At 55.0% G+C, this 113,830-nt stretch carries 107 protein-coding genes, 3 tRNA genes and 8 pseudogenes (2 of these 118 only partly in view); 55 read left to right on the top strand and 63 right to left on the bottom strand.

Features of this window, described 5'->3' with window-relative positions; genetic code table 11:
* From BJF97_RS16660 to BJF97_RS16615, 10 genes and pseudogenes are all read left to right on the top strand, one after another.
* Positions 1-1,520: the 3' portion of a type VI secretion system Vgr family protein gene (locus BJF97_RS16660; RefSeq protein ID WP_032695051.1), read on the top strand. It extends 823 nt beyond the left edge of the window; the window shows 1,520 of its 2,343 coding nt (coding positions 824-2,343); its start codon lies beyond the left edge, outside the window; its stop codon occupies positions 1,518-1,520.
* Entirely contained in the window at positions 1,520-2,392 is an 873-nt protein-coding gene (locus tag BJF97_RS16655; RefSeq protein WP_014838708.1) for a hypothetical protein, read from the top strand. Before BJF97_RS16660 ends, BJF97_RS16655 begins: the two co-directional genes overlap by 1 nt.
* A 24-nt stretch (positions 2,393-2,416) precedes the next feature.
* Positions 2,417-5,536, top strand: a complete 3,120-nt coding sequence (locus BJF97_RS16650) for a T6SS effector BTH_I2691 family protein (RefSeq protein WP_042934109.1) — start codon at positions 2,417-2,419, stop codon at positions 5,534-5,536.
* A gap of 100 nt (positions 5,537-5,636) precedes the next feature.
* Complete coding sequence (locus BJF97_RS16645) at positions 5,637-6,377, top strand: DUF6708 domain-containing protein (RefSeq protein ID WP_077253191.1); 741 nt, start codon at positions 5,637-5,639, stop codon at positions 6,375-6,377.
* Between the two features lie 104 nt (positions 6,378-6,481).
* A pseudogene (locus tag BJF97_RS16640) lies at positions 6,482-7,205 on the top strand (DUF6708 domain-containing protein).
* Between the two features lie 104 nt (positions 7,206-7,309).
* A complete protein-coding gene (locus tag BJF97_RS16635; RefSeq protein ID WP_070082939.1) occupies positions 7,310-8,074 on the top strand; it encodes a DUF6708 domain-containing protein in 765 nt (254 codons plus the stop codon).
* Positions 8,075-8,178: 104 nt separating this feature from the next.
* Positions 8,179-8,919, top strand: a pseudogene (locus BJF97_RS35685) (DUF6708 domain-containing protein).
* Positions 8,920-9,023: 104 nt separating this feature from the next.
* On the top strand, positions 9,024-9,737 hold the full coding sequence (locus BJF97_RS16625; RefSeq protein WP_064388264.1) for a DUF6708 domain-containing protein: 714 nt from the start codon (positions 9,024-9,026) through the stop codon (positions 9,735-9,737).
* A gap of 21 nt (positions 9,738-9,758) precedes the next feature.
* Positions 9,759-12,896 carry a T6SS effector BTH_I2691 family protein gene (locus BJF97_RS16620; protein ID WP_064388266.1) on the top strand — a complete coding sequence of 1,046 codons (3,138 nt, stop codon included), beginning with the start codon at positions 9,759-9,761 and terminating at the stop codon, positions 12,894-12,896.
* An 11-nt stretch (positions 12,897-12,907) separates the two neighbouring features.
* Positions 12,908-13,123 (top strand): annotated as a pseudogene (locus tag BJF97_RS16615) (DUF6708 domain-containing protein); the annotation flags it as partial.
* Positions 13,124-13,165: 42 nt separating this feature from the next.
* Here the strand turns inward: BJF97_RS16615 and BJF97_RS16610 are convergent.
* Positions 13,166-14,375: pseudogene (locus BJF97_RS16610) on the bottom strand (IS256 family transposase).
* Between the two features lie 193 nt (positions 14,376-14,568).
* On the opposite strand from BJF97_RS16610, the gene BJF97_RS35140 reads away from it, so the two are divergent.
* The 15 genes and pseudogenes from BJF97_RS35140 to BJF97_RS16540 all read left to right on the top strand — a co-directional run bounded on the left by BJF97_RS35140 (position 14,569) and on the right by BJF97_RS16540 (position 31,861).
* Complete coding sequence (locus tag BJF97_RS35140; protein ID WP_335601189.1) at positions 14,569-15,039, top strand: DUF6708 domain-containing protein; 471 nt, start codon at positions 14,569-14,571, stop codon at positions 15,037-15,039.
* Between the two features lie 33 nt (positions 15,040-15,072).
* Entirely contained in the window at positions 15,073-15,873 is an 801-nt protein-coding gene (locus BJF97_RS16605; RefSeq protein WP_070082936.1) for a DUF6708 domain-containing protein, read from the top strand.
* Positions 15,874-15,906: 33 nt separating this feature from the next.
* On the top strand, positions 15,907-16,707 hold the full coding sequence (locus BJF97_RS16600) for a DUF6708 domain-containing protein (protein ID WP_064388269.1): 801 nt from the start codon (positions 15,907-15,909) through the stop codon (positions 16,705-16,707).
* Between the two features lie 33 nt (positions 16,708-16,740).
* The gene (locus BJF97_RS16595; protein ID WP_070082935.1) at positions 16,741-17,541 is read left to right on the top strand and encodes a DUF6708 domain-containing protein; all 801 of its coding nucleotides are present in this window, start codon (positions 16,741-16,743) and stop codon (positions 17,539-17,541) included.
* Positions 17,542-17,574: 33 nt separating this feature from the next.
* A complete protein-coding gene (locus tag BJF97_RS16590; RefSeq protein ID WP_014229653.1) occupies positions 17,575-18,393 on the top strand; it encodes a DUF6708 domain-containing protein in 819 nt (272 codons plus the stop codon).
* A gap of 86 nt (positions 18,394-18,479) precedes the next feature.
* Positions 18,480-19,703 (top strand): hypothetical protein, encoded by a 1,224-nt coding sequence (locus BJF97_RS16585; RefSeq protein WP_032692934.1) that lies wholly within the window; start codon positions 18,480-18,482, stop codon positions 19,701-19,703.
* Positions 19,700-23,170, top strand: a complete 3,471-nt coding sequence (locus BJF97_RS16580; RefSeq protein ID WP_032692933.1) for an ImcF-related family protein — start codon at positions 19,700-19,702, stop codon at positions 23,168-23,170. Before BJF97_RS16585 ends, BJF97_RS16580 begins: the two co-directional genes overlap by 4 nt.
* A pseudogene (locus BJF97_RS35135) lies at positions 23,170-23,380 on the top strand (type VI secretion system protein TssA); the annotation flags it as partial. The gene BJF97_RS16580 and the pseudogene BJF97_RS35135, both read left to right, overlap by 1 nt.
* A 279-nt stretch (positions 23,381-23,659) precedes the next feature.
* Positions 23,660-23,929 (top strand): annotated as a pseudogene (locus tag BJF97_RS32685) (PAAR domain-containing protein); the annotation flags it as partial.
* A gap of 108 nt (positions 23,930-24,037) precedes the next feature.
* A complete protein-coding gene (gene tssF, locus BJF97_RS16565; RefSeq protein ID WP_032692932.1) occupies positions 24,038-25,792 on the top strand; it encodes a type VI secretion system baseplate subunit TssF in 1,755 nt (584 codons plus the stop codon).
* A complete protein-coding gene (gene tssG, locus BJF97_RS16560) occupies positions 25,756-26,841 on the top strand; it encodes a type VI secretion system baseplate subunit TssG (protein WP_014229647.1) in 1,086 nt (361 codons plus the stop codon). Before tssF ends, tssG begins: the two co-directional genes overlap by 37 nt.
* Positions 26,819-27,364: a type VI secretion system lipoprotein TssJ gene (tssJ, locus tag BJF97_RS16555; RefSeq protein WP_032692931.1), complete on the top strand. Its 546-nt coding sequence runs from the start codon at positions 26,819-26,821 to the stop codon at positions 27,362-27,364. Before tssG ends, tssJ begins: the two co-directional genes overlap by 23 nt.
* 502 nt (positions 27,365-27,866) lie before the next feature.
* On the top strand, positions 27,867-28,955 hold the full coding sequence (locus BJF97_RS16550; RefSeq protein ID WP_032692929.1) for an ABC transporter substrate-binding protein: 1,089 nt from the start codon (positions 27,867-27,869) through the stop codon (positions 28,953-28,955).
* Positions 28,956-29,026: 71 nt separating this feature from the next.
* Positions 29,027-30,796, top strand: a complete 1,770-nt coding sequence (locus BJF97_RS16545) for an ABC transporter permease (protein WP_014229644.1) — start codon at positions 29,027-29,029, stop codon at positions 30,794-30,796.
* A pseudogene (locus BJF97_RS16540) lies at positions 30,789-31,861 on the top strand (ABC transporter ATP-binding protein). Before BJF97_RS16545 ends, BJF97_RS16540 begins: the two are co-directional and overlap by 8 nt.
* Before the next feature lie 56 nt (positions 31,862-31,917).
* On the opposite strand, the gene BJF97_RS16535 reads toward BJF97_RS16540, so the two are convergent.
* The 3 genes from BJF97_RS16535 to budA are packed head-to-tail and all read right to left on the bottom strand — an operon-like array spanning position 31,918 to position 35,181.
* A complete protein-coding gene (locus BJF97_RS16535; RefSeq protein WP_025105880.1) occupies positions 31,918-32,688 on the bottom strand; it encodes a (S)-acetoin forming diacetyl reductase in 771 nt (256 codons plus the stop codon).
* A gap of 23 nt (positions 32,689-32,711) precedes the next feature.
* Positions 32,712-34,430, bottom strand: coding sequence for an acetolactate synthase AlsS (gene alsS / locus BJF97_RS16530; RefSeq protein WP_223240638.1), 1,719 nt, complete (start codon positions 34,428-34,430; stop codon positions 32,712-32,714).
* Positions 34,402-35,181, bottom strand: coding sequence for an acetolactate decarboxylase (budA, locus tag BJF97_RS16525; protein ID WP_004851637.1), 780 nt, complete (start codon positions 35,179-35,181; stop codon positions 34,402-34,404). The genes alsS and budA overlap by 29 nt, the downstream gene beginning before the upstream one ends.
* Positions 35,182-35,287: 106 nt before the next feature.
* Here budA and BJF97_RS16520 point away from each other — a divergent pair, with 106 nt between their 5' ends.
* Entirely contained in the window at positions 35,288-36,160 is an 873-nt protein-coding gene (locus BJF97_RS16520) for a LysR family transcriptional regulator (RefSeq protein ID WP_014229640.1), read from the top strand.
* Between the two features lie 28 nt (positions 36,161-36,188).
* Here the strand turns inward: BJF97_RS16520 and cspF are convergent, their stop codons facing one another.
* Positions 36,189-36,401, bottom strand: coding sequence for a cold shock-like protein CspF (cspF, locus tag BJF97_RS16515; RefSeq protein WP_004136705.1), 213 nt, complete (start codon positions 36,399-36,401; stop codon positions 36,189-36,191).
* On the opposite strand from cspF, the gene BJF97_RS34740 reads away from it, so the two are divergent.
* On the top strand, positions 36,349-36,627 hold the full coding sequence (locus tag BJF97_RS34740; RefSeq protein ID WP_162097154.1) for a hypothetical protein: 279 nt from the start codon (positions 36,349-36,351) through the stop codon (positions 36,625-36,627). The two genes, cspF and BJF97_RS34740, sit on opposite strands and share 53 nt — an antisense overlap.
* Here BJF97_RS34740 and BJF97_RS34925 read toward each other — a convergent pair.
* A complete protein-coding gene (locus BJF97_RS34925) occupies positions 36,572-36,742 on the bottom strand; it encodes a YnfU family zinc-binding protein (protein ID WP_213220741.1) in 171 nt (56 codons plus the stop codon). The genes BJF97_RS34740 and BJF97_RS34925 overlap by 56 nt on opposite strands.
* Positions 36,743-37,058: 316 nt before the next feature.
* Here BJF97_RS34925 and BJF97_RS16510 point away from each other — a divergent pair.
* Positions 37,059-37,322: pseudogene (locus BJF97_RS16510) on the top strand (Na+/H+ antiporter NhaC family protein); the annotation flags it as partial.
* Positions 37,323-37,364: 42 nt separating this feature from the next.
* Here BJF97_RS16510 and BJF97_RS34225 read toward each other — a convergent pair.
* Positions 37,365-37,505 (bottom strand): hypothetical protein, encoded by a 141-nt coding sequence (locus BJF97_RS34225; protein WP_004851627.1) that lies wholly within the window; start codon positions 37,503-37,505, stop codon positions 37,365-37,367.
* A 315-nt stretch (positions 37,506-37,820) separates the two neighbouring features.
* On the opposite strand from BJF97_RS34225, the gene BJF97_RS16505 reads away from it, so the two are divergent.
* On the top strand, positions 37,821-38,729 hold the full coding sequence (locus BJF97_RS16505) for a DUF535 family protein (protein ID WP_014838691.1): 909 nt from the start codon (positions 37,821-37,823) through the stop codon (positions 38,727-38,729).
* Positions 38,730-38,843: 114 nt separating this feature from the next.
* On the opposite strand, the gene BJF97_RS16500 is transcribed toward BJF97_RS16505, so the two are convergent.
* On the bottom strand, positions 38,844-39,515 hold the full coding sequence (locus tag BJF97_RS16500) for a helix-turn-helix domain-containing protein (RefSeq protein ID WP_014229637.1): 672 nt from the start codon (positions 39,513-39,515) through the stop codon (positions 38,844-38,846).
* A gap of 404 nt (positions 39,516-39,919) precedes the next feature.
* On the opposite strand from BJF97_RS16500, the gene BJF97_RS16495 reads away from it, so the two are divergent.
* Positions 39,920-40,471, top strand: coding sequence for a tyrosine-type DNA invertase (locus BJF97_RS16495; protein ID WP_014838689.1), 552 nt, complete (start codon positions 39,920-39,922; stop codon positions 40,469-40,471).
* 37 nt (positions 40,472-40,508) lie between these two features.
* Here BJF97_RS16495 and BJF97_RS16490 read toward each other — a convergent pair whose 3' ends face one another.
* From BJF97_RS16490 to BJF97_RS16465, 6 genes are all read right to left on the bottom strand, one after another.
* Complete coding sequence (locus BJF97_RS16490; protein ID WP_014229635.1) at positions 40,509-41,036, bottom strand: fimbrial protein; 528 nt, start codon at positions 41,034-41,036, stop codon at positions 40,509-40,511.
* 45 nt (positions 41,037-41,081) lie between these two features.
* A complete protein-coding gene (locus BJF97_RS16485) occupies positions 41,082-42,083 on the bottom strand; it encodes a fimbrial protein (protein WP_014229634.1) in 1,002 nt (333 codons plus the stop codon).
* A gap of 15 nt (positions 42,084-42,098) precedes the next feature.
* Positions 42,099-44,669, bottom strand: coding sequence for a fimbria/pilus outer membrane usher protein (locus BJF97_RS16480; protein WP_032692924.1), 2,571 nt, complete (start codon positions 44,667-44,669; stop codon positions 42,099-42,101).
* 59 nt (positions 44,670-44,728) lie between these two features.
* Positions 44,729-45,418, bottom strand: coding sequence for a fimbrial biogenesis chaperone (locus BJF97_RS16475; protein ID WP_014229632.1), 690 nt, complete (start codon positions 45,416-45,418; stop codon positions 44,729-44,731).
* A gap of 100 nt (positions 45,419-45,518) precedes the next feature.
* The gene (locus BJF97_RS16470; RefSeq protein WP_014229631.1) at positions 45,519-46,037 is read right to left on the bottom strand and encodes a fimbrial protein; all 519 of its coding nucleotides are present in this window, start codon (positions 46,035-46,037) and stop codon (positions 45,519-45,521) included.
* A 456-nt stretch (positions 46,038-46,493) separates the two neighbouring features.
* Positions 46,494-47,042 (bottom strand): tyrosine-type DNA invertase, encoded by a 549-nt coding sequence (locus BJF97_RS16465; RefSeq protein ID WP_014229630.1) that lies wholly within the window; start codon positions 47,040-47,042, stop codon positions 46,494-46,496.
* Between the two features lie 425 nt (positions 47,043-47,467).
* On the opposite strand from BJF97_RS16465, the gene BJF97_RS16460 reads away from it, so the two are divergent.
* Complete coding sequence (locus tag BJF97_RS16460) at positions 47,468-49,873, top strand: membrane-bound PQQ-dependent dehydrogenase, glucose/quinate/shikimate family (RefSeq protein WP_032692923.1); 2,406 nt, start codon at positions 47,468-47,470, stop codon at positions 49,871-49,873.
* Positions 49,874-49,947: 74 nt separating this feature from the next.
* Here the strand turns inward: BJF97_RS16460 and BJF97_RS16455 are convergent, their stop codons facing one another.
* The 7 genes from BJF97_RS16455 to BJF97_RS16425 all read right to left on the bottom strand — a co-directional run bounded on the left by BJF97_RS16455 (position 49,948) and on the right by BJF97_RS16425 (position 56,863).
* A complete protein-coding gene (locus BJF97_RS16455; protein ID WP_014229628.1) occupies positions 49,948-50,913 on the bottom strand; it encodes an ABC transporter ATP-binding protein in 966 nt (321 codons plus the stop codon).
* On the bottom strand, positions 50,910-51,890 hold the full coding sequence (locus BJF97_RS16450; RefSeq protein ID WP_032692922.1) for an ABC transporter ATP-binding protein: 981 nt from the start codon (positions 51,888-51,890) through the stop codon (positions 50,910-50,912). Before BJF97_RS16450 ends, BJF97_RS16455 begins: the two co-directional genes overlap by 4 nt.
* A complete protein-coding gene (gene opp4C / locus BJF97_RS16445) occupies positions 51,887-52,834 on the bottom strand; it encodes an oligopeptide ABC transporter permease (protein ID WP_004851599.1) in 948 nt (315 codons plus the stop codon). The genes BJF97_RS16450 and opp4C overlap by 4 nt, the downstream gene beginning before the upstream one ends.
* Positions 52,834-53,793 carry an ABC transporter permease gene (locus BJF97_RS16440; protein ID WP_009652083.1) on the bottom strand — a complete coding sequence of 320 codons (960 nt, stop codon included), beginning with the start codon at positions 53,791-53,793 and terminating at the stop codon, positions 52,834-52,836. The genes opp4C and BJF97_RS16440 overlap by 1 nt, the downstream gene beginning before the upstream one ends.
* A gap of 43 nt (positions 53,794-53,836) precedes the next feature.
* On the bottom strand, positions 53,837-55,540 hold the full coding sequence (locus tag BJF97_RS16435; RefSeq protein ID WP_032692921.1) for an ABC transporter substrate-binding protein: 1,704 nt from the start codon (positions 55,538-55,540) through the stop codon (positions 53,837-53,839).
* Positions 55,541-55,810: 270 nt separating this feature from the next.
* The gene (locus BJF97_RS16430) at positions 55,811-56,449 is read right to left on the bottom strand and encodes a CatA-like O-acetyltransferase, family 1 (protein WP_032692920.1); all 639 of its coding nucleotides are present in this window, start codon (positions 56,447-56,449) and stop codon (positions 55,811-55,813) included.
* 30 nt (positions 56,450-56,479) lie between these two features.
* Entirely contained in the window at positions 56,480-56,863 is a 384-nt protein-coding gene (locus BJF97_RS16425; RefSeq protein ID WP_004851590.1) for a VOC family protein, read from the bottom strand.
* A gap of 93 nt (positions 56,864-56,956) precedes the next feature.
* On the opposite strand from BJF97_RS16425, the gene BJF97_RS16420 reads away from it, so the two are divergent.
* Positions 56,957-57,727, top strand: a complete 771-nt coding sequence (locus BJF97_RS16420; RefSeq protein ID WP_032692919.1) for a DeoR/GlpR family DNA-binding transcription regulator — start codon at positions 56,957-56,959, stop codon at positions 57,725-57,727.
* A 13-nt stretch (positions 57,728-57,740) separates the two neighbouring features.
* Here BJF97_RS16420 and BJF97_RS16415 read toward each other — a convergent pair whose 3' ends face one another.
* A complete protein-coding gene (locus BJF97_RS16415; RefSeq protein ID WP_032692917.1) occupies positions 57,741-58,370 on the bottom strand; it encodes a LysE family translocator in 630 nt (209 codons plus the stop codon).
* A 224-nt stretch (positions 58,371-58,594) separates the two neighbouring features.
* On the opposite strand from BJF97_RS16415, the gene BJF97_RS16410 reads away from it, so the two are divergent.
* Both BJF97_RS16410 and BJF97_RS16405 read left to right on the top strand, forming a co-directional pair.
* A complete protein-coding gene (locus BJF97_RS16410) occupies positions 58,595-59,230 on the top strand; it encodes a carbonic anhydrase (RefSeq protein WP_004119381.1) in 636 nt (211 codons plus the stop codon).
* A 106-nt stretch (positions 59,231-59,336) separates the two neighbouring features.
* Complete coding sequence (locus BJF97_RS16405; protein ID WP_014838678.1) at positions 59,337-60,143, top strand: MBL fold metallo-hydrolase; 807 nt, start codon at positions 59,337-59,339, stop codon at positions 60,141-60,143.
* A 21-nt stretch (positions 60,144-60,164) separates the two neighbouring features.
* Here the strand turns inward: BJF97_RS16405 and BJF97_RS16400 are convergent, their stop codons facing one another.
* Positions 60,165-61,049 carry an SDR family oxidoreductase gene (locus tag BJF97_RS16400; RefSeq protein ID WP_014229621.1) on the bottom strand — a complete coding sequence of 295 codons (885 nt, stop codon included), beginning with the start codon at positions 61,047-61,049 and terminating at the stop codon, positions 60,165-60,167.
* Between the two features lie 373 nt (positions 61,050-61,422).
* Here BJF97_RS16400 and BJF97_RS16395 point away from each other — a divergent pair, with 373 nt between their 5' ends.
* Both BJF97_RS16395 and BJF97_RS34735 read left to right on the top strand, forming a co-directional pair.
* Complete coding sequence (locus tag BJF97_RS16395) at positions 61,423-61,815, top strand: YdeI family stress tolerance OB fold protein (protein ID WP_014229620.1); 393 nt, start codon at positions 61,423-61,425, stop codon at positions 61,813-61,815.
* Between the two features lie 21 nt (positions 61,816-61,836).
* Positions 61,837-61,986, top strand: a complete 150-nt coding sequence (locus BJF97_RS34735) for a hypothetical protein (protein WP_004851580.1) — start codon at positions 61,837-61,839, stop codon at positions 61,984-61,986.
* A gap of 37 nt (positions 61,987-62,023) precedes the next feature.
* Here the strand turns inward: BJF97_RS34735 and BJF97_RS16390 are convergent, their stop codons facing one another.
* Together BJF97_RS16390 and BJF97_RS16385 are read right to left on the bottom strand one after the other, a co-directional pair.
* Complete coding sequence (locus tag BJF97_RS16390) at positions 62,024-63,634, bottom strand: FAD-NAD(P)-binding protein (protein WP_032692938.1); 1,611 nt, start codon at positions 63,632-63,634, stop codon at positions 62,024-62,026.
* Between the two features lie 236 nt (positions 63,635-63,870).
* Positions 63,871-64,077, bottom strand: coding sequence for a transcriptional regulator (locus BJF97_RS16385; RefSeq protein WP_032719240.1), 207 nt, complete (start codon positions 64,075-64,077; stop codon positions 63,871-63,873).
* Between the two features lie 159 nt (positions 64,078-64,236).
* On the opposite strand from BJF97_RS16385, the gene BJF97_RS16380 reads away from it, so the two are divergent.
* From BJF97_RS16380 to BJF97_RS16365, 4 genes are read left to right on the top strand one after another with little or no spacing between them, the layout of a single operon-like run.
* Positions 64,237-64,740 carry a hypothetical protein gene (locus tag BJF97_RS16380; protein WP_014838676.1) on the top strand — a complete coding sequence of 168 codons (504 nt, stop codon included), beginning with the start codon at positions 64,237-64,239 and terminating at the stop codon, positions 64,738-64,740.
* A gap of 9 nt (positions 64,741-64,749) precedes the next feature.
* The gene (locus BJF97_RS16375; protein WP_004136748.1) at positions 64,750-65,196 is read left to right on the top strand and encodes a DUF421 domain-containing protein; all 447 of its coding nucleotides are present in this window, start codon (positions 64,750-64,752) and stop codon (positions 65,194-65,196) included.
* 12 nt (positions 65,197-65,208) lie between these two features.
* Positions 65,209-65,727, top strand: coding sequence for a 2-oxo-tetronate isomerase (locus tag BJF97_RS16370; RefSeq protein ID WP_009653693.1), 519 nt, complete (start codon positions 65,209-65,211; stop codon positions 65,725-65,727).
* A 22-nt stretch (positions 65,728-65,749) separates the two neighbouring features.
* On the top strand, positions 65,750-66,739 hold the full coding sequence (locus BJF97_RS16365; RefSeq protein ID WP_014229616.1) for an SDR family oxidoreductase: 990 nt from the start codon (positions 65,750-65,752) through the stop codon (positions 66,737-66,739).
* On the opposite strand, the gene BJF97_RS16360 is transcribed toward BJF97_RS16365, so the two are convergent.
* From BJF97_RS16360 to mdtK, 11 genes are all read right to left on the bottom strand, one after another.
* The gene (locus BJF97_RS16360; protein WP_032692916.1) at positions 66,736-68,361 is read right to left on the bottom strand and encodes an alpha-amylase family protein; all 1,626 of its coding nucleotides are present in this window, start codon (positions 68,359-68,361) and stop codon (positions 66,736-66,738) included. The genes BJF97_RS16365 and BJF97_RS16360 overlap by 4 nt on opposite strands.
* 8 nt (positions 68,362-68,369) lie before the next feature.
* Complete coding sequence (cydB, locus tag BJF97_RS16355) at positions 68,370-69,380, bottom strand: cytochrome d ubiquinol oxidase subunit II (RefSeq protein WP_032692915.1); 1,011 nt, start codon at positions 69,378-69,380, stop codon at positions 68,370-68,372.
* Positions 69,380-70,783, bottom strand: a complete 1,404-nt coding sequence (locus BJF97_RS16350; protein ID WP_014229613.1) for a cytochrome ubiquinol oxidase subunit I — start codon at positions 70,781-70,783, stop codon at positions 69,380-69,382. Before BJF97_RS16350 ends, cydB begins: the two co-directional genes overlap by 1 nt.
* 72 nt (positions 70,784-70,855) lie before the next feature.
* Entirely contained in the window at positions 70,856-71,728 is an 873-nt protein-coding gene (locus BJF97_RS16345; RefSeq protein ID WP_014229612.1) for a manganese catalase family protein, read from the bottom strand.
* A gap of 19 nt (positions 71,729-71,747) precedes the next feature.
* The gene (locus BJF97_RS16340; protein ID WP_009653688.1) at positions 71,748-72,254 is read right to left on the bottom strand and encodes a ferritin-like domain-containing protein; all 507 of its coding nucleotides are present in this window, start codon (positions 72,252-72,254) and stop codon (positions 71,748-71,750) included.
* 32 nt (positions 72,255-72,286) lie between these two features.
* Positions 72,287-72,784, bottom strand: a complete 498-nt coding sequence (locus BJF97_RS16335; RefSeq protein WP_014229611.1) for a YciE/YciF ferroxidase family protein — start codon at positions 72,782-72,784, stop codon at positions 72,287-72,289.
* 88 nt (positions 72,785-72,872) lie between these two features.
* Positions 72,873-73,058, bottom strand: coding sequence for a general stress protein (locus tag BJF97_RS16330; protein WP_004136767.1), 186 nt, complete (start codon positions 73,056-73,058; stop codon positions 72,873-72,875).
* Positions 73,059-73,502: 444 nt separating this feature from the next.
* Positions 73,503-73,579: transfer RNA gene (locus BJF97_RS16325), tRNA-Val, on the bottom strand.
* Between the two features lie 4 nt (positions 73,580-73,583).
* Positions 73,584-73,660 (bottom strand) — tRNA-Val (locus tag BJF97_RS16320).
* 4 nt (positions 73,661-73,664) lie between these two features.
* Positions 73,665-73,741, bottom strand: a tRNA-Val gene (locus BJF97_RS16315).
* 210 nt (positions 73,742-73,951) lie between these two features.
* The gene (gene mdtK, locus BJF97_RS16310) at positions 73,952-75,325 is read right to left on the bottom strand and encodes an MdtK family multidrug efflux MATE transporter (RefSeq protein WP_014229610.1); all 1,374 of its coding nucleotides are present in this window, start codon (positions 75,323-75,325) and stop codon (positions 73,952-73,954) included.
* Between the two features lie 229 nt (positions 75,326-75,554).
* Between mdtK and BJF97_RS16305 the strand changes: the two genes are divergently transcribed.
* Positions 75,555-76,190, top strand: coding sequence for a riboflavin synthase (locus BJF97_RS16305; RefSeq protein WP_014229609.1), 636 nt, complete (start codon positions 75,555-75,557; stop codon positions 76,188-76,190).
* Positions 76,191-76,219: 29 nt separating this feature from the next.
* Here the strand turns inward: BJF97_RS16305 and cfa are convergent, their stop codons facing one another.
* Together cfa and punC are read right to left on the bottom strand one after the other, a co-directional pair.
* Positions 76,220-77,368: a cyclopropane fatty acyl phospholipid synthase gene (gene cfa, locus BJF97_RS16300; RefSeq protein WP_014229608.1), complete on the bottom strand. Its 1,149-nt coding sequence runs from the start codon at positions 77,366-77,368 to the stop codon at positions 76,220-76,222.
* Positions 77,369-77,666: 298 nt separating this feature from the next.
* On the bottom strand, positions 77,667-78,851 hold the full coding sequence (gene punC / locus BJF97_RS16295) for a purine nucleoside transporter PunC (RefSeq protein ID WP_032692914.1): 1,185 nt from the start codon (positions 78,849-78,851) through the stop codon (positions 77,667-77,669).
* A 112-nt stretch (positions 78,852-78,963) separates the two neighbouring features.
* Between punC and punR the strand changes: the two genes are divergently transcribed.
* Complete coding sequence (gene punR / locus BJF97_RS16290) at positions 78,964-79,875, top strand: DNA-binding transcriptional activator PunR (RefSeq protein ID WP_014229606.1); 912 nt, start codon at positions 78,964-78,966, stop codon at positions 79,873-79,875.
* Positions 79,876-79,893: 18 nt separating this feature from the next.
* Here punR and purR read toward each other — a convergent pair whose 3' ends face one another.
* Positions 79,894-80,919 (bottom strand): HTH-type transcriptional repressor PurR, encoded by a 1,026-nt coding sequence (gene purR, locus BJF97_RS16285; RefSeq protein ID WP_004851481.1) that lies wholly within the window; start codon positions 80,917-80,919, stop codon positions 79,894-79,896.
* 296 nt (positions 80,920-81,215) lie between these two features.
* Here purR and cydH point away from each other — a divergent pair, with 296 nt between their 5' ends.
* Both cydH and BJF97_RS16280 read left to right on the top strand, forming a co-directional pair.
* Positions 81,216-81,305 (top strand): cytochrome bd-I oxidase subunit CydH, encoded by a 90-nt coding sequence (gene cydH / locus BJF97_RS34220; RefSeq protein WP_049082851.1) that lies wholly within the window; start codon positions 81,216-81,218, stop codon positions 81,303-81,305.
* A gap of 164 nt (positions 81,306-81,469) precedes the next feature.
* Complete coding sequence (locus BJF97_RS16280; protein ID WP_032692912.1) at positions 81,470-82,636, top strand: MFS transporter; 1,167 nt, start codon at positions 81,470-81,472, stop codon at positions 82,634-82,636.
* A gap of 56 nt (positions 82,637-82,692) precedes the next feature.
* On the opposite strand, the gene sodB is transcribed toward BJF97_RS16280, so the two are convergent.
* Positions 82,693-83,274, bottom strand: a complete 582-nt coding sequence (sodB, locus tag BJF97_RS16275) for a superoxide dismutase [Fe] (RefSeq protein WP_014229605.1) — start codon at positions 83,272-83,274, stop codon at positions 82,693-82,695.
* Between the two features lie 124 nt (positions 83,275-83,398).
* A complete protein-coding gene (locus BJF97_RS16270) occupies positions 83,399-84,253 on the bottom strand; it encodes a C40 family peptidase (RefSeq protein WP_014229604.1) in 855 nt (284 codons plus the stop codon).
* A 339-nt stretch (positions 84,254-84,592) separates the two neighbouring features.
* On the opposite strand from BJF97_RS16270, the gene grxD reads away from it, so the two are divergent.
* Complete coding sequence (grxD, locus tag BJF97_RS16265) at positions 84,593-84,940, top strand: monothiol glutaredoxin 4 (protein WP_004102692.1); 348 nt, start codon at positions 84,593-84,595, stop codon at positions 84,938-84,940.
* Positions 84,941-84,991: 51 nt separating this feature from the next.
* Here the strand turns inward: grxD and rnt are convergent, their stop codons facing one another.
* The 4 genes from rnt to BJF97_RS16245 all read right to left on the bottom strand — a co-directional run bounded on the left by rnt (position 84,992) and on the right by BJF97_RS16245 (position 87,980).
* Complete coding sequence (rnt, locus tag BJF97_RS16260; RefSeq protein WP_014229602.1) at positions 84,992-85,636, bottom strand: ribonuclease T; 645 nt, start codon at positions 85,634-85,636, stop codon at positions 84,992-84,994.
* Between the two features lie 106 nt (positions 85,637-85,742).
* Positions 85,743-86,150, bottom strand: coding sequence for a lactoylglutathione lyase (gene gloA / locus BJF97_RS16255; RefSeq protein ID WP_004119471.1), 408 nt, complete (start codon positions 86,148-86,150; stop codon positions 85,743-85,745).
* Between the two features lie 79 nt (positions 86,151-86,229).
* Positions 86,230-87,327 carry an alkene reductase gene (locus BJF97_RS16250; RefSeq protein ID WP_032692911.1) on the bottom strand — a complete coding sequence of 366 codons (1,098 nt, stop codon included), beginning with the start codon at positions 87,325-87,327 and terminating at the stop codon, positions 86,230-86,232.
* A gap of 53 nt (positions 87,328-87,380) precedes the next feature.
* On the bottom strand, positions 87,381-87,980 hold the full coding sequence (locus BJF97_RS16245) for a TetR/AcrR family transcriptional regulator (protein WP_014838672.1): 600 nt from the start codon (positions 87,978-87,980) through the stop codon (positions 87,381-87,383).
* Positions 87,981-88,101: 121 nt separating this feature from the next.
* Here BJF97_RS16245 and BJF97_RS16240 point away from each other — a divergent pair, with 121 nt between their 5' ends.
* The 3 genes from BJF97_RS16240 to sodC are packed head-to-tail and all read left to right on the top strand — an operon-like array spanning position 88,102 to position 89,888.
* Positions 88,102-88,362: a DUF1289 domain-containing protein gene (locus BJF97_RS16240; protein ID WP_162140793.1), complete on the top strand. Its 261-nt coding sequence runs from the start codon at positions 88,102-88,104 to the stop codon at positions 88,360-88,362.
* Positions 88,363-88,410: 48 nt separating this feature from the next.
* Entirely contained in the window at positions 88,411-89,307 is an 897-nt protein-coding gene (locus BJF97_RS16235) for an aldo/keto reductase (protein WP_014838670.1), read from the top strand.
* A gap of 59 nt (positions 89,308-89,366) precedes the next feature.
* Positions 89,367-89,888, top strand: a complete 522-nt coding sequence (gene sodC / locus BJF97_RS16230) for a superoxide dismutase [Cu-Zn] SodC (RefSeq protein ID WP_004119475.1) — start codon at positions 89,367-89,369, stop codon at positions 89,886-89,888.
* Here the strand turns inward: sodC and BJF97_RS16225 are convergent.
* From BJF97_RS16225 to BJF97_RS16215, 3 genes are read right to left on the bottom strand one after another with little or no spacing between them, the layout of a single operon-like run.
* Entirely contained in the window at positions 89,881-91,905 is a 2,025-nt protein-coding gene (locus BJF97_RS16225; protein ID WP_014229598.1) for an FUSC family protein, read from the bottom strand. The genes sodC and BJF97_RS16225 overlap by 8 nt on opposite strands.
* Positions 91,905-92,801: an efflux RND transporter periplasmic adaptor subunit gene (locus BJF97_RS16220; protein WP_014229597.1), complete on the bottom strand. Its 897-nt coding sequence runs from the start codon at positions 92,799-92,801 to the stop codon at positions 91,905-91,907. Before BJF97_RS16220 ends, BJF97_RS16225 begins: the two co-directional genes overlap by 1 nt.
* Before the next feature lie 10 nt (positions 92,802-92,811).
* On the bottom strand, positions 92,812-93,048 hold the full coding sequence (locus BJF97_RS16215; RefSeq protein ID WP_004851455.1) for a DUF1656 domain-containing protein: 237 nt from the start codon (positions 93,046-93,048) through the stop codon (positions 92,812-92,814).
* A 171-nt stretch (positions 93,049-93,219) separates the two neighbouring features.
* Between BJF97_RS16215 and slyA the strand changes: the two genes are divergently transcribed.
* Positions 93,220-93,660 (top strand): transcriptional regulator SlyA, encoded by a 441-nt coding sequence (gene slyA, locus BJF97_RS16210; RefSeq protein ID WP_016810099.1) that lies wholly within the window; start codon positions 93,220-93,222, stop codon positions 93,658-93,660.
* Between the two features lie 41 nt (positions 93,661-93,701).
* Here the strand turns inward: slyA and BJF97_RS16205 are convergent, their stop codons facing one another.
* On the bottom strand, positions 93,702-95,054 hold the full coding sequence (locus BJF97_RS16205) for a sensor domain-containing diguanylate cyclase (protein WP_032692910.1): 1,353 nt from the start codon (positions 95,052-95,054) through the stop codon (positions 93,702-93,704).
* 227 nt (positions 95,055-95,281) lie between these two features.
* The gene (slyB, locus tag BJF97_RS16200) at positions 95,282-95,749 is read right to left on the bottom strand and encodes an outer membrane lipoprotein SlyB (RefSeq protein WP_004851450.1); all 468 of its coding nucleotides are present in this window, start codon (positions 95,747-95,749) and stop codon (positions 95,282-95,284) included.
* Between the two features lie 271 nt (positions 95,750-96,020).
* Between slyB and anmK the strand changes: the two genes are divergently transcribed.
* The 5 genes from anmK (at position 96,021) to pdxY (ending at position 100,725) form a co-directional block, all read left to right on the top strand.
* Complete coding sequence (gene anmK / locus BJF97_RS16195) at positions 96,021-97,145, top strand: anhydro-N-acetylmuramic acid kinase (protein ID WP_032692909.1); 1,125 nt, start codon at positions 96,021-96,023, stop codon at positions 97,143-97,145.
* Between the two features lie 92 nt (positions 97,146-97,237).
* Positions 97,238-97,561 (top strand): C-type lysozyme inhibitor, encoded by a 324-nt coding sequence (mliC, locus tag BJF97_RS16190; protein ID WP_014229593.1) that lies wholly within the window; start codon positions 97,238-97,240, stop codon positions 97,559-97,561.
* A 57-nt stretch (positions 97,562-97,618) separates the two neighbouring features.
* Complete coding sequence (gene pdxH / locus BJF97_RS16185) at positions 97,619-98,275, top strand: pyridoxamine 5'-phosphate oxidase (RefSeq protein WP_032692936.1); 657 nt, start codon at positions 97,619-97,621, stop codon at positions 98,273-98,275.
* 253 nt (positions 98,276-98,528) lie between these two features.
* Positions 98,529-99,803, top strand: coding sequence for a tyrosine--tRNA ligase (tyrS, locus tag BJF97_RS16180; protein WP_032692908.1), 1,275 nt, complete (start codon positions 98,529-98,531; stop codon positions 99,801-99,803).
* 61 nt (positions 99,804-99,864) lie between these two features.
* A complete protein-coding gene (pdxY, locus tag BJF97_RS16175) occupies positions 99,865-100,725 on the top strand; it encodes a pyridoxal kinase PdxY (RefSeq protein WP_009654806.1) in 861 nt (286 codons plus the stop codon).
* A gap of 47 nt (positions 100,726-100,772) precedes the next feature.
* Here pdxY and gstA read toward each other — a convergent pair whose 3' ends face one another.
* The 13 genes from gstA to blr all read right to left on the bottom strand — a co-directional run bounded on the left by gstA (position 100,773) and on the right by blr (position 112,607).
* Positions 100,773-101,378 carry a glutathione transferase GstA gene (gene gstA / locus BJF97_RS16170; RefSeq protein ID WP_032692907.1) on the bottom strand — a complete coding sequence of 202 codons (606 nt, stop codon included), beginning with the start codon at positions 101,376-101,378 and terminating at the stop codon, positions 100,773-100,775.
* A 108-nt stretch (positions 101,379-101,486) separates the two neighbouring features.
* A complete protein-coding gene (dtpA, locus tag BJF97_RS16165) occupies positions 101,487-102,992 on the bottom strand; it encodes a dipeptide/tripeptide permease DtpA (RefSeq protein WP_032692906.1) in 1,506 nt (501 codons plus the stop codon).
* 597 nt (positions 102,993-103,589) lie between these two features.
* Positions 103,590-104,225: an endonuclease III gene (gene nth, locus BJF97_RS16160; RefSeq protein ID WP_004851438.1), complete on the bottom strand. Its 636-nt coding sequence runs from the start codon at positions 104,223-104,225 to the stop codon at positions 103,590-103,592.
* On the bottom strand, positions 104,218-104,925 hold the full coding sequence (locus tag BJF97_RS16155) for an electron transport complex subunit E (protein ID WP_004851436.1): 708 nt from the start codon (positions 104,923-104,925) through the stop codon (positions 104,218-104,220). Before BJF97_RS16155 ends, nth begins: the two co-directional genes overlap by 8 nt.
* 3 nt (positions 104,926-104,928) lie before the next feature.
* Positions 104,929-105,549, bottom strand: a complete 621-nt coding sequence (gene rsxG, locus BJF97_RS16150) for an electron transport complex subunit RsxG (protein WP_004851434.1) — start codon at positions 105,547-105,549, stop codon at positions 104,929-104,931.
* Between the two features lie 10 nt (positions 105,550-105,559).
* Entirely contained in the window at positions 105,560-106,612 is a 1,053-nt protein-coding gene (gene rsxD / locus BJF97_RS16145) for an electron transport complex subunit RsxD (protein ID WP_014229590.1), read from the bottom strand.
* Positions 106,613-108,799: an electron transport complex subunit RsxC gene (gene rsxC, locus BJF97_RS16140; RefSeq protein WP_032692904.1), complete on the bottom strand. Its 2,187-nt coding sequence runs from the start codon at positions 108,797-108,799 to the stop codon at positions 106,613-106,615.
* The gene (rsxB, locus tag BJF97_RS16135) at positions 108,792-109,370 is read right to left on the bottom strand and encodes an electron transport complex subunit RsxB (protein WP_014229588.1); all 579 of its coding nucleotides are present in this window, start codon (positions 109,368-109,370) and stop codon (positions 108,792-108,794) included. The genes rsxC and rsxB overlap by 8 nt, the downstream gene beginning before the upstream one ends.
* Positions 109,370-109,951, bottom strand: a complete 582-nt coding sequence (rsxA, locus tag BJF97_RS16130) for an electron transport complex subunit RsxA (protein ID WP_004102633.1) — start codon at positions 109,949-109,951, stop codon at positions 109,370-109,372. The genes rsxB and rsxA overlap by 1 nt, the downstream gene beginning before the upstream one ends.
* Positions 109,952-110,028: 77 nt before the next feature.
* Positions 110,029-110,469, bottom strand: a complete 441-nt coding sequence (locus tag BJF97_RS16125) for a DUF2569 domain-containing protein (RefSeq protein WP_004851426.1) — start codon at positions 110,467-110,469, stop codon at positions 110,029-110,031.
* Between the two features lie 79 nt (positions 110,470-110,548).
* Positions 110,549-110,764, bottom strand: coding sequence for a transcription modulator YdgT (gene ydgT, locus BJF97_RS16120; protein ID WP_004134363.1), 216 nt, complete (start codon positions 110,762-110,764; stop codon positions 110,549-110,551).
* 219 nt (positions 110,765-110,983) lie between these two features.
* Positions 110,984-112,354 (bottom strand): GH1 family beta-glucosidase, encoded by a 1,371-nt coding sequence (locus BJF97_RS16115; RefSeq protein ID WP_014229586.1) that lies wholly within the window; start codon positions 112,352-112,354, stop codon positions 110,984-110,986.
* A 103-nt stretch (positions 112,355-112,457) separates the two neighbouring features.
* Positions 112,458-112,607 carry a division septum protein Blr gene (gene blr, locus BJF97_RS16110; RefSeq protein ID WP_014229585.1) on the bottom strand — a complete coding sequence of 50 codons (150 nt, stop codon included), beginning with the start codon at positions 112,605-112,607 and terminating at the stop codon, positions 112,458-112,460.
* A gap of 188 nt (positions 112,608-112,795) precedes the next feature.
* Between blr and BJF97_RS16105 the strand changes: the two genes are divergently transcribed.
* Positions 112,796-113,830, top strand: partial view of an oxidoreductase gene (locus BJF97_RS16105; protein WP_032692903.1) — the 5' portion only. The gene runs 6 nt beyond the window's last position; only the first 1,035 of its 1,041 coding nucleotides appear in the window; the start codon lies at positions 112,796-112,798; its stop codon lies beyond the right edge, outside the window.

The raw sequence follows: 113,830 nt of genomic DNA, 5'->3' as shown, positions 1-113,830 counted from the left end.
ATCACTGGGCGGATAACTACCTGACGGCGGGAAACTCCCATGACCGTAATCCGGCACCGGAGTCCGGGGCGTTCTATGCCCGCATTCGTCACGAACGCTACCTGAATGGCCAGACGCAGACCCGGGCCGTCACCAGCTGCCCGACCCTCTCTCCGGGGATGCTGCTGAAAGTCACCGGCGGGTACGAAGTGGCTGAGGTGTTTGCGCAGGGCGTGGTCATCACGGCGATGCACAGCCATGCGCGACGTGATGAGGACTTTGGCATCAGGTTTGACGGTATCCCGGACAGCACTGATTTTAGTTTCCGTCCTGAGCCTGGCTCACGCCCGGCGATGGCCGGTACATTGCCGGCACGCGTCACGAGCACCACCGAGAACGACACCTACGGTCACATCGATAAAGACGGCCGCTATCGCGTCAACATGCTGTTTGACCGTGATAACTGGGAAACCGGGTTCGAGAGCCTGTGGGTGCGCCAGTCACGCCCGTATGCCGGTGACACCTACGGTCTGCACTTGCCGCTGCTGGCAGGCACCGAAGTGGCGATTGGTTTTGAGGACGGTAACCCGGACAGACCGTACATTTCTGGCGTACTTCACGACTCGGCGCACGGTGACCATGTCACTATCCGAAACTACAAACGTAACGTCCTGCGCACTCCGGCGAACAACAAAATCCGCCTTGATGACGAGCGCGGGAAAGAGCATATCAAGGTGTCGACGGAGTACGGCGGCAAGAGCCAGCTGAATCTCGGACATCTGGTCGACAGCAAGAAACAACAGCGCGGGGAAGGTTTTGAACTCAGGACGGACAGCTGGGGGGCTATTCGTGCACAGCAGGGTATTTTCATCACCGCAGATGCACAAATCAAAGGTCAGGGACAGGTTCTGGCGATGGATGCGGCGCTGGGGACACTCAATCAGGCGCAGCAGTTAGCGAAATCACTGGGCGATGCTGTAGCCACTGCACAGGCTGAACTCGCGCAGATCCAGGCGCAAAAAACATTGCTGGGATCCTCTCTCAAGGATCTGCAGCAGTCCGCGTTGCTGATGAGCGCCCCGGACGGGATAGCTCAGGTATCACCGCAAAGCATCCAAATCAGCAGCGGACAGAACTTTATTCAGACCTCCGGCGAGAACAGTGACTTTAGCGTCTTCAAAAAATTCACCGTTGCGGCAGGCGAGATCATCAGCCTGTTTGCCAAAACGCTGGGCATCAAGATGTATGCCAATAAGGGTAAGGTTGATATTCAGGCACAAGGGGATGCAATGATGCTGACCTCCCTGAAAAGCATGACCATCATCAGTAAAGACGATGAGGTGGTGATTCAGGCAAGCAAGAAAATTACTTTATGTTGCGGTAAAACCGCTGTGGTCATCGACCCGTCTGGCGTCAATATTCTGACGCCTGGTGATGTGAATGCCAAATCAGCCAGCCTGAACCATCTGGCATCACAGAGCTTCAGCCCGGCACAACCTGAACTGCCACCGGCGGCCAGTTGTGTGGAGAGTGCGCTCTGATGGATACCCTCACTAACTTAACTGATGCCCTGAATGCCAGACAGAATGAATACCGCTACCTGGTGCTTGATCCGCTAAAAAAGGTGGCGAGCTGGGATCCTCTGCACGCAGACATGCTCAGGAATAGCCACGGTAGCGATGCCCTGCGCAGGATATTGCGTCCGGATTTAGCCTGGTCGCCGGAGCATTGTCCGATTCTGCTGTTGCTTGCTTCTCCGGGCGGGTCTCTGGATGAAGATCTGGTCCGAAGCAGTGAAACCTATGCATTCGGAGAAGCACTGTACGAGAAGCGCTATGTCTGCGGCTGGCTGAATTCAGCACTTTCGCCTGATGAAATGGCTGTCTGGCTGGCTGATTTGTGCAAACACATCAAACCGGGCGTCAGTATCCCTGCGTTCGAACCCCTGCGCCTTGAACTGTTGCAGGCGACTGCTGACCCTGAGTTGCTGGCAGGTCTGCTTGCCGCAACGACTCAGTGGCACTGGATGTCCTGTACGGGTGAACTGAGGACACTGAGTGGTAAATCCGGTGGTGATGCCTGGATGCTGAACTGGGGAGCTGAACACGCACAAGCTGAAGTCCGTAATATCTGGCGTTTGCTGTCTGCCTGGCATGAATCAAATGACGCTTTACCTCCAGAGGCTGTGCGTCTTGCGGCTGATGCCTGGTTTGCCGCTGATAAATCGGGGCTGCATCATCTCAGTGACCGGCTATGCCTGGCGCTCAATGCCCTGACCTTGCCCGTTGATATCACTACACATGCAGTCGTACAGGCCCGACTGCAGGAAGCCGCGGAAAACCCGGCACTGCACTTTACCCAACTGCTTCAGACCCTCCCGGACTTTGTCTGGCAGGAGCTGCGTCAGGCATGACGCGACTGAGAAAGGAATTTGATAATGGATATGAAAGCACAGGTAAATAAAAACGCAGCGGCAATTCAGCAGGCAGCATCCACACCTTCAGGCTGTAAGTCGTGTGAGCGTAAAGGAGTTGCGATATACCCGTTACGTGTGGCTGCAGTCCCGGCTTCTCTGGTAAATACCGGCTGGCATCCTGCCGTCCCTCACCAGGACATAGAGCTTAAGGGGGGCGAGTTCAAATACGCCCTGCGTACACTGCGCGAGGGTTATGTGTATGTTCTGGCTGATAAACAGGTCTGGTATGCCTACCAGGTCACCCCGCAGGGCTTTTTGCGCATGTTCAATGCGAAGGAAATGCCGGAAGGAGGGAAAGTGGAACCTCTGAGTGCCGCCTGCCTGCAGCAGAATCATGATATCCGCAGCAGCTTTATCAATATCGATCCGAAGCATACTCATGCAGCCGTGGCCTTCAGCAATGACCCGTGGCCCCGTGAAGTGCTGGCGAAATATAAACAAGCCGGTGCTTCGGCACCGCGTTTTACGCAAGTGACTATTGCTGATGGGAAAACAGTGACAATTGAAGGTGCGGGGCGCAGCCTGGAGCTTGACCCCACGCTCTCAACTCTGACAAAGAACGTGCTGGAGTTTGCGACAGAAAAATTTCCGGGTATTGTCGGAAAAGAAGGGCAGCCCGATGGCGCGTATGGTTTTTATCCCCGAAGGGATATCAGGAAGCAGACGGCGCTGGGTAATAAGGTCGCGGAGTTACAGGAGCTGTACGGTGCAGTGCATGCCATTGTGCTGGATGATGCCATCGGGATTGTTCAGGAACTTAATCACGCCCGCCTGGATGTGGTGGATGCGCTGGCGAAATATCGTTCTAAACCCGCGAATCTTCATCAGGGCACCATTTCCGACACGATTTTGTCAATTCAGGAACTGATGACAAAGCAGGTGGATGCGGATAAAAGCATTAAGCCTGTCACTATCCCGCCTTTTACTGATTCCCCCTTCGATCAGGGAATAACCTTCAGCCGTGAAGATATGGTTGCCGCCACCAAACGTTCTGCGCTGGAGAGGATGCAGGAATATTACAGCGAACCCAGTCGCGCTAAATTTGCCCGGGAATTTAAAGCCGTGGTGGACGGCTATCAGCAAAAAATAACGGCGGTGGCGAAGGATCTGGATGCCTGGTATCACTCGGCTTTATGGCTGACGGTGATCAAACAGGACTATTCCCCGGTAACCAGTGTAATCAGCTGGGCGGCTCAGCTTAACATGCTGGCCGCCAGTTTGCAGGGGGCGATGGCAGGAATGGATAAGGACAAATCGGCCTGGCATGACTGGATGGAAAGTCCGGACAGTCCGCCATTTTTGTCTCTCCTTGGCAAACAGTCTGGGCTAATCGCGGCGGTCTACAACGGTTCAGCAAACTACACCAATATGAAGACCCTGCTGAACAGTCAGGAAGTCTGTGACTTTGTGGACAGCATCAACTTCAGCCAGCCCGTAAGCAGCCTGACGATGTCGATGAACGGCGCATTCAGCATGATTGGCGAGAAGATTTCCGCCAAAGCGAACGCAGGATTCGGGCGGGTACTTCAGGCAATGGCCTATGCTGCAGAAGGTGAACCTGCTGTTACTATTTTTTCGGGTGAAATCACCGTTCGTGAATTTCAGAATATCATGCTTAAGCAGCTGGATGGGCACGGTCGTCCCGTTTGGGGGACCATGCGGGGAGGCATCACGACCTCCCATGCCGGTACCTGGCTGCAGGTAACTGATCCCGTCATACTTGAGCGAAAAATTCACGTACGCTATGCCTCCTTACTGAAAGATATTGAATCACCGGTCTATAAGCAGGCAGCACGCAAGGCGGGTTCCAGTTCGGCGGCCCTGAGTAAAGGCACGATGCTGAAAGACGGTAGCCATCTTTCCGGATTCCCGAATCTGATCCTCGCGCAGGATGCCGTAGACGCTTCTCTTACAACGGGTAGCATGAGTATGACGCTGGGGGATACGCTGAAAATAGCCCGTCAGCAGTACCAGCTTTCGCGACGGGTATTCAGCAGCAGCGGCCTGGGTCTGGTGCTGGGGGCCGCTATGCTGGGTCTGCAGAAAAGTGCCCTGGACGCCAACCTTAAAGCGCTGAAGGAGGCTGTGCCGGGGGATGCGCAGGCGGAAATGAAGCTGGCCTCCAGCGCGCTGATGGTGACAGCTTCGGCGGTGGAAATGGTCGGTTTTGGTCATATGATCGCCCGCTGGGGCACCAATCCCTGGGACGTCAAGCCCAATATGATAGTGCGTGGTGCTGAAATCTACGCCCATCCGCTGATCCGGGTTGCCGGGGTGATTGGAGGAGTGGCGTCGATTGTGGATGGGATTGCTCTGGGTGTGAAAGCCTGGGATGCAGCTAAATCAGGTGATTCTACAGCTTCAGCTGAATACTCAATCAGTGCATTCAGCACTTTTAGCGCTGGTGTTCTTGGTATTTATGCTGGTTTGGCCGGTGATTTTGCTCTTTTGGGGCCTGTAGGTATTTGTATTGGTTTGGCCATCTTAGGCGCGGTACTGGCAACCATGGCGGCAGATGAAGTTCGTTCACCGCTGGAAGTATGGCTCAGTGACACCTGTTTCGGCCTCAAGCGAGCCGAACATGAAAAACACTGGGATGCTAACAGTCTTACGGATCTTCAGGCCGCGATGAAAGCATACTACACCATTGCTAGCGGCGTCTCTGCAGAAATCCGGCGTGAAAGAATGGCCGAAGTGGTGCTCAATTCTGCCGGGACGGGGCTGATTGCCGTGCAGGTGAAGCTGCCGGGGTGCAGTAAGATGGGTTCGGACTGGCTGATTGAACTGACGGCCAAAGGAAACGGTGGCAGTCAACTGCTGGCTCAGTCGGCGTGTTCAGGGAAGGTGACAAACGTGGAAACTGCGGCTAAGCAGAGTTTTGATATCACCCCGATGGGAATGGGATCGGCCACCTTGTCTGCTGATTCAGTAATGAAAGAAAGCTGGGAGACAAATGGGTTACTGCTGCAGGGAGAGTTTGCGTTTAACCGCATGAAATTCAGCAATGTGGAGCTCAACGTGACCTACTGGCCAGATAAGCACAAACCGGAAGAAAGTCTGCAGCTAACAACCAGCGCTTAAGGCAATTAAGGATAAAACGATGTCACAAGACGCTTTTTTTCAGGAGCAAAGTGAAGTTCAGCCAAAGCTTAATCCTCCCATATATCGCTGGCAGGAGGATATGCCAGAGAATAACCAGCCTCAGCTAGTGCCTCCCCAGCTGATTTGGTTAAATACGAAAAATAGTATCTGGATGGAAGTTCCACGCTACGAAGGGGTTGTCTGGGGGGGGATGATTTTGGGTGCCATTATGACATTGGCTATTATTGTTTTCATGACGGTTCTAGGATGGTTAATTGAGCAGGAGCTTAATGGGGAGGGAATTTTAATTATTTATGCTTTTGGTGATTTCTTTCTCATTACGCTGATGTCCATGTTTTTAAAAATTTATTTTTTTGAACCCCGAGATCAGCCTATACGACTGAACAAGCAACGACAGGCGATTTATACTTTCAATTATAAAAGAAAATGGTGGAATCCCTGGGCCAGATGGCCAGCCACTGTCAAAGCCTATCACTGGCCCGATATTCACGGCGAGATGCGGTTTTCCAGCGACCGCTATACCGGGGGTTTTCAGCTGTTTGCTTCCGTCTGTCAGCCAGGAACGCTGAACGTGACGGAACGCTTCCAGATTGCCAGCGGCTCGCCTGCTCAGCTGCAGCAGCTCTGGAGCTATCTGTGCCTGTATATGAAAGGTGAGCCCGTGCCGGATGAGGCGGTGAATAAAGGCCGCCCTGATTTCTGGTGTCCGCGTAAAGCGGATAAATGGCCTGCAGAAATGGAACGTGAATCCACTACTGCGCCGGACAGTGAACTTTCTGCTCTCCGCGCCTGTAGCGAACTATCTGATAAGACGAGTTAATCGCCAGTGCTAAGGACAAGATAATGTCTCAGGACGCAATTTTTCAGGGCCAGAGCGAGGCTCGGCCAAAGCTTAATCCTCCCATATATCGCTGGCAGGAGGATATGCCGGACAATAGCCAGCCTCAGCTGGTGCCTCCCCAGCTGATTTGGTTAAATATTAAAAATACTATCTGGATGGAAATTCCGCGCTATGAAGCGATTATGTGGGGGGATGGTTTTTGGCATAGTGATTCAATTTTTTACTATTGTCATGTTTTTCTGTTTTTTATTTGGAAGTGATGTGTTTTCATTGGTTTTATTAACGTTGGCTTCATTTATTTCATTTACACTGATGTTGACTTATATTCGGATGAGTTTTTATATTCCACGAGATCAACCCATTCGCTTAAACAGAAAACGTCAAAAAATCTATACCTTCGATTATAAAAGAAAATGGTGGAATCCCTGGGCCAGATGGCCAGCCACTGTCAAAGCCTATCACTGGCCCGATATTCACGGCGAGATGCGGTTTTCCAGCGATCTCTATACCGGGGGTTTTCAGCTGTTTGCTTCCGTCTGTCAGCCAGGAACGCTGAACGTGACGGAACGCTTCCAGATTGCCAGCGGCTCTCCTGCTCAGCTGCAGCAGCTCTGGAGCTATCTGTGTCTGTACATGCAAGGCGAGTCCGTGCCGGATGAGGCGGTGAATAAAGGTCGCCCTGATTTCTGGTGTCCGCGTAAAGCGGATAAATGGCCTGCAGAAATGGAACGTGAATCCACTACTGCGCCGGACAGTGAACTTTCTGCTCTCCGCGCCTGTAGCGAACTATCTGATAAGACGGGTTAATCGCCAGTGCTAAGGACAAGATAATGTCTCAGGACACAGTTTTTCAGGGCCAGAGCGAGGCTCGGCCAAGGCTTAATCCTCCCATATATCGCTGGCAGGAGGATATGCCGGAGAACAACCAGCCTCAGCTGGTGCCTCCCCAGCTGATTTGGTTAAATACAAAAAATACTATCTGGATGGAAATTCCGCGCTATGAAGGGGTTGTCTGGGGAGGGATGATTTTTGGCGGAGTAATTACTCTTGCAGCAACTTTATTTATAATGGTTATCTCATTTTTTGTCATGGGCGATATTATCGATAATTTAGGTTTTAGCGTGGATGGCACAGGTTTAATGATGTTGTTTTTTTTTATCAATTACAGCCTTTTATCATTGGTTATCTTGTTTTTAAAAGTTTATTTTTTTGAACCCCGAGATCAACCTGTTCGTCTAAATTCAACACGCCAAATAATCTATACCTTCGATTATAAAAGAAAATGGTGGAATCCCTGGGCCAGATGGCCAGCCACTGTCAAAGCCTATCACTGGGCAGATATTCACGGTGAGATGCGTTTTTCCAGCGACCGTTATACAGGAGGTTTTCAGCTGTTTGCATCTGTCTGCCAGCCAGGAACGCTGAACGTGGTGGAACGCTTCCAGATTGCCAGTGGCACTCCTGCTCAGCTGCAGCAGCTCTGGAGCTATCTGTGCCTGTATATGAAAGACGAGCCCGTGCCGGATGAGGCGGTGAATAAAGGCCGCCCTGATTTCTGGTGCCCGCGTAAAGCGGATAAATGGCCTGCAGAAATGGAACGTGAATCCACTACTGCGCCGGACAGGGAACTTTCTGCTCTCCGCGCCTGTAGCGAACCATCTGATAAGACGAGTTAATCGCCAGTGCTAAGGACAAGATAATGTCTCAGGACGCAATTTTTCAGGGCCAGAGCGAGGCTCGGCCAAGGCTTAATCCTCCAATATACCGCTGGCAGGAGGATATGCCGGACAATAACCAGCCTCAGCTAGTGCCTCCCCAGCTGATTTGGTTAAATATTAAAAATAGTATCTGGATGGAAATTCCTCGTTATGAAGGGGTTGTTTGGGGAGGGATGCTATTTGGCGCTATATTGTCTTTGTTGGTTTTATTGTTTTATTTTTTGTTGACTCTGTCTATGCTTGGGCTTGAACAGGATATAAATATTATTACCACATCCATTATTGGTGATTTTATACTTATATCTCTTACGGTGATGTTTTTTAAATGTTATTTTTTTTGCTGCGAGAGATCAACCTATTCGTTTGAATAGTAAGCGCCAAAAAATCTATACCTTCGACTATAAAAGAAAATGGTGGAATCCCTGGGCCAAATGGCCAGCCACTGTCAAAGCTTACCACTGGGCAGATATTCACGGTGAGATGCGTTTTTCCAGCGACCGCTATACCGGGGCTTTCAGCTGTTCGCTTCCGTCTGTCAGCCAGGAACGCTGAACGTGGTGGAACGCTTCCAGATTGCCAGTGGCTCTCCTGCGCAGTTGCAGCAGCTCTGGAGCTATCTGTGCCTGTATATGAAAGGCGAGCCTGTGCCGGATGAGGCAGTCAACAAAGGTCGCCCTGATTTCTGGTGCCCGCGTAAAGCGGATAAATGGCCTGCTGAATTGGAACGAGAATCCACCACCGGGCCGGATACTGAACTTTCTGCTCCCCGAGCCTGTAGCAAACTATCTGATAAGACGAGCTAATCGCCAGTGCTAAGGACAAGATAATGTCACAGGACACATTTTTTCAGAGTCAAAGTGAGACTCAGCCAAGGCTTAACCCTCCCATATACCGCTGGCAGGAGGATATGCCAGAGAATAACCAGCCTCAGTTAGTGCCTCCTCAGCTAATTTGGTTAAATATAAAAAACAGTATCTGGATGGAAATTCCTCGTTATGAAGCGATTATGTGGGGGGGGATGGTTTTTGGAATAGTAATTCAATTTATTACCATTGTTATTTTTTTTGTTTTTTTATTTGATGATGATGTTTTTTCATTAGTTTTATTAGCTACGGCTTCATTTGCTTCATTTACATTGATGTTGACTTATATTCGAATGTGTTTTTATATTCCACGGGATCAGCCCATTCGTTTGAATAGTAAGCGTCAAAAAATCTATACCTTCGATTATAAAAGGAAATGGTGGAATCCCTGGGCCAAATGGCCAGCCACTGTCAAAGCTTACCACTGGGCAGATATTCACGGTGAGATGCGTTTTTCCAGCGACCGCTATACCGGGGGCTTTCAGCTGTTCGCTTCCGTCTGTCAGCCAGGAACGCTGAACGTGGTGGAACGCTTCCAGATTGCCAGTGGCTCTCCTGCGCAGTTGCAGCAGCTCTGGAGCTATCTGTGCCTGTATATGAAAGGAGAGCCTGTGCCGGATGAGGCAGTCAACAAAGGTCGCCCTGATTTCTGGTGCCCACGAAAAGCAGATAAATGGCCTGAAGCACTGGAAATTGAATCAACCACCGCTGTAGAAAAAGTTTTTCCCTGCACTGACAGCGCTCTGCTGGCTTTCTGAATGACTACAGGAAATAAACAAATGGATATGAGAGCACAGGTAAATAAAAACGCAGCGGCAAGTCAGCAGGCAGCATCCACACCTTCAGGCTGTAAGTCGTGTGAGCGTAAGGGGGTTGCGATATACCCGCTACGTGTGGCTGCAGTCCCGGCTTCTCTGGTGAATACCGGCTGGCATCCTGCCGTTCCTCACCAGGATGTGGGGCTGAAGGGGGGCGAGTTTAAATACGCCCTGCGAACACTGCGCGAGGGCTATGTGTATGTTCTGGCAGATAAACAGGTCTGGTATGCCTACCAGGTCACCCCGCAGGGCTTTTTGCGCATGTTCAATGCGAACGAAATGCCGGAAGGAGGGAAAGTGGAGCCTCTGAGTGCCGCCTGCCTGCAGCAGAATCATGATATCCGCAGCAGCTTTATCAATATCGAGCCGAAGCATACCCATGCAGCCGTGGCCTTCAGCAATGACCCGTGGCCCCGGGAAGTGCTGGCGAAATATAAACAAGCCGGAGCCCCGGCCCCGCGTTTTACGCAAGTGACTATTGCTGGTGGGAAAACAGCGACAATTGAAGGTGCGGGGCGCAGCCTGACGCTTGACCCCACGCTTTCAGCTCTGACAAAGAACGTGCTGGAGTTTGCGACAGAAAAATTCCCGAGTATTGTCGGAAAAGAAGGGCAGCCCGATGGCGCGTATGGTTTTTATCCGCGAAGGGATATCAGGAAGCAGACGGCGCTGGGTAATAAGGTTGCGGAGTTACAGGAGCAGTACGGTGTGGTGCATGCCATTGTGCTGGATGATGCCATCGGGATGGTTCAGGAATTGAACAGTGCCAGAATGGATGTCGTTAAGGTAATGACCGACTATCAGGCTAAGACTGAAAATCGGCATAAGAAGATGATATCAGATGCCATTATACAAATTCGGGCCGGAATAGCGGAAAAAATAGCTACAGATCCCACCATCCGAGCGATTCCCGGAAAATATCCCATCAGCCGTGCCAAACGGGTATCCATGAAAACCCAGGATGCGATGGAGCGACTGGAGGACTATTACCATGAGTCAATTCGCGCTGAATTTGCCTCGGGTTATCAGTCAACGGTAGATGGCTACCAGCGGAAGCTGAAATCTGTCGTACAGGATTTAAGTGCGGCTTATCAGTCGGTTTTTTGGCATACCGTGATCGAGCATGATTATGCGCCAGAGATCAGTGTTATCAGTTGGGCTGCACTTCTGGGCATGCTAGCCGGTAATCTCCACGGTGGCATGGTAGGGATGGACAAAAGCGATAAAGCGACTGATGGCGGTAAAACCGTCTGGCTTTCATGGATGCAGGACCCGAAAAGTCCACCTTACAGGGCTTTGCTGGCAGGCAGAAAAGATCTGCCGACGTCGGTCTATGACGGGACGATGACTTACGCCAATCTTAAAACGCTGCTCAATAGCGACGAGATGGGGCATTTCCTTAACAGCGACGCCTTCAGGCAAACAACAGCAAGCCTGGTGATGTCGCTGAATGGGGCGTTCAGTCAACTGAGCAACGTGCTTTCAGCGAAAGCGGAAGCCGGGTTTGTCCGGACAATGTCGGCCCTGGCCTGTGCCGCAGGTGAAGGGCCTGTGGTGGCGGTTTATTCCGGAGAAATGACCGTCAGGGATTATCAGAATGTCGTGCGTAAGCCATTAAATACCCACGGACAATCAGTTCTGACTCAACGTCTTGAGAATGCTGATAGTATCATCAGTGCTTCCCGGGCTGGTCACTGGCCTGAAATCACCGACCCGGTAATCCTGGACCGTAAAATTCAGGTCAAACTGGCGGCTCCTTTGAAAACGGTTGACTCGTTGATGTTTAAGCAGGCAGCACGCAAGGCGGGGACGAGCGCGTCGGCGATAAAATCGGGGAACTTGCTTAAAAATCCATCTCAGTTGGCAGGACTGCCGGACCTGACACCAGAGATAGTCAGCCACTCTCTGACAACAGGGGAAATTCCTTTAAGCGCCGCAGATATGCGCAGAGTCGCAGGCTTTCAGTCTGAACTGCCGCCGAGTTTTTATGCAGGCAGCCTGGGACTGGTGCTAGCCGGAGTCATGCTTGGTTTTCAGATCCATACCATGCACGAGAATATGAAATCGCTGAAAACCTGGCTACCTGACTCACAATCTGTAATGTCGCTTGGCTCGGGAACGCTTTTAATGATGGCGACTGGGGCAGAAATCGTCGGGCAGACCTATACGATGTTCCAGGCGAGCAAAGAGATGGTGCACCCAATGCTGAAAGTGGCTGGAGTGATCGGTGGCGTGGCGGTGGTTATTGATGGTGTTTTTTTAGAGTTTAAAGCTTGGGATGTATTTAAGTCTGGTGACACAAAAGCCGGGATTGAATATGCCTTTGCTGGATTTGTTACAGGCCTCGCTGGTCTTGTAGGATCAGTTTTTGGAGCCGCAGGGAATTTTGCTCTCATTAGTGATACGTTCATTTTAGGGCCTGTTGGCTGGTGTCTCGCTCTGGGAATTATTGCTCTTGTACTGACATCTGCAGCAGCTAGCAATGTGCGATCGCCACTTGAACGCTGGTTGACCCATACCTGTTTTGGCGTGGTTGAAAAGCGCGGCGGTAAAGAGAAAGCCTGGAGTGCCGCCAGCCTGAGTGATTTGCAGGAAGCGATGAAAGAATTACATACCATTGCCAGCGGTGTTTCAGCGCAGCTGGTTCGCGACCGGATCACTGAGTTCTCGTTCAATTCCACGATATCGGGAACCGAGATGGTGTCCGTTCTGGCGACCCTTCCCGATTATAGCCAGTCCGGTTCAGACTGGCTGGTTGAGTTAGCTGCCATTGGGAGTGGTGGGCGTGAGGTGCTGGCGCGTAACGGTTCCCCGACAAAGCTTGCAGGCCTGGCCAAACCAGTGCCTCAGGCTGTTGAATTGACTCATATCATGAGCATGAATGCGGTAGTCGTTCCACCTGCCATTAAAATGACCTCTGCGCCTGCACTGGATGAAACGCTAGTCACGGCGGGTACCAGTAAAATACTGCAGCTGAGTGGAGAATACCCGCTAAATACCCGGCGCTTCACGGGCATGGAGCTGAAAGTCAGTTACTGGCCAGACAAAACGTATCCAGAAGAAATTTTGCAACTTTCAGCCACCATGGACAGCCAATAAGGGACTGGAGTATGACTGATAATTTTTTTGATCGTGCAAAACCGAAGCTTAATCCTCCCGTCAGTGCCTGGAAGGAGGACCTGCCGGAGAATAATCAACCACAATTAGTACCTCCGCAGTTGCTCTGGCTAAATAAAATAAATGACACCTGGCTGGAAATTCCTCGTTACGATAAAGGGATGACCTGGTGGGGAATGATTCCTTCTGCAGTATTAATGCTTGGTTTTACCATCTAGAGCCTGTACACCATTCTGTGTAAATGCCTTTTCTCAGAAGTGACCGCTCAGGCGGTCACCGAACTCGATGATAAAACGGCTCATTGCCATGCGCCAGTCCCTCAGCGGCATCGTCCATTTTTGTGAGGCGGCCTGGATTGCCAGCCACACGACCTTTTTCACTGACTCATCCGTCGGGGAACACCTTGCGCTTTTTGATCGCATGCCTGATCACGCTGTTCAGTGACTCAATGGCGTTGGTCGTGTAGATGACTTTGCGGATATCTGCCGGGTAGGCGAAGAACGTCGCAAGGTTCACCCAGTTTGCCGTCCAGCTCCGGCTTATCTGCGGATAGCGGCTGTCCCAGGCGCTGGCGAACGCTTCCAGCGCCTGCAGACCTGCTTCTTCCGTCGGCGCCTGGTAAATCGCCTTCAAATCGCGGGTAACGGCCTTGTAATCTTTCCAGGAGACGAACCGCAGGCTGTTGCGCACCATATGTACGATGCACAGCTGGATGCGGGCCTCCGGATATACCGCGTTTATGGCGTCCGGGAAGCCTTTCAGTCCGTCGACACAGGCGATGAGGATGTCGTTCAGGCCGCGATTCTTCAGTTCTGTCAGCACATTCAGCCAGAACTTCGCGCCTTCATTTTCGGCCAGCCACATACCCAGCAGTTCCTTCTGGCCTTCGATGTTGATGCCCAACGCCAGGAACACGGATTTATTGATGACGCGACTGTCCTGCCGGACCTTAAGGACAATACAGTCAAGGTAAACAATAGGATAGATTGCATCCAGTGGCCGGTTTTGCCACTCAACAACCTGCTCCATGACGGCGTCAGTGACTTTTGAGACCAGCGCTGGCGAGACATCCGCGTCGTACATCTCTTTGAATGCAGTCGCTATCTCGCGGGTGGTCATCCCTTTGGCGTACAGGGATAAAATCTGATTATCCATCCCGGTGATGCGGGTCTGGTTTTTCTTCAGCAACTGAGGCTCAAAGGTGGCTTCGCGATCCCGGGGAGTACGCAGTTCAAGTGGACCATCCGCAGTCGCTACGGTCTTTGTTGAGTAGCCGTTGCGGGTATTGGAGCCCGGTTTAGGCTGATTTTTATCGTACCCCAGATGGTGAGACATCTCAGCATTGAGAGCCGCCTCAACGCTGATTTTCTTCAGCAGACGATCGAACTGGCTAAGATCGTCGGGAGTTTTGAGATTTTTGGCCAGTTCATTAGCCAGAGCCTGCAACTGTTTTTCGTCCATAAAGTAACCTGCCTTTGATGTTGAATTGAACATATCAAAATCAGGCAATTACACAAATTTATGTACAGGCTCACCATCTACTCGCTTTATAGCATTGTCATAATGAAAATATCCTGGCATCTCAGCGGGAATATATTACTCCTTGTTGTTTTGTTAAGTTTTATGTTTTTTTTTACATTGCTTTTTGTTTTGCATGAAGTTGTATTTTGTAACTCCTCGGGACCAACCCGTCCGTTTCAACAAAAAAAGACAAAATGTTTATGTTTTTAAATGTAAAAAAGATCGTATTCCGTGGTTTAAATGGCCTGTCATTATAACCCGATATAACTGGGCTGATGTTCACGGTGAAATCCGGTATTGCAGCGATCGCTACCGTTCGGGCCATCAGCTATGGGGCTCGATCTGCGAACCAGGAACGTATAATGTCATCCATCGTTTTCAGCTTGCAGACGGAGAGCCCGCAGAGTTACAGCAAGTCTGGAGTTTCCTCTGCCTGTATATGAAAGGCGAGCCAGTGCCCGCAGAGCCCAAAAATAAAGGCAGGCCCGACAGCTGGCGTCCACGAAAAGCAGACAAATGGCCGGAAGAGTGGGAGCGGGAATCCACTACCGCACCAGATGGTCGCACTCCTGTTATTCGGTTCCGTGAAACGCTGCCGGAATAAGTGATATTATGGACAGTCAACAAGGACAGGGAAATGACCGACAATTTGTTTGCTCGCGCTAAACCGAAGCTTAATCCTCCCGTCAGTGCCTGGAAAGCGGATATGCCGGAAAGCCGTGAGCCACAACTGGTGCCTCCGCGGCTTATCTGGATGAATAAGATAAATGATGTGTATCTTGAAATCCCCCGTTATGACAAAGGGATGACCTGGTGGGGCATGTTCCCATTAGCATTAGTAGTGCTTTTGTTTTTAGGGTTTATGTTAACTATGTGTGCTTTGATGCTGCAATACGTAGATGGCTACGCAATACCTTGCTTGGCAATATTGAGCGTTGTGGTTTTATCGACATTGGCATTTTTTTGTTTGAAAATTGCATTCGTTACACCTCGCGATCAGCCAATTCGTCTGAACTGCAGACGACAAAATATTTATGTCTTTAAATATAAAAAAGATCGTATTCCCTGGTTTAAATGGCCGGTCATTATAACCCGATATAACTGGGCTGATGTTCACGGTGAAATCCGGTACTGCAGCGATCGCTACCGTTCGGGCCATCAGCTATGGGGCTCGATCTGCGAACCAGGAACGTATAATGTCATCCATCGTTTTCAGCTTGCAGACGGAGAGCCCGCAGAGTTACAGCAAGTCTGGAGTTTCCTCTGCCTGTATATGAAAGGCGAGCCAGTGCCCGCAGAGCCCAAAAATAAAGGCAGGCCCGACAGCTGGCGTCCACGAAAAGCAGATAAATGGCCGGAAGAATGGGAACGGGAATCCACCACCGCACCAGATGGTCGCACTCCTGTTATTTGGTCCCGTGAAACGCTGCCGGAATAAGTGATATTATGGACAGTCAACAAGGACAGGAAAATGACCGACAATTTGTTTGCTCGCGCTAAACCGAAGCTTAACCCTCCCGTCAGTGCCTGGAAAGCGGATATGCCGGAAAACAGTGAGCCACAGCTGGTGCCACCTCAGTTGCTCTGGAAGAATAAGATAAATGATGTGTATCTTGAGATCCCCCGTTATGACAAAGGGATGACCTGGTGGGGGATGTTACCAGCAGGAATATTAATGCTGTGTTTAATGTCTTTTATGTTAATGATTTGTCTAAAGATGCAACCTTATGTTGAGGGTTTTACAATGCCCGCAATTGCATTGCTTAGTACTAGTGTTTTTATTACGTTGTCATTCTTCTGTATGAAAATATATTTTACAACTCCCCGAGATCAGCCAGTTCGTTTAAATCATAGCCGATGTAAAATTTACGTATATAAATACAAAAAAGACCGTATCCCCTGGTTTAAATGGCCGGTCATTATCACCCGATATAACTGGGCTGATGTTCATGGTGAAATCCGGTACTGCAGCGATCGCTACCGTTCGGGCCATCAGCTATGGGGCTCGGTCTGCGAACCGGGAACGTATAATGTCATCCATCGTTTTCAGCTTGCAGACGGAGAGCCCGCAGAGTTACAGCAAGTCTGGAGTTTCCTCTGCCTGTATATGAAAGGCGAGCCAGTGCCCGCAGAGCCCAAAAATAAAGGCAGGCCCGACAGCTGGCGTCCACGAAAAGCAGATAAATGGCCGGAAGAGTGGGAGCGGGAATCCACCACCGCACCAGATGGCAGCACTCCTGTTATTCGGTTCCGTGAAACGCTGCCGGAATAAGTGATATTATGGACAGTCAACAAGGACAGGAAAATGACCGACAATTTGTTTGCTCGCGCTAAACCGAAGCTTAACCCTCCCGTCAGTGCCTGGAAAGCGGATATGCCGGAAAACAGTGAGCCACAGCTGGTACCACCTCAGTTGCTCTGGATGGATAAGATAAATGATGTGTATCTTGAGATCCCCCGTTATGACAAAGGGATGACATGGTGGGGAATGATTCCATCAGCATTATTCACTTTTGGAATAATGGTTTTTGTTATATTAGTTTGCGTGCAGATATCTGAATATATAGATGGTTACGCAATGCCTGGATTGATAATGCTAAGTATCACTTTTTTTTCAACAATGATTTTATTTTGTTTGAAAATTGCATTTATAACGCCACGAGATCAGCCAGTTCGCTTAAATCGCGGTCGCCGTAAAATTTACGTATATAAATACAAAAAAGACCGTATCCCCTGGTTTAAATGGCCGGTCATTATCACCCGATATAACTGGGCTGATGTTCATGGTGAAATCCGGTATTGCAGCGATCGCTACCGTTCGGGCCATCAGCTATGGGGCTCGGTCTGCGAACCGGGAACGTATAATGTCATCCATCGGTTTCAGCTTGCAGACGGAGAGCCCGCAGAGTTACAGCAAGTCTGGAGTTTCCTCTGCCTGTATATGAAAGGCGAGCCAGTGCCCGCAGAGCCGAAAAATAAAGGCAGACCCGACAGCTGGCGTCCACGAAAAGCAGATAAATGGCCGGAAGAGTGGGAGCGGGAATCCACCACCGCACCAGATGGTAGCACTCCTGTTATTCGGTTCCGTGAAACGCTGCCGGAATAAGTGATATTATGGACAGTCAACAAGGACAGGGAAATGACCGACAATTTGTTTGCTCGCGCTAAACCGAAACTTAACCCTCCCGTCAGTGCCTGGAAAGCGGATATGCCGGAAAGCCGTGAGCCGCAACTGGTGCCTCCGCGGCTTATCTGGATGAATAAGATAAATGATGTGTATCTTGAAATCCCCCGTTATGACAAAGGGATGACCTGGTGGGGAATGATTCCATTAGGGGGCGGAGTGTTGGGTATCATTTTTTATATATTAATCGATACGATATCAACACAAATACAGAGTGATGGTAGGGACTTTATTCCATATTTTATCGCTCTGGCGGGGTTTGTCTTTTTTTTAAGTATGTTTCTAAGTTGTATTAAGATTTATTTTATTATGCCTCGAGAACAACCTGTTCGTTTAAATAAAATGAGGCAAAGGATTTTTGTTTATAAATATAAGCGCATTGATCCTATCCCCTGGATGAAATGGCCGGTCATTATCACCCGATATAACTGGGCTGATGTTCACGGTGAAATCCGGTATTGCAGCGATCGCTACCGTTCGGGCCATCAGCTATGGGGCTCGGTCTGCGAACCGGGAACGTATAATGTCATCCATCGTTTTCAGCTTGCAGACGGAGAACCCGCAGAGTTACAGCAAGTCTGGAGTTTCCTCTGTCTGTATATGAAAGGCGAGCCAGTACCCGCAGAGCCCAAAAATAAAGGCAGACCCGACAGCTGGCGTCCACGAAAAGCAGATAAATGGCCGGAAGAGTGGGAGTGGGAATCCACCACCGCTCCTGATGGCAAACAACCATCCGTTTCACACCAAAAAATATTAACTGACTCTGTAAAATAACCCCCTGGCAGGCATCTGGTGAGTTTGCTCATTGAATGCAGCCAGCCTGCTATCCATTGCCGTTACTTCAAAACAAGAATCGTACTATGCCTGTCGATCTAAAAAATATGCCTGATGTCAGCGCCAGGCCTGCATCCCCCAAATTTGCTCGCTGGATGATGGTGCTGATGATCCTGATTGGTTTCTGTATCGTCATTTCCCGTCTGGTGACGGGTAAAAATAACGTGTTGCTGACCGTGGGCGCTCCCGCGATTATGCTTGGTGGGTTGCTGTTTATTTTGTTCGTGATTTATCTGCTGCGTGCAATTTCCGCCAATGCCCGGGACAGGGAGCGGGAACAGACGATCCTCAAAGAAGTTCGCCGGGGCAGACGTGCGCTGCAAATTCTGGCGGCCGAATGCTGCACGGCACACTCCTCTGCGAATAAACCGTTCACGGCCATTGGCAGCAATCTCGTGAAAAATGAGAATGTCTTTTATCCCCAGCAATCCTGGCGCGGGGAGGAAGATACCCGTCTGAGTCAGATAGCCCGTACTGGGGGAGCCAAAGAAGAGCAGCATCTTCAGGCGTTATTCAGGGCACTAATCCGCAAACTGGCGCAGCCGCTGTCTTTCCTGCCAGCAGACAAGCCCGTAATGGTGCTTCTGGAGCACTCCTCGTCTATATCTGAGGAGGAAGCCTTCGCCCTTTTTGGGGACGCATTGCGGCAGTCAGGTATTCAGCAATCTGTTTCTACCCTTGCCGGGAGCGGTGCGCAGGCGATTGATCACTGGCTCGACCATCATATCCGCAGCGAGGCTGTCCTTCTGGTGGTGTCGTGGCAATACGCACCGCTCAATACCTCAATGTCCGCTGAAGCTATAAGCGGAATACTGCTGGGGAACCGACTGACGCAGGATATCCTTCCGCCGTTGGCCTTTCTTCACCGCCCGGAAGCCGGAGAAGGAGAGCCTGACGCATTGCACTATGCCATTACTCAGGCGCTCGATTGGGTGCCGGTTGGCGCCGAAAAGCCGGAGCATCTTTGGCTTAGTGGGGTTGATGCTGAAACCGAAGCGCATGCCGCTTTGATGAAAGGCATTAGTGCTACAGGTCTGAAAAATGTCGACCCGCAGATGGGTTTTCATAATTTCAATGATTTTCTGGGTAATCCTGGTAACGCATCACTCTGGCTTGCCGTGGCAGGTGCCACACAATCAATACAACAACAACCGGCACATCACTTACTGATTAGCCGCGATCAACAAACTGGAAAGGTCTGGAATATGGTTGTATCCCCTGCGTCTTCCGCTAAGGAGGGCGAAGCATGAGGCGCTTCCTCTCGCTATTTAAAAAACCGGAAATTGTGTTCTGGCTTTTGGTGTTAATTGTGCTGGTTTGCAGCCTTGCCGTGGTGAGTATCGTCTACTGGCTGCCTGAAAGGCTACAGCTCATCAGGGAAACCTCCGCCTGGTATGCCTGGTTGAGCGGTTCTGTGGCAGCAAGTATTGCACTGGCCATAACTGGAGTATTTCTTTTCTTTGGTGCGCGAGCTGAAGGTAAACGTAGCTTCAGTAAAGAGCGGCAAAATGCGCAGGGTGATGATGTTAAGACGCCACCAAAGAAAGATGTAACACCAGTATCTGCTGCAGTGACGACCCGTCAACAAATTCTCAACCACCTTCGTCGTCGCTACCATCTTTTCTGGCGTCGCAAAGTCCGTCTGCTGCTGATCACCGGCGATGAAGCTGCTATCGAACAGCTGGTTCCCGGCCTGCAACAGCAGCAGTGGCTCGAAGGCAACCGCACCGTGCTGATTTACGGTGGCAGCCTGGCACCGGAGCCTGACCGTGAAAAATACACCGCATTACGCAAGCTGCGCCGCGGACGCCCGCTGGACGGGATTGTCCGCGTCATGCCGCAGTCACTTAACCTGGCCCCGCAAATCAGCGACAGCGATTTACGCGGGCTGGAAAAAATCAGCGAACTGCTGCGTTATTCCGCCCCGGTCTGGCTGTGGCAGCTGTGCGACAGCAACTGGTCGCAGGGTATGCGTCCTGAGCAGGCTGTGGGGGCAAGTTTTCCCCTACGCGCAAAAGAAGACGATATTATCCGCCAGCTGGAGCGGATGCTCCCGGCCCTGCGGGCGCAGGGGGTAAGCCAGGTCGCTGAGAACAACAGCCACGACTTCCTGCTGCGTCTGGGCCAGCACCTCCAGGACGGCGGTATCGTCCGCCGGGCTCAGCAACTGCTGCCATGGCTCTACGACTCTCAGCAGCGTGTTCCTCTACGTGGCCTGATGTTCAGCCTGCCGGAGAATAAATCCGCCAGTACGTCAGCGGGAACAGCCGATGCTGAGCAATATATCCCTGAATTACAGCGCCATGCCCTGACCCTGCCGGCGACCTGGCAGGGTATCGTTGACGACTGCACCCGTGTGCGGGGCCGCCGTGTCGGCATGGCGTGGGAGAGGACGCTTGCCTGGACACTGATGACCATCATCGTTGTCTGGGGGGCGGGAATGCTGCTGTCGTTTACGGTCAACCGCCAGCAGATAGTCTCCGTCGCCGAACAGGCACATGCCCTGGTGGCGCATCCTTCCGTATCGGACAACCAGCTGACGGCCCTGCATACTCTGCGTAATGATGCCGGGCGTCTGCAGCATAATGCTCAGGAGGGCGCCCCCTGGTATCAGCGCTTCGGCCTGGACCATAACCAGCAGTTGCTCCGCGCGATGCTCCCCTGGTACGGCGTGGCCAACAACCGCCTGATACGCGACCCGGCAAATGAGGCGCTTAAGCAAAAGCTCAGTGCGCTGGCAAACTCTGCACCCAACAGCGACCAGCGGGCGCAGCTGGCGAAACCGGGCTACGACCAGCTGAAGGCCTGGCTGATGATGGCCCGGCCGGATAAAGCCGACGGCGCATTCTACGCACAGACCATGAAAACCGTGCAGCCGACGCGGACAGGTATCTCAGCCGGTCTGTGGCAGAGCCTGGCGCCGGATTTGTGGGCTTTTTACATTTCCGAACTGCCTGCGCAGCCAAAGTGGGTAATCACGCCGGATGCGCAGCTGATCAGCCAGAGCCGCCAGGTCCTGCTGCAGCAGATAGGACGGCGCAACGCGGAAAGCACGCTGTATGAGAACATGCTCAAATCCGTGCGTCGTAACTTTGCCGATGTGTCTCTGGAGGACATGACTGGCGGTACCGATGCGCGGCGACTGTTTACCACCGAGGAGGTGGTGCCGGGAATGTTTACCCGCCAGGCCTGGGATGGGGGGATTCAGCAGGCCATCGAAAAGGCGGCGAATTCCCGCCGGGATGAAATCGACTGGGTGCTCAGCGACAGCCGAAAAGCCGTCTCCTCAGACCTGTCGCCGGAAGCCCTGAAAGCGCGTCTGACACAGCGTTACTTCACTGACTTTGCCGGCAGCTGGCTGAGCTTCCTCAACAGCCTGCAGCTTAATCCGGCGAACAATATTGCAGACGTTACCGACCAGCTGACGCTGATGAGTGACGTCCGCCAGTCGCCGCTGATTGCCCTGATGAATACGCTCGCCTGGCAGGGACAGACCGGCCAGCAAAGCGAAGGCCTTTCGGATTCCATCATCAAATCGGCCAAAGACCTGGTCGGCGGAAAAGACAAACCGGTGATTGACCAGTCTGCATCAGGCCCGCAGGGGCCGCTGGATGAAACCTTTGGTCCGCTGCTTCAGCTGCTGGGCAAAAACAAAGGCAGCAACGTGATGTCGGCGGATAACACGCTGAGCCTGCAGACTTACCTGACCCGTATCACCCGCGTGCGTCTGCGCCTGCAACAGGTGGCCAGCGCTTCTGACCCGCAGGCGATGATGCAGACCCTGGCGCAGACCGTATTCCAGGGCAAAAGCGTGGACCTCACCGACACCTGGCAGTACGGCAGCCTGATTTCGGCAAGCCTTGGCGAGGAGTGGAGCGGTTTTGGCAGCACAATGTTTGTGCAGCCGCTGACTCAGGCCTGGGAGACCGTGCTTCAGCCGTCGGCAGCCAGCCTGAATGATAAATGGAGCCGCTCGGTTGTCGCGAACTGGCAAACTGCCTTTGACGGTCGTTTCCCGTTTGCCGCCAGCAAAAGTGATGCCTCCCTGCCGATGCTGGCGGAGTTTGTGCGCAAGGACAGCGGGCGCATTGAGCGCTTCCTGACGACGGAGCTCAGCGGTGTGCTGCACAAGGAGGGCAGCCAGTGGGTGCCGGATAAGGTCAACAGTCAGGGGCTGAGCTTCAACCCGGCCTTCCTGCGGGCCATTAATCAGCTGAGCCAGCTGTCGGACATTCTGTTTACCGATGGCAGTCAGGGCATCAGCTTTGAGCTGCAGGCGCGCCCTGTGCCGCAGGTGGTGGAAACGCAGTTGACCATTGATGGGCAAAAGCTGCACTACTTTAACCAGATGGCTGACTGGCAGTCCATTCGCTGGCCTGGCGACACTTACAAGCCGGGAACCATGCTGACCTGGACCACCGTTAATGCCGGTGCGCGTCTGTTTGGTGATTACAGCGGGACCTGGGGCTTTATTCGCTGGCTTAACCTGGGTAAGCGTCAGCAGCTTGACCGCAGCCAGTGGATGATGAGTTTCACCGCACCGGATGGCCGCACCCTGCAGTGGGTGCTGCGCTCACAGCTCGGAAAAGGTCCGCTGGCGCTGCTGGAATTACGCGGCTTCACGTTGCCGGATCAGATATTCAGCGTCGACAGCGCGGCTACGGCTCAGGCGCTGATGACCAAAACGGAAGACAGTGATATGGACGGAACTGAATGATGGACACTCTGCAGGATCTGGTTACTGCCTGTCAGGCAGAATGAAAATCTGCTGCGACAGCAGGCGCAGGCACGCACGGAAAGCTGGCAGCCCTGGCTTGCCCCGGTCAGCGCTACCCGTCCGAGGGGAGAGGTGCCGGGATATGACGATGATTCCCAGCTCATCCGGGAGGAGGTCAATAAACTCTCCGGCATACGCCGCGGGCTGATCAGCGGGCATCCTCAAACGTCTGTACCTGCAATAGAGTTGGCTGGAAATACCGGAGCAGGCGACCGTATCTTTTCGCGTGGCGCTAACCCTCACGCAGTGGGTGCCGGCACTGCTGTTTGAAGTGAAATCGCGCCTCCTCAGACTGCTGCGCGTGAAAGCCGCACGTAGTGAAACCGATAAAACGTGGTTACAGCCAGAGATGGACCAGCTTCTGGCCGGACTGCGGCAGGCAGTGCGGTGCTTTGCGGTTGAATGGTTGATGAACTCAGGATGTGAAAAATGGCGAAAGGTTATTATCTGGTAAAGGGTGACATGACCACTTGTGGTGGAAAAATTCTTGGAGGTGATCCGACCGATACCGTCATGGGGATCCCTGTAGCCCGGGAGCAGGAGAATGTGACCTGCGGAAAACATGCCGGCACGTACAAAATAGTGGGACATATTCCGAACAATAATGCCAGTGGGCGGAAATATGCTGGTTCGCTACATAGCACCAGCAGTTGCCCCTGCGGCGCAAAATTTATCCCTTCCCGGCATGAACGTACTTATGGTGGCTAATGACAGCATCTGCCATCGTTATGTTTTTTAACCTTATGCTGAAGTTACTACAGGGCGCAGCTGTGCTCTGAATCCAACGGAAATAAAGCAAAAATAAATATGGACGACTTAACCCTGCGTTATTACGACGCCGAAATGCGCTACCTGCTGGAAGCCGGCGAAGAGTTTGCCCGCGCTCACCCCGAGCAGGCGGCAATGCTCAATCTCGATAAAGCGGGTGCGCGCGACCCGTACGTGGAGCGCCTGTTTGAGGGCTTTGCCTTCCTGATGGGTCGTCTTCGCGAGAAACTCGATGACGACCTGCCGGAACTGACCGAAGGGCTGGTCAGCCTGCTGTGGCCGCAATACCTGCGCACCATTCCGTCGATGTCGGTGGTGGAGTTCACGCCCGACTGGCGCGAGATGAAAGAGAAGATGCGTATCGTCAAAGGTTTCGAGGTCAATTCGCAGCCGATCGGCGAGAAGGGCACGCGCTGCCGGTACACCACCACCAAAGAAATCACCCTTCAGCCGCTGTCGCTGGAGCATGCCCGTCTGTCGACTGACCCTGACGGGCGTTCGGTCATCAACCTGCGCTTTAACTGCAGCCATCTCGCCGACTGGAGTCGTGCCGATCTCAGCCAGATCCCGTTCTACTTCAATGCTGACGCACCGCTGGCCAGCGCCATGCATGAAGCCTTTACCATGAACACGGCGCGTCTCTGGCTGCGGATGCCGGGTGATACGGACAGAAAGCCACTCGACGGGTATTTCACCGCGCTGGGATTCGGCGATGATGACGGGCTGTGGCCGAAGGACAGCAGCAGCTTTAGCGGTTATCAGCTTTTGCTGGAGTACTTCACCTTCCGCGAAAAGTTCATGTTCACGGGCCTGCGCGGGCTGGAGACCGTGGTCTTTCCGGCTGAGCTTCCGTGGTTTGAAATCGACGTGGTGCTGGCGGAACGCTGGGAGCATGACTTCAGCTTTACCGAAAAACATCTGCGCCTGAACTGTGTGCCGGTGATTAACCTGTTTCCGCTGGAATCTGACCCGCTGACGCTGAATTCACTGCAGACCGAATACATGCTGCGCCCGATGCGCGTGCAGGATGGCCATACCGAGATTTATGCTGTCGATTCGGTGATATCCTCAAGCCAGTATACCTATGTACCGTTCTCCAGTTTCCGCCACAAAGGCGGCATGATGCGCCATGAAGCGCCGGAGTATTACTACCACACCCGCGTGCGCCGTGGTCCGTCAGGACTGTATAACACGTGGCTTATCCTCGGCGGCGAAGCCTTTGATAATCACACGGTGCCGGAAAACGAAAGCCTGTCCCTCACGCTCACCGGTACCAATGGCCAGCTGCCGCGACGCGCATTACAAAGCACCGTGCTGGATACGGTGATGAAAAGCACCTCGGCCAGCGTCGCCGTGCGTAACCTGTGTGCGCCGACGCTGCCCTGCTATCCCCCGGCACAGGACCGTTTTCACTGGCGCGTGCTGAGCCACCTCGGCAGCGGGTTTCTGTCGATGATGGATAATGCCGACGTGCTGCGCGGCACCCTGGCGCTGTATGAATGGACCGACAGCGAGATGAACCGCCGTCGCCTGGAAGCCATTATTGACGTGAAGCACAGTGAGACCGGGCGATTTGAGCAGGGCTACCTGGTACGCGGCGTGCAGATTGAGGTGACGCTCGACAGCCACGGCTTTGCCGGGCGCGGCGACATCTGCCTGTTCGGCGAGATGCTGAGCCGCTTCTTCGCGCTCTACACCGACATCTATCTGTTTAACCGCCTGATTATTATTCTGCAACCGACCGGAGAGCGCCTGGAATGGGAAGAGAAGCACAACCGCCGCATTCCCGGCTGAGCCCGCGGCTGGCAGCCGACCTGCACCGCATGAATTTTTATCGCTTCTGCCAGCTTCTGGAGAAGCGTAATCCGGACAGGCCGCTGATGGGGTCAACCAGCCACCCTGCTGATGACCCGGTGCGGTTTGCGCCGCATCCGGGGATGGGGTTTCCGGGCAGCGAACTGAAAGCTGTCGAATATGACGAGGATGATGACAGCAGGCCACCGCTCATCCGCACAACCTTTATGGGGATGTACGGTGTCGACTCACCCCTGCCGACAGCCTATCTTGATGACATCACTCAGTGCCGTGAAGGGCATGAGGTGCTACAGGGCTTTCTGGATATCTTCAGCCACCGCATCCTGACGCAGTTTTACCGCATCTGGCGGAAATACTCTTATCCGGCCACGTTTGAGGCAGGGGGAACTGACAGCATTTCGCAGTCGCTGCTGGGTCTGGTGGGGCTGGGCATACCGGGAACCGCAAACCACATCGCCACACCGGTATCCCGCTTTCTGGCGCTGCTCGGTGTGCTGCGCCAACCCGGCAAAACCCAGGAGGGGATGCAGGCGCTGGTGAGACTGCTGGCCCCGGATACTACGGTGCAGGTGAGTCCGTACTGCCTGCGGCCGGTGGAGATCGGCCAGCCGCTGGGTTTTTACGGCGATGACGATTTTCTGCTGGACGGCAATACGCCGCTGGGGGAAGAAGCGATGGATGCGGGCAGTCAGCTGCTGGTTGCGCTCAGGACGGATAACGAACAGGAAGCGCAGGGCTGGAAACCGGATGGTCTGCTGTATCAGGATTTTCTGGTGATGCTGCGTGTTTATCTCGGCTGGCGTTTTAAGGCCAGGATCACCCTGACCACCCGGACCCGACTGCTGGCCGTCCCGCCGCTCGGCGAAGAACCTTTCTGGCTCGGCATGAACGGCGTGCTGGGAGCGGAGGAGGGGGCGTTTGCGGACGATCTCCCGCTGACCTTTACGACAGAACTGGGTTACTACACCGGGCTGGCGCCTGCGAAACCACAACAAGGAAATCGACGTGCTAAGTACAAATTTGATTAAACCCGCGTGCTGGCTATCTGCACTACTGGCGTTCAGCCTGGCAGGCTGTGGGGTGACGCAGAGTATTACGGATGGCACCAAAGCGGTGTATACGGCGGTGTTTTATAAGAAGATTAAGGTGCTGCATCTGGATTTTACAGCCCGTGAAGCACTGAATACGGATTCCCGCGAGAGTAACTCACTGTCTGAGCCGGTGGTGGTTCGTGTCTACCAGTTGAAAGACCGCAAAAACTTCGACAAAACGGTTTATCAGCAACTCCTCAAGAACGGCGACACGATCCTGAAAGCCGACCTGCTGGCGACCCGCGACGTGGTGATAAAGCCGGGTGGGGATGCGAATCTTGATATGCCAATGGAAGAAGGCGCGCAGTTTGTCGCGGTGGCCGGACTGTTCCGCCATCCGGATATGGTCAACAATACCTGGAAGCAGGTTCTCAGACGTGAAGATCTCGATCCGGATAAACCCCGTGTTCTGGAAGCCGGAAATAACCACCTTGCATTACAGCCGCTGAAGGAGGACTAATGCCACAGGGACACACCCCCCCCTCGCTGTATGAAATGCTAAGTGGTAATCCCGCCAGCCAGCAATGACGTCAAGGACATAGCGGAGATAGCTTTCTGGCTACATAGGCCTGGTTCCATTTTAAATTCAGGAGAATGGCGAGTTCATTTGATGAAATGCCTTTTCATTACGTTATTTAACAGCTCAATTGTAAGGCCGATCGCAAAATTTACCCTGATGGCAATATCCATAAGCGCGATTGATGTTCGCCCGGCGCCAGCGGGTATTATTTTTGTGTGCAAGAAAACGCAACACTGAGGGGGTAAAAAAACAAAAAAATTAATGTTTTCTTAATATTCCCGCCCAACAGCCTTTATCTCTTTAGCCGCGCCCCACGAATCTCCCTTTAAATTACGCCAGCGTCACAAAAGCCGTAAAAAAACAAACCCCGGCGTTGCAAGGCTCTGGTGTCCCACTATATGTTAAATTTACGTTTAATAATTGATGCCTAAAGGTTGATTTTATGTATATAAAAATTAGTGGCTTAGTGATTTCACTGACGGCAGCTATCTCCGGACAGGTCCTTGCCGCAGTTCCTCAGGGCTATCCGGCGGATTATCAAAAGGTGGTGGATGCCGGGATTAAAGAAGGCAAAGTGGTTATCTATTCAACGACCGATACCAAGGCCGCAGGCCCGTTAATTAAAGGCTTTGAAGCGCAATATCCCGGCATTAAAGTTGAATATAACGATATGAACAGCACCGAATTGTACAACCGCTATATCAGCGAACAGGCGGCGGGTGGCGGCAGCGGCGACGTGGTCTGGAGCTCTTCCATGGATACGGCGCTGAAGCTCGCCACCGATTACGCCGAAGAGTACGCCTCGCCGGAGCGGGATAAGCTGCCAAAATGGGCGGTCTGGCAACAGAAAGCCTACGGCACGACCTACGAGCCGGTGGTCTTTATCTACAATAAGCGGCTGATCCCTCAGGGCGAAGTACCGGACTCGCATACCGCGCTGGCGAAGCTGATCGCCGGCCAGGCCGATAAATTCAAAGGTAAGGTCACGACTTATGACATTGAAAAATCAGGTCTGGGTTTTATGCTGGCGGTACAGGACAGCAAAGCCGATGCCAGCTACTTTGACGATCTGGCGGGCATAGCGAAAGGCGGCCTGACCGTGCAATCGTCCACCGGTACGATGATGGAGCGCGTCTCCTCCGGGGAAAACCTGATTGGCTACAATATTCTCGGATCCTACGCGGAGGCGCGGGCCAAAAACGATCCTTCGCTCGGCATCTCCTATCCGAAAGATTATGTACTGGTGCTCTCGCGGGTCTCTTTTATTACCGCAGAAGCCGAGCACCTTAATGCCGCGAAGCTGTGGTTTGATTACGTGCTGTCGGAAAAGGGACAAAGCATCCTGGCGAACCAGGCCGATATTCCCTCCCTGCGCAATGATATCGAAGGTAAAAATGATATCGACGGTATGACCAAAATGCTTGGCAGCGCGCTGAAGCCTATTCCGGTCGATGAAACGCTGCTGGCGTATCTTGAGCCGAAACAACGACTGGAATTTATCAAACAGTGGCGTACCGCCGCGGCGAAATAACCCTCCGGCGCTGCGCATCATTTCAGGATGCGCAGCCCGCTTAACGCCCGCCAGGTTTAAAGGGATCGCTTATGAATGTCTTACGTCGAAAATGGCAGGGTTTGCCGCGCGGTATCGTCGTCGTGATGACGGCGCTGGCGATTTATGTCCCGCTGTTATTTATCGTGGTGCAGAGCTTTCTCTCGGCGCCTTTTTTTGCCCGCACGAAATCGTTCAGCCTCGAAGCCTTCGCTTTCATCTTTAGCGACCCGGATTTTTATCTGGCGCTCAAGTCCGGCTTTATTCTGGCGTTTGGTCTGGTGGCGATTGCCATCCCCCTCGGCGGGATCCTCGCCTTTTTAATGGTACGTACCGATTTGCCCGGGCGGCGGTTTATCGAGCCGCTGATTCTGGTACCGATTTTCGTTTCGCCGATGGTACTGGGCTTTGGTTACGTGGTGGCGGCCGGGCCGGTGGGCTTCTTTTCGCAGTGGGCCGAGCAGCTGATCGGCTTCGTGCCGTGGAATATTTACTCGATGTTCAGCATCGTGGTAATTGCCGGGCTGACGCACGTTCCGCATGCCTATCTCTATATCTCTTCCGCGCTGCGCAGCGTCGGATCGGATGTCGAGGAGGCCGCGCGGACGGTGGGCGCATCGCCGCTGCAGGTGATGACCTCGGTGAGCCTGCCGATGGTGCGACCGTCGATACTCTACGCCTGCGTACTGCTGTTTTTCCTCGGCCTGGAGGTATTTGGCCTGATGCTGGTGCTGGGCGATCCGGAAGGCAACATGGTGCTGGCGACCTATCTTTATAAGCTCACCAACAAGCTCGGCACGCCTTCTTATCACCTGATGGCGGCGGTGGCGGTGGTCCTGATCTGCATCACCGTTCCGCTGGTGATGCTCCAGCGCCGCCTGATGCGCACCGCCAACCGCTTTGTCACCATGAAGGGAAAAGCGTCCCAGGCCCGCGCGCTGCCGCTGGGGAAGTGGCGCTGGGTCGCCGGGGTTGTGGTGGTGGCATGGCTGACGGTCACCATTGGGGTGCCGCTGATCGGCGTGGCGCTGCGGGCCTTTATTTCAAACTGGGGCGTGGGCGTTTCGCTGTGGGATGAACTCTCGCTGGCGACGTTCCGTAACATCTGGCAGCAGCCGAATCTGCTGCGCGCCATCGTTAACTCTATGGCGATTGGGGTGATTGGCGGCGCGCTGGCGGTGGTCTGCTATCTGTTCGTGGGCATCGCGATGCACCGCAAACCGGATAACGTCACGCGCTTTCTGGACTATAGCGTGCTGGTGCCGCGTGCGGTGCCCGGGCTGCTGGCCGGGCTGGCGTTTCTGTGGGTATTTCTGTTTCTGCCGATGTGGCTCGATCAGTCGCTGAAAAACGGCTGGCTCTCGGCGCTGCCGGTGGCAGACTGGCTGCGTGAACATCTGATCGTTCAGCTGCGCGCGCTGCGTAACACCATTTTTAGCGTCTGGCTGGCCTATACCGTCGTATGGATGGCTTACGGGCTGCGGCTCATCTCCTCGACGCTGCTGCAGGTAGCGCCGGAGCTGGAGGAGGCCGCACGCAGTACCGGCGCATCGCGCGGGCAGATCACCCGCCACGTCACGGTTCCGCTGTCGCGCTACGGCTTAATCGGCTCCTGGCTGCTGATGTTTCTTATCTTCGAGCGCGAATATTCCACCGGGGTTTATCTGCTCTCTCCGGGCACCGAAACCATCGGTTCGATGCTGGTGTCGCTGTGGGCGGCGGGGGCTATCGATATCGTTGCCGCGCTCTCCTTTATTAATATTCTGCTGGTGGTCGTGGGCCTGGGTATCGCCCTGCGCTTTGGAGTGAAATTACATGATTGAATTATCGGTAGAAAACCTGCATCTGACCTACGGTGATAACCCGGTGCTCAAGGGCGTGTCAATGGAGCTGAAGCGGGGAGAGGTGGTCTCGCTGCTCGGGCCATCGGGCAGCGGAAAAACCACGCTGCTGCGGGCGGTCGCCGGGCTGGAGAAGCCGACCAGCGGCATTATCACTATTGGTAAAACCCGCGTTTATGACGGCAACCCGCGTAGCGAAATCCCGGCGGAGGCGCGCAACCTGGGGCTGGTATTTCAGTCCTACGCGCTGTGGCCGCATAAAACGGTGTTTGAAAACGTGGCGTATCCGCTGAAGCTGCGTAAGGTTGCCGCCGCGGAGATCAAGCAGCGGGTGCAGACCGTGCTTGAACAGCTGGGTCTGGGGCATCTTGGCAATCGCCATCCGCACCAGCTCTCCGGAGGGCAGCAGCAGCGCGTGGCCATCGGCCGGGCGCTGGTTTACAACCCGCCGGTGATTCTGCTGGATGAGCCGCTGTCGAACCTTGACGCCAAGCTGCGGGAAGAGGCGCGGGTCTTTTTGCGCGAGCTGATCGTCAAGCTGGGGCTGTCGGCGCTGATGGTCACGCACGATCAGAACGAGGCGATGGCGATTTCCGATCGCATTCTGCTGCTCAATAACGGGGTGATCGAGCAGCAGGGAACGCCGCAGGAGATGTACGGTAGCCCGAGAACGCTATTTGCCGCCGAGTTTATGGGCAGCAATAACCGGCTGCATGGCACCGTCACCGCTCTGGATAATGGTCGGGCGCGAATTGAGGGCGCCAGTTGGGCGCTGTGGGGGGATGGTCGGGGAGGGGGGTCAAGGTGGGGGAGGAGGCGACGGCGGTGATCCGCGTTGAACGCCTGCGCATCGCCTCAGCGCCTGAGGAGAATATGCTGGCACTGCCGCTGCTGACCAGTATGTATCTCGGCGACCGCTGGGAGTACCTGTTTCGCACCGAGGGCGATGATTTCGCCATTCGCGCCTACGGCAGCGCGCTGCGCGATGCCGAGCGCTGCCATCTGGCCTTGCCCGTCAGCGACCTGTGGATCTTCCCTAAAGGGTGAGATAAAAAAGCCCCGGCGCTGAAGCCGGGGCAAACCATGTCAGAGCTTATTTATTATTAGCTAAATACCATGCCGCCATCGATCAGCAGCGATTGGCCGGTCATATAGCTGGAGTCCGGACCGGCGAGATAAGAGACGCAGGCCGCGACGTCTTCCGGCTCTGAAAGCCGTCCAAGGGTAATGCGTTTGGCGAACTCCTGGGTCCCGTAGCCCAGCGGTTTACCCGCCGCTTCGGAAACCTGACGGTCGATTTCCGCCCACATTGGGGTTTTAACGATCCCCGGGCAGTAGCCGTTAACGGTAATTCCCAGATGCGCCAGATCGCGGGCGGCGGTTTGCGTCAGGCCGCGCACGGCAAACTTACTTGAGCTATAGACCGCCAGTTCCGGGTTACCCACGTGGCCCGCCTGGGAGCAGGCGTTGATGATTTTGCCGCCGTGGCCCTCTTTTTTAAACGCCTCTACCGCGGCCTGGATACCCCAGATAACGCCTTTGACGTTGATATTGTAGACTTTATCGATCACGTCCTCGCGAATCTCTTCGATAGGCGTGGAGGGGGCCACCCCGGCGTTGTTCACAATCACGTCAAAACCGCCGAGGCCCTTCCGCGCCTGTTCTACGGCGGCAAAAACCTGGTCGCGTTTAGAGACATCCACCTTCACCGCCAGCGCCTGGCCGCCGCCGCGGTTAATTTCATCGGCGACCGCCTGTGCGGTGGCGTCATTGTAATCGGCGATAGCCACGGCAAAACCATCTTTAACCAGGCGAAGGGCGATAGCTTTCCCGATGCCCTGGCCCGCGCCGGTCACGAGTGCGACTTTTTTCATTGCTGGATTCCTTCTGTAGTGACTCAAAGTATTTGACTGAGATGAAGCTGACCCATCAGCAGCGGGTTGTCGCTGTAATCAACGGGGATGGCGACCACGGCGGGGCCGTCGACGTCCATCGCCGCCCGCAGCGTCGGCTCAAGGGCGGCGGCGCTCTCAACCGCAAACCCTTTGGCGCCGAAGGCTTCGGCGTAGGCTTTAAAGTCCACCGGACCGAACTCAACGCCGGAGAGCCGCTGGTATTTTTTCTCTTCCTGAATCGCCACCATGTTGTAGCCGTTATCGACCCAGATGATATGCAGGACGTTAGCTTTTAGCCGTACGGCGGTCTCCAGCTCCATACTGGATTGCAGGAAGCCGCCGTCGCCGGAAACCGAAACCACTTTGCGCTGCGGATTCACCAGCCAGGCGCCAATCGCCCACGGCAGCGCCACCCCCATGGTCTGCTGGCCGTTGGAAATCATGACCTGACGGGCGCGGAAGCTGTAGAGATAGCGGGCGATCCAGATATGAAAGCTCCCCATATCGACGGTCAGCGTTACGTCGCTGTTGACGATGTCCTGCATGGCGCGAACGATGCGCAGCGGATGAAGGGCAAACTGGTTCAGCTGCGCGCCGCGGCGGTCGAGCAGCTCCCGCTGATGCTGGCGGTCAACCAGGATCTCGGCGGCCTGCGGCGACAGCACCAGCTGGTGGTCGATACGCTGAGAGAGTTTGTTCAGGGTGGCGGCAATATTGCCGACCAGCTCGATGTCCGGGGTATAGTTGCGCTCTTCGTAAGCCGGCAGCACGTCGATATGCACCAGCGTGGCGTTGCCGTTATTCCACATGGCCGGTTCGTACTCCACCGGGCTATAGCCGATGCAGATGACCAGGTCGGCGAGATGCAGGAGTCGATCCCCCGCCTGGTTATTGAACAGCCCAACCCGCCCGGCGAAGCGGGTAAAGTGGTCCTGATTCACCGCGCCGGCGGCCTGATAGGTGCTGGTAACCGGGATATGGCTTTTTTTCAGCAATTCACGCAGCGCCGCGCTGTTTTCCGCCTGGCTGGCCATCAGGCCGAGCAGGAATATCGGATTTTTAGCGCCGGCAATCATCTTCGCGACTCGCTCAATGGCTTGGTCCGGCGCCGCGCCGGTCTGCGGCGCATCGCTGGCGGGCAGAACCCTGGCGTGGACCGGCCCGTCGACCACGTCCTGCGGCAGGCTGACGAAGGCGCTGCCGGGGCGTCCCTGCTCGGCGGCGCGAAACGCGTTGGAAACCACTTCCGCCAGCGCTTCCGCGGCGGTGACTTCCACCGAGTATTTGGTTACCGGACTAAACATCGCCACCGTATCCATACTCTGGTGCACCTGTTTGGCCTTGTCGGCGCGTTTTACCGCACCGCCCAGCGCCACCACCGGGTCGCCTTCGCTGTTTGCGGTGGCCATGCCGGTAATCAGGTTAGAGCAGCCGGGGCCGGACGTGACCAGCGCGACGCCCGCTTTCCCGGTGATGCGGCCAACCGCGGCGGCCATAAACGCGGCGTTGGCTTCGTGGCGTACCGGAATAATGCGAATGGAGGAGTCCAGCAGCGAATCGAAGACTTTATCGATTTTGGCCCCTGGAATGCCGAACACCTGTTGTACGCCCTGCGCCTCAAGCTGGCTGACGATAAGGTCGGCGCCGTGCGCCCACTGGCGCGGTTGATGTTGATTATCCACGAGAATCTCCTTAGTTTTCGACTGAGCGAATGGCGGCATCAAGATTGTCAGGATGCAGATCCGCCTGCAGGAAGGCGCTATCGGCAGGAAGGTCAATCATCAATTTGTGGATCTCACCAAAGGTCAGCACGCCGTGGTCGAGCTGATAATCGAGCAGATGGCCGCCGCCCTGGCGGTCATCGGTGATGAAGTGTTCGTGGTAGCCGGCAACGTTAATGCCCTGCATATGCTGCGGCGTGCGAAACCCCACCAGCACCCCTTCGCGCTGGTTGAAGCGGAAAACGGGCTGGTCGTCGAGCACGTCGGTCATCGCCCGGTAGGGCGGCGTCTGGCGCGGTACGGTGCGGGTATGGGCGTGGCGAAAATGGCCGTTGATACGCAGGGCGCAGAACAGATTATCGGAGGGGATTTGCCGGTCGATAATGTCGTGCAGCTGTTCGCGGCTGACCGGTTTATCAAACGTTTTGCGGTACTGCGGCTGAAACCAGGTCATCACCGCGAAGGGCGTACGCTGCTCCATGCGGGCTTTGCGGGCGCTGCCGTCGGCGCGCAGCTGGTAAACCTCGCTGCTAAACGCGATCAGCTCGCCGTCCAGTTCATTAAAGGTGCCCAGGCCGAAATCGCCGTGGGTGAGCAAATCGGCGATGGTGGTATTGCCCTCATAAACGCCGCTCAACAGCGCGCTCATCAGAGAAGTCTGGTAGATGACGCTATCGGGATGTTGCGCGGAAAATCCTCGTAGAGTTTCACACAGGCTCTCTTCGCAAGAGCATTCAGCAGAATGGTTCATTACCCGCTTCCTCGTTCAACGAATATCAGAAAGGTTAAATAAATGTTGACGCGATTCAGCTCACAGTTCCAATATAGAATCTATGATTGTTTGAGACGTTTTCGATATGGAACTTCGTTATCTGCGCTACTTCGTCGCCGTCGCTGAGGCGCGACACTTCACTAAAGCGGCAAAAGAACTTGGTATCTCCCAGCCGCCATTAAGCCAGCAAATACAGAGACTTGAACGGGAAATTGGCACACCGCTTTTCCGCCGTTTAACCCGCGGCGTCGAGCTGACGGAAGCGGGGGAGTCTTTCTATGAGGATGCCTGCCAGATCCTGGCATTAAGCGACGCGGCGCTGGAAAAGACCAAGGGGATCGCCCGCGGGTTGAACGGCCGACTCTCGCTGGGCATTACCAGTTCTGATGCCTTTCATCCGCAGATCTTTAGCCTGCTCCAGCAGTTTCAGCACAGTCACCCGGGAGTCACGTTACATCAGGTCGAGGGCAATATGGCGACGCTGATGGGGGCGCTTGGCGAAGCGGAGCTGGATATCGCTTTTGTGCGCCTGCCCTGTGAAAGCAGTAAAGCGTTCAACCTGCGAATTATCGACCAGGAGCCGATGGTGATTGCGCTGGCGCGTTCGCATCCGCTGTCGTCCCACAGCGAGCTGACGCTGGAGCAGTTAACGGACGTGGCGCCGATTCTTTTCCCGCGGGAAGTGGCTCCGGGGCTGTATGAGCTGGTGTATAACAGCTATCTGCGCGCCGGTATTGATATGCAACGAACGTATCAGTCATCGCAAATATCATCGTCGTTAAGCATGGTGGAGGCCGGATTCGGGTTTGCGCTGGTGCCGCAGTCCATGACCTGCATCACGCTACCTAACGTCAGCTATCACCCTTTGTCGGGCACGCCGCTAAAAACCGATATTGCTATCGCCTGGCGACGCTACGAGCGCTCGCGCACGGTGAAGCGTTTTCTGGCCATGTTTTAATCCGCTCGGTAGCGCCTGGAGCCGGTGTTTACGAAAGATAGACATTGGCGGCGGTTGGCCCTCGCAGTCCGTTAACGCGACGAAATTCAACGCGGATTCCCGGGCTGATTGTGGTGGGTTCGCCGGGCGATAATGCGGAAATATGAACCTGAACGTCTTTGCGACCATCTGAGGGGATTATCAGGCCTTTGCCTGTTTTATTATCAAATGCTTTGACAATACCTGTCATTTTTTGGAACAACGAAATACCTTTTAAATATGAAAACCGCCACGACTATACAGTAAGCGCGCGGGAAGTCTATTCAAATCAAAATAAAACCCGCGCTGGCGGGCTTTTTTTCGCCAAAAGAGATCGGCGCTGGCTGATTATTGCTCAGCCACGCGCGGCAATCGGCATCTGGCAAGAGAAAATTATGCAGCGGGTCGTGATGAGGACTGAAAGAGTTTATGGCAGTAGGGACAAATGAGTTGTGCACCTTTTTGGACTCGGCTGAAGCTGTGTTCTGAATCCTGGGAGCAGTTAGGGCAGGAGCATTTAACGAGATAATTACGGCGAGTTTTAGCGTCTTTGCGTTCTGACATATGATATTTCCTGATTTAAGAGCGTATGACCATACAGCATTCTAAAGAAAATAGCTCTAACTCATTCTTCGCAGCGGTGGCTCAGGCTGTGAGCGGCAGGACGAAAAAAAGATCCAGCGGAAGCGTGCAGGAGAAGATTTTCCTCTACCTTTTGTGATTAACATCACCCTTTAAAATAAAGTTATTTTATATCAATTGCTTAATGATTATTGATTTTGGCGTGTAGAGAACAGTTTTCTCGTTTTTTCCCTGAATAGAGTGAAAATAGGCAAAATTTTCTTCCTTGTCTGATATACATTTTAATAGTGATTGAAGGACGCAAATCTCTTTTATCTGGTTCCGCGCGCGGTATTCTGAACGTTGAGAACTTTTCAAAGAACTTTATATCGGCTAAGCCAGCATAGTTAAAATTAGTTTAATCATGATCCTGGCTTTCCTGATGGGGCATATTTCAGCGGAACTGAACACCGGGCAGTATATTGCCTCCATTACCTCCGGCGTGATTCCATCCGGTTTCGCGATCGGCTTTATCTTTCTGATTGCCACGGTGATGTCGCTGGCCGCGGGCATCCCCTGGGGGAGAGACAGGTAAAAAAAACCGGCAGAGTAGCCGGTTTCGTCGTTAGATCTTACAGGCGTCGCCGCAGTCATCGTCGGCAACAACGGCCTGCGCTTTTTTATCTGCCTCTTCAAGGCGTTCAGCGTTGCGCTCTTGCGCTTCTTCCAGCCCGCTAAAGACGAGGTTATCGAGATCAATTTCCATGCGTTACCCACTTAAGTTCAGTTTTGACCGTGAGCAAGTATAGGCAAAACGCCGGGGGGATGCACCCGGTGTGAACCCGGGTAGCACATAGCGATAAGTGCGGGTTTGCTACTGCATACAGTCGGGAGCGAGCGCGGGTCGGGATCCTACTAATAATAATAGTTGAAAGCATGTTTCATAACCTGCCGGCGATTATTTTAGTCGCGATCAAATTATTTATTAAACGAATCGACAACGAGCGCTGGGTTAGACATTGACTTGTATAAAATATGCTAATATTGACCGGATTATGGATGTATCTATGGATTATGGTCAATGGTCTCGACAACAGCAGTAGCCGCTATCAAAGAATGGCGGAAAACTAATAAATTTATTTGTCACGTTAAACTCAACTATAAAAAGGTATTGCGGAAATGCAGGGAAATATCTTTAATCGGAGGAAAATATAAGGAATATCAGACGTTATGTGAAAATTACGCTTGTGCAAAACTAACGGGAGCAACCGAGGGGCTGGTTAACTTTGAAGATAAACCCTTTAAGGCCTATTTAAATAAAAAGATGTCAAAAAGAGCGAAGCTCAATATTGCTCATGGCGCTTTGAATTTTATAGAGAAAACCTTTCTTCCCGAGGCGTTGCCGCAGCTGTACGATATGAAAGCATTTGGTCGTTCGCTAATCACTATTGCGCTGAAAAACGGTACCTGCATTGATGTGAAGCTGCTGGCATCGCCTTTTCAGGAGGAGGGGGAGCTGATGCTCTTAATGTTCCTTGGTGATAAACGCGTCTACAGTATCTGTTTTTCCTGCACTGAAGATGGCCGAGCCTGGATTGGCGGCATCCAGGGTGGGAAAGACATTGATAATGAAGAAGTGAAAGCGCTGACCAAGGAGCTTTACGGCATCCGACCGAAGAACTTAATTATCACGCTGCTGTACGGTTTTTTGTCGCATTTCAATATCAAGGAGATCTATGCGATCGACAGCCAATACCATGTAAAAAGCGACAGAGTAAAAACCAGCTATTCTGAGCTTTGGCTGGAAATTGGCGGTGAGAAGCATCGTCGCGGCTGGTATAAATTGCCGGCGAACGAGATAAAGAAAAGCCTGGAAGAGGTTAAAAGCAAGCACCGGAGCCAGTTTATCAAGCGAGAAGGCTTGAAAGAGTTGGCCCAGCTGGATATGGCCGCCGCGCTACGCGATATTAGCGTGAATCGTTACGGCTGATTATCCTCGTTTCGCATTTGCCGATGGGCAGGGGGCTGCCCACCGGCAATGGCGGAGTCAACCAGGCTGAATGCGGCCGGCGCCCTCATCGCGGTGGCCGCTCGGCTAAAGACGTTATTCGCTAAGCTTCAGGCTGGGAGGCAGTTGATTCATGGTCACCAGTATGCCTCGATGGAGCTGAATAGCGCCCAGCTGTTTTAATTTGGCCAGGGTTCTCATGACCCCACTGCGCGACAAAAAGGTTCGCGACAGAATATAATTGGCGGCGGTGATTTTATTTTTGATCGCTTCTGGTTCATTGTTTAATTCTATAAGCTGATGAACAATGATCTCATAACAGGAAAGTTTAGAAACCTTAAAGCAGTGGGCGTAGACTTTTGCCGAGGAATATTCCAGGAGACGTGAGACATTTTCCCATAATTGCTGTTCGGCGATGATCTTATGCGCCTCGTTAATTGATATCAGGCCAATAGAAGATGTTTCCTGGGTGCGCAGGTAAATATGCCGGGAATAACGTAGCTGACTATTCATGCCAAAGATGAATGGACTCGTTTCGGAGTTGATGATGAGTCCGTCGTTGTTGCGATATAAAGACATCGTGCCGCGGAACAAAACCAAGCATTGATGCTGGTTTTCTTTTACTATGCCGATGTTTCGTCTACCATTCATTAACATTTTGTTACATTTAGGTGCCAGGCAGCGAATGAGTTTATCAATGTCGTCTATGGGTTTGGTGATGGTCCGGAGCAGGTCTGTGTCATGTTGTACACGAGGGATTGTTTCCATGCTTATGATTTCCTTATAAAAAATAGAACTCCCAAAAAACAGCAAACTGTAGCCAAAACATTATCGATGACGCTGAGGGGGCGAATAAACCCCCAATAAGTCTACACATAGACTTAAAAAAACTTGCCGCCTCATCAGACTTAAGATAAATATTAATAGCATAAGCTTATAAATCTCCTTATTTACATAACAGCTAAATCTATTTGTTTTTAATTTTACCGATGTGATATTTGGGCTATTCCTGATATTTGATACTATTGGGCGGTAGCGTTTATGACTATTAACAGTGTTCAGGACTTGCAGTTATCAAGGATTGCTCGACAGTGGATTGCCAGTAGCCATGAGCAGAGTCAATACAGGAGCCGAATCTCAGGGGCTCCATTGAAGAAACCGTCAGGTTGGCTATGAAAAAACGAAAATATTTAAGTAAAAAAGAGGTGCAGGCATTAATTGATGCTTCGCAGCAGCAGGATGGCTCGCTGCGGGATTATTGTATGCTCCTCATGTGTTTTATTCACGGACTGCGCGTAAGTGAATTACGTTTTTTAAAAGTGAGCGATATTGATTTATCCAGCCAGCGGATCGCCATTCGGCGTTTAAAAAATGGCTTTTCAACTATTCACCCTCTTCAGCCCCGTGAACAGCTGGCGTTAAGCCAGTGGCTGGTTAAGCGCACGAGCTGTTTAAACGCCGATCTTCCCTGGCTGTTCCTGTCGCGAAAAGGCACTCCGCTTTCCCGACAGCATATTCACGTTATGATGCGAAATTATGGCGTGCAGGCCGGCATTGCCGTTCCGGTACACCCGCATATGCTGCGCCACGCCTGCGGTTATGCGCTTGCGGAAGAGGGCGTTGATACACGCCTGATTCAGGATTATCTCGGCCATCGCAATATCCAGCATACCGTCTTGTATACGGCGAGCAATCCGGCGCGCTTTAGCTCAATTACCCTCTGAAGCTGGAGTATCTGGCTCGGTAAGAGCCAGATAACCTTTAGTTATAGGTAAAATTCATAACGACCATTGCGCTAATATTACCCGCGGTGGCACCCCCTGCGACGCTAAAAATGCGCGCCCGCATATCGAATATGGCCTGACGGTTATTATCGACGTCGACGGCAATAGATTTTCCGCTGCCGGCATTCACTGAACCGGTTATACGCTGAAGTTCTATCGCGACATTGCGTGAACTATCGGGGCTGCTCACGTTGGCATATAAATCAGGGTCAGCTCCGTCAACAGGGCCTGTAAAGTGAGCGGTAACTCTTGATGTCCCCACGGGACAGTGGCTCAGCGTGACGTAAAATTCTTTCCAGGCGGAGTAAGAGTTGGCCGCGCTAAGCCGGCGGCTGGGAATATTATGTCCGAGATCGATATTATAAATACCGTTATTTTCGACGGTGCAGGAAGACGCAACAATATCGCCGTTGATATAAAGAGTGACATCCGCGGCATAAGCGGGTAATGACGACGAAATCGCCGTAAATAACGTTATGACGGCCGGGCTGGCGATAATTCTCATTATCGACTCCTTAAGTAAGCAGTGAGAAACGAGAGCGGGATAAACTCAGTTGTACATCATCGTTAAGGTGGCCACCGCGTTGGCATGGCCGGGATGAATCTCCGGCGTGTTCTGGTAATAGCGAAAGGTGAGCGGCAGGGTTATCGAGGCGCCAGCCTCAGGGATGGTGCCGACCGGGAAAAAACGATCGAACTGAACGGGCGAGCCGTTATAAAGCACCTGAACGCCGACCCCCTGGGCTACGCCGGTTTCACTGCTTAAGGCCACTACGCCGAGCGTCGGGGAGAGATAACCTTGACTGCTTATTGACGTATTCACGGCGACCTTATCGTCGCACCGCACCGGAATTGACAGGTTTTTTTCGTCGCTGGTGCTGCCTGGACCAGAGAATTGGCCCACCGGAACAGAACCCATGTTGACAGTTAACGACGAGGGGACGGTGCAGCTTACCGCTTTATAAACAATATCTCCGGCATAGCTTATATAGTTAAGGTCTCCCCGATTACCGATACCTATACCGGTATCATATGCACCCATACCGAACTTGGTTTGCGCGACATCGAGAGTCCCGTTCATTACCGTATCCCCCGTTTTTACCAGCGTTAATGTGATCGTATATCCGAAGGTCATGCTGGCGTCGCTGGAGGTGTATCCCAGCGCCTGCGCGCGCGTATCGCAGTCGCTGCCGATACCTCTCACCCTCTGGCCGGCGCTATTTTGCAGCGCAATACCGATGCCTTCGACGCCGGTTTTATAGACCCCCGGAAAACCCGCCACTTCTTCTCCGCTGCCGTAATAGCAGGCGACAATCGGGTGCCCTCGAGTGACATCCGCCCAACCGCTTTGACCCTTGCAATTTCCGCTAAAGGTGAAGACCCGCTGCGTGCCGGGAATATCGCTGCCAACCGGCAGCGTCCGCGATACCGCGATCCGCGCAAGCTGCTGGGTAAACGGCGTGGGCGGGGAGCTGGGACAATAGCCGCTCTCCGCGTGGGCTGCGCTTGCGATGGGAATAACCAGCATAAGGGGGACGTTGACTCGTTTCATATCGTCATGCTCCTGCTATAAACACTGTGCATTAAGGTTGATAATCCCGCCGGCGTTTTGCGTCAGGCTGTAATTCACTCTGCACCGGCCATCAGGGTCGTGACTCCAGCTAACCTCCAGCTGACCCGCGTCTTTTAGCCCTGTCAGATAAACCTGTCCTCCATCGCCTACGATGAAGCTTTTTGGCGTCGGGGAGGCGGGATCGATAACCGTTGCGCCGAACGGTACCGACGCGCCGTTGCGTTTTCTCAGGGTCATCAGGACCCGTTTACCGAGGCTGGTTTCATAGCTGGCCTTCACCAGCGCGCCGCGCGTGGGGATGACCGTCTGCGTTGCCAGCGCCAGTTCGGCATCATCGGCCAGGGTTTCGGTATTCAGCGTGAGATCGTTTTTGCGATAGGGGCTAAGGTAGGGAACGACGGTATAGCCGAAGCGATCGGTTTTTACGCCTGTCTGTCCAAGCACCGCTACGTTTTGCGCGCCGGGCGCGGCAATCAGCGCCATCGTTTCGCCGAGGGGCTGGCTAAAGGTGAGGCCGTTGCGATGCGCAACGATCCCGCCCTGCAAACCATAGTTAACGCGTTCGCTGTAGCGATCGCGGGCGTAGCCGACGAGGGTCTCGGCGTAAGAGGCGCGCCAGTCGGCATTAATCCCGCTATTGCTTCCCTGGCCCTGAGAACCATAGCCCTGCATGACGCTCCAGCTCAGATTGTTATCGGCCAACAAGGTACCGCCCAGGCTCAGATTATTGGTGGTATTCCCCTGCTTACTGGTATTCATCATGTAGCTAACGTAGGTGGGATGGCCGCCGAATAATTTCTCCAGAGGAATACTCATGGTGAGCGCAAACAGCCCATCGCGGTCGTAGATGCGCCCGGAGCGCTGGCCGTAGCGTTCCGCGGAGTGAATGTTATAGCTGTAGCTCAGACCGAAACTGATGCCTTTATACGAACCGTTGTAGCTCGCGCTATATGACTCCATGCGCTTGTTGGTATCCCAGTAGTCTTCCACGATGGCGCTAAGCGCGAGGTTGCCTGGGATCTGAAACAGGTTCTGGCTGACGGTTAACTCGGCGCGGTTGCGCCTGCGTTCCGGCATCACGTAGCGCCGCCCATCGCGCCAGGTATTAAGAACGTCCTGCATATCCCAGTAGCCGCTGGTAGCATAGCGATAGCCCGCGAAGGTGAAGTTAGTCCCGGTCTGCACCAGGTTTTTGCTGTAGCGAATACGCCAGGATTGGCCTTCTTCTCGCGGTCGATTTTTTTGCTGCGACCAGGCCTGGGTGATATCGGTGGATAGGGCGCCAATGGAGCCCAGGTTTTTACCTATGCCCAACGCTAACGCCTGGTATCTGTTACTGAACTGGCCGCCACCGTATACGGTGTAGCCGGCGGGAAGGCCATAAATCGCCGTGCCGGCGGCCAGCGGAGCTTTATCAATGCCGTTGTCATAGGCGCGGTAAACGCCGGCGGTCATGGCGTATTTTAACCGACCTTCGCGCTGCAGCACCGGGACCGAGGCGTAGGGCACCACGAGGAATTGTTCGCTGCCGTCAGACTCTTTGATGGTAACGTACAGGTCCCCGGAACCGCCGGTGGGGTACATATCGGTGATTTCGAAGCTGCCGGGCGAAACGTAGGTCTGATAAATGATGTATTCGTTTTGCCGGATCGTAACCTGGGCATGGGTGCGAGCAATCCCCCGCACAACGGGGGCATAGCCGCGCAGGCTCTCCGGCAGCATATCGTCATCAGACGCAAGCTGGCCGCCGCGAAACGGAATACTGTCGAAAATATCGGAAGGCGTGGTGCTATCGCCCAGCGTCAGTCGGCTCTTCAGCGTGCGTATATCGCGCTGGGCGTAGGTATAAACGGTATCCCATTTTGTTGAGGTGCCGTTTTCTCCACCCTGATGGCTGCGGTTCCAGGTGGTGTAATTACGCAATCGCCAGGGACCGATATTAAGACCGGGACGTAAATTAATGTACTGCGCGTTTCCGTCGCCGTCGTCGCCTTTTTTGTCCCGGTTGTTGGCGCCGCTGACGCTGTAATTAACCAGCGCTGCCGGAATGCCGTCATCCCACCGCGCAGGATCGACCCAGCCGCGCGCGGCGTTGGTAAGGGAGGATTGGGGAAAACTTAACAGCAGCTGCTGGTGCGAGAAACGAAAGTCGGCGCTGGCCTGAGGAATCGCCGACAGCCTTGCGCAGCTGGCATCGGGCTGGCCTAACGTCGGATAACGCTGGATCATGACGCCCCATGAGGCCAAATCGTTCAGGGAGAGACAGGGCTGTAATGCGCTCTGTCCCTGCGCGTTTTGCTGCATGCGGAACTCAACGTCCCGGGTATCCACCTTGCTGTCATTGACATAAATATCCACCCTGTAGCGGCCGGGCTGCTGCCCGCCACGCACCTCGAAGGCGGAGAGATCGGTGGTGGCCAGACCGCCTGCGCCGGTTTCCAGATGGGCGGGGTTGAACCGTTCACGGGCGTAAGCATAGGGGCTTATCACCACAATGAGGGCAACCTGGGTGGCGATAAGGTAAGCTAAATTCAAAGGCGAGTCGCTTAACGTTTTTTTGTTCATCCTGAAAGGCTCCTGAACTGACGGCAATTGCCGCAGCGCAAACCGTCGGCAGCGGCGGGTTAGCGAACCTGCGTGTGGCTTTTACCCACGCCGCCAAAGTCGTTAATGATTTTCCATGACACCAGGCCGGTCACCTTGCCGGGGGTAGCAAACGTGGCTGAGCTCATTGGTGCGACAAAGGTGGCTTCGGTAATGGGATGATTGCCCACCGTGACCTCGTTGAAATTCATGTAAAACGGCGTCGGATTCGATACCGTTAGCCTGCTGCCCGTCTGGCGCCATCGCAGCTTATGGGTTACCTCTTCCGGGATACCCTTCAGCGTGTTGGGGCGATAAATAAGCTTGAGGCGCGTCCTTACGGCGATTTGCAACGTATTCGCGTTTTCCGGGGCGGTATTTGTCGGAATAGCTTTGACGTTTAGCCAATAAAGCGACTCGCGATCGGTTGGGAGCTGGCCGCCGGTATTGACGATCCGCAGCAGGTTTTGCTGATTGCCGTCGAGGCGGAACAGCGGCGGTGTAATAATAAACGGCGGCCTGGCCGGATCGTTATTGTTCGGCTCCACCCACGACTGGATCAGATATGGGCCGGTATCCGAATTGCTGACGCTTAAAGAGGCCTCTTTTTTGCCGCCATCAAAAATCAGTCGCGTGCCGCCAATAGTGACGCCGCCGCTTTCTGTCGCCGCCGCTAATTCGCTCGCCAGCACCAGAAGGAGGAGGGGAAATACTCTATATCCTTTATGCATGATAGCTATTGACTCCACAAATACGAAAAAGGACGGACCGGCCGCTGCCGGTCCGCGGAAATAACGCCAGCGCAAAAGAAATACGCCGACGAAATATCCGTTAGTTGTAATTGAGGGTAAATGTGCTGGTTGAGTTAGCGAACCCTGCGTTTACGGTGTTTGATGTCGCATAATAGCGAGCGACGAAAGCGAGACTATTTCCGCCCGGCTGCAGCGGGTAAGCGGATGAGGCGGTATATAATGGGACGACGACGTTTTTATTATCCATTAATTGGATCCCAACACCTTTTGCTACGCCCGGTTGCTGGGTGAGCGCCAGAATAGTGCCGACGCTGCTATCCGCCGTGCCGTCGAATTTTACCGTGGCCGACTTAGCGGATTTCGGGCAATCTTTCAGCTCAATAATAAATTTGGTTGCCGAGGCCGTGGAGCCCGCGCCGTTGAAGGCTTTGCTGGAGACATTCCCCATCATGACCGTCAGCGGGTTGGTCATATGATTGATCACGGTACAGGCGCTATCGGTGATGGAGCCGTAAAATTCAATACGGCCATCATCCGCGAATGCGGATGCGGACATGACACCGGCTAACAGACCAACAGCAATAAGACTCTTGTTCATAAGATAGTCCTTATATGCAATATAGAAAGGTAATAGCTTCACAGAAATAAATTTCTCATGAGCCTTTATTAATCTGATAGCCAGATGTCGTGCTGAAATAGATCCAGTGACGCTGAGATTTATTTCTGCAGAAGACATTTTGTATCAAAGTGTCATGTTTAGTTTTATCTATTTTGTTTATTGATTTTTTAGATATAGATGCCATGGATGGCTATTTTTGCGATATTAAAAACCAATAATTCAGGGGTGTATGGTAAATAATCTGGTGTTTCGGAGGGGGGCGGCTGAGGTTAAGGTTTGCTGGAACATGCGCGCTAGTTGCTAATCTATTGATAATTAATGTTTTAAATTATTCGAGTTACGAAAAACCTTACGGGTTGACAGGGTATTGGTGATTTATTATGTTAGTGACAATCTGATACATTATGTCAAGTAAGAAATATATTGGTTGTCGCGTCACCATATATTTTTAAATCTTGCAGCATTGCTCGCAGTATAAAGCACCGTATGCTGAATATTTCTGTGACCGAGATAATCCTGAATTAGCCGGGTATCCATGCCTTTATCGGCCAGCGAAAAACCGCAGGCGTGGCGCAGCATATGCGGATGGGCCGCAATTCTTAAACCCGCACTTTGGCTATAGTGGCTAATCAGTACGTGGATCCGCTGACGCGATAGCGGCGTTCCTTTTTGCGAAAGAAATAGCCAGTCGCTGTCGCTGTTGCGATAGTTTTTACGCACCGACAGCCATTCACGGATAAACGTCATCTCGCTGGAAAAGAGAGGGTGCGTTGTGGAAAACCCATTTTTAAGCCGTTTGACGTAAATTGAGTGGTTATGCAGGTCAAGGTCAGATAGCCGCCAGTGGCGAATTTCGCTAACACGGCAACCGTGAATGAAGCACATCCAGATTAAACAACGATCCCTCTCCGGGTTCGCTCCCTTGTACGCCTCGTTGATGATTTTTTTTATCTCCATTTCGGTGAGATATTTTCGTTTATTCATGTTTAATCTCCTGAACAGCCATGAAATTTTTCCCCTTCCGGTGTGAAGGCGAATGGCTTCGCCCGATGTAAGCGGTCAAATGAACGCGCCGGGTATGATTAAACAGCGGGGTGAGGATAGCAAGACGGATCGGACTGATTCGCCAGGATCGAAACGCGCTTAACAGCGAATGCAACGCGGGCTTTACGGCTTTCGTTATAACTCATCATTCGTTCAACTTACTTTTATAAATTAAAAAAATTTAAACATTTAATGCCTGATAGTTTTACATTATTTTTACAAATACATATAATTCCTTACGTTCTTCGCTCTGTCCGGGAGCGTCCAACCAACATGATATGCGGTATGCGCTTTTATTGGTCTGATAATGCGCTGTTTATATAAGATGTTTTGGTTTTTTCGACTGATGTCGTATGGGATGAAATATGGACGAACAACAAGGTGGCGGTAGGGGCCTGTTCTTTACCGTTTACCGGGTACTTTTTGCATTACTAAGCTTTGGCACTGGACTCTTTTTCACTATCTGGGGGGGCAAACTCCTCTCTCTCGGCGGCAGCGCCTGGTATCTGTTAGCCGGTCTCGCTTATCTGCTTATCGCCGTCGGCTATCTTGTCCGCAGCCGCTATGTCCTGCCTTTTGCCATTCTGACTTTCCTGTTGACCCTTTGCTGGGCGCTGTATGAAGTGCAGCTCAGCTATTGGGGCCTGATCCCCCGGCTGGTCGTTCCCGCGCTGATGCTGATGCTGGCGCTGTGGCTGGCGGCGACGCTGCCGATCCCGCCTGCGCGCAGACGCTACGCCAACTGGAGCGCCTCGGCGATTTTCCTCCTGCTGCTGGCGACGCTGGTCTCCGCCTTCTACCCGCACGGCGGTATTCATCACGGCGTGGTGAAAGCGAGCGACGCCAGCACGCCGACCCTGGCGTCAAAAAGCGATAACTGGGCGTTTTTCGGTCGCGATGCCTCCGGCACCCGTTTTGCGCCGTACGATGAGATCACGCCGCAAAACGTCAAAAACCTGAAAGTCGCCTGGACGTATCACACCGGCCGCCGGCTAACCGGCGCCGGGATTGGCGTCGATGAAAATACCCCGCTGCAAATTGGCGACACGCTGTACTCCTGTACGCCGCTGAACGTGGTCACGGCGCTGGATGCGGATACCGGGAAAGCGCGCTGGCGTTTTGACCCGCACGCAAGTACCGCCGAACACGTCACCTGTCGCGGGGTCGGCTATTACGATGTACAAAGCGATGATTCGCTGAGCGCAGAAGAGAAGGCCAGCCCGGCGCTGCAGCAGTGCCCGCAGCGTATTCTGGTGTCCACGGTCGACGCCCGTTTGATCGCCCTGAACGCCAAAACCGGCGAACTGTGCGATGACTTCGGCGACCACGGTAGCGTCGATCTGAAACAGGGTATGGACAATACCGAAAACAGCAAACGCTACCACCCGACCTCAACGCCGGTGATTATGGGACATATTGCGGTGCTCGGCGGCTGGGTGCGCGATATCGTGCACGGCGAGCCGTCCGGGGTGGTACGCGCGTTTGACGTACGTAACGGAAACGTGGTGTGGGCGTGGGACGTCGGCCAGCCGGAAAACGTTACCGACCCGGTAAAAGGTCGCGTCTATACCCTCGAAACGCCGAACGTCTGGACGGTGCCGGGCTTTGACAAAGAGCTGAACCTGATTTATCTGCCGACCGGTAACGGTCCGCCGGACTACTGGGGCGGCGATCGCAACGCGGCCAAAGAGAAATACGGATCTTCCGTGGTGGCGGTGGACGCCAGCACCGGCGAGACGAAGTGGGTCTTCCAGACCGTGCATCATGATATCTGGGACTATGACCTGCCGTCGCAGCCGGTACTGTTCCATATGAAAAACGAGCGGGGCGAAGAGGTTCCGGTTCTGATCCAGACCACCAAAACCGGGCAGATTTACGTACTCGACCGGCGTACCGGTAAGCCGGTGACCCGCGTGGAAGAGCAGCCTGTCGCCCATGACGGCGCGGAAGGCGAGCATCTCTCCGCCACCCAGCCGTTCTCCACCGGCATGCCGCAGCTGGGCGTCGAGCCGCTCACCGAGAAATCGATGTGGGGCGTGACGCCGTTCGATCAGCTGATGTGCCGTATCGACTTCAAAGCGTCAACTTATCTTGGCATGTACACGCCGCCGTCAGAGAAGCCGTACATCGAGTGGCCAAGCCTGCTGGGGGGCATGAACTGGGGCGGTATCACTATCGATGAGCGCACAGGAACGCTGTTCGTCAACGATATGCGGATGCCGTTGAGAATGTCGCTGGTGCGCAAAGAGGATATGGCGAAATATAAAGTCTCCACCGACGAGGTGCCCGGCTTTATGGGAACCGTGCGGCCGCAAATTGCCGGGCCATACGGCGGCGTGCGGATCGATATTTTGCAGTCGGCGCTGGGCGTTCCCTGTAATACCCCGCCGTTTGGCACCATGAGCGCCATTGACCTCAACACTCGCCAGCTGTTGTGGCAGGTGCCGATGGGGTCGGTGGAGGATACCGGTCCGCTGGGGCTGAAAACGCACATGCATATCCCGCTGGGCATGCCGACGCTGGGCGGCCCGACGTCAACCGCTTCCGGACTGGTGTTCTTCGCGGGAACTCAGGATAACTACCTGCGCGCGCTGGATTCCGCCACCGGTAAAGAGCTGTGGCGCGCTCGTCTGCCGGTTGGGGCAGTGGCGGCGCCGCTGATCTATAAATCACCGAAAAGCGGTAAAGAGTACGTGGTGATCTCCGCCGGGGGCGCCAGCCACTCGCCGGACGTGGGCGATGATATTATTGCCTTCGCGCTGGAAGAGTAGCCGCAGCCGTTTCGCTTTTGCGCAAGTAACCGCCCCTGTGGGCGGTTTTTTTATGGTCCGAAGCCTGGCCGGCGCTAAACCGCGTGACAGGCGACGTGGTGGCCGTCGGCGACCTCCCTTAATAGTGGAATATCGCGACGGCAGCGGTCGCTGGCCTGCGGGCAGCGGGTGGAAAAGCGACAGCCGGAAGGCGGCCGGGACGGGTCGGGAATTTCACCTTGCACCACCGCGACCGGCTCGCTGTCCGGATCGAGGGTCGGTACCGCCGCCAGCAGCGCCCGGGTGTAGGGATGCAAAGGCCGGCTGAATAGCGCATCGCGGCTGGCGGTCTCCACCAGCTGCCCGAGATACATCACCGCCACGTCATCGCAGAGATGTTCTACCACCCCGAGATCGTGGGAGATAAACAAAAACGTCACCCCATGATCGTCGCGCAGATCGGAAAACAGATTAATAATCTGCGCCTGAATCGACACATCGAGGGCCGAAATCGGCTCATCGGCAATAATAAAATCCGGGTTTAAGATCAGCGCCCGGGCAATGCCGATGCGCTGACGCTGGCCGCCGGAAAATTCGTGCGGGAAGCGGTTGTAATGCTGCGGGGCCAGCCCGCAGATGCGCATCACCTCAAGGGTTTTATCATACAGCTCCGCCCGGCGACAGAGCTTGTGCTCCAGCATCGCTTCGCCAATGGCGTCGCCGATGCGAATGCGCGGGTTTAACGAACTGTAGGGGTCCTGAAACACCAGCTGGATTTTAGGCCGCAGCGCGCGCATTGCCCGCGGCGGCAGTTCGGCAAGTTCCTGACCGCGAAACTTGACGCTGCCGGCGGTCTTCTCATACAGCCCCAGCAGCGTACGGCCAACGGTGGTTTTCCCGCTGCCGGATTCGCCCACCAGGCCAAAAATCGTTCCCCGGCGAATCTTAAAGCTCACGCCATCCACCGCCCGCAGCACGCCGGTCTGCTGACCGAACAGCCCATCGCGCAGCGGGAAGTGTTTTTTCAGCCCATCCACTTCAATCACGTATTCATGACTCATGTCACGGCCTCCGAAAGTTCACTGTAAAAGCAGGCGGCCTGCCGGTCTTGCCCTGACAGCGGCGGAATGCTCTGTCGGCAGCGCGCGGTGGCTTTTGTGCAGCGCTCGGCAAAGGCGCATCCGGCGGGAAGGGCGGCGAGGTCCGGCACCTGGCCGGGGATTGAATAGAGGCGTCGGCGCCGGGCCCCCGGCACCGGCCGCGAGGCAATCAGCCCCTGGGTATAGGGATGCTGCGGGTGACGCAGAATCGCGGCGGTCGCGCCCTGCTCGACGATACGCCCGGCGTACATCACCACAACGTGCTCGGCCATCTGCGCGATAACCCCGAGATCGTGGGTAATCAGCATCATTGCCATCCGGTTGGCCCGCGCCTGGTCGCGCAGCAGGCGCAGGATCTGCGCCTGCACGGTGACGTCCAGGGCGGTTGTCGGCTCATCGGCAATCAGCAGCTTCGGCTGGCAGCTCAGCGCCATGGCAATCATCACCCGCTGCAGCATGCCGCCGGAAAGCTGATGCGGATAGCTGGCCATCAGGCTCTCCGCGCGCGCCAGCCCGACATCCGTCAGGCGCTGGGTAGCGTGCTGCCATGCGGCCTTCGGCGGCTCGCCGCGGTGGCGAATCAGCGGTTCGCAGAGCTGCTCGCCGACGGTGAGTACCGGATTCAGGGCGCTCATCGGCTCCTGAAAAATCATCGCCAGCTGATTGCCGCGCAGGTCGGCCATACGGGCGTTTTTCAGCCGCAGCAGGTCCTGGCCCTCAAAAAGAATTTCCCCGCCGTCAATGCGCGCCGCCTGCGGTGGCAGCAGGCCCATTAACGACATGGCGGTGACGCTTTTGCCGCAGCCGGATTCGCCGACCACGCCAACGGTCTGCCCGGCGCGAATAGTGAACGACACATCCTGTACCGCGCGTACCCGGTTTTTGTCGGCGGCAAAAGAGACCGAAAGCTGATTAAAGGTGATTAATGCGCGACTCATTTCAGCCTCTGTTTCATTTTAGGGTCCATGGCGTCGCGCAGGCCGTCGCCCAGCACGTTGATGGCGATGACGGTGATAAAAATGGCGATCCCCGGCGGCATCCACAGCCAGGGCCGGCGCTGAAAGTCGATCAGGCTGTTGGCGGCGTCCATCATATTGCCCCACGACGGCGTCGGCGGTACTACGCCAAGCCCGAGGTAGCTGAGCGCCGACTCGCTGAGGATAGCGTTCGCCACCGCCATGGTTGCCATCACCACCAGAATCGGTACCGTATTCGGCAGCAGATGACCAAACAGACGGCGTCGCGCCGACAGTCCCAGCACCTGGGTCGCCAGCATAAAGTCGCGCTCGCGCAGGGAGAGGCACTGCCCGCGTACCAGCCGCGCCAGCTTCGGCCACTCCAGCAGGCTCAGCATAATCACCACCATATAGATGCGTGAGTCCGGTGAGAAATCGAGCTCCGAGAGCATCGCGCCCGCGACAATCAGCAGCGGCAGGCCGGGGATAGTCATCACGAGATCGGCAAAACGCATAATAAGTTTATCGGTCAGGCCGCCGGCGTAGCCCGACAGCGCGCCGAGCAGATAGCCAAGGGTGACCGACAGCAGCATGGTCAGCAGGCCGATAATCAGCGAAATGCGCCCGGCCAGCAGCAGGCGGGTGTAAATATCGCGACCGAGAAAGTCGGTACCCAGCCAGTGTTCCGCGCCGGGCGGCCTGTTAATCATCAGCGCGTCGGTGGCATCGTCTTTCCACGGTGACCACAGCGGCCCCAGTATGCACCAGAGGGCCATTACGACCAGCAGCAGCAGGCACAGCATCGCCAGGCGATTGCGGCGCAGCGCCTGCCAGGCCTGACGCCAGGGGGATGGGGTCACCTGCGCCAGCGCCGGGATTTCCGCCTTGCGCAGGCGTCGGTTAGCAGAAAACAGAGAGCTGAGCATCAGGACCTCACGCGAATGCGCGGGTCGACCCACGCGTAAAGCACATCGGCAATCAGGTTGCCAAGAATGGTCAGCACCGCCAGAAACAGGGTAAAGCCCATTAACACCGGGTAGTCGCGGGCGGCCAGCGAATCGATATGAATATGCCCGGCCCCCGGCCAGTTAAACACTTTTTCGGTAATGATCGCCCCGGAGAACAGCCCCGGCAGCTCGAAGCCGAGCAGGGTGATGATCGGCAGCAGGGCGTTACGCAGGGCGTGCTTCAGGATAACCGTGCGTTCGCGCAGCCCTTTCGCGCGGGCGGTGCGGATAAAATCCATTTTCACCACGTCGAGCATGCTGGCGCGAAAATAGCGGGTCAGGCTGCCCGCCTGGAGCATCACCAGCGCCAGTACCGGCAGCACCAGATGGGCGGCGACCTGCAGCACATACTCCCAGCCGCTGTCGTCGCTGCCGGTATTGGTCATGCCGCCCACCGGTAGCCAGTGCAGGTCGACGGCGAACCACTTGATGAGCAGCAGACAGAGAAAAAAGGTCGGGAACGACATGGCGGCGAACACCGCGACGCTCACCAGATGATCGAACGCAGAATTGGGCTTCAGCGCTGAGACCACGCCCACCGTCAGGCCAATTCCCCAGTAAAACACCAGCGCCACGCTGGCCAGCAGGAAGGAGTTCCAGATGTACTGGTTGAGCAGCTGGCTGACCGGGATCTGGTACTGCAGCGAAAACCCGAGATCGCCGCGCAGCAGCTGGCCGAGCCAGTGGATATAGCGGGTGAGCAGCGGCTGATCCAGGCCGTAAATGGCTTTCAGTTCGGCGGCGCGGGCAGCTGTGAGGGTGATATTGCCGTCGATAAAATCGCCCGGCGTTTTGGCAAACAGCATAAAGATAATCAAGGAGGCCAGCAGCAGCATCGGCAGCGTTTGCAGCAGCCGTCTCAGGATGAAATTTCTCATGACATTCTCACGTCAGCCGCCGGTCATCCCGGCGGCCGGGGATTTACTTAACGATTTTGACATCCGGCAGGCTGCCGGTCAGGCCGTTGTAGATATCCGGTTTGAAGCCGGTGACCCGGGCGCTGCTCGCCGAGAGAATTTCACGGTAGCCGAGAAGGATCACCGGCGGGTCCTGCGCCAGTACCTGATACAGCTGGTGGTAGATAGGCTTACGTTTCTCGACGTCGAGCACCGAGTTACCTTCGGTAATCAGCTTATCGACCTGCGGGTTGTTATAGCCGGACTCTTTCGCTTCCGCGCTGTAAAAATCCCACACGCCATCATGCGGGTCGTTAAGGGTACTGGTGCTGAACGACGCCAGATCGTAATTACCCGACTTACGCTGCGCCATCAGGGCGTTGAAATCGACGACCTGCGGTTTTAACAGGACGCCGATCTGCTGCCAGTTCTCTTTGGCGATGGGGATCAGCGCATCGTTGAGCACTTTCTTGCTCACCAGCAGCGTTAACTCCAGGCGTTTGCCCTCTTTGACGCGGATACCGTCCGGCCCCGGTTTCCAGCCGGCTTCGTCAAGCAGCTTTTTCGCCTGCGCCGGGTCATAGTGATACGGGTTCACCCCCTCGGCGTTCCATGCCCAGGAGATCGGCGCGATAGGCTCAATCGCCACCTTGCCGTAGCCCTGGTAGACCACATCAATCAGCTTCTGACGGTCGAGGCCGTAAATCAGCGCCTGGCGTACCTTCACGTCCTTCAGCGCCGGGCGGCGGACGTTAAATTCCACCTGGCTGTAGTCGCTGGAGCCGTAAAGGTTGATGTTGGCAAAGCCGAGCATTTTCAGCTGTTCGATATCGTCAGGACGCGAGGTAAAGGCGTCGTAGTCGGTTTCACCCGTCTGGAAGAGCTGGAAGTTGGTTGACGGGTTGGTCACGCGATAGATAAAGCGCGGAGTGGGCGGCGTACCGCGATAAAAATGGCTGTTGGCGTGGAAACGAATCTCCTGGCCGGGGATGTATTTGTCGTAAACGTAGGGACCGTTGCCCAGCGGTTTGCCGTGCAGGGTGCGCAGATAGTCGAGATTGCCGCGCTGGTAGCCTTTGCCGTAATAGGCTCTGGAGAGTACCGGACCGCCAATTTTTGCCAGCGTCGTCGCGCCCGGCTGGGTGGTGGTCACCTGCAGCGTTAAGGGGTCAAGCACTTTCAGACCGCTGACGCTATCGGCTTTCGCCGCTTTGTACTCCGCGCCGCCGGCAATATTGGCGAGCGTGATATCGGTATCGCCGTCGTATTTCGGATCCAGCAGCACGGTAAGGGTAAAGGCGACATCGTCGGCGGTCAGCGGCGAACCGTCGCTAAAGGTCAGGTTGGGGCGCAGCTTGATGGTGTAGACCTTGTTATCCGGACTCACCGTCCAGCTTTCGGCGAGACCCGGCACCAGATTGCCGTGGCTGTCCCAGTCGATCAGGCGAGAGAAAATCACGTTGGTGACGTTCTCATCCCAGCCGTTGACGAAGAAGTAGGGGTTAAAAATGCCCTGCGGCTCGGAGATGCCGGCCACGACGGTATCTTTGCGCAGCTTCGCGGCCGCGGGGATCTGGCTGGCATCGCTGGCCGGGGTGATCCCTTCTTTTAAAATGTCGTCGGCGATGGCGACCGAAGAAAATGCCACCGCGCCGCCGAGCAACGCGATTTTCAGAGCAAGCGCGAACCGCGTCTGTTTGCTTTTTAACCCGTGCAGTAGTCTGGACAAAAGTGCTCCCTCATCAAAGAATTGCGTAAAATATTTACAAATCATGACGAAAGATAAGAGGCGCACCGCGCCCTGTCTAACACCGAAAAGCTATGGCTTATAGCGATTTAGCATTAGCAATAATTCAGAATTAATCTGTCATTTTTGCGCTAAGCACCAGCATTCTCTGCTGTTTAGGGGGGGGGAGGGCTGCCATCCGGCCGCAATGCCGCGGTAAGCAGTATGTAGCGTGCGGCGATCGCGGGCAGCCCCGTGACGTAAGCCAAATGTTTATCGCGTCTGCCAGAGGGTCTCCGGCTCGGCGAAACCCTCTTCGACCCGGGCAAAGAAGCGGCTGGCGTGCAGGCCGTCAACAAAGGCGTGATTGAATTTGCCCGCCACCGGGATAATGCCGTTTTTCAGCTTGCCCCAGGTGAGGGCAGGCACCGCCGCGCCGACGTAATACTCCGCGTGAGTGATGGCGCTGAAATGCAGCCACGGCAGGCAGCTGGCGCAGAAGAAATTCTCGCCGTTGACGATAAGCGGTGCCGGCGCGGTATGTTTCGCCGCTTCAATGTTCGGCGTGGCGGCATGGCTGAAGGCGGCAAAATCGGCGGCGTTGTCGCACCAGACCTGGCGAAAGCCTTCCTGGGCGGTCATCACCGGCGTCATTACCGCCAGCTGGTCATATTCGATAATATCGTCACCCAACTGCCGCTGTTTCAGCTGCGGCACCCCGTTCGCCGCGCGAACCAGGGCGTAGAGCGCCAGCTGGAAAAACGAGACGCCGCGATCTTTCGCGCACTCATATAGCCGCTGCGCTTCGACAGGAACGCAGAGATTAAAGCTGGGGTTGGCAAAACCGCGATAAAAATCAAAATGATCTTTTCGCGGCCAGTTTTGTTTGTCGATTACGCGATAGTTGGCCACGGGCGTCTCCTGTTGAGTCAGTGCCTGATACTATGCGACGATTTCAATCAGGTTGCCATCGGGGTCTTTAATCACCGCTTCATAATAGCCATCGCCGGTGGTCCGCGGCGGCGAGACCAGAATCCCCTGCGCAGCGGCGCGGTTTGCCAGCATATCCACCTTTTCAGCGCCGCCAACGGTAATCGCCAGGTGTACCCAGCCGGTGTGGTTGTTATCCGCCGTCTGCGCGACAAGCCCCGGCTTGGTCATCAGCTCAATGGCAATGCCGTCGCCAATCTTGACAAAAAAGGACTCAAAGCCCGGGTTGGTTTGGCTGCAGTACTTCTCATTAATCTCGCCGTCGAAGAAGGCCACCCAAAAGCGGGCCTGTTGCTCAAGCTGGCGGGTCCATAGGGCGATGTGGGCAATTTTCATAGCAAACCTCTTTATAGGGTGTATTGACAGTCAGGGGCTGAATGCACGATCATGCACTTTGTTGCTCGATAAAGATTTTATCAGGAGTTATTTGTGCTCGATTATGCTGCTTTTCCTAAACAACGACAAGCGCTTATTTGCCAGATCCTGCAGGAGAACGGCAGGGTGGTTTGCGCCGAACTCGCCAGCCGGCTTAACGTCTCCGAGCATACTATTCGCCGTGATTTACATGAACTTAGCCGCGAAGGGTACTGTAAAAAGGTCTACGGCGGCGCGGTGATGACCCTGCCGGAGGCGGGGGACTATAGCGAGCGCAAAGAAAAAAATACGGCGACAAAAAGCAGGATCGCGCAGAAGTGCGCAAAGCTGGTGAAGCCCGGCGGCTGCGTTTTTATCGATACCGGCACCACCAACCTGGCGATGGCGGAAGCTCTGCCGGCGGAGCTGGCGTTAACGGTGGTCACGAATTCTCCCGAGATCGCTGCCGTACTGCTCAAAAAACCGCTGTATGACGTGGTGATGCTTGGCGGTCAGATCCAGCGGGCCAGCGGCGGCTGCGTGGGCGCCTCCGCCGTGGCGCAGATTCAGGGCATGCTCTTCGATCAGGGATTTATCGGCGGCTGCGCCATGGCGCCTGAGTCAGGTCTGACGGGCTTTGACTACGCCGACTGTGAATTCAAAAAAGCGGTGATAAAACAGTGCAGCGAAATCATCGTCGGCCTGACCTCGGACAAAATCCCGGCGGTGGCGCGCTTTGTGGTGGTCGAAAGCAGCGCCATTGACGTGCTGGTGGTCGAGGAGAATATCAGTCGCGAATATCGCGACGCGTTTAGCGAACACGATATTCGTATTTATACCGTTTAAACGGTTTGCTGGCCTACTTTGACAGCGAAGTGGCAATCAGGCGCAGGCCGAGCGCGCCCAGCACCGTGGCGGTGACGATATCGATCTTACGCTTCATGCGCAGGTAGACGCTGCGCGGTCGCGCGGAAGAGAGCACCAGGGCTACCAGCGAATACCAGCTGACGTCAATCAGGAAGCTCATCAGCGGCACGATATAGTAAAAGGCCAGCGGGATGCGCTCCGGCAGCAGGGCGGTAAAAATAGAGGCGAACACCAGCGCCGTTTTTGGGTTGCTGAGCTGGGTATAGAGGCCATCGCGGAAGGTTTTCAGCAGGGAATGTTCCGCCGCCATGCCGCCTGCCGCAAAATCCATCGGCCGCGCCGCGCCGCGGTAGATTTTATACCCCAGCCAGAGCAGATAGAGGCCGCCCGCGACCTTCAGGCCAATAAACATTTCCGGCACCGCGGTCAGCACTTTTTGCAGCCCCATCATGGCCATAATCGAAAAGATAGCCGCCCCCGTCCCGGTTCCCAGCGCGGTGACCAGACCATGCATCCTTGAGCGCGCAACGGCGTTGCGGGCCACGTAAATAAAGCTTGGGCCGGGGCTGATCACGCCCATAATGAGTACGGCGGCAATGGCCATCAGGCTGGATAAAAACATAAACGCTCCTGGTTGATGTTGAGCGCTAAAGTCGCATCCGGCTCCCGCTCATGATTGTTTCACCGTCAAAAAATAAACAATCTTTAGCGTGCTGTCACCCGACTTTACGGCGCGATGTTTCATCGCCTGTTCGAATAACGATTCCCATTTCGCGCGTCGGTGATAAACTGGCTAAATGTGATCTTTGTCATATCGTCATTAAAACAGAGAAAAGAGACACTGCTATGCAACATATCATTGAGGGCTTCCTCAACTTCCAGAAAGAGATTTTCCCGCAACGTAAAGAGCTCTTCCGCAGCCTGGCCTCCAGCCAAAATCCTAAAGCGCTGTTTATCTCTTGTTCCGATAGCCGCCTGGTGCCGGAGCTGGTGACCCAGCAGGAGCCGGGCCAGCTGTTTGTGATCCGTAACGCCGGGAATATCGTGCCCTCTTTCGGTCCTGAGCCGGGCGGGGTTTCCGCGACGATCGAGTATGCCGTCGTGGCCCTGGGCGTGACCGATATCGTCATTTGCGGCCACTCCAACTGCGGCGCGATGAAAGCCATCGCCACCTGTCAGTGCCTGGACCCCATGCCTGCCGTGTCCCACTGGCTGCGCTACTCCGATGCAGCGAAAGCCGTCGTGGAGAAGAAAACCTGGGCCAACGAGACCGATAAAGTCAACGGTATGGTGCAGGAAAACGTTATCGCCCAGCTGAACAATATTAAAACCCACCCGTCGGTTGCCGTGGGTCTGCGGGATAGCACGTTGCGTCTGCACGGCTGGTTCTACGATATTGAAAGCGGTGACATTCGCGCGCTGGATAAAAACAGCAAAACCTTTGTGTCGCTGTCGGAAAACCCTGACGTTTATTTCGAATAAACTTCTCTTTCAGGGCACGGAAGCCCTGAGATGCCCACCTCCTGCCATAAATTTCCTGTCTGCCATACTCATTACGGCTTCCTGAATGATTTCTTAAGGAGAAGTGATGATTAAGCTGTGCGCAACCTGCGGGACGTCTTATGACGATCGCGGCAACACCCTGAACCATTGTCGTATCTGTGAGGATGAACGCCAGTACGTCCCGGCCAGCGGGCAGGTCTGGATCAAGCCAGACGATCTGACCGAGACGCATACGAATACGTGGCAGCAGCATAACGATCGGCTGTTGAGCGTCAGGACGGTACCGAAATTTGCAATCGATCAGCGCGCGTTTCTGCTGCTAACGCCGCAGGGGAATATTCTCTGGGACTGCATCGCCAATCTTGATGCCGCCAGCAAAACGCTGATTACCGCCCTGGGCGGGATAAACGCGATCGCCATCTCCCATCCTCATTACTACACCACGATGCAGGACTGGGCCGACGCCTTTAATGCGCGAATTTATCTCCACGCCAGCGATCGCGAATGGATTATGCGCGATAGCCCGGCCATCACGCTATGGGAAGGAGATGCGCTGGAGATCCTCCCGGCGGTGCGGCTGCTGCGCCTGGGCGGTCATTTCGCCGGAGGAACCGTTCTGCACTGGGCGAAAGATGACGGTATTATGCTGGCGGGCGATATTATCCAGGTGACGCCGGGGGGGCGCGCCGTTTCGTTTATGTGGAGCTATCCCAATTTGCTGCCGTTGGCGGCCGCCAGCGTGGAGAAGATCGTTGAACGTCTGGGCGATACGCCTTTCGGGGCGCTGTACGGCGCCTTTAAGGGGCAGAACGTCCCCAAAAATGCCCGGCAGATCGTTTTAGACTCAGCGCAGAAATACCTCGCCTGTCTTAAGACGACGGCGCACCGCTGAGGGCGCGCCGCCGCGAGGGATTTACAGCACGCCGTCGCCGCCGTCGGAGCACCACACCTGGCCGGAGGTGAAGGAGCAGGCATCAGAGGCAAGGGTAACGTACAGCGGCGCAATCTCCACCGGCTGCCCGGGACGCCCCAGCGGCGTATCGGCGCCGAACTGACGCACCTTCTCATCCGGCTGGCCGCCGCTTGACTGCAGCACCGTCCAGTAGGGACCGGGGGCGACCGCGTTTACCCGGATACCCTTCGGCCCCAGCTGTTTGGCCAGCGATTTCGTGAACGCCACCAGGCAGGCTTTGGTTTGCGCGTAGTCCAGCAGGATGGGGCTCGGCTTAAAGGCCTGGACGGATGAAGTATTAATAATCGCGCTGTGTTCTTTAAGATGACGCAGGGCGGCTTTGGTGATCCAGAAGGCCGCATAAACGTTGGTTTTGAAGGTGGCGTCAAAGTCGGCGGTGGTGAGTTCTTCCAGTGATTCGCAATATTGCTGGCGTCCGGCGTTATTGACCAGAATATCCAGCCCGCCGAGTTCGCTGGCGGCCTGTTCCACCAGGGTTTCGCAGAAGGATTCGTCGCGCACATCTCCCGGAATCGCGACGGCTTTACGTCCTTCGGCCTGAATCAGGGCAACTACGGTTTCCGCATCGGACTCCTCTTCCGGCAGATAGTTTATCGCCACATCGGCGCCTTCGCGGGCGAAGGCGATCGCGACCGCGCGCCCAATCCCGGAATCGCCGCCGGTAATCAGGGCGCGCTTACCGGCGAGCCGACCGGAACCGACATAGCTCAGCTCACCGTGATCCGGCTGCGGCTTCATCTCTTCGGCAAGACCCGGCGGCGATTGCGGCTGGTCAACAAAGGGGGGACGGGGATACTTCTCGGTATTGTTAGCGTTGTCGCTCATACTGACCTCCTCGTGTTAAAAGAGTAAGCGTAGTTGCCTGGTCAGCCTGCCGTGGAATATTGAAGAATAATTGAACGGCTTCGCTTTTATAATTTTGGCGCTTTGATTCCTTTCCCAACGGTAATTTACTGATTGCCGGGAAACTTTTCAAAATGAGAGGCACCAGCAGCGTTTGGCATTTTAGGATTATTCTATCGCAAGCCCGACGGTATATTTAGCGCCTTTTTAATGCTGCCCGGTGCTCATATTTACGCGGGCGGTGAAGTCGTAAAAAATATTTCCCGGGCGATTCATCAGGTACGGAACTTGTGAAAATGAACATCAGCAACCAGACTTATTAAGACAAGACAAAAATATGCCGGAGGTATGGTTGATGAAAAAATTACTGTCCGTTATTTTCTGTGCGCTAATGGCTCAGGGCGTTTATGCCGCGGATGACGGGGGATTTAAAAAAGATGCCGCTCCGCCGCCACCGCATAAAATTGACGATGGCTACCGCGGGACGGAGGACGGGCGAATTATGACCGTGCGCCAGGCCCTGGAAATGCACGATGGGGCAACCATCTCATTACGCGGCAATCTTATCGAGCAGCACGGTAATGACCGCTACAGCTTTCGCGATAAAACCGACACCATTGCAGTGATTATCCCCGCCGCGGTTTTTGATGGCCGCGAAGTGAAGCCCGATCAGATGATCAGCATCAACGGCAGCCTCGATAAAAAAATGACGCCGCCGGTAGTGCGGGTGGACCGGATCCAGAAATAACCGCTCAAGCAGGAGGAATTGATGTCCGTACAGCATCCAGCCGACCCGGATAAGCGGGGCCGTCATCCGTCGAAAGAGGACCCGCGCGAGCAGGGGGAAGTGCCGCGTAAAAGAGACGACAGCGAAGATCATAAAAAAGATCCCTGGCATCCCCAGCCTGAAAAGCGTTAACAATAGCCGCCCGTCAACGGGCGGCTATTTTTCTTTCCTACAGATCGAGCGGGGATAAACGCCTGCGCGAGCGGCTTGCCGGCTGGGATATCGCTTTCGCTATCGCCGCGCCGATCTCCGCGCAGGCGGTGATACCCTGAACGAAAGGCTGGTCGTGCATCAGCCAGGGAATGGCGGCGAACGCGATGCGCCCCCGTACTTCGGGCGGTTCCCGCAACGTATAGTCGTCACCGACATCAGGAATCTCTTCTCCGGTCGCCAGCAGCTGCTCCTTTAAATGCGGGAAGGGAAGATCTTTATTTTTCAGAGGCTTTTGCCCTCTGGCATCAATAAACACATCAAACGTATAGCGATTTTGTTCGCTGGTAATCACCGTTTTTTCCTGCTCTACCGCCATCTCATAGTCATGCCCTAAGGCGAGAATACTGATGACGCCCGCTTCGCGCAGCGCCAGCAGCCGGCGGATGGACTCCGAAGGAATGGCGGCATAGCAGTCGATAAAGACCCGCGCAAGGCCATTTTTGAAACGCTCCCGGTCATGGTCATTAAGGTGAGGCACCATCGCCTGAACGGCTTCATGCAGCCGCAGGATCGCGTAGCGCCAGGGAACCGTATATCGCGCGCGCTTGTTGCGCTCAACTTCTTCAAGGTTATCCAGCGCCCAGTGGAACGGATTATGCTGCTGGCGTTTAGCAAACCACGCCTCGCTGAAGCTGTCGGCGTTAAGGCTGTGAAGGGCGATATTTTCGCTCCATAGGGGGTCGGCAAGCGTGATTTCCTGCGCCACCAGCTCAAAGACGCGATCGAGCAGACCGTCGCTGCCCGCGGCGATGGCTTGTTCCATCGCGCTTTCGCTGACGATGCTCAGCGGCTCCCAGGGAATGGGGCAGTAAAAATCCGCTTCCGGCAAAATGCCGGAGCGCGACATCAGCACGATGCTTAGCGCCTCGCTTGCCTCGTCCAGCCTGAAGGCGAGGGCGTCATCGTCAGACCCGATAAACCGACCGTGCTGGACGGCGACGGCCATCGCGGCGTCAATTCCGCTTAGCGAGGTGCCCATAATGCCCACCCGGCAGGGGGGAATGCTGGCCTCCATGAGGCCAGACCACGGGCTGGGAAACCAGGTGCGGGTCGACTCTTCTTCATCGGGCCAGACGTGTCCGGTGGCGATCACCGCGAGGTCAAAGGCTTCGGCGACCGGCTCATCCTCGACCCACAGTCTGACCCCTTCTTCGGTCGCCTGCAGGTCGCTGACCCGGCAGGACTCATTGACCCGGATGCGAAAGCCCTGCTCCCTGGCCTCTCCGACCAGCGCAAGAAACTGGTCGCGAAAGTATTCACCCAGCAGGATGCGCGGTAAAAATTGACGATCGTGCAAAGCGTCGTAATCCACGCCATAGCGCGCAAGGTGCGTCCGGCTCTGGGCTTTCAGCCAGTCGAGATAGGTGCTCTGAATGGGGGGGATTTCAATGCTGGCGATATTGGCCAGCATCATGCGCGAATTCTCTTCATCGCTGTAGGGCATGCCCACGCCCGCTTCCTCGGCCTGCTCGTAAATTGACACGTCCAGCGGCTCGCCCTGTTTGAGTAATGAGAACAGGGTATAAATTCCGGTTGGACCTGCGCCGATAATGGCAATTTTCTTCATAATGACTGACCCGCCGTTGTTGTTATCACATTTGTTGTCGGTGGCCTTCCGCCAGTTGAAAAGCTCCACGATAGATCATTTCCGGGTAACGGAAATCTGGCCCAATAATTGTGGTTCAAAATGAGGAAGAGGGCCAATTGCTGGCGCGCCTCTTCCTCGGGGTATACATATTAACGACTTAACAGGCTGGATAACGCAGATGACAAAAAGCTGATGGGGATTGACCCCACCAGGATTCAGATGATTGATCGTCCCAATGAAACCGGGTGACACCATCGGGTTTTGTATTCACCTGACATCATGCCATATGAGTAGTACAGATTCAGATTATTCTCGGCGGCTTCTTGGTATAGTGCGGTGAGATTTTTCCACATGAGCATAGTCCCCAGGGAACCGGCATTGATATCTTTTCGATAACCGATATTGATGAAGTCCACAAACATTACGCCGTATGACAGATGCTGATGCTGCTCAACGAATAACAAGCGAGATGTCGCGTTTTGCTATTAATCCGGCTTTGGCGCGTCGAACTTGACATATTAAGCCGGGTTGCTATTTCTTAAACTGGCGCCCCGATAATAAGCGCAACGGTGAGGTGAAAAATGGCAAGTGAAAAAGAGAGGCTGCCCGGGATTAAAGAGAACGAATTTTTTCTTAATTTTGAATGCGCTGCCCGCCAGATAGGCCTCGGAATATTATTGGCGATCATACTGGCAGCCCTTTTGGGACTCTTTTCTGGAGGATATTTTAGCACTGCCGAAAAAACAACTGCGCAGCGCAATTTAACGGTGGCCTATGACCGCTTCGGTCGTTTGCAAACTGAATTCAGGCTAAAGATTACCGCCCATCCGCGGGTCGCGGATAAATATATTTTTAGCCTTGGCGGTGATTTTACCTCTTCTTTTGAACCTGGCAGTATCTGGCCCCGGCCAGACAGGATGTACAGTCAGAACGACCGGCTCTTTCTGGTCTATAATGATCTGAAAAGCATGCATAATTTTTCTATATGGCTCTACGTTACTCCAACCCGCCCCGGTAAGTTGAACCACTCTTTGCAGCTAAACGGCGAACCCGAAATCCGCTTCTGGCAATTTATTTATCCTTAGGAGGATGCGATGGAGATGGTCTTGCGTGCGTTAGCGATATATTTAATTTTGCTGGTGGTATTTAAAATCGCCGGCCGCCGGGCGCTATTACAAATGACCAGCTTTGATCTGATTTTATTACTTATTATCAGTGAGGCTACCCAGCAGGCGCTGCTGGGGAACGATTTTTCGGTGACCGGCGCAATGCTGACGATTATGACGCTGGTGGTCGTGGATATGCTTTTCGGATTAATGAAGAAATATACCGCTGGCGCAGAGTCAGCGCTTGATGGTTGCCCGGTGATTTTAGTCGAAAATGGCGTGCCGTTAATTGACAAGCTGAAAAAAGTGGACGTCTCCTGTGATGATATTCTGGTCGCCGCGCGGCAGAATCAGGGTATTACGGAATTAAGTAAAATCAAATATGCCATACTGGAACGGAATGGCCACATTTCTATTATTCCTGCTGAGAGTTAAAAAGGTCTTTTTATGTCAAATAACCCTTATAACCAGGCGAAAACCACCGGCGAGCTGACTAAACAGGTCGCCAGCGCGCTGATTGACCGTCGTTTACGCTTAACCACCGCGGAATCCTGCACCGGCGGTAGCCTGGCGGCAGCGCTGTGCGCGGAAGCGGATACGGCCGCATTCTACGATATTGGCTTAATCACTTTTAGCGATCGGGCGAAACAGCAGCTTCTCGACGTCAACGCCTCAACGCTGGAAAAATATAGCGCCGTCAGTCGGCAGACCGTTGAAGAGATGTCCACCGGCGCGCTGGCGCGTTCCGGGGCGGATATCAGTATCGCCATTAGCGGATATGCGGGGCCGGACGGCGGCGATGACGGGACGCCTGCGGGGACCGTCTGGTTCGCGTGGAACTTTCGCGGCAGTATCGACGCGCATAAAACGCTGTTTTCCGGCGAGTGCCAGGATGTTGTGGAGAAAGCCGTACGCTATTCACTGGCGATGCTCATCGAGAAACTGCCCGGCTGGCAGAGCGCATAACGCTTTTATTGTGGAGGTTTATATGGCAGTCATGGCGATCACTGGCGGTACTGCGGGAGTCGGTAAAGCAACGGCCCTGCGCTTTGCGCGGGCAGGCTATGACGTCGGCATTATTGCCCGCGATGGCCGAAGCCTTGAGGCGACGAAGCAGGAGCTCCTTCGTTGCGGCGTTCGGGTGCATACCGTGCAGGCCGATGTGGCAAATGCCGATGCGCTCTTGACCGCCGCCGGCGAAATCGAAAATCGGCTCGGGGCTATCGAGGTATGGGTCAATAACGCGATGTGTGCGGTGCTGGCGCCTTTCAGAGCGATGACCCACGACGAATTTAGACGGGTAACCGAGGTCACCTACCTCGGCTACGTCAACGGGACTCGCGCCGCGCTGGCGCTGATGACGCCCCGGGATCGCGGAGTGATTATCCAGGTTGGCTCCGCGCTCGCCTATCGCTCCATTCCGCTACAGTCCGCCTACTGCGGGGCAAAGGCCGCGATTCGGGGTTTTACCGATGCGGTGCGTACGGAGCTGATGCATGAAAATAGCGGCGTGAGTATTGCGATGGTACAGATGCCGGGGCTGAATACGCCGCAGTTCGAGTGGGCGCGCAATAAGTTTGCCTGGGCGATGCGCCCGGTGCCGCCGGTATTTCAGCCGGAAGTGGCCGCCCAGGCTATCTTCAACGTCGCGCGCCGGCCCGTACGCGAACTCTGGGTAGGGAGCAGCACGATTCAGTCCATTATTGGGCAATTTCTTTTCCCGGGCTTCCTTGACCGGCTGATGGTCAAAAAAGCGTGGGAAGGGCAAATGACCCGGCGCTTGAATGCCGACGACCGTCAGGACTATCTCGAACAGCCGGTCAGCGGATTGCATAAAACGCACGGGCGTTTTTCCTCTGAGGCGAAATATCGCGCCACCGCCATCACTTCCGGCGTGCCGGGAAAAGCGCTGCTGGGCGGCGCGGCAGCGGCGGGGGTACTTTTAGCAAAATGGTTTATCTCGCGTAAAAAACGCTAACGCAGCGCGCTACTGTTGGTCCAGAACCATCGATAGCCATATGCGCTAATCTCCAGCTTAGCGTGCTTACCGGGAGTGAGCGCGTCCGCGTAGGTTTTGTCGGCCAGGCAGGGCGTCCACACCGCCGCATAGATCCCTTTCGCGGTAAAACGCAGCGGTTTATCACTGAAATTAAGAAAGGCGATGACGCTGCGCTCGCGGTCATCGTAGCAGATCCCGAGAATCGCCTGCCGATCGGTGCTAATGATGCGGAAAGGCGCAACGGCGATTTCCGGGAATTCTGACCGCGTATTGGCGATATCAATAATACGGTGCAGGAGAGAATGGCGGTGCAGCAGGGAATCAGCGACGTTGACTTTCTGATAGCGAAACGGCCCCCGGTCGATCATGGGAGCCACAAACGTCTGCGGATCGGCTGCGGAGAAGCCGCCGCCCGCTGAACCGGCCCACTGCATCGGCGTACGCACCGCGTAGCGCTCTTCCAGCGCCAGGTCGTCACCCATGCCGATCTCATCCCCGTAGCGCATGATCGGTACGCCGGGCAGCGAAAAAAGCACGGCATGACAGAACGCCAGCCGCCGCCGGTCGCCGTTCAGCATGGGCGCCAGCCGACGGCGAATACCGCGCTGATAAAGGTTCATCTCCTTATCCGGCGCGAAGGCATCCAGCACGGTCTGCTTGTTCTTGTTACCGATCCCTTCAAGATCCAGTTCATCGTGGTTGCGCAGCCAGTTTGCGAAGCAGCAGGCGTCAGGAGGCACTACCATTTTCTTGATGGCCTCGATCAGCGGGCGGGCGCTCTGGCTGGCGAGGCTGACGTAAAAATATTTGTTCAGCCAGAAGTTAAGTACCATATTAAGTCGGTTATTATCGCCAAAATAGTCGCGATACTGCGCCACCTCAACGTCGACTTCGCCGAGCAGTATGGCCTGCGGATTATGTTGTTCAACCAGCCGACGCAGATGTTCCAGGAGCCATAGCCCGCGTTTCTCCTCGCCGCGTCCGGCCTGTTTCGTCAAATGCGAGGCGGCATCCAGACGAAAGCCGGAAACCCCCAGCTTCAGCCAAAAGATAACGATATTTTCGACCTCTTTGATCACCGCGGGAGAGGCCAGATTGAGATCGGGTTCATGGCGGTAAAACATATGGCGAAAATATTGCCCGGCTTCGTCATCCCACGACCAGATGCTCTCTTCGACGCCGGGAAACATGGGCGGCGTATTGTCATCATCGCTATCTGCCCACAGATAATAGTCGCGGAACGGCGAGCGACGGCTGCGCCGCGCTTGTTGAAACCAGGGGTGAGCGTCGGAGGTGTGCTGGATCAGCAATTCAATAATAACCTGCATGCCTAATTCGCGGGCCTGCTCGATAAAAGCAATGATATCCGCCAGTTGACCAAATCGCGGATCGACCTGCAGATGGTCGCTGACATCGTAACCCTCATCCAGAAACGGCGTCAGGTAGAAGGGCGTTATCCAGATCACCGTCGCGCCCAGTCGGCGAATATAGCGCAGCTTCGCCGCGATCCCGGCGATATCGCCGCAGCCATCGCCGTTAAGATCGTAAAACAGTGCTGAATCAATCTGATAGATAATGGCCCGCGTATGCCAGTCAGCCATAGCCCACCTCAGTGATAGCCTTCATTTCCGGAAACTTTGCCGCGGAATACGTAGTAGCTCCATGCGGTGTAAACCAAAATCACCGGAATGATAAGCAGGGTTCCTACCAGCATAAATAGCTGGCTGGCCGGCGGCGCGGAGGCTTCCCACAGCGTGATATGCGGAGGGATGATATTGGGCCACAGACTGATGCCCAGGCCGCTGAAGCCGAGAAAAATAAGCCCGAGCGTCAGGAGGAAAGGGCGGGCGTGGCTCGCGGGGTGAGCGCTCAGGCGCCAGATCCACAGGCTAAAGACGAGTACCAGAATGGGAACGGGCACAAACCAGTAGAAATTAGGCAGGGTAAACCAGCGTTCAGCAACGGACGGCCAGCCCAGCGGCGTCCAGACGCTGACCACGGCGATGACCGCCATCAGCGCCAGAAGCGTGTGGCGGGTCAGCTCACGCATGCGCTGCTGCAGCGCGCCTTCGCTTTTCATGATAAGCCAGGTGGTGCCGAGGAGCGTATAAGCCACCACCAGCCCTAAGCCGCAGAACAGGCTAAAGGGCGTCAGCCAGTCCAGCGCTGAGCCGATGAACCTGCGGTCGGCAACCTCGAAGCCGCTGATGACCGCGCCCACGACTATCCCCTGGCTAAAGGTGGCCAACAACGAGCCGCCCACAAATGAGTAATCCCAGAATTTTTGATGAGAGGGGGTGGCCTTAAAACGAAATTCGAAGGCGACGCCGCGAAAGATCAGGCCAATTAACATGGCGGTGAGCGGAATCGTTAGCGCATCGGTGATGACGGCGTACGCCAGCGGAAAGGCGCCGAATAGCCCCGCGCCGCCCAGCACAAGCCATGTCTCATTGCCGTCCCATACCGGGGCGACGCTGTTCATCATCACGTCGCGATCGTTGGCGTTGGGCACAAAGCTGAAGACGATTCCGATGCCGAGATCGAAGCCGTCCATAATGATATACATCAGCGTGGCAAACACTATGATGACAAACCAGATAACGGAGATATCGATGCCCATTAGCGAGTCTCCTCTTCAGGCACGGCCTCTGCGGCGGAAAGGGGGCGAGCCGGCGTACCGGAGGTTGTCGATGTCAATTCGCTGACGGGCTGAGGCCCTTTCTGAATCAGCCGGATAATGTAGTAATAACCTACGCCAAACACCGAACAGTACACCACGATAAAGACCAGCAGGCTGACGATCATTTGCGCTGTGCTGTGGAGAGAGACCGCATCCCGGGTGCGTAATAAACCATAGATGACCCAGGGCTGGCGTCCCGCTTCGGTCGTGATCCAGCCGGCCAACAGCGCCAGCAGCCCCGCCGGCCCCATCGCCAGCGCAAACCACTGAAAGGCGCGGGAGTGAAAAAGACGCTGCCGGTAGCGAAGCCACAGGCTCCATACGCCGAGGGCAATCATCAACACGCCCATGCCGACCATGATGCGGAAAGACCAGAAGACGATAAGGGAGTTTGGCCGATTCTGCGGCGGAAAATCTTTCAGCGCCGGGACCTGCTTGTTCAGGCTATGGGTGAGGATCAGGCTGCCAAGCGCAGGGATTTCCAGCCCGTATTTGGTGCGCTCTTCATCCATATCGGGCACGCCAAACAGCAGCAGCGGGGTGGCTTCTCCGGGTTTGTTCTCCCAGTGGCCTTCTATGGCAGCGATTTTTGCCGGCTGATGTTCAAGCGTGTTGAGCCCGTGCATATCGCCAACGATAGCCTGAACCGGCGCGACCAGCAGGGCCATCCACATCGCCATGGAAAACATTTTACGTATGGCCGGCGTATCATTGCCCCGCAGAAGATGCCAGGCGGCGGAGGCGCCGACGAACATCGCGCTGCTGAGAAAAGCGGCAATCGCCATATGGGACAGACGATAGGGGAAAGAAGGGTTAAAGATAATCGCCAGCCAGTCCTGGGGAATGACATGACCGTTTTCAATGGTAAAACCCTGCGGCGTCTGCATCCAGCTATTTGACGCGAGGATCCAGAAGGTTGACATCAGCGTGCCCAGCGCCACCATGCAGGTGGTGAAGAAGTGCAGGCCGGGAGGAACTTTGTTCCAGCCAAAGAGCATAACGCCTAAGAAACCGGCTTCGAGAAAAAAGGCGGTGAGCACTTCGTAAAGCAGCAGGGGGCCGGTAATGCTACCGGCAAACTGTGAGAAACCGCTCCAGTTGGTGCCGAATTGATAAGCCATGACCAGGCCTGAAACCACGCCCATGCCGAAATTAACGGCAAAAATTTTCAGCCAGAAATTATACAATGAGCGCCAGACGTCATCTTTTGTCCGCAGCCACATCCCCTCCAGCACCACCAGATAGCTGGCCAGTCCGATGGTAATCGCCGGAAAAAGGATATGAAAAGAGACGGTAAATGCGAACTGCAGCCGAGCCAGATTAAACGCGTCGAGTTCAAACATATTCCGGACCCCATCACAGAACACCCCCCCGAATTGAGCAGGGGGAAGTGATTAACAGCAGGTTATTGAGGATTAGGGCTTCTTCTTGCCTGCGCCGAGCTCTGCGCCGGTAAGAGGATCGCCATCCGGGTCGGATTGGGTTCGTTCCGCCATGGCTTTAACCAGCGCCTGCTGCTCGGCACTTAGCTTGACGCTGACGCCTCCGTCTCCGCCGTCGACTGCAGGCTGGGGATTCGCCACATACTCAAAGTGCCGATCGCTATTCCAGCTACCGCGAATGTCGTCGCCCTCTGACATATTGTAGTAGGTGCTGGCGTATTCATTGACGGGCGGTAATTTCCCCGGCGGATAGTTGTTTCTGATGGACTGGAGCGCTTTTTCGAAAGAGAGCTGATGAGCGGCTTCCCGGGTCATCAGAAAGGCCAGCGCATCCTTGACTCCGGGATCATCAGTGACGTTGATCAGGCGCTCATAGATGATTTTGGCTCGTGCCTCGGCCGCTACGTTGGAGCGTAAATCCGCGGTTGGCTCACCAATCGTATCAATATAGGCGGCGGTCCAGGGCACCCCGGCGGAGTTGGTCAGCGGCGTGCCTGCGCCATATAGCAAAGAGGTGATATGGCTGTCGTTACCGTTAGCGGTAAGCGAGCGGTACAGGTCGGCTTCGTTTTCCACGCCTTCCGCCAGGGCGCCTTTGGCCCCTTTATTGAGCATGCCAACCAGCGAGCCGATAATTTCAAGGTGGCTCAGCTCTTCGGTGGCTATGTCCATCAGCATATCTTTACGGCCCGGATCGTCATCGCTCAGGCCCTGAGTAAAATACCGGCATGCGGCGGCCAGTTCGCCCTGGGGCCCGCCGAATTGTTCCAGAAGGAGGTTCGCCAGTCCCGGATTCGGCTCGGCGACCCTTACGGTATACTGAAGCTGCTTAACGTGTCGGAACATAGGCTCTTATCCTTATTGCTTATTTTTTCGCTTCAACGCCTTCGGCTTCAGAGCGCAGTAGGAACTCTTCCGTTGTTTGCGGAATATGTTTCAGCAGCCAGTCGGCCATGGCCCGCTCTTCTGCCAGAATCGATTCGATAGCGGGGATTGAGGCGGTGTCGCCGGCTTTATTCGCGGCGGCAAGCAGGGAGGTATAACAGGCAATTTCAAACTGCTCAAATACATAACCGCTAATTGACCCTTTAACGATTTCATCGGAAGGGAACATCCCGCCAATGGATTGACCTAACGCGGCCATTTTGCTCATGGAATCCTTCAGCACCGAGCGTGATATATTATTACGGTCCAGAATCTCCTCCAGTACCGTAATTTGGCGTTTGGTTTCAGTTACGTGCTGTTGAATTCTGCTGCGCAGGTCAGGGTAATTATCGATGCGGCTCGCCATGGATTCCAGCATAGATTCTGCCTGCTTTTCCATTGCATGCGCATCGCGTAGCCAGTCGTGATAATGTTCAAGATAATTCATAATCAACTCCTTAATATTGGTTTACTCTCTGGCTATTTATTTTGGGCATCTTTATTAATATTGCCGACCGCCAGGTCAGTTAATTTAAGGTCGGTTGATTTTTCTTCTTCTAACGTTTCCGCTAAAAGTTTAACCGCTTTTTTATAGCCAAGCTGTTCTGCTAAAGTGGCGAGAGTGCCGTAGCTGGCAATTTCATAATGTTCAACCTTTTGCGCAGCGGCAATTAACGCCGCATCCCGCACTTCATTTTTCTCCGTGCTCTCAATAACTTCGTTAGCTTCTTCAATCAGCCCCTCCATGGCCACGCATTTCATCCGTTTGATTTTGATATCAGGCTCTTGTTCGACAATTTGATCGATACGTTCAATTTGCCCCTGAGTCTCCTCCAGGTGGGCTTTGAACGCGGCGCTAAGCTGTTCGCTGGACGCCGCTCTGGCGAGTTTCGCCAGGCCGCGGGTTAATTGTTTTTCTGCGCTATACGTATCCGATAAAAGATGAATAAAAACGTCTTCTATGCTCTTCATATTCATATTAATTACCTTTATAAACGGAGAATAACTGCGAGTCCGCAGACTCGCAGGTTACTCTTTTAGTTACAAGAGAATGAGGCGATTAATATCAGGAATTATCAGATTTACGCCCGCCGCCATGGCTATTTTGGCCGCCTTTTTTACCGGCCTCAGATGCGCGCTGCGGATCGTTTTTAAAGTTACCACCGCTGTGCTGACCGCCTTTACGTCCTGCTTCAGATGCTTTATCACGGTCTTCAGCGAAATTACCGGAACCACCACGATGTTCTGCCATATTTTCATACCTCTGTTGTTGAGTTTATGTCAGGAAGATACGCTTTAGGTACGTATCCGTTGTCGTTCAGAAATTAAATTTAGTCGTTATTTTTGAACAGTCAAACCGGTTTGTGGTGATATTTTTTGAAATACTCTGAATTGCACTGCTGTTACCGTTTCGCTTGTTTTTAATGAATGTCAGCATAACGGGTTATGATCTAACGAAAGATTTTTATTCGCGAGGGAATATCGGCGGGGCCGCTGCGTTAATAAATGCAGCGTAGACGCGGCGCAGGGCTTTACGTCAATTTACATAAGCGCGGGAAATAAGTTGTCGGAATGGTGAAAGATATTAAGGACACGACCGGGAAAAATCAGAAAATAGCGTATTGCCAGCGCTGAAAGTAATTTTCGGATATTTCAATGCGGGAGATAAAAGGCACCAGATCACGAGGCTGTGAAATGGTGCGTCCGAGTGGACTCGAACCACCGACCCCCACCATGTCAAGGTGGTGCTCTAACCAACTGAGCTACGGACGCATTATGGTGCGTTTAATTGGACTCGAACCAACGACCCCCACCATGTCAAGGTGGTGCTCTAACCAACTGAGCTATAAACGCATTATGGTGCGTTCAATTGGACTCGAACCAACGACCCCCACCATGTCAAGGTGGTGCTCTAACCAACTGAGCTATGAACGCAATGTTGCAGTGGCAACGGGGACGCATATTAGCGGGAGGGAGGGGTTGTGGCAAGAGGCAAACGTCACTTTTCTTCCAGATTTCTCACGATCGCAGAAGTTTTATCCATATTGGTTATATTTTACTGATGCAAAAGAATATTTCTTCACCAGCTTGAGAAAACGGCGCTGAATCAGCGCCGTTGGATAGCGACTTCGCTTCCGCGACGGGCTAGCGCGCCGCGCGTTGTAAAATGACGCTGGAAGGCTGACGCTGCAGGAAACGCATGCGCAGCATCATCATTACGGCGGCGGAGGTGAGGCCAATAATAAAGCCGCACCAGAACCCGGCGGGGCCCATGCGCGGTACCACGATATCGGTCAGCGCCAGCAGGTAGCCGCTCGGCAGTCCCAATACCCAGTAGGCGGTAAAGGTGATAAAGAAGATGGAACGCGTGTCTTTGTAGCCGCGCAGAATCCCGCTGCCGATCACCTGAATGGAGTCTGAAATCTGGTAGATCGCCGCCAGCAGCATCAGCTGGGACGCGAGGGTAACCACCTCGGGATTATCGTTATACAGCAGCGCGATTTGCTTGCGCATCAGGATGGTGAAAACCGCCGTGAAAACGGCCATGCACACCCCGACGCCGACGCCGGTTCTGGCCGAGGTCTGGGCCTCCAGCGTGGAACCCTGCCCGAGACGGAAACCGACGCGAATGGTCACCGCTGCCGCCAGCGAGAGCGGCAAGACGAACATCAGCGAGCTGAAGTTGAGGGCTATCTGATGCCCGGCGACGTCAACGATCCCCAACGGCGAAACCAGCAGCGCCACGACGGCGAAGAGGGTCACTTCGAAAAACAGCGCCAGCGCAATCGGCAGGCCCAGCTGTACCAGACGCTGGATGACGGCGAAATCAGGTTTACTGAAGCGCTCTGTGTGATGAATATCGCGCATCGAACGCGCGCGGCGCACCCAGAAGAGCATGCTGAAAAACATGACCCAGTAAACCGATGCCGTCGCCACGCCGCAGCCGATACCGCCGAGCTCCGGCATACCAAAGTGGCCGTAGATAAAAATGTAGTTCACCGGAATGTTGACCAGCAGACCGATAAATCCCATTACCATACCCGGTTTGGTTTTCGCCAGGCCTTCACACTGGTTGCGAGCGACCTGAAAGAACAGATAGCCGGGCGCGCCCCACAGCAGCGCCCGCAGGTAGCCGACCGCCTTCTCTGCCATCGCCGGGTCGATGTTATGCATTGAGCTGATAATGTAACCGGCGTTCCACAGCACAACCATCACCAGGAGGGAGACGAAGCCAGCCAGCCAGAACCCCTGGCGTACCTGGTGAGCAATACGCTCGCGACGGCCGGAACCATTCAGTTGGGCAATAACGGGCGTCAGGGCCAGCAGCAGGCCGTGGCCAAAGAGGATCGCCGGTAGCCAGATAGAGGTACCGATGGCGACGGCCGCCATGTCGGTGGCGCTATAGCCACCCGCCATCACGGTATCGACGAAGCCCATGGCGGTTTGCGCCACCTGGGCGAGTATAACGGGTATAGCCAGTGCTAATAACTGACGCGCTTCAATAAAATACTTCTGCACGTAAACACCTTTATATTGTTGTTATTGGAGGACTAAAAAAGCCGCCATATGTGGCAGCAAGAAGAAAAGCAGAGGGATTTGCCAGACTATTGTAGCGAGGATTAGCCATTTAGCCAGTGAAAAAATTCCACTGCACGTTGTGCGCTGGCAACCTGTTTTGCCACCTGTTATTGTTCGTCATAGCCTAAAACGGTACTGATACCGTCACGAATTTATACAGGAGCAAAATATGTTTACCGGTATTGTGCAGGGGACCGCCAAAGTGGTGGCGATCGATGAAAAACCTAACTTTCGCACCCACGTCGTGGAGCTGCCTGAGCATATGCTGGCGGGGCTCGAAACCGGGGCTTCCGTAGCGCACAACGGCTGCTGCTTGACCGTCACCTATATAGACGGAGCGCGAGTGAGTTTTGACCTGATGAAAGAGACCCTGCGTATAACCAATCTGGGCGAGGTCGGCGAGGGCGACAGCGTTAACGTTGAGCGCGCGGCGAAATTCAGCGATGAAATTGGCGGTCACCTGATGTCCGGCCATATTATGACCACCGCGGAAGTGGTGAAAATTCTCACCTCGGAAAATAACCGCCAGATCTGGTTTAAGGTTCAGGACCCGACGTTGATGAAATATATCCTTTATAAAGGCTATATCGGCGTAGATGGGATTAGCCTCACCGTCGGTGAAGTGACGCCAACCCGCTTTTGCGTTCATTTAATCCCGGAAACGCTGCAGCGCACCACGCTTGGGGTGAAAAAGCTGGGCGATCGGGTGAATATTGAAATCGATCCGCAGACTCAGGCGGTCATCGATACCGTCGAGCGCGTGCTGGCGGCGAAAGAGGCGGCACTGAAAACGGCGGCCGAGTAAAAAATACCCCCGCGACGCGGGGGATATTTTTAGCGGGCCACGCGCAGGCCGTGTTCGGCCCCGCGAGAAAAAACCACCTGCCAGAGCTGAATATCGCGCGCGCGGAAAGCGCCAGCGCAGGCATTCAGATAATAGCTAAACATACGTTTGAAGCGTTCCGAGTAGTTGTCGGCGATTTCCGGCCAGCTGGTGAGGAAGCGCTCATACCAGGCCATCAGCGTCGTGTCGTAGTCGGCACCAAAATTATGCCAGTCTTCCATAACGAAATGCGATTCGCTGGCTTCGGCAATATGGCGCACCGACGGCAGGCAGCCGTTAGGGAAGATATATTTGTTAATCCACGGGTCAACGCTATGATCGGTTTTTTTCGAACCGATGGTATGCAGCAGGAAACGACCGTCGGGTTTCAGATTACGATCGACCACATCAAAATAGGTGGCGTAATTTTTAGGCCCGACATGTTCGAACATGCCGACGGAAACAATACGATCGAAGCTTTCGTGCAGGTCGCGATAGTCCTGGAGCAGGATGGTGACGTCGAGGTCCGCGCAGCGCTGCTGCGCCATTTTCTGCTGCTCTGCCGAGATGGTCACGCCAACCACGCTGACCTGGTAATGTTTGGCCATGTAGTAAGCCAGCCCGCCCCAGCCGCAGCCGATATCCAGCACCCGCATCCCTGGCTCAAGCTCAAGTTTACGGCAGATCAGATCTAATTTTGCCTGCTGCGCGTCATCGAGAGTCTGCGCGTCTTTCCAGTAAGCGCAAGAGTACTGCATATAGGGGTCGAGCATGCGGCTGAACAGATCGTTACCTAAATCGTAATGCTCTTTACCGACAATCCAGGATCGTTTTTTACTTTGCAGATTGAATAAGCGTGCGCTGGCGATACGCAAGGTATCTTTGAAATGATGGGGAAGCTGATTTTCCAGACCGGCGCGTAAAACTTTATGGAAAAATATATCCAGCCGCTCACAATCCCACCAGCCGTCCATATAGCTCTCGCCTAACCCCAGCGACCCTTCCTGTAAAACGCGCTTAAAAAAGAGAGGGTTTTTAATTCGCAGGTCGGAGGGAGCAGGACCATTAATTTCAATGCCCGCACGGCCTAATAATTCAGCTGCAATTCGGTACCAGTCATCATTTGGTACACTTACTTCTTCTATACACGATGAACTCATAGCTTCTCCATCACGCCCAAGTGATCAGAACCTTAAAACAGCGTAGACGCTTTTTTGGCTTTGTGAGAAATCTCACGGATAATCCGTGAGGCTGCTATCCGACGTAGAACAGAGGAAGGGAGGTAACCCTTGCCGAAAGGCCTTCCATGGTGAAACGGGATGCATCCTGCTCCCGTTAAAATCAATTAGTTTTCTATTTATGTGACGCCGGATCCAGTATAGGCCGCTAAAAACAGGCTTTCAACAAAAATATCTTAGCAAGCTAATTACTGGATCTTAGCACTATCAGCACATTACCTTAAGCATGTGACGATTTTGTTTCCAGATGCGCGGCTTTGTGCTGCATGCGGTAGCCCATCCCGGCCAGCACGATGGAGACCAGCATCACGCTGGTGGTCGTTTGCAGCGGGGTGGCAATCAGCGTCGAGACCAGCAGGCTGGTAAGGAAACAGAGGCCAAGCTGCAGGGTGTTTTGCAGCGCAGCGGCGCGACCGGTCGCCTGCGGGAATGGCTTCAGGGCCTGCGCGACGACGATAGGGTAAATACCGCCATTCACCACCGCCATGGCGCAGAACGGAATCATCAAACCAACGAGCGTGGCGTTTTCCCGCAGGCCTACCAGCCAGGTGGCGGCGACGCTGAGGGCGAAAATCGTCAGCAGCCAGGGCAGAATTTGCTGGCCCTGCCATTTTTGCAGCGCCGCGCGGCAGCCATAACCGCCCACCAGAAACGCGATAGTTTGCGGAACGTAGCTCAGGCCGATAACGGTCGGGCCATAGCCCATTTCATGAAGAATAAACGGCGACCCCGTCAGCCAGGCAAAAAAGCTGGCGGAACAGGCGGCGTAGATGAGCACGTTACCGCTATACTCGCGCGAGCGCAGCAGGGTGAGAAACGTGAGCTTCTGCTGGGCGCTGGCAACCGGTTTGTTCGCTGGCTTCAGGCGCAGGGCGGGCATCAGCAGCAGCAGGGTAATCGCGAACAGCACGGCAAAAATAGCCTGCCATTCAAAATGGACCAGCAGCCAGCTGCCGAGCAGCGGCGCCAGCGCCGGCGATAAACCGACCAGCGGCATAATGGCGGCGAAAATCCGGTTGGTTCTTTGCGCTGGATAATAATCGGTGACCATCGCCTGCCAGGTCACCGCGGCGGCGCAAACCCCCAGGGCCTGAATAAATCGCAGCGCGAGCATCAGGTTGGCATCGCGAACCCACAGCATCCCCAGACAGCCGATAGCAAAAATGGCCAGCCCGCTCAACAGCACCGGTTTGCGGCCATAGCGATCGGAAAGGGGCCCCCAGAAAAGCTGGCCCAGCGCAAAGCCTGCCAGGAACAGGCTCAGGCTAGCGCTGACGGAGGCCGCAGAAGTGTTCAAATCTTGTTGCATGGCGGCGAAAGCCGGAAGATACATATCGGTCGCCAGAAAGCCCAGTACGCTGAGTCCTGCCAGCCAGACTAAAAATCCTTTCCCAGGTTGTTGCATCATCTTCTCTTTTTATTGTTGCAGGTACGATGGCGCAGAGTGTAGGGAGTGCATTAAGGCTTGTGAAACGCTAATATTTGTCAGGTGAATTCAAAAATTTTGCAGGCAGAAAATGTGGTCCGAATACTCGCTTGAAGTTGTCGATGCTGTCGCCCGTAACGGCAGCTTTAGCGCCGCAGCGCAGGAACTGCACCGCGTACCCTCGGCCGTCAGCTATACCGTGCGTCAGCTGGAGGAGTGGCTGGCGGTACCGCTGTTCGAACGCCGTCATCGTGATGTGGAATTAACGCCGGCCGGCGTCTGGTTTTTACAGGAGGGGCGTTCTGTTATCAAAAAAATGCAGATCACCCGCCAGCAGTGCCAGCAGATAGCCAACGGCTGGCGCGGGCAGCTCTCTATTGCGGTGGATAATATCGTTAAACCCACGCGCATGCGGCAGATGATCGTTGATTTCTATCGTCATTTTGATGACGTCGAACTGATTGTTTTTCAGGAGGTGTTCAACGGCGTCTGGGATGCGCTCGCCGACGGTCGCGTGGAGCTGGCCATCGGCGCGACGCGCTCAATTCCGGTAGGAGGCCGCTACGCCTTTCGCGATATGGGAATGCTGAGCTGGGACTGCGTCGTCGCGAGCCACCATCCGCTGGCCCAAATGGCCGGGCCTCTGAGCGATGACGTCCTGCGCAACTGGCCGTCGCTGGTCAGGGAGGATACCTCGCGCTCGCTGCCGAAGCGGACCACCTGGCTGCTGGATAACCAGAAGAGGGTGGTGGTGCCGGACTGGGATGCCTCAGAAACCTGTCTCTCCGCCGGACTGTGCGTCGGTATGGTACCCGGGCATTTAGCGCGCCCGTGGCTTGATAGCGGCGCATGGACGGCGCTGGAGCTGGAGAACCCCTTCCCGGACGCCGCATGCTGCCTGACGTGGCAGCAAAGCGATGCCTCGCCGGCGCTGCTATGGCTGCTGGATTACCTTGGCGATAGCGAAACGCTAAACCGGGAGTGGCTGCGGGCGCCGGAATGACCGACGCCGCGGGAAAGGTTAACGGCGATAATCGACAAACGGGCCGTCGGCCACGGAACGGCGCTCGACCAGGCGAGGGTGGACTTCAATCGACTGCGAGATTTCACGCTTATTAACGATGCGGTCCAGCAGCATGTTAAACGCCGCTTCGCCAAGAGAGTCTTTAGGCTGATGAATGGTGGTCAGCGCCGGGCTAAAGTAGCGGGCGTTGCGCACGTTATCATAACCGATCAGCGAAATATCCTGCGGCACGCGCAGACCCATTTCATCCGCCGCGCAGATGGCGCCCATCGCCATAATATCCCCGCCGCAGAAGATGGCCGTTGGGCGAGGGTGCTGGCCGAGAATCTGCTGCATGGCGCGATAGCCGGATTCCGGCTCAAAATCACCCTGCACAATCCAGTTTTCCGGAACGCTAATCTGCGCCTCTTCCATCGCTTTCATAAAACCTGCCAGCCGGCCTGCGCCGGTGTTACGCTCCAGCGGGCCGGGGATCACGCCGATATCGCGATGCCCGCGCTCAATAAGGTAGCGCCCGGCGATATAGCCGCCTTCAAAGGCGTTATCGACAACCGAGTCGGTGAAGTCGGCTTTTGCCTCGCCCCAGTCCATCACTACCATCGGAATATGGCGATACTCTTCCAGCATGCTTAACACCGACTCCGGATACTCGGAGCACATCACCAGCAGGCCGTCTACGCGTTTCTGCGCCATCATTGACAGATAGGCGCGCTGTTTCTCAGGGTCGTTCCACGCGTTGCCGAGGATCAGGGTGTAGCCCTTCTGGAAGCAGCTCTTCTCGACGGCTTCGATAATCTCAGCGAAATAGGCCGCTTCGCTGCTGGTTGCCAGCAGACCAATAGATTTGGTGTGATTGACCTTCAGGCTGCGGGCAACGGCGCTGGGGGAGTAATGCAGTTCTTTTATTGCCGCCCACACCGCATTGCGCGTCTCTTCCGCAACGAATCGGGTTTTGTTAATCACATGTGACACTGTTGTAGTGGAAACGTTTGCGCGCTTCGCTACATCTTTAATAGTTGCCATTACTTCTCACTCCAGACCTTGACCTGATCGTCTGTTTATCGGTACGTAAACGTTTGCCTGTACACACCCTGGCGCCAAAATTGAGCATGGCATCACGTCGGGAAAACGACACAGAACGACAGGAAGGGGTCAATGGCCGATACGCTTTCAAATTAGCGTGGGATTTTGTCCGATCTTGGGGCAAAGGGGAAGAGCAAAAATGTGCATCACTCTAAATCTCGGAAGATTTTTACGCTATTCTGTGTAAAAATGAGCAAGCTCACTTTTCATGTGGGGATAATCAGGGGGAAAAATTGATGGATACAAATTTAAAGTTTTCGCTGACGACAACGATTATTGTTCTTGGTTTGATTGTTGCCGCAGGCTTGACCGCCGTACTGCACTAATTATGCGATAAGGGAGGGGCCGCTCTCCCTTTCTCTCCGCCATTATTATCATTTTCGCAAAAATCTTTTGCCATTTCGTTCACTTTTGTTTTTCTGTGATTGATGTCATGCTTTTGACTTCTGATGAGATGCCGTCGCGGAAGGCGGCCTGATGGAGTCCCTGCATGAAAATCAATTTTCCCCTGCTCGCGCTGGCGATCGGTGCCTTTGGTATCGGCACAACCGAGTTCTCCCCGATGGGGCTATTACCGGTTATCGCTAAAGGCGTGGACGTTTCGATTCCGGCGGCGGGAATGCTGATTAGCGCCTATGCCATCGGCGTGATGGTCGGCGCGCCGCTGATGACTCTGCTGCTCTCCCACCGCGCGCGCAGAAATGCGCTGATCTTCCTGATGGCGATTTTTACCCTCGGTAACGTACTCTCTTCCATTGCTCCGGATTACACCACGCTGCTGCTGTCGCGCATTATTACCAGCCTTAACCACGGCGCCTTCTTCGGCCTGGGTTCGGTGGTGGCGGCGAGCGTTGTGCCAAAACACAAACAGGCCAGCGCCGTGGCGACGATGTTTATGGGGCTGACGATAGCCAATATCGGCGGCGTTCCCGCGGCGACCTGGCTGGGCGAAACCATCGGCTGGCGGATGTCGTTTCTTGCCACGGCGGGGCTGGGCGTGATTGCGATTATCGGTCTGTGGTTTTCTCTACCGAAGGGCAGCGTCGGCGAGCGCCCTGACGTCAAGCAGGAGCTTTCCGTGCTGATGCGTCCGCAGGTGCTGTCGGCGCTGCTGACGACGGTACTGGGGGCAGGGGCGATGTTCACGCTTTATACCTATATTTCTCCCGTTTTGCATACCATCACCCACGCCTCTCCGCTGTTTGTGACCGCCATGCTGGTTCTGATTGGCGTCGGCTTCTCGCTGGGTAACTACCTTGGCGGTAAGTTTGCCGACCGTTCCGTTAGCGGGACGCTGAAGGGCTTTCTGCTGCTGCTGATGGTTATCATGCTGGCGATCCCGCTGCTGGCGCAATCGCAGGTGGGCGCGGCAATCAGTATGGTGGTCTGGGGCGCGGCGACCTTTGCGGTGGTGCCGCCTTTGCAGATGCGCGTGATGCGCGTCGCCCACGAAGCGCCGGGGCTGTCATCATCGGTCAATATTGGGGCTTTTAACCTCGGAAACGCGCTGGGCGCGGCGGCGGGCGGCGCGGTCATCTCTGGCGGCCTGGGCTATGCCTTTGTCCCGGTGATGGGGGCGATTATCGCAGGCGTGGCGCTACTGCTGGTGCTGTTCAGCGGCCGGGCGCAGCCGGAAGAGGCGTTCGCCAACCGTTAATATTGCGTGAAGTCATACAATAACCGCAGAAGCTGCAAGGCTTCTGCGGTTTGCTTTTATGCAGCCAGATTAGCAGCAACAAACTTCCAGTTTACCAGCGCCCAGAAGTGCTCCAGATAGTTCGGACGGGCGTTACGGTAGTCGATGTAATAAGCGTGTTCCCAGACATCCACGGTCAGCAGCGGAGTCGCGTCGCTGGTCAGCGGCGTACCGGCGTTGCTGGTGGAGACAATGGCCAGGCTACCGTCGGCGTTTTTCACCAGCCAGGTCCAGCCTGCGCCGAAGTTTTTTGCCGCTGCGTCGGTGAATTTGGCTTTGAAATCAGCGAAGCTGCCGAAGGACTTAGCGATAGCCGCCGCCAGTTCGCCTTGCGGTTCGCCGCCGGCGTTCGGCGCGAGGCAGTTCCAGTAGAAGGTGTGGTTCCAGACCTGAGCGGCGTTGTTAAAAACGCCGCCATCGGAAGAACGCACGATCTCTTCCAGGGTTTTGCCTTCAAAGGGGGTGCCTTTGATCAGGTTATTCAGGTTGGTGACGTAGGCCTGGTGGTGTTTACCGTAGTGGTATTCCAGGGTTTCTGCAGAAATGTGCGGCGCCAGGGCGTCTTTTGCATATGGTAATGCAGGTAATTCGAACGACATTGCTACTCTCCTTTTTATAGTTTGCCTGCGTAATAACCATGTATTACGCAGGGTAATAATAGTAGCAAATTAAAAGATGTGGCAAAAGAGAGAGTTACCCTGTCGCCGCAGCGACAAGGCACAATTAGCGAATGGTTTTCGGCGTCATGACGCGACGTGCGCCCACGTAGTGGCGTACCCAGTAATCGTCGCTTAATGAGGTGATCTGAATGTCGCGGCCGGTACGCGGAGACTGGATAAATTTGCCGTTGCCAACGTAAACCCCGACGTGATCGGCAGTGCCGCGCCCGCGGGTGCGGAAGAAGACGAGATCCCCGCTTTGCAGCTCACCGCGATCCACAGGACGGGCGTCGCGCAGGTGATACATCTCATTGGCGGTGCGCGGAATGTGAATTTTAACCAGGTCCTTATAGGCGTAATAGACCAGACCGCTACAATCAAACCCGGTACGCGGAGAGGTGCCGCCCCAGCGATAGGGTTTGCCAATCTGATCCATCAGCTTGGACATGGCGGTGCTTTGCGCCTTTTGTACCCGAGCTTTATGCGCGTCGGCGATGGTCAGCTGCGGCTCGTCGGCAACCGGTTTGCAGCGGGTTTTATAGCCTTTACGCACCACGCACTTTTTCTGCACGCTTGCGGTTGCCATCTTGCTTTCCGCTATCGACCTTGTCGAACTGGCGCACAGTTTTTTATAGCCTTTGCGCAGAACGCATTTTTTTGTGGCGCTGGCAGTCTGGCGTGACGCGGTTGATTTGCTGCGGCTGGCGGTCGACGTTTTCTTGCTGGGGGTTTTGGCGGTGGTTTTACTTTTAGAACTGGCTGCTTTTTTCTTACGCTCTGCGGTCGTGCCCTTGGCCGGATGCGCTTTTGGCGTGGCCGAAGCGTGCGTATGCCCGGAAGCATGCGCCAGCGGCGTAAGTGAAATAGATGTGAAAAGTAATGCACAGAGCGAAATCGCGATTTTGTTAAGACGCGCCACTGAGCAATCCCCTGATTAAATTACAGACATATACAGATGCCTGACGATGAATGACAAACCGCATCGATTCTAAAGCATAAAATCGTGGAGAGTTACTACTCTTTTGTATCTAACGTCTCGTTTGGTTAACATTTGCAAAAAAATGCTTCCGTCAACGGTACCCGCGCATGAAAAACGCGCAATGCGTTGCCGCGTATAGCAATAAAATGATATTTTTAAGGCAACTTATGCCGACAGAAGATAAAATGTGGCAAGTGAAAAAAATGTTATTATCGGTCCTGCGCCCAGGGCGCTACAATGACAAATTACTGCCGTAAAGAAGTTTAAGGAAGCACGACAATGAGCACGACTTTAGAAAAAATCCAACGTCAAATCGCTGAAAACCCGATCCTGCTGTACATGAAAGGGTCGCCGAAGCTGCCAAGCTGCGGTTTCTCCGCTCAGGCCGTTCAGGCGCTCTCCGCCTGTGGCGAACGTTTTGCCTACGTCGATATCCTGCAAAATCCGGACATCCGCGCAGAGCTGCCGAAATACGCTAACTGGCCGACCTTCCCGCAGCTGTGGGTTGACGGTGAACTGGTCGGCGGCTGTGACATCGTGATTGAAATGTATCAGCGCGGCGAACTGCAGCAGCTGATCAAAGAAACGGCCGCGAAGTACAAGACTGACGAACCGAAAGCAGAGTAATTCGGCTGCCAATAAAAAAGCGACTTCCGGTGAAGTCGCTTTTTTTATCGCTTACTCTTCGGCCACGGGTAATGGCCAGCCGCCAAGGCGCTTCCAGCGGTTGACGATTTCGCAGAACAGCTGGGCGGTTTGCTGGGTATCGTAAAGCGCCGAGTGTGCTTGAGTACCATCAAATGCCATTCCCGCGGCAATACAGGCTTTCGACAGCACCGTTTGACCCAGCGCCAGGCCGCTCAGAGCCGCGGTATCGAAGGTCACGAACGGATGAAAGGGGTTACGTTTCAGGCCAGCCCGCTCTGCCGCCGCCATGGTAAAGCTGTGATCGAACGTGGCGTTGTGCGCGACCATAATCGCGCGGCTGCAGTCGCTCTCTTTCATTCCCTTGCGGACCATTTTAAAAATCGCGTGCAGCGCATCGTATTCGCTCACCGCGCCGCGCTCGGGATCGTTAGGGTTAATACCGTTAAAAGCCAGCGCTTCGGGCTGCAGGTTGGCGCCTTCAAAAGGCTCAACATGAAAATGCAGCGTTTCGTCCGGCATCAGCCAGCCTTCCTCATCCATTTTCAACGTAATAGCGGCGATCTCCAGCAGGGCGTCGGTTTTGGCATTAAATCCGGCGGTTTCAACATCGATTACCACAGGATAAAAACCGCGAAAACGGTCGCACAGACCATTAAGTTGAACGTTCTCGGACATCAGATTCTCTTAGCTGGAAAAAAGTAGCGCGCATTATGGCAAATTTTGCCGCGGCTTGCAGCAGGAAGGGGATAAAACAGCAGGCACCGCGGGTGCCCGCAGCCGATTAGTTGCCGAGGCCTTTTCCGGCGTCTTTCTCTTCAATCAGTTCAATTTTATAGCCATCCGGATCTTCGACGAAGGCGATGACGGTGGTGCCGCCTTTGACCGGGCCGGCTTCACGCGTCACGTTGCCGCCGTTCTGGCGGATACGCTCGCAGGCTTCGGCCGCGTTTTCAACGCTGAGCGCGATATGGCCATAAGCGCTGCCGAGATCGTACTTATCAACGCCCCAGTTATAGGTCAGCTCAATCACGGCGGTATCGCTCTCTTCGCCGTAACCCACGAATGCCAGCGAATATTTATACTCAGTGTTTTCGCTGGTGCGCAGCAGTTTCATGCCCAGCACGTTGGTGTAAAACTCAATAGAACGTTGCAGGTCGCCAACGCGCAGCATGGTGTGAAGTAAGCGCATAATGTCCCCTATGCAGTTTGTTTTGATACATCAGAGCGTTGAGTATAGCGGCGATAACCCGCCGCTATCAATGGAGGGATTACAGGGTAGGGTAATCGGTATAACCTTCCGCGCCGCCGCCGTAGAAGCTTTCCGGACGCTGCGGATTCAGCGCGGCCTTCTTCTGCAGGCGCGCGACCAGATCCGGGTTGGCAATATAGTCGCGACCGAAGGCCACGGCATCGATCAGGCCTTTACCGATCAGATCGTTTGCCTTTTCCACCGTGTAGGCGCCAGCGCCGATAATAGCGCCCGGGAAGCGGTCGCGGACTTTCTGACGGAATTCATCGCTGTACGGTTGGCCGCCAGCCCAGTCCGGCTCGGACATATGCAGGTAAGCAATACCGCGTTTGGCCAGCGCTTCGATGAGATAGAGCGCGTCGGCTTCTTCATTCGGGCCATTATCGACGTTCTGAAAGCTGCCGATAGGCGAGACGCGAATCCCGATACGGTCGGCGCTCCACTCTTTACTCGCCGCATCAACCACTTCCAGCACCAGGCGAGCGCGATTTTCCACGCTGCCGCCGTACTGGTCAGTACGATGGTTGGAAGAAGGGGAAAGGAACTGGTGCAGCAGGTAGCCGTGCGCGGAGTGCAGTTCGACAAGGTCAAAGTCGGCATCGCGGGCGTTGCCTACCGCCTGGCGGAAATCATCAACGATCCCCGGGATCTCGGCGGTTTCGAGCGCGCGCGGCATCGAGGTGTCTACGCGAATAGCGTGGCCGTTTTCATCACGCAGCGAGGTACGGGTACCCGCGCTAATGGCCGATGGCGCAACCGGCGCGGCGCCACCCGGCTGAATGCTGCTGTGGGAAATGCGCCCGGTGTGCCACAGCTGAACGGCAATACGCCCGTTTTCCGCGTGTACGCCGGCGGTGATTTTTTTCCATGCGGCAATCTGCTCCGGGCTGTGCAGGCCCGGTGCGCCCGCGTAGCCTTTAGCCTGAGCGGAGATCTGGGTGGCTTCGGAAATAATCAGGCCGGAGCTGGCGCGCTGGCGGTAGTATTCGCCCATCAGCGGGGTTGGAATATCGCCCGGTTCAATGCTGCGCAGACGCGTCAGCGGAGCCATAAACACGCGATTCGGTACGGTTACCGCACCCACTTTCAACGGGGTAAACAACTTTGATTCTGACATAATGACTCCTGAGTAGACCGGTCGTCTTGAAACGGGATAAATAAAAACGCCTGTTAAACGGCAGGCGCAGCAATAATACGTTTGGCGTGGGCAAGGGCGCTTTCCAGCGGCGTTGCGCTACGCGTAATTTTAGCCTGCAGATTCGCCCCCAGCCACAGGGAGTAAAGCACCTGCGAGAGCGTTAAGGCGTCGCCGTCAAACGCAAGGCTGCTCTCCTGACGGCCTTTCTCCAGCGCATCGCCGAGGAGAACGATGATCTGGCTGGCGCCTTTATCCATCGCGGTGCGCATATCTTCCGACAGATCGCAGACCTCTGCCGACAGCTTCACCGTCAGACAGCCGCTGATGATGCCCTGCTGGCAAAACTGCGTCAGCGTATGCTGATAGTAGGCCAGGAGGCGATCGCGATAGTTCCCCTCGCCGTGGTCAAAATGATCGACCAGGCGCTGAAGATATCCGGCGTAGTGATGGTCGAGCAGCGCAACGCCAAAGGCTTCTTTAGAGCGAAAGTAGTGATAGAAAGAGCCTTTCGGCACCTCCGCTGTTTTCAGCAGTTCGCTCAGACCCATACCGGTAAACCCTCGATGCATGCAGAGCTGCTCGCCGGTGGCCAGGATATGTTCGCGGGTGTTACATTCACTGTGCTTGTTCATGGCGCTCACTGTAATAGACCGATTGGTCTAATGCAAGTCATAATTAAAAATGCCGCCTGGCGAAGAGGCTGATGAACAAAATTTGCGTACGGCGGATGAAACGTCTTCAATAAAGAAAGAGATGAGCGGCAGGAGAGGCGAAGTGGCTGAACAACTGGAATTCTTCCCGGTACAGAGTCCGTGCCGGGGGATTTGTCAGTCTGATGAGCGCGGCTACTGTCGGGGGTGTATGCGTAGCCGCGACGAGCGTTTCAACTGGCAGAAAATGAGCGATGCGCAAAAGCAGGATGTTTTGCGTCTGTGCCGACAGCGGCTACTGCGCAAATTACGCGCAGCTAAGCAGGATAGTGCGGAAGAACCGCAGCAACCCTCACTGTTTTAAGCCTAAAATTGCGTATACTCAGGGCACTTTTTTATTGAGGAAGCTGTTATGGTTCAGCGTATTGCTATGGCTCCGCAGGGGCCGGAATTCTCTCGTTTTGTGATGGGCTACTGGCGTCTGATGGACTGGAATATGTCCGCTCAGGCGCTGGTGGGCTTTGTTGAGCAACACCTGGATCTGGGCATTACCACCATCGATCATGCCGATATTTACGGTGACTATCGCTGCGAGGCGGCGTTTGGCGAAGCGCTAAAGCTGGCGCCGCATCTGCGCAGCAGGATGGAAATTGTCACCAAGTGCGGGATTGCCACGAAAGCGCGGGCGGAAAACACCATCGGTCACTATATTACCGACCGCGACCATATTGTTCTCAGCGCGGAGCAGTCACTGCGTAACCTTGCCACCGACCATATTGACCTGCTGTTGATTCATCGTCCGGACCCGCTGATGGATGCGGATGAAGTGGCGGAAGCCTTCCTGGCCCTTCACCATAGCGGCAAGGTTCGTCACTTCGGCGTATCGAATTTTACCCCCGCCCAGTTTACCCTGCTGCAGTCGCGCCTGCCGTTTACCCTGGCGACCAACCAGGTGGAAATTTCTCCGGTTCATCAGCCGCTGCTGCTTGACGGTACGCTGGATCAGCTTCAGCAGCTGCGTATTCGCCCGATGGCATGGTCCTGCCTCGGCGGCGGTCGTTTGTTTAACGACGACAGCTTCCTGCCGCTGCGCGATGAGCTGGCGCGCGTTGCTCAGGAGCTGAATGCGGAGAGCATTGAGCAGGTGGTGTATGCCTGGATCCTGCGCCTGCCGTCGCAGCCGTTGCCGATTATTGGCTCAGGGAAAATAGAGCGCGTGCGTTCCGCGGTGGCGGCCGAAAAGCTGAAGATGTCCCGCCAGCAGTGGTTCCGTATCCGCAAAGCGGCGTTAGGTTACGACGTTCCGTAAACCCCATCACCTCCGCAATGGCCTACACTTAGTAGCGACAGAGCCATTAAGGAGGTGTTATGCAACGATGTATTCTCGCCATACTTACCCTGGCCGCGTGCGCAGGCGCGCAGGCGGCCAGTGAAAGCGTCGATATCAATCTTGTCACCAGCCAGAGCGTCGGTCAGGCTATCGGTAGCGTTAAAATCAGCGAAACCGCGAAAGGCCTGGAATTTACGCCAGACCTGAAGGCGCTACCTCCCGGCGAGCACGGCTTCCATATCCATGCCAACGGCAGCTGCCAGCCCGCGATTAAAGAGGGTAAAGCCGTCGCCGCTGGCGCGGCAGGCGGGCACTACGATCCGCAAAAAACCGGTAAGCATGAAGGTCCCGACGGCGCCGGTCACCTCGGCGATCTGCCGTTCCTGGTGGTCAATAACGACGGTAAAGCAACCCAGCCGGTGGTCGCGCCGCGCTTAAAAACGCTGGATGAGGTTAAAGGGAAGGCGCTGATGATTCACGTGGGGGGCGACAATATGTCCGATAGCCCGCAGCCCCTTGGCGGCGGCGGCGAGCGGTTCGCCTGCGGCGTGATTAAGTAGTTCTTTCCGTTAAGGTGCCGGCAATGGGCGCCTGTTCCAGCTGCGACAGCGCGCACCACAGTCGCCAGATAACCGCCGCCAGCTCTTTGGCTGCCGGCTGGTGGTGGTGATTAAGCGCGTCGCAGATGCGCTGCAGCTCCTGCAGCGTCGAGGCGAGTGGCCGCTGCTGTACCCCGCGCTCGCTCATCACATCCCGCAGCAGGCTGATGCATAAATCGCGCACCTGCGATAGCGGGTCGGAACGGGTTTCCCACTCGCGAAGCTGCCACACCACGTGGGAACAGTTGAGCAAAACCACGCCCCAGCGCAGCAGCCAGCGGCGCGCCAGCGCATCCTGGCTATTGCTGAGCTGGCTGATGTGGTGATAAACCAGCGATTCAAATTCATGCTCGCTATGCTGCGGGCGGCGGCTTAGCTGGTCGACAAAGTGACGCCGTAACGCACGGATATGACGGCGGCTTTTACGCGCGTCTGAACCCGGGCTGATGATGGCGAACGCCAGCCAGGCAAGGCCGACGCCGATGATTTTGCCCAGATTATCGTTAAGAAACGACGCGTAGTCGTAGACCGGCGGGTTGGTCACCGAAATAAACGACCCCATAAATACAATCAGCTGCCCCCACAGTCCGGCGAGCTTAGGCATCTGGAGTTTCAGCAGCTGCATGGTGGTCAGCAGGGGAAACAGAAACAGCAAGAACTGCCATAAATCGGTTATCTGCACCATCAGGCCAAACTTCACCACAAAGCTAAAGAGTGAAAGCAGGATCAGGGTACGCATCAGCAGCGTTAGTGACTTAAACGGCGAAGGAGAGACCGAATAGAGCACGCAGCAGATCGCCGCCAGGGTCAGGGCTGCGGCGCAGGCCTGCCATTGGGTGCTAATTCCCCAGGCGCCGACCATCACCAGCGCGCAAAAGGTGCGTACGCCGTTCCATAAGGCTTCGGCCTGATCGGTATGGCGAGCCAGCGCTGGCGCGGAAGGTACGTTAAATTCCGTTATCGCGCTGGCGTTTTCGATGCGCCTGAGCCAGCGGCTGCTCACCAGATAGAGACGACAGAAGTAGCGCAGACGCTTCCAGAAGGCGATATGCCGGTAGTCAGCGTCCGCGGGGGGCGCCAGCGGAGCGATGATGCGGGCAACGCTCAGGGCGTCGGCGTTGGCATGAGATAACGCGTTGAGCAACGACTCCAGTATCTCGCGGGTGCGGGCAGGCGCGGTGGGCCAGTTGAGCAGCATTCGCCGCAGGCTCGAAATCACGCTGGTCATTCGCAGCTGTTGATGCAGCAGGTAGTTCAGCAGCGGGTTTTGCCGACGAAAGCGATAGTGGCTCCAGAAGGCCTGAATGCGCAGCAGATTCATGGTCAGGATTTGCCCGATCACGCTCTCGTGCGCGGTGCGAATGGCATCGGTCGTTTCCGGCACCCACAGCAGGCTGGCGTGTTCCAGCAGGCGCGCATGCATGTTTTTCAGCGCCGTCAGCAGCGTAGCGCCATCGGAGGTGCTCGGTAAGATCATCATCATCAGCCCGCCGCACAAAATACCGACGATGACTTCGCAGACGCGCGACTGGGCGATGGTCCACAGTTCGTTCGCGTCGGTGATATTGATAACCGGGAAGGCGATAATCGCGCAGGTGTAGCCCGCAAGCTGGAAAGCGTAGGCGACGTTATTGGTAAACATCGCGCAGGCCCACGTGCAGAGGGCTATCCACGCCGAAATGCTGAACAGAAACAGCCACGGATCGTTGAGGGTATGCCCGGCCAGCAGCAGCGCCGCGCAGGCGCCGAGCAGGCTGCCGGCAATACGCCCGAAGCTTTTGCTGATCACCCCGCCGACGGTGGGAAAGCTGACCACCGCGGCGGAGGTCATCGCCCAGTAGGGTTCGTCAAGATTCAGCCAGTAGGCGACGCTCAGCGCCAGGCACATGGCAATCCCGTTACGCAAGGCATAGCGCCACTGCGGACGGCTGGCCTTAATCCACGGGAGCGAGCGCCACGTCAGAGCCTGCAGCTTCATTATTGCGCGCCGATGGCTACGGTGCAGGTGGTACCGGAGACCAGGATGGTATCCGGCGGCAAATGATCAAACTCAATACGCACCGGTACGCGCTGGGCAAGTCGGACCCACGGAATATTCGGTTTAATGTTCGCCACCAGATCGCCGCCGCTCTCCACGCTCTGGTCGACGATGGCGCGTCCGATGCTGCTCACGTGACCCTGTAACTTCTGCTTGCTGCTATAAAGAATGATCTGCGCGCTGTCGCCGGGACGGATATTGCGCAGTTTCGTTTCTTCAAAATAACCCACCACGTAGAAGGAGCGGCTATCCACGAGGGCGAAAACCGGGTGGCCAACGGCGGCGTAGTCGCCAACCCGGGTTGAGAGATTGGTGACCCAACCGTCGACCGGCGCTTTTATTTCCGTCTGCGTGAGCTGCCATTGGGCATGATCGAGGGTGGCCTGCGCCACGCCAACCACGGCCTTAGCGGCTTCGAGGTTGGTCGTGGCGGTATTCAGCGCGGTATTGGCGTTTTCTAAATCTTCTGCCGAGATAAAGTTCTGTGATAGATGACGCCGACGGCTGGCATCGCTGGCGGCTTTTTTCTGTTCTGCCTGCGCGCGGGCGACTTCCGCTTTGGCTTTAGCAAGCTGCGCCCGGGCGTTGAGCAGGGCGATTTTATAAGGCGTGTCATCGATTCTGAACAGCACGTCTCCCGCTTTAACCAGCTGGTTGTCGCGCACGTTGAGCTGCAGGATGCTGCCGGAAACCTGGGGTGTGACGCCAACCTGCTCGGCGCGGACCTTGCCGTCGCGGGTCCACGGTGATTGCGTGTAGTAATTCCAGACCAGCCAGGCGGCAATAATAGCCAGCGCGGCGACCAGCAGCGTGGATAAGTATTTTAGTTTCTTCATGTAATGAACATTACCAGATAGTCAGTAAAACCAGCGCCAGACAGACGGAGAGCGCAAAGAAGGAGAGGTCCATTAGCAGGGGATGCCAAATCTCGCCTGCATACATCCAGTCCCGCAGCTGGCGGTGGATAATCAACCAGATAAAAAAGCCCAGCAAAACGGCTTTAAACACGGGAGGGAAATAGACAGAAGCGCCGAACACCAGGTCCTGGAGCGACAATCCGGCAGTGTTAAGACTCAGTTTCACAAGCAAAAATCCTTTGCCGTTGCAGGAAGAATGTTCAGGTTATGCGATTATTCACATTGTAAATCATTGTTCTGATTTTAGTGAATCGGGTAATTCATTTGTTTTGGTAATTTAAATGCTGCACACTATTCTAAAATCAGTATAATAACTTAGCAAGCTAATTATAAGGAGATGAAATTGGAATCGCCACTTGGTTCTGATCTGGCACGTTTGGTGCGCGTCTGGCGCGCGCTAATCGACCATCGCCTGAAACCTCTGGAGTTAACGCAGACGCACTGGGTCACGCTGCATAACATTCACCAGCTGCCGCCTGAACAGTCGCAGATTCAGCTGGCGAAAGCCATTGGTATTGAGCAGCCGTCGCTGGTTCGCACGCTCGACCAGCTGGAGGAGAAAGGGCTTATTTCTCGCCAGACCTGTGCTAACGATCGGCGGGCAAAACGTATCAAGCTTACCGAAAAAGCCGAGCCTCTGATCAACGAAATGGAAGAGGTTATCGGCAAAACGCGTGATGAGATTCTGGCCGGCGTATCTAAGGAAGAGGTGGAAACGCTGCTTAATTTGATTCGTAAACTTGAACACAATATTCTCGATCTCCAGGCAAAAGATTGACCTTAGCGAGGCCTTGAGGACTCTCAAGGCCTCTTTTTTATTCATTCATGCCAGACCACTACGCGGTTACGCCCGCTGTTTTTCGCTTCATACATCGCGGTATCCGCGCGCTTAACGCACTCTTCTGCCGAAACGTGCGCATCCTGCGTGGTGAACACGCCCATACTGATGGTCATTCTCTCCGGTAATCCCTCCTGCTTCTCGCTGACCGACAGGCGGATACGTTCGGCGATTGCCAGCGCTTCGTTGGCGCCGATATTCACCAGCAGCAGGGCAAACTCTTCCCCGCCGATACGCGCGGCAGCGTCGTCCTGGCGCACGTTGTTCTGCAACACGCTGGCAGCAAACTGAATCACCTTATCTCCCTGCACGTGACCGTAGGTGTCGTTGATGCGCTTAAAGCGATCGAGGTCGCAGACGATGACCGACAGCGGCTGTGAAGCGGAAGCCTTCGACAATCGCTGAGTCAGGGTGTCATAGAAATAGCTGCGGTTATACAGCCGGGTCAGGGGATCGCGAATCGAGTTCTGGTAAGAGCGGACGTATCTTTCGTTTGATTCACGATAGAGTATAAAAACGTCACCAAGCAGAATTAAAATCAGAAACAGGGTGCTAAGCGTTTCAAAAAGCCGCGCCTGATTCCAGGAGTGAGCGTTACCGCTAACCGTGGAGAGCAGCACCAGCAGCGTAAAGATATAGGCGGTACAAAAAAAGGCGCCGCTGTACCAGAATATATTACGCAGCCGAGTCAGGCCGATCATTAAAATCAGCGTTAATGACCATATGATAATTAATAGCCAGCCAATGCGATTATGCCATAGTGGCGTAAAGGTATAGGTTAGATTGTCAATGAATTCAATGCTTAGCAACGGCGATTTGCTTGAATGAACCCACGATAATATGAGCGTTGCGCTGATAAAAATAAAACAACTACTGAGCACCGCACCGTGAATTTTTCTTGAGTGGCCGGTAATATGTCGGATGCGATATAAAATAATTGAGGTTATAAATAAAATAGCCATCATCACGTTGCGGAAAAAATAAAAAATCAGCGCGTCATTTTGATTGATCTCGCGCCCCTGAGCACAGACCAGCCAGTCGGGATAGCTGCCTATCGTTCCCAGCATCAGCAGGGCCGAGCAGGTAAACGCGAAGGCTATCGGGGCCAGGTACAGCTGTTTTTTATCACACAGATATTTCATGCCCATAAAGCAGGCAATCATAATATGAAAACCCATCAGTGAAATAGTTAGCACAGGGAAAAGCATGGATGATGTTGTAGAGATACGATGAATTAATGAGGTGGTAATAAAATTAACCACAGCAATAGAAAGACTGCACGCGATAGCGTAAATAAATATCCGGTAGGGTAAGCTTTTTATATTAACGCGCATAGTCAACATCCCTGAAAAATGCGAAGGTGAAACGACAGAATTGCCGCAATGTTTTAAATAATACTGGCTGGAGAATACTTGATGGTGGCGGGCGGAATATTGCGCGGGCGCAAATTAGTGCATGTATAAAAGAAAAATATAAATATATATGAATTATTTATTTACGCTGAGGAAATAATACGTATTTTATATCAATAAGCGGCCCGTCCGGGCCGCAGAGAGAAGATTTAGCGCGGGGAGACCGTCACCTGGCTGCCGCTGCCGGCAATGGCTACGCGCTGGCCGACGGAGAACGGCGTGCTGCCTTGCTTTTGCACTACCATGATGGTGTTACCGTCATCTTTGCGGATTTCCAGCTCAACGCCCTGAGTTTTATTCATCGCGCCCTGTACGCCCTGACCGGCTACGCCGCCGGCGACAGCGCCTGCCGCCGTTGCCAGGGAGCGACCCGTGCCGCCGCCAATGGTGTTACCGAGGAAGCCGCCGAGCACCGCGCCGCCGATGGCGCCGATGGCGTTGCTGTCATCTCCGCCCTGAATCTGCACCGCGCGGGTATGCACAATGGTGCCGTAGGTCACGCTCTGGACCTGTTTGGCTTCAGATGCGGAGTAAACATCGCCGGACAGGCCGCTGCTGCTGACGCAGCCTGCAAGCGTAAAACCAATCATCGAGACAGCCAAAACACGTAAAATCATTTATGAATCTCCTGTTCACCAAGAAGCGTTCTGTTGAACTTCCTTGTAGCCAATTATATGGCATTTAAGCGTCTGCTGGCATAGCAGATGCAACGACTATACAAAAAATAATAATCAGAGTCGTCTCAACCTAAACTAAACACAAGTTCTTTACCCTAAGAATCGGCAGCGCTGCTTGTATTGTTAAAAAGTATTATAACAGCGTAGCTTTGCCCCCTCGTTTATGATGGAGTGTGGGGATATACGAGAGTCATGGAATGAAGGAAAGCGTATGAAATCAGGCCGCTTTATCGGCGTTATGTCCGGCACCAGCCTTGATGGTGTTGATGTTGTTCTCGCAGCAATTAATGAAAATCTGGTTGCCCAGCAGGCCAGCCTGACCTATCCCATCCCCATCGCGATTAAAGAAGATATCCTGGCCATCTGCCAGGGGCAGCAGCTGACTCTTTCGCAGCTGGGGCGTCTCGATACGCGCCTGGGACGGTTATTTGCCGATGCGGTTCTGGCATTGATGGCTCAGGAAAAGCTCAAGGCGGCGGACATCATCGCTATCGGCTGCCATGGCCAAACGGTCTGGCATGAGCCAGCAGGCGATGCGCCGCATACTTTGCAGATTGGCGACAATAACCAGATTGCCGCGCATACCGGCGTGACGGTGGTCGGGGACTTTCGCCGTCGCGATATGGCGCTCGGCGGGCAGGGCGCGCCGCTGGTCCCGGCGTTCCACCACGCGCTGCTGGCGCACCCGGTTGAGCGTCGAATGGTTCTCAATATTGGCGGGATCGCCAACCTCTCTTTGCTGGCGCCAGGTCTGCCGGTGCGCGGCTACGACACCGGCCCGGGCAACATGCTGATGGATGCGTGGGTCTGGCGTCAGCGTGGTAAACCCTTCGATAAAGACGCGCAGTGGGCCAGCGATGGTAAAATTGTGCTGCCGTTGCTGCAGGATATGCTAAGCGATCCGTGGTTTGCGCTGCCGGCGCCAAAGAGCACCGGTCGTGAATACTTTAACTACGGCTGGCTGTCGCAGCATCTGGCGCGTTATCCGGGGCTTCGCGCCCAGGACGTTCAGGCGACCCTTGCGGAGCTGACCGCCGTCAGCATCAGTGAACAGGTGCTGCTCAGCGGGGGATGTGAACGCCTGCTGGTATGCGGCGGCGGGGCGCGCAATCCGCTTCTGATGGCCCGTCTGGCGGCGCTGCTGCCGGGAACCGAGGTATCGACGACCGATGAGGCGGGGATCAGCGGTGATGATATGGAGGCGCTGGCTTTCGCATGGCTGGCGTGGCGGACGCTTGCCGGACTACCCGGCAATCTCCCTTCCGTGACCGGCGCGTCGCAAGCTTCCGTGCTTGGCGCGATTTTTCCGGCCAATCCGCCGCAAAATCAGAGTTAACTGAAATCACCCGCGCCGGTTTCTTCGTAAACTGGACAGCGTTGAGGGAGGGCGTTATGCCTTCCCGGACCGGGAAAGTCGAAGGCAAATTGATGAAAAAAATACTTATTCTTGCTGTACCTTTTATGCTGGCGGGCTGTAGCTACTACAACCAGTTTGTCGAGCGGATGAATACGGACACCCTCGAGTATCAGTGTGACCAGAAACCGTTGACCGTCCATCTCAATCATACTCGCCAGCAGGTCAGCTTTATTTACGATAATCAGCAGCTCAATTTACAGCAGGGGCTCTCCGCCTCTGGCGCGCGCTATACCGATGGCGTTTACGTTTTCTGGTCGAAGGGCGATAGCGCCACCGTCTATAAACGGGACCGTATCGTGCTGGAAAACTGTCAGCTGCAAACCGCCAAACGTTGAGATTTCAGCCATGGGGGCGCACAATAACGCTACCCTTTGATTATTTTCTCAATTGCCATGTCTGATAACGACGAATTGCAGCAAATCGCGCACCTGCGCCGTGAGTATACCCGTGGTGGCCTGCGCCGCCACGATCTTCCCGCCGAACCTCTGGCACTCTTTGAGCGCTGGCTGCGTCAGGCCTGTGACGCAAAGCTCGCCGACCCAACGGCGATGGTTGTCGCAACCGTCGATGAAAACTCGCAGCCTTACCAGCGCATCGTGTTGCTCAAGCACTACGATGAGAAAGGCCTGGTGTTCTATACCAACCTCGGTAGCCGCAAAGCCCATCAGATTGAAAAAAATCCCCGCATCAGCCTGCTTTTCCCATGGCATATGCTGGAGCGTCAGGTGATGGTTATCGGTAAAGCGGAACGCCTTTCAACGCTGGAAGTGGTGAAATATTTCCATAGCCGTCCGCGCGATAGTCAGATTGGCGCATGGGTGTCGCAGCAGTCCAGCCGTATCTCGGCGCGCGGCATCCTTGAGAGTAAGTTCCTCGAGCTCAAGCAAAAATTCCAGCAGGGCGAAGTGCCGCTGCCGAGCTTCTGGGGCGGATTCCGCGTCAGTATCGAACAGATGGAGTTCTGGCAGGGCGGCGAGCATCGTCTGCACGATCGTTTTCTCTACCAGCGGCAAAACTGCGGCTGGCAAATCGACCGACTGGCGCCATAAAGGACGCAAAAATGTTGTGTTAAGCGCTGGTGCATCGTGGCCCGGCGCTTTATTCTATACGCTTCATTTTTCAAGCTGCATCTTTGTTAGCTGCGCCTGCCTGGCTCTGTCGCTTACCTGAGTAAGTTCCCCGGGCTTTCACATGCTTGCCGCGGCGACGCAGCTTGAATAATTTTGCGTAGATATTTTTTTCGCGTCTGGCGAAAAGTCGTGTACCGGCAGAGGTGCAGTCGTTTTATAGATGGAGAATTTGATGGCAAGCAGTAACTTGATTAAACAATTGCAGGAGCGGGGGCTGATAGCCCAGGTGACGGACGAAGAAGCGTTAGCAGAGCGACTGGCGCAAGGCCCGATCGCGCTCTATTGCGGCTTCGATCCCACCGCTGACAGCTTGCATTTGGGGCATCTTGTTCCATTGTTATGCCTGAAACGCTTCCAGATGGCCGGCCATAAACCGGTTGCCCTGGTGGGCGGCGCGACCGGTCTGATTGGCGACCCGAGCTTTAAAGCCGCGGAGCGTAAACTGAACACTGAAGATACCGTGCAGGAGTGGGTAGATAAAATTCGCAAACAGGTCGCGCCTTTCCTCGACTTTGATTGCGGTGAAAATTCTGCCATTGCCGCCAACAACTACGACTGGTTTGGCAGCATGAACGTGCTGACATTCCTGCGTGATATCGGCAAGCACTTCTCGGTAAACCAGATGATCAACAAAGAAGCGGTGAAGCAGCGTCTGAACCGCGACGACCAGGGCATCTCTTTTACCGAGTTCTCCTACAACCTGCTGCAGGGTTACGACTTTGCCTGCCTGAACAAGCTGCACGGCGTGGCGCTGCAAATCGGCGGTTCTGACCAGTGGGGCAACATTACCTCCGGTATCGACCTGACCCGTCGTCTGCACCAGAACCAGGTCTTTGGCCTGACCGTTCCGCTGATCACCAAGGCGGACGGCACGAAATTCGGTAAAACCGAAGGCGGCGCAGTGTGGCTGGATCCGAAGAAAACCAGTCCGTACAAGTTCTACCAGTTCTGGATCAACACTGCGGATGCCGACGTTTATCGCTTCCTGAAGTTCTTCACTTTTATGGACATGGCTGAAATCAATGCCCTGGAAGAAGAAGACAAAAACAGCGGTAAAGCACCGCGCGCCCAGTATGTGCTGGCCGAACAGGTGACCCGCCTGGTGCACGGTGAAGAAGGTCTGGTGGCGGCAAAACGCATTACCGAGAGCCTGTTCAACGGTAACCTGAGCGATTTGAGCGAAGCCGATTTCGAACAGCTGGCGCAGGATGGCGTGCCGATGATCGAAATGGATAAAGGCGCCGATCTGATGCAGGCGCTGGTGGATTCTGAACTGCAGCCGTCCCGCGGTCAGGCGCGTAAAACCATCGCATCCAATGCGGTGACCATCAACGGCGAAAAACAGTCCGACCCGGAATACGCATTTGTTGATGCCGACCGTCTCTTTGGTCGCTACACCTTACTGCGTCGCGGTAAGAAAAATTACTGTCTGGTCTGCTGGAAGTAATTGCGTAAAGGCAGGGGCGTGGGAAACCGCGCCCCTTATTTTTTGCTCTCAGGTAATCAAGATGAAGAATATCCTCGCCATCCAGTCCCACGTTGTGTTTGGCCATGCGGGCAACAGCGCCGCTGAATTTCCGATGCGCCGCCTTGGCGCCAACGTCTGGCCGCTTAATACCGTACAATTCTCCAACCATACCCAATACGGAAAGTGGACCGGCTGCGTGATGCCGCCAGCGCATCTGACGGAAATTGTTCAGGGGATTGCCGATATTAACCAGCTTCAGCGCTGTGACGCGGTATTAAGCGGATACCTGGGATCGGCGGAACAGGGCGAACATATTCTTGGCATCGTGCGTCAGGTGAAAAGCGCCAATCCGGCCGCGAAATATTTCTGCGATCCGGTCATGGGGCACCCTGAAAAGGGCTGTATCGTAGCGCCCGGCGTCGCGGAGTTTCATGTACGCTATGCGCTGCCGGCGAGCGATATTATTGCGCCAAACCTGGTTGAGCTGGAGATCCTCTGCGGGCATCCGGTGGCGAACGTTAACGAAGCGGTGCTGGCCGCGCGCGAGCTGATTGCACAGGGGCCGGAAGTGGTGCTGGTGAAGCATCTTTCGCGGGCCGGGCTGAGTATGGATCGTTTTGAAATGCTGCTGGTCACCGCGCAGGAAGCCTGGCATATCAGCCGTCCGCTGGTGGATTTTGGCATGCGCCAGCCGGTGGGCGTCGGCGATGTCACCAGCGGGCTGCTGCTGGTTAAGCTGCTGCAGGGCGCGGGACTGCGCGATGCGCTGGAGCACGTGACCGCCGCGGTGTATGAAATCATGCTTGCGACAAAAAATATGCAGGAGTATGAACTACAGGTTGTGGCGGCTCAGGATCGCATCGCGCAGCCGGAGCACTACTTCAGCGCTACGCAGCTTTAAGAGGTGTGAGAACAACTTGCCCGACCTGCGTCGGGCAAGCATCGGCTTCACTTCAGCCCTTCAGCCTCAAGGGCGGCGGCAACCGCAGGCCGGGCGGCAACGCGCTTCATCCAGGCTGCAATATTGCTATAGCCTTCCATATCCAGCTTCACGGCGTACGCCCAGCGCAGTACGGTGAACAGGTAGCCATCGGCGATAGTGAAACGGTGCCCGTTAATCCACTCTTTATCTTCCAGGCATTCGTTCACGTACTGCATTTTTTTGTCCAGCAGCGCGCGAGCGACAGGTTTGTAATCCTCCGGCGTATCCGGGCGAAACAGCGGGGTAAAACCTTTATGCAGCTCCGTCGCAACGTAGTTTAGCCACTCCAGCGTCTGATAGCGGGTGATGCTTCCCACCGGCGCCAGCAGCTGGCGGTCCGGCACGCGATCGGCGATATATTGCATAATGGCCACGCCTTCCGTCAGCAGCACATCATCGTCCAGCAGCAGCGCCGGTACCTGACCCTTCGGGTTGATCTGCAGATAATCATCCCCGTTTTCGAGACGTTTCTTCATCACGTCAACGCTCTGCAGGGTGAAGTCCAGCCCGCTTTCGCGTAGCGCGATATGCGAAGCAAGAGAACAAGCGCCGGATTTGTAGAACAGTTTCATCGGTAACTCCTCGTGGCTGCGGTTTCCTGTATGTTAGTCCGCCCAGGGGTAAAAAAAAACCGCTAACAGCGCGTTAGCGGTTTAAATTTATGGGTTTTCCCGGGGAGCTTAAGCCGTAGCGGTATCGCTGGCTTTTGCCGTTTTATCGTCGTCCTGGGTCATACGGTTCAGCTTCGGCGCCGTCATGAGCATCAGGATGGCGATAATGCCGGTGGCGACACCGATATGCAGGAACACGCGACCGTAAACTTCCAGCGACATCAGCGGGTCAGTCACGTTATCCGGCACCGCCATCATGTTCGCCACGTAGCCGCCGATCAGGTTGGCGCCAGCAGTAGTCAGGAACCAGCTACCCATAATGAAGCCCATCAGGCGCTGCGGAACCAGCTGTGCCACCATTGCCAGACCCAGACCGGAAATCATCAGTTCACCGATACTCTGCAGGCCGTAGCTGATCACCAGCCAGCTGACGTTTACGATGCCCGCGTCGCTGGCGAACTTAGCGCCCAGCGGCAGGACAAGGAAGGCGCCGGAGCACAGGACCATACCAATAGCAAACTTCATCGGCATCGGCAGGGTATCGCCCATCTTGTTATAAATGGCGGCCAGAATCGGGCTACCGATAATGATCCAGAAAGGGTTCAGCGCCTGGTACTGCTCAGGCTCGAAAGCGATGCCCAGCAGAGAGTGTTCAACGTTGCGAATCGCAAAGAAGTTGAGGGAGGTTGGCATCTGGCTATACAGAACGAAGAAGATAATCGCCTGCAGCATCAGGATGAAAGCGACGATCATTTTACGACGGGCCGCGCCCTGCATCGCGAAAGCTTCTTTAGCGAAAATAACGATGATGCCCAGCGCAACCACGCCCAGCGCCATACGTGCAATACCCTGGTTGTGCAGCAGCCAGGTTGCAATCGCGATGAGAACCACCACGCCAACGATAGTCGCCAGCAGCTTACCTACCTGCAGCGGGGCGAAGTCAGGCTTCGAGCCGTACTGTTTAACCCAGCGCTGGCAGAAAGCGAAATTGACGATGGTGATAACCAGGCCGACAAAGCTCAGGGCGAAAGCGACGCTCCAGCCAAACTTCGCCGCCAGCCACGGCGTGGCCAGCATAGAGAAGAAGGAACCGATGTTGACGGACATATAGTACATGGTAAATGCACCGTCCAGACGCGGGTCGTTCTTTTCATAGCAGGTTGAGAGCAGGGAAGAGGGGTTAGCCTTAAACAGGCCGTTACCGACGGCAATCGTCGCCATACCCATATACACGATGCCCGCATCGTGCCCGGACCACGCTACCAGGCCGTAGCCGATAGCCAGAACGATTGCGCCGAGCATGATGACGCGCTTAGTGCCAAGCACCTTGTCGCCCAGCCAGCCGCCAATCGCCACCAGACCGTAGACCAGCGCGCTAAAGGAGGAGAACAGAGTAATAGAGTCCGCTTCTGACATACCCAGCTGTTTAACCAGGTAAACGGCCATGATCCCTTGCAGGCCGTAGAAACCAAAACGTTCCCACAGCTCAATAGAGAAGATGAGATAGAACGAACGTGGTTGTTTGAAAGCGTTTAAACTTACGCTTTCTGTTGGTTTATTGTTTGCAGTCGACACAAATACCTCTTTTTTTACATCCCATATTAACGGGGGGTGTTCGGGGCGCAATCTTCTCAGACCGCCGCCTTTATAGTTATTCTGGAGGGAAAACGGCAGGTAATGTTCACTATCCTGCCCCTTCAGGCAATAGCTTTGCAATAATCTGTTACACATATTCCATGCGGCATAATACACCGCCTACTCAAATGTTATTCAGAGTTAAATTTCAAGGTTTAGCCAAAGGTAGAGTTTTTATCTGCTGGAATCCGAAGTTTTTCGCATAATGGCGATATGTTCGGCTGTATGCGCTTGCATCCAGTGATATAGCCCGTAATCCTAAAAATTGATGGGTTATTGTGTTGGTATTTAACTTAAGGGTATTTGAATCAGCAGGTTTGCACGCAAAAGCGTTAACATTAAATCAACAATAAATTGACCAGGTGATCTCGATCACAAATGTATAGAAATTTTGCCTCTAAAAAAAATGAATAAGCTGGCCGATGATTATATAACCGCATAATCACCCGCAACAGCGCGAAAATGATGGCGTGAATGTCGATGAAGGCGGGGGAAAAGCAGCGTCATCACCCTGATGGATAATGACGCGATGCGTGTTCAGAGATCGACCTTCTCTTTGTACTCGCAAAGGTCTTCTATCAGGCAGGAGCCGCAGCGCGGTTTGCGGGCAATACAGGTATAACGACCGTGCAGGATTAACCAGTGATGGCAGTCGACTTTAAATTCCGCTGGAACCACCTTTAACAGCTTTTCTTCGACCTGTTCAACGTTCTTACCGGGCGCGAATTGTGTCCGATTGCAAACGCGGAAGATATGCGTATCGACGGCGATTGTCGGCCAGCCGAAGGCGGTGTTGAGTACCACGTTCGCGGTTTTACGGCCGACGCCGGGAAGCGCCTCAAGGGCCGCCCGATCTTCCGGCACTTCGCCATTGTGCTGCTCAAGCAGGATACGACAGGTCTTGATGACGTTTTCTGCTTTGCTGTTAAACAGGCCAATAGTCTTGATATACGACTTCACGCCCTCAACGCCCAGTGCCAGCATGGCCGCCGGCGTGTTGGCGACCGGGTAGAGTTTTGCCGTCGCTTTGTTGACGCTGACGTCGGTGGCCTGCGCCGAGAGCAGGACGGCAATCAATAATTCAAACGGCGAGTGAAAATTCAGCTCCGTGGTGGGGTGCGGGTTGTTATCCCTGAGCCTGGTGAGGATCTCCAGGCGTTTACTCTTATTCATTCCAGGCTTTTCCCGTCACATCAGACGGCGCAACGACATCGGCTTGTACCGCTTTAGCTTTGCGCTGTTTGCTACGTTCATCGATAAGGTATTTTACCGCCAACATCATACCGAGGCCAATAAATGCCCCCGGCGGCAGCATCGCCAGCAGAAACGGCGTATCGGTATGAAATACTTCAATGCGCAGAACTTTAGCCCAGCTGCCGAGCAGGCTATCGGCACCGTCAAACAGGGTACCGTTGCCGAGAATTTCCCGCATTGAGCCGAGCACAAACATCGCACAGGTGGCCCCCATGCCGATGGAAAAACCATCCAGCGCCGACAGCGCCGGGCCTTTTTTCGCGGCAAAGGCCTCAGCGCGCCCAACCACGATACAGTTGGTGACAATCAGCGGGATAAAGATCCCCAGAGACTGATAGAGGCCGAACGCGTAGGCGTTGATCAGCATCTGCACGACGCTCACCACCGAAGCGATGATCATGACGTAAATCGGAATACGGATTTCCGCCGGTGTCCAGCGGCGCAGGCTGGAAATGGTCAGGTTCGTCAGGGTGAGCACCAGCGTCGTCGCCAGCCCAAGGCCAAGGGCGTTGGTGGCGGTCGAGGTCACGGCGAGTAGGGGACACATCCCCAGCAGCTGAACCAGCGCGGAGTTGTTTTTCCACAACCCCTGAACAATAACGTCTTTTACTTCGCTCATGATTTAGTCTCCACAGGGAGTGAATGCGGAAATCTGCGCGGGCAGCGTTTGTGCGTACAGGCCGGCGCGCTTGACGGCATTGACCACCGCGCGCGGGGTAATGGTGGCCCCGGTAAACTGGTCGAAGTCGCCGCCGTCTTTTTTCACGGCCCAGTGGCTGTCGTTTTGCCCATGAATCACTTTACCGGCAAAGAGGGTGATCCAGTCGGAAATTCTGAGTTCGATTTTATCGCCCAGCCCCGGCGTCTCATGATGTTCGGTGACGCGGGTACCCAGCACGGTACCTTTAAAATCGGCGGCCACCAGCAGCTGAATGGCCCCGGAATAGCCGTCCGGTGCGGTGGCTTCCATCACCGCAGCCACCGGTTTTTCGCCATCCTGAGCGATCCAAACCTTGTGCTGGCCTTTTCCCAGCGCCGGGGCGGTAACTTGATAACAGCTTTTCAGCAAGTCGTTGTTATAAAGATTAGCCGGCATAACCTGGTCAAATAAGGCTTTTTGCTGCTGGGCAGCCTGGTCTTCAATAGTGCTTTTGGTCAGCTCGTTAATCGCGGCCGTCAGCCCGGTAGACCCCGCCGCAAAGAGGGCCAGCGTGATGCCGTGTTTACGCATGCTTTGTAACATGTTCGGGTCCTCAGCGGTGGCCGTACGCGCGCGGGCGCGTATAGTAATCGATCAAGGGAACGGTAATATTGGCCAGCAGAACGGCAAAGGCCACGCCATCCGGATAGCCGCCAAAGCTGCGAATTAGCCATACCAGTAACCCCGCCAGCGCGCCGAAGATCAGGCGTCCGCGATTGGTGGTGGAGGCGGTTACCGGATCCGTCAGAATAAAGAATGCGCCCAGCATGGTGGCGCCGGACAGCAGATGAATTTGCGGCGAGGCGAGGCTTTCCGGGGAGAACAGCCATCCGAGGGTAGCGCAAACGGCAAGGCTCAGCAGAAAACTGACCGGAATATGCCAGCGAATGGCTTTTTGCCATAACAGGAACAGACCACCCGCCAGATACGCCACGTTAACCCACTGCCAGCCGAGGCCGGCGAGCGCGCCGCCGTAGACAGGATACTGGAGAATCTCTTCAACCGCGTGACCGGCATGAAGCGAGGTTTTGAAGGTATCCAGCGGCGTGGCCTGGCTGATACCGTCAATGCCCATTCGCAGGCTGTTCATGTCTCCACCGCTCGCCGTGTGACCTGTGAAAATCATCCGCAGCGCGTCGCTAAATCCGGGAACATTGGCGGCTATCTCATGCGGCGGGAGCCACGAAGTCATCTGGACCGGGAAGGAGATGAGCAGTACGACATAGCCGATCATCGCCGGGTTAAAAGGATTATGACCCAGACCACCGTAGAGCTGTTTAGCGATGATCACCGCGAACGCGGTCCCCAGCACCACCATCCACCAGGGAGCAAAAGGCGGAATACTGATGGCCAGCAGCAGGCCGGTCAGCAGCGCGGAGTTATCGGCGAGGATCGCGGGAATATTTTGTTTGCGCAGTTTAAGGATGGCCGCTTCGGCTCCCCACGCCGTGATGGCGGCAAGGATAATTTGCAGCACGGTACCCCAGCCGAAAAACCAGGTCTGAACCGCGATGCCGGGCACGGCGGCGAGCAGCACCAGCAGCATAATCCGCGAAGTCTGGCGCTGATTGTGGGTATAAGGGGAACTTGCGATTCTGAAAACCATTTAATCCTCGTTAACTGCCTGCCGGGATGCTTTCCGGGCCTGAACGCGGGCGATTGCTTCAGCGACTGCCGCTTTGCGGGCGTCATCATTGGCTGCCGACGGGGGAACTGCTTGTTGCTGTTGTTCTGCTTTACGCGCTTTAGCCCGGGCGATGGCGGCCTCGACGGCGGCCTTGCGCGGGTCAACGGCGGCGGGCTGCTCCGCTGCGGCGTCTTCCGCCGGAGCGGCCTGCTGTTGGACTTTACGCGCTTTGGCGCGGGCGATGGCGGCCTCAACGGCGGCTTTGCGCGGGTCAACAGCGGCAGGCTGCTCTGCTGCGGCGTCTTCCGCCGGAGCGGCCTGCTGTTGGGCTTTACGCGCTTTGGCCCGGGCGATGGCGGCCTCGACGGCGGCTTTGCGCGGGTCAACAGCGGCAGGCTGCTCTACTGCGGCGTCTTCCGCAGGAACCGCCTGCTGTTCGACTTTGCGCGCTTTGGCTCGGGCGATGGCGGCCTCGACGGCGGCCTTGCGCGGGTCAACGGCGGCGTCGGATGACGGCCCGGCGACGTTGCTTTGTGCCTGTTGCTGCGCTTTGCGTGCCCGGGCCTCGGCCTTGCGGGCTTCGCGGGCGGCAATGGCTTCGCTGTTATCCGGTTTGGCGCCGGAGAGCACGATAATTGGCTGCGCCGCGTCACGCTGCTTTTCCCGTACCCGGGCAAGGGCGGCGTTAATCGCGTCCTGATCTTTCGCCGCGGGCTGGACCGCGGCCTGCTTATGCCGTTCCAGACGCGCGGCTTTATCGCGCTCAAGACGCGCCTGACGGGCCTCAAAGCGTAATTTCGCCTCCGCCGCGCGTTTCTCTTCCTGAGCAAGCGCGTAAATTTCCGCTTTTTCCTGGCGGAAGTACTGCACCAGCGGGATATTGCTTGGGCAGACCCAGGCGCAGGCGCCGCACTCAATGCAATCCGCCAGGTTATGGCTGGTGGCTTTGTCGTGCTGCTGGCCTTTGCTGAACCAATAAAGCTGCTGCGGCAGAAGATCGGCCGGGCAGGCGTCCGCGCAGGCGCTGCAGCGGATGCAGCCTTTTTCCTCTTCCGGCTCGCCCATTTCGCTCGCCGACGGCGCCAGCAGGCAGTTGGTGATTTTCACGACCGGCACGTCGAGCCACGGCAGGGTGAAGCCCATCAGCGGCCCGCCCATAATTACCATAGGATCGCCGCTCGGACAGAAACCGGCATCGTTGAGCAGATGGCTGACCGGAGTGCCGAGGCGCGCCCAGACGTTGCCCGGACGCGAGATCGCTTCCCCGGTCAGGGTGACGACGCGCTCGGTCAGCGGCTCGCCGTCGATTACCGCGCGTTTCACCGCATAGGCGGTGCCGACGTTCTGCATCAGCACGCCGATGTCAGAGGAGCGTCCGCCGTGAGGCACCTGCTTGCCGGTAAGGATCTGCGTCAGCTGTTTCGCGCCGCCGGAGGGATATTTCGTGGGGATCACGCGCAGGGAAATACCGTGCGTGTCGGCTAATACCGCGCGCAGCATCGAAATCGCCTGCGGTTTATTATCCTCGATGCCGATCAGTACCTGAGCTGGCTGCAGAATATGGGCAAGGATGCGAATACCCTCGACGATCTGCGCCGCGCAATCCTGCATCAGACGGTCGTCGGCGGTAATATAGGGTTCGCACTCGGCGGCGTTGATAATGAGTGTGTCGATTTTGTCGCCGCCGCCGCGCAGCTTGGCGCCGGTCGGGAAACCCGCGCCGCCCAGTCCGGCCACGCCAAACTGGTGAATACGCTCAATCAGCGCTTCGCGGGATTTATTCTGGTAATCGTTCCAGCCATCGCGTTCAATCCAGCGGTCTTCGCCATCGGCATCAATAATGACGCTCATTTCCGCCAGCGCGGAAGGGTGGGCGGTAGAGTGGGGGGCAATGGCCGCCACCGTACCGGACGTCGGGGCGTGCACCGGCAGCATTCTGCCCCAGCCGCGCGTTAACGGCTGGCCGCGCAGGACGCGATCGCCCGGCTGAACGCAGAGTTCACCTTCCGCGCCAATATGCTGTTTTAGCGGAATGACAAAACGCTGCGGCAGTGAAACCTGACGCAGCGGGGTACCGTTGGACTGGGTTTTCATTTCTGGCGGATGGATGCCGCCGTTGAAGTCCCAGACTTTATCTTTGCGAAAAGCGGAAAATAACTTAAACATGTTGTTCCACGGGAATAATGCGTACCGGGATGGTCTGAAGATCCCATTTCCAGGTTTCTGTCGTCGGCGCCACCGGGCGCAGTTCAATACATTGCGTCGGACAAGGCGCGACGCAAAGATTACAGCCGGTACAGAGATCGCTCATCACCGTATGCATGGCGCGCGTGGCGCCGACGATGGCATCGACGGGACAGGCCTGAATGCATTTTGTGCAGCCGATGCAGTTCGCCTCGTCGATCACCGCCAGCATTCGCACCGGTTCGGCTTCCTGCGCATCGCCGTCTGTCGGCTGCGGATCGACGTTCAATAGCTCGGCGATTTTCAGCATCACCGCTTCGCCGCCGGGGGCGCAGCAGTTGATTTTCTCGCCCTGGGTCCCCACCGCTTCAGCGTAGGGACGACAGCCAGGGTAGCCGCACTGGCCGCACTGGCTCTGCGGAAGCAGGGCATCAATTTTTTCCACCACCGGGTCATCTTCCACCGCAAAGCGGCGGGAGGCGTACCCCAGAATTAAGCCGAAAATTAGCCCCAGCAGGCTAATGGCGACCACGGCTATCCAGACAGCGTTCATTACAACTTCACCAAACCACTAAAGCCCATAAAAGCAAGGGACATTAAACCTGCGGTGACCAGCGCAATCGCGTTACCGCGAAACGGCGCGGGAACATCCGCTACCACCAGTCGCTCGCGAATGGAGGCGAAAAGCACCATAACCAGCGAAAAACCGACCGCGGCGGCAAAACCGTACAGCGCCGATTGCAGGAAATTATGCCCAAGGTTAATGTTGAGCAGCGCCACGCCGAGCACCGCGCAGTTGGTGGTGATCAGCGGCAGGAAGATGCCCAGCAGGCGATACAGCGCCGGGCTGGTTTTACGCACGACCATTTCGGTAAACTGCACCACCACGGCGATGACCAGGATAAAGGCCAGCGTACGTAAATAGACCAGATCCAGCGGGATAAGGATCCAGGTATCAATTAACCAGGCGCAAATAGAGGCCAGCGTCATCACAAACGTGGTGGCGAGCCCCATCCCCATAGCGGCTTCCAGCTTTTTGGAAACCCCCATAAACGGGCACAGTCCAAGAAACTTCACCAGCACGAAGTTGTTAACCAGGACAGTGCCAACAAAGAGCAGTAAATAATCAGCCATCATTCGACCTGAAATAGAAAAAGCCGTCTATTATCGAATAAATCGATACCGGCGACAACAGGTTAACTGTGTGGTTATTACGGATTCACAAAGGTCCGCTTAACCCGTTGAGAACGCCTGAAATAGGGCGCAAGCAGCGCTGCGGCGAGGAGAGGGAATAGCAGCTGGCGCAGCGCGAGCGCGTCGGAAATCGGGGAAAAGGCAAAGGCTTTTACCGCCAGCAGAAGCGTGATCAGCAGCCAGATAATGTAGTGCTTCGGTACCCCTTTCCGCCGTTTAAAGAAGGCGATGGTCAACCACAGCGTGTAGTACCACATGGCGATCGCAAAGGCTAAGGAGGCGATCCACAGGGCGAGATGTTCGATGCTCATCGCGCTCAGCAATGTGTAAGTCTGGGAAGACATCAGGGCATCAGCAAAAAACAGCAGCGACAATGAGGCGCTAAGCAGGGCTACCAGGAGCCATGCCAGCGGTGCCAGAAGCCATCCGCCAATACGTTCCACAGAGTCAGAAGACATTATTACTCCAGAATTCAACGCCAGTTATAAATAAAAGCAGGGCGGAAGTATAAGCAACTGGCGTGAATGATGACAGTCTTTATTGCACGTAGCGCCAGACGGACTTGGGCACTTCGCCGATGTTGAACAATTTGCCGCCAGAAACCAGCTCCGCCCGGCGATGGTCGGCCGCGCGATACATGTTGACGATCTCTTCGTTATCGGTCAGGGAATAGTTAAGGTGATCAAAAAGTTTTTCCAGACTTTCCAGCGAACTGATTTTACGAAATTTTAATAAGTAGTCCTGAACGGTCATTTGCGTATCCATTTTATAATCGGAATAAATTAAGTTGAATATACCCATACTGAGTAAACCTGTTCTCAACCGGCAGTTCCTTTCTAAGATAAACTGTATGCAATTATTTCGGTTGTAAATACCGGTGACAAGAACAGATGATGTTTCCGGCCTGGTAAAAAGAAATTTAAGAGTATTCCAGAACTGAATCAGGCGCCGGAAGGCGCCTGGGAGAGAAGATTAACGCTGTTCGCCTCGGCTGGCAATAACGTTTTGGTACCAGAAAAAACTCTTTTTCCGTTTACGCGCCAGATTTTGCTGGTGATCGACATAAACGAATCCGTATTGTTTTTTGTAACCGTTCAGCCAGCTCAAAAGATCAATAAAGGACCAGGGGTAGTAGCCGCGCACGTCGGCGCCCTGTTCCAGCGCTTTTTCCAGCGCGGTAATATGGCTACTGAGATAGTCAATCCGCGGGTCATCGACGATTTCGCCATTGATAATCGGGTCTATTGCCCCCAGGCCGTTTTCGGTGATGTAGATTGGAATATCACCGTAGCGCGCTTTAATCATCATGATCCCGTCGGTTAAGCCCTGAGGCCAAATTTCCCAGCCCCATTCGGTATAGGTGCTTTGCGGGTTGCGCACAAAGTAGAAGAGCCCATCCACGCCCGGCTCGCCGCCGGTCGGTACTTCAGGAGGCTGCGCCGACACGGTTTCACGGCGATAGTAGTTCAGGCCGATAAAGTCACAGCGGTTGTCACGCAGCAGCGCGTCGTCTCCCGGTTCAAAGACCGGAACCCCCCACAGCGCCCGGGTCTGCTGCAGTAGCTCTGCGGGATAGCCGCCTTTTAATACCGGATCGTAGAGCCAGTGGGTATGGATGGCGTCCGCCATCTCTGTCGCCCGTTTATCTTCCTCACTGTCGGTTAATGCGGTGTGCGGCTGCAGAACGTTGACAAAACCTATCTCCCCCGCCACGCCCATTTCACGAAACGCTTTCACGGCCAGCGCATGGGCGATAAAGACGTGGTGGCAGGCCTGAATGGCGCGCGCCGGATCGCGCACCGCAGGAGGATGGAGGCCGTTAATGTAACCGTGGCCGATAAAGACGATAGTCTCGTTAAAGGTTGCCCACAGTTTGACCCGGGAGCCAAAACGTTGATAGCACAGGCGAGCGTACTCAGCGAAGGCTTCCGCGGTACTGCGCGCCTCCCAGCCGCCTTCATCCTGTAGCGCCTGGGGAAGATCCCAGTGGTACAGGGTAATCATCGGTTCAATGTTATGCGCCAGCAGTTCGTCAATCAGGTCGCTGTAGAATTGGACGCCAGCCTCGTTCACTTCACCGCGGCCGCCAGGCAGCAGGCGGGGCCAGGAAATAGAAAAGCGATAGCTTTGTAAACCCATTTCCGCCATCAGCGCTACGTCTTCGCGAAAACGATGGTAGTGGTCAACGGCGACGTCACCGGTCGTCCCCTGATAGGTGGTGCCCGGAAGGTGGGAATAAATATCCCAGATAGAAGGGCCTTTGCCGTCGGCATCGTGACCGCCTTCAACCTGCCAGGCTGCGGTCGCGGCGCCCCATAAAAAGTGTTGCGGGAATTTGGACATGAAGAAACTCCTTATCGATTGATAAAGAGAGTGTAATAAAGGCGTATGCAACTATGCAACCGGTTTCAGAAACCGGTTGCATAGTTGCGAAGCGGGTCACTGTTTATTTCGACAGCGGCTTCGTCTGAACAGCATCAACGGCAGGCGGGGACTGGTAGTTATCAATATGATGAGCGATAACTAAAAGCAGGGCCGAAACGCCCAAAACAATCCAGCCAATAAGTTCTACAATACGGTTAAAAACGTTTTCCATAACTCTACGGCAAATGGTGAAACCAGACTGAAATGGTACTCAACGACTGAAGTAACGCAAGTGTTACATGATCTTAGCTGCGCAAATGGCGTAAAGCTGAGCAACCGGTGCAGGGGCAAACGCGTCGAAGATGCGTTCAGAATCGCGGTGTTAGTGCGGCTGCGACATTTCGTTAAGGGGGCAGAAAAATGAGTGACCCTATCCGGGTAGGTTTAATCGGGTACGGCTATGCGAGCAAAACCTTTCATGCGCCGCTGGTCAGCGGTACGCCGGGGATGACGCTGGCGGCGGTCTCGAGCAGCGATGAAACGAAAGTGCTGGCCGACTGGCCTGCGGTGAAGGTGGTGACCGCACCGCAGGCGCTCTTTAGCGACCCCGATATCGATCTGGTGGTGATCCCCACGCCCAACGATACCCATTTCCCGCTGGCGAAAGCTGCGCTGGAAGCGGGCAAGCATGTAGTGGTGGATAAACCGTTTACCGTGACACTGTCACAGGCTCGCGAGCTTGAGGCCATTGCCAAAAGCGAGGGGCGACTGCTGTCCGTGTTCCATAACCGCCGCTGGGACAGCGATTTTCTGACGGTGAAGTCGCTGATTAACGAAGGCCTGTTAGGTGAAGTCGGCTATTTTGAGTCGCATTTCGACCGCTATCGACCGCAGGTACGGCAACGCTGGCGCGAGCTAGGTGGGCCGGGCAGCGGCATCTGGTACGATCTTGCCCCGCATCTGCTGGACCAGGTGGTAAATCTCTTCGGTCTGCCGGTGAGTATGCAGGTCGACCTGGCTCAGCTACGGCCTGGCTCCCAGTCCACAGACTATTTTCATGCGGTGTTGGCCTGGCCGCAGCGTCGCGTGGTGCTGCACGGAACCCTGGTGGCCGCGGCGGAAACGGCGCGCTTTATCATCCACGGTTCGCGGGGAAGCTATGTGAAATACGGCCTTGATCCGCAGGAAGAACGGCTGAAAAGCGGCGAGCGCCTGCCGCAGGAGGATTGGGGGTACGATATGCGCGACGGGCTGCTGACGCGTGCCGAAGGCGAGGAAATCACCGAGGAGTCGTGGCTGACGCTACCGGGCAACTATCCAGCGTATTACGCCGCCATTCGCGATGCGCTTAATGGCATCGGCGTTAACCCGGTTCCGGCAAGCCAGGCGATTCAGATTATGGAGCTGATTGAGCTTGGGCTGGAGTCGGCCAGGCATCGGGCGACGCTGTGCCTG

Origin of the sequence: Klebsiella sp. LTGPAF-6F (assembly GCF_001753185.1) — a bacterium.
GTDB lineage: Bacteria > Pseudomonadota > Gammaproteobacteria > Enterobacterales > Enterobacteriaceae > Klebsiella > Klebsiella michiganensis.
Note: the sequence above shows the minus strand (reverse complement) of the source record. Positions and strands in the feature narration are given on the sequence as shown.

Bases quoted from the DNA above. Each gene is read 5' to 3' on its own strand.
- BJF97_RS16655 (WP_014838708.1), top strand. From the start codon at position 1,520: ATGGATACCCTCACTAACTTAACTGATGCCCTGAATGCCAGACAGAAT.
- BJF97_RS16650 (WP_042934109.1), top strand. From the start codon at position 2,417: ATGGATATGAAAGCACAGGTAAATAAAAACGCAGCGGCAATTCAGCAG.
- BJF97_RS16645 (WP_077253191.1), top strand. From the start codon at position 5,637: ATGCCAGAGAATAACCAGCCTCAGCTAGTGCCTCCCCAGCTGATTTGG.
- BJF97_RS16635 (WP_070082939.1), top strand. From the start codon at position 7,310: ATGCCGGAGAACAACCAGCCTCAGCTGGTGCCTCCCCAGCTGATTTGG.
- BJF97_RS16625 (WP_064388264.1), top strand. From the start codon at position 9,024: ATGCCAGAGAATAACCAGCCTCAGTTAGTGCCTCCTCAGCTAATTTGG.
- BJF97_RS16620 (WP_064388266.1), top strand. From the start codon at position 9,759: ATGGATATGAGAGCACAGGTAAATAAAAACGCAGCGGCAAGTCAGCAG.
- BJF97_RS35140 (WP_335601189.1), top strand. From the start codon at position 14,569: ATGAAGTTGTATTTTGTAACTCCTCGGGACCAACCCGTCCGTTTCAAC.
- BJF97_RS16605 (WP_070082936.1), top strand. From the start codon at position 15,073: ATGACCGACAATTTGTTTGCTCGCGCTAAACCGAAGCTTAATCCTCCC.
- BJF97_RS16600 (WP_064388269.1), top strand. From the start codon at position 15,907: ATGACCGACAATTTGTTTGCTCGCGCTAAACCGAAGCTTAACCCTCCC.
- BJF97_RS16595 (WP_070082935.1), top strand. From the start codon at position 16,741: ATGACCGACAATTTGTTTGCTCGCGCTAAACCGAAGCTTAACCCTCCC.
- BJF97_RS16590 (WP_014229653.1), top strand. From the start codon at position 17,575: ATGACCGACAATTTGTTTGCTCGCGCTAAACCGAAACTTAACCCTCCC.
- BJF97_RS16585 (WP_032692934.1), top strand. From the start codon at position 18,480: ATGCCTGTCGATCTAAAAAATATGCCTGATGTCAGCGCCAGGCCTGCA.
- BJF97_RS16580 (WP_032692933.1), top strand. From the start codon at position 19,700: ATGAGGCGCTTCCTCTCGCTATTTAAAAAACCGGAAATTGTGTTCTGG.
- tssF (WP_032692932.1), top strand. From the start codon at position 24,038: ATGGACGACTTAACCCTGCGTTATTACGACGCCGAAATGCGCTACCTG.
- tssG (WP_014229647.1), top strand. From the start codon at position 25,756: ATGGGAAGAGAAGCACAACCGCCGCATTCCCGGCTGAGCCCGCGGCTG.
- BJF97_RS16550 (WP_032692929.1), top strand. From the start codon at position 27,867: ATGTATATAAAAATTAGTGGCTTAGTGATTTCACTGACGGCAGCTATC.
- BJF97_RS16545 (WP_014229644.1), top strand. From the start codon at position 29,027: ATGAATGTCTTACGTCGAAAATGGCAGGGTTTGCCGCGCGGTATCGTC.
- BJF97_RS16535 (WP_025105880.1), bottom strand. From the start codon at position 32,688: ATGAAAAAAGTCGCACTCGTGACCGGCGCGGGCCAGGGCATCGGGAAA.
- alsS (WP_223240638.1), bottom strand. From the start codon at position 34,430: ATGCCGCCATTCGCTCAGTCGAAAACTAAGGAGATTCTCGTGGATAAT.
- budA (WP_004851637.1), bottom strand. From the start codon at position 35,181: ATGAACCATTCTGCTGAATGCTCTTGCGAAGAGAGCCTGTGTGAAACT.
- BJF97_RS16520 (WP_014229640.1), top strand. From the start codon at position 35,288: ATGGAACTTCGTTATCTGCGCTACTTCGTCGCCGTCGCTGAGGCGCGA.
- BJF97_RS34925 (WP_213220741.1), bottom strand. From the start codon at position 36,742: ATGTCAGAACGCAAAGACGCTAAAACTCGCCGTAATTATCTCGTTAAA.
- BJF97_RS34225 (WP_004851627.1), bottom strand. From the start codon at position 37,505: ATGGAAATTGATCTCGATAACCTCGTCTTTAGCGGGCTGGAAGAAGCG.
- BJF97_RS16505 (WP_014838691.1), top strand. From the start codon at position 37,821: ATGGTCTCGACAACAGCAGTAGCCGCTATCAAAGAATGGCGGAAAACT.
- BJF97_RS16500 (WP_014229637.1), bottom strand. From the start codon at position 39,515: ATGGAAACAATCCCTCGTGTACAACATGACACAGACCTGCTCCGGACC.
- BJF97_RS16495 (WP_014838689.1), top strand. From the start codon at position 39,920: ATGAAAAAACGAAAATATTTAAGTAAAAAAGAGGTGCAGGCATTAATT.
- BJF97_RS16490 (WP_014229635.1), bottom strand. From the start codon at position 41,036: ATGAGAATTATCGCCAGCCCGGCCGTCATAACGTTATTTACGGCGATT.
- BJF97_RS16485 (WP_014229634.1), bottom strand. From the start codon at position 42,083: ATGAAACGAGTCAACGTCCCCCTTATGCTGGTTATTCCCATCGCAAGC.
- BJF97_RS16480 (WP_032692924.1), bottom strand. From the start codon at position 44,669: ATGAACAAAAAAACGTTAAGCGACTCGCCTTTGAATTTAGCTTACCTT.
- BJF97_RS16475 (WP_014229632.1), bottom strand. From the start codon at position 45,418: ATGCATAAAGGATATAGAGTATTTCCCCTCCTCCTTCTGGTGCTGGCG.
- BJF97_RS16470 (WP_014229631.1), bottom strand. From the start codon at position 46,037: ATGAACAAGAGTCTTATTGCTGTTGGTCTGTTAGCCGGTGTCATGTCC.
- BJF97_RS16465 (WP_014229630.1), bottom strand. From the start codon at position 47,042: ATGAATAAACGAAAATATCTCACCGAAATGGAGATAAAAAAAATCATC.
- BJF97_RS16460 (WP_032692923.1), top strand. From the start codon at position 47,468: ATGGACGAACAACAAGGTGGCGGTAGGGGCCTGTTCTTTACCGTTTAC.
- BJF97_RS16455 (WP_014229628.1), bottom strand. From the start codon at position 50,913: ATGAGTCATGAATACGTGATTGAAGTGGATGGGCTGAAAAAACACTTC.
- BJF97_RS16450 (WP_032692922.1), bottom strand. From the start codon at position 51,890: ATGAGTCGCGCATTAATCACCTTTAATCAGCTTTCGGTCTCTTTTGCC.
- opp4C (WP_004851599.1), bottom strand. From the start codon at position 52,834: ATGCTCAGCTCTCTGTTTTCTGCTAACCGACGCCTGCGCAAGGCGGAA.
- BJF97_RS16440 (WP_009652083.1), bottom strand. From the start codon at position 53,793: ATGAGAAATTTCATCCTGAGACGGCTGCTGCAAACGCTGCCGATGCTG.
- BJF97_RS16425 (WP_004851590.1), bottom strand. From the start codon at position 56,863: ATGAAAATTGCCCACATCGCCCTATGGACCCGCCAGCTTGAGCAACAG.
- BJF97_RS16415 (WP_032692917.1), bottom strand. From the start codon at position 58,370: ATGTTTTTATCCAGCCTGATGGCCATTGCCGCCGTACTCATTATGGGC.
- BJF97_RS16410 (WP_004119381.1), top strand. From the start codon at position 58,595: ATGCAACATATCATTGAGGGCTTCCTCAACTTCCAGAAAGAGATTTTC.
- BJF97_RS16405 (WP_014838678.1), top strand. From the start codon at position 59,337: ATGATTAAGCTGTGCGCAACCTGCGGGACGTCTTATGACGATCGCGGC.
- BJF97_RS16400 (WP_014229621.1), bottom strand. From the start codon at position 61,049: ATGAGCGACAACGCTAACAATACCGAGAAGTATCCCCGTCCCCCCTTT.
- BJF97_RS16395 (WP_014229620.1), top strand. From the start codon at position 61,423: ATGAAAAAATTACTGTCCGTTATTTTCTGTGCGCTAATGGCTCAGGGC.
- BJF97_RS34735 (WP_004851580.1), top strand. From the start codon at position 61,837: ATGTCCGTACAGCATCCAGCCGACCCGGATAAGCGGGGCCGTCATCCG.
- BJF97_RS16390 (WP_032692938.1), bottom strand. From the start codon at position 63,634: ATGAAGAAAATTGCCATTATCGGCGCAGGTCCAACCGGAATTTATACC.
- BJF97_RS16385 (WP_032719240.1), bottom strand. From the start codon at position 64,077: ATGTTTGTGGACTTCATCAATATCGGTTATCGAAAAGATATCAATGCC.
- BJF97_RS16380 (WP_014838676.1), top strand. From the start codon at position 64,237: ATGGCAAGTGAAAAAGAGAGGCTGCCCGGGATTAAAGAGAACGAATTT.
- BJF97_RS16375 (WP_004136748.1), top strand. From the start codon at position 64,750: ATGGAGATGGTCTTGCGTGCGTTAGCGATATATTTAATTTTGCTGGTG.
- BJF97_RS16370 (WP_009653693.1), top strand. From the start codon at position 65,209: ATGTCAAATAACCCTTATAACCAGGCGAAAACCACCGGCGAGCTGACT.
- BJF97_RS16365 (WP_014229616.1), top strand. From the start codon at position 65,750: ATGGCAGTCATGGCGATCACTGGCGGTACTGCGGGAGTCGGTAAAGCA.
- BJF97_RS16360 (WP_032692916.1), bottom strand. From the start codon at position 68,361: ATGGCTGACTGGCATACGCGGGCCATTATCTATCAGATTGATTCAGCA.
- cydB (WP_032692915.1), bottom strand. From the start codon at position 69,380: ATGGGCATCGATATCTCCGTTATCTGGTTTGTCATCATAGTGTTTGCC.
- BJF97_RS16350 (WP_014229613.1), bottom strand. From the start codon at position 70,783: ATGTTTGAACTCGACGCGTTTAATCTGGCTCGGCTGCAGTTCGCATTT.
- BJF97_RS16345 (WP_014229612.1), bottom strand. From the start codon at position 71,728: ATGTTCCGACACGTTAAGCAGCTTCAGTATACCGTAAGGGTCGCCGAG.
- BJF97_RS16340 (WP_009653688.1), bottom strand. From the start codon at position 72,254: ATGAATTATCTTGAACATTATCACGACTGGCTACGCGATGCGCATGCA.
- BJF97_RS16335 (WP_014229611.1), bottom strand. From the start codon at position 72,784: ATGAATATGAAGAGCATAGAAGACGTTTTTATTCATCTTTTATCGGAT.
- BJF97_RS16330 (WP_004136767.1), bottom strand. From the start codon at position 73,058: ATGGCAGAACATCGTGGTGGTTCCGGTAATTTCGCTGAAGACCGTGAT.
- BJF97_RS16305 (WP_014229609.1), top strand. From the start codon at position 75,555: ATGTTTACCGGTATTGTGCAGGGGACCGCCAAAGTGGTGGCGATCGAT.
- cfa (WP_014229608.1), bottom strand. From the start codon at position 77,368: ATGAGTTCATCGTGTATAGAAGAAGTAAGTGTACCAAATGATGACTGG.
- punC (WP_032692914.1), bottom strand. From the start codon at position 78,851: ATGCAACAACCTGGGAAAGGATTTTTAGTCTGGCTGGCAGGACTCAGC.
- punR (WP_014229606.1), top strand. From the start codon at position 78,964: ATGTGGTCCGAATACTCGCTTGAAGTTGTCGATGCTGTCGCCCGTAAC.
- purR (WP_004851481.1), bottom strand. From the start codon at position 80,919: ATGGCAACTATTAAAGATGTAGCGAAGCGCGCAAACGTTTCCACTACA.
- cydH (WP_049082851.1), top strand. From the start codon at position 81,216: ATGGATACAAATTTAAAGTTTTCGCTGACGACAACGATTATTGTTCTT.
- BJF97_RS16280 (WP_032692912.1), top strand. From the start codon at position 81,470: ATGAAAATCAATTTTCCCCTGCTCGCGCTGGCGATCGGTGCCTTTGGT.
- sodB (WP_014229605.1), bottom strand. From the start codon at position 83,274: ATGTCGTTCGAATTACCTGCATTACCATATGCAAAAGACGCCCTGGCG.
- grxD (WP_004102692.1), top strand. From the start codon at position 84,593: ATGAGCACGACTTTAGAAAAAATCCAACGTCAAATCGCTGAAAACCCG.
- rnt (WP_014229602.1), bottom strand. From the start codon at position 85,636: ATGTCCGAGAACGTTCAACTTAATGGTCTGTGCGACCGTTTTCGCGGT.
- gloA (WP_004119471.1), bottom strand. From the start codon at position 86,150: ATGCGCTTACTTCACACCATGCTGCGCGTTGGCGACCTGCAACGTTCT.
- BJF97_RS16250 (WP_032692911.1), bottom strand. From the start codon at position 87,327: ATGTCAGAATCAAAGTTGTTTACCCCGTTGAAAGTGGGTGCGGTAACC.
- BJF97_RS16245 (WP_014838672.1), bottom strand. From the start codon at position 87,980: ATGAACAAGCACAGTGAATGTAACACCCGCGAACATATCCTGGCCACC.
- BJF97_RS16240 (WP_162140793.1), top strand. From the start codon at position 88,102: ATGAGCGGCAGGAGAGGCGAAGTGGCTGAACAACTGGAATTCTTCCCG.
- BJF97_RS16235 (WP_014838670.1), top strand. From the start codon at position 88,411: ATGGTTCAGCGTATTGCTATGGCTCCGCAGGGGCCGGAATTCTCTCGT.
- sodC (WP_004119475.1), top strand. From the start codon at position 89,367: ATGCAACGATGTATTCTCGCCATACTTACCCTGGCCGCGTGCGCAGGC.
- BJF97_RS16225 (WP_014229598.1), bottom strand. From the start codon at position 91,905: ATGAAGCTGCAGGCTCTGACGTGGCGCTCGCTCCCGTGGATTAAGGCC.
- BJF97_RS16220 (WP_014229597.1), bottom strand. From the start codon at position 92,801: ATGAAGAAACTAAAATACTTATCCACGCTGCTGGTCGCCGCGCTGGCT.
- slyA (WP_016810099.1), top strand. From the start codon at position 93,220: ATGAAATTGGAATCGCCACTTGGTTCTGATCTGGCACGTTTGGTGCGC.
- BJF97_RS16205 (WP_032692910.1), bottom strand. From the start codon at position 95,054: ATGCGCGTTAATATAAAAAGCTTACCCTACCGGATATTTATTTACGCT.
- slyB (WP_004851450.1), bottom strand. From the start codon at position 95,749: ATGATTTTACGTGTTTTGGCTGTCTCGATGATTGGTTTTACGCTTGCA.
- anmK (WP_032692909.1), top strand. From the start codon at position 96,021: ATGAAATCAGGCCGCTTTATCGGCGTTATGTCCGGCACCAGCCTTGAT.
- mliC (WP_014229593.1), top strand. From the start codon at position 97,238: ATGAAAAAAATACTTATTCTTGCTGTACCTTTTATGCTGGCGGGCTGT.
- pdxH (WP_032692936.1), top strand. From the start codon at position 97,619: ATGTCTGATAACGACGAATTGCAGCAAATCGCGCACCTGCGCCGTGAG.
- tyrS (WP_032692908.1), top strand. From the start codon at position 98,529: ATGGCAAGCAGTAACTTGATTAAACAATTGCAGGAGCGGGGGCTGATA.
- pdxY (WP_009654806.1), top strand. From the start codon at position 99,865: ATGAAGAATATCCTCGCCATCCAGTCCCACGTTGTGTTTGGCCATGCG.
- gstA (WP_032692907.1), bottom strand. From the start codon at position 101,378: ATGAAACTGTTCTACAAATCCGGCGCTTGTTCTCTTGCTTCGCATATC.
- nth (WP_004851438.1), bottom strand. From the start codon at position 104,225: ATGAATAAGAGTAAACGCCTGGAGATCCTCACCAGGCTCAGGGATAAC.
- BJF97_RS16155 (WP_004851436.1), bottom strand. From the start codon at position 104,925: ATGAGCGAAGTAAAAGACGTTATTGTTCAGGGGTTGTGGAAAAACAAC.
- rsxG (WP_004851434.1), bottom strand. From the start codon at position 105,549: ATGTTACAAAGCATGCGTAAACACGGCATCACGCTGGCCCTCTTTGCG.
- rsxD (WP_014229590.1), bottom strand. From the start codon at position 106,612: ATGGTTTTCAGAATCGCAAGTTCCCCTTATACCCACAATCAGCGCCAG.
- rsxC (WP_032692904.1), bottom strand. From the start codon at position 108,799: ATGTTTAAGTTATTTTCCGCTTTTCGCAAAGATAAAGTCTGGGACTTC.
- rsxB (WP_014229588.1), bottom strand. From the start codon at position 109,370: ATGAACGCTGTCTGGATAGCCGTGGTCGCCATTAGCCTGCTGGGGCTA.
- rsxA (WP_004102633.1), bottom strand. From the start codon at position 109,951: ATGGCTGATTATTTACTGCTCTTTGTTGGCACTGTCCTGGTTAACAAC.
- BJF97_RS16125 (WP_004851426.1), bottom strand. From the start codon at position 110,469: ATGTCTTCTGACTCTGTGGAACGTATTGGCGGATGGCTTCTGGCACCG.
- ydgT (WP_004134363.1), bottom strand. From the start codon at position 110,764: ATGACCGTTCAGGACTACTTATTAAAATTTCGTAAAATCAGTTCGCTG.
- BJF97_RS16115 (WP_014229586.1), bottom strand. From the start codon at position 112,354: ATGTCCAAATTCCCGCAACACTTTTTATGGGGCGCCGCGACCGCAGCC.
- blr (WP_014229585.1), bottom strand. From the start codon at position 112,607: ATGGAAAACGTTTTTAACCGTATTGTAGAACTTATTGGCTGGATTGTT.